The following is a 109,453-nucleotide window of genomic DNA, read 5'->3' as shown; positions in this document are numbered from 1 at the left end:
GGCGACGGCCCAATGCGTCGTGACACGCCGGCCGTCGAGCAGGCCCGCAGCGGCGAGGAAGAACGCGCCGCTGCACACCGAACCGTAACGCCGTGCGGCTGGCGCGCGCCGCCTCAGCCAGTCCACGACCCGGCCATCCATCGGCACGGTTGCCGCGTTGGGGCACCCCGCGACAAGCAGCGTATCGATCTCCTCCTCTATGTCGCGGTCGATGATCCGGTCCGGCATGATCCGCACGCCGGAGGAGCTGCGGACAGGACCGGGCTCGCCCGCCGCGACAAGGAACCGATAGGCTTCGTGACCGGCCTGGGCGTTCGCTTCCGCGAAGACGTCGAGCGGGCCGGAGACATCGAGGAGCTGCACGCCGGGCAGCGCCACCATGACGATAGTTTTTGGCTTCCTGCGCATCCGTGTCCGCCTTGATCGGGATTTGGCAGTTTTTGACGTAATACGTCGATTGAAGACAAGGCTATCCCTTTTCTATCCTCCTGGCCATCACCAAGGACAGGAGAAAGCCATGTCAGCGATCGCCAAAGATGCCGCCATTCCCGATTCCCGGTTGGCGCGAGCCATCACCGCGTTCATCCGCGATACGGAAACCGAATTGCTCTTCAACCATTCGAGCCGCGTCTATCATTTCGGGGCTATTGCCGGCATTCAGCGCGGACTGAAGTTCGATCGCGAACTGCTCTATGCCGGTGCGATGTTCCATGACATCGGCCTCATGCCGAGCCACAGCAGCAGGGACGAGCGTTTCGAGGTCGACGGCGCCCATGCCGCCCGCGACTTCCTGCGCAGCCATGGCATCCCCGAGGACGACGCATACACGGTGTGGACCGCGATCGCGCTCCACACCACGCCAGGCGTGCCGGTCCATATGCATCCTGTTGTCGCGCTGGTGACGGCCGGCGTCGAGATGGACGTGCTCGGGCTGACCTACGATCAATACTCCGATGCCGAGCGGGAAGCCGTGGTCAAAGCGTTCCCCCGCACACCGAGGTTCAAGGAAGACATTATTCAGGCCTTCTACGACGGCATCAGGCTCAAGCCCGACACAACCTTCGGTAACGTCAAAGCCGATGTGATCGCCGACAAGGAGCCGCATTTCCATCGCGGCAACTTCTGCGGCGTCATCCGCTGCTCCCACTGGCACGGCTGACCGGTGCTTCGATCACCACCGCGCTTCGCGCCGGTGCGAAGTTATTCATCGAAGGATAGAGAGACCAACTCTTACGCAGGCCTGCCACAATTGGCGGCGGGAAATCGTCGGAAACAGCGTGTCGGTGTCTGTACCGAAGTGGCGGAGAGGGAGGGATTCGAACCCCCGATGGGCTTGCACCCATGCCGCATTTCGAGTGCGGTGCATTCGACCACTCTGCCACCTCTCCGCGGGTCATGGTCCGCCGTTGCCGGCGCGGCGCACTAGATAACGGCTGAACGGGAAGGTTACAAGGCCAATCCGTCAGTTATTTGCTTCGCCGGAAAATGGGTGGTTTGCGCGTCGCACACATGGTTCGCGGCACGCCCGGCTGCCTTGACTCCGTGCCGGTGTTCGGTTAGGGACAGCGCGCAATCGGCGTGGAGGGTTCTCCGCGCCGCTTGTTTTTTGAACCCGCAGACTGACAAAAAGACGGCCGAACCGCCAGACGCGGTTCATCAAGGCCGACCGAACAGCGAAAGGCAAAAAATGTTCGCAGTCATTAAAACGGGCGGCAAGCAGTATCGCGTTGCCGCCAACGATCTCCTGAAGATCGAAAAAGTCGAAGCCAATGTCGGCGATATCGTCGAGATCGGCCATGTGCTCGCGCATGGCGAGGGCGAGAATGTCACGTTCGGCGCGCCGTTCGTCGATGGCGCTCTGGTCACCGCCGAAGTCGTCGAGCAGGGCAAGAACCGTACGGTCATCGCTTTCAAGAAGCGCCGCCGCCAGAATTCGCGCCGCAAGATCGGCCATCGCCAGCTTCTGACCACCGTGCGGATCTCCGAGATCCTGCTGGGTGGCGCCAAGCCGGCCAAGAAGGCCGCCGTGAAGGCGGAAGCCAAGGCCGAGGTTGCCGCCGACGCCGCGCCGAAGGAAGCCAAGGCCAAGAAGGAAGCCGCCCCCAAGGCGGAAGTGACGGCCGAGACGGCAGCCGCGCCGCTGTTCAAGGCGCCCAAGGGCGAGCCGGACGACCTGACCGTGATCAAGGGCATCGGCCCGGTCGCCGCCAAGGACCTGGCCGAGCAGGGCATCATCACCTTCGCCCAGCTGGCCAAGCTGTCGGACAAGGATGTCGCCAAGATCGACGAGCACATGCCCTTCAGCGCCGACCAGATCAAGGACTGGCGCGAACAGGCCAAGGAATTGGCCAAGAAGTAATTTTTCTGGCGGCTGGGTCGCCGGATCGGACTTGAAACGGAACGCGAACGCGTTCATAAGGCCTTTTAGGCGCCTCGCGGCGCAACGGAGTTAGTTAGATGGCACACAAGAAAGCTGGCGGCTCGTCGCGCAACGGTCGCGACTCGCATTCCAAGCGTCTGGGCGTGAAGAAGTTCGGCGGCGAAGCCGTCATCCCGGGCAACATCATCATTCGTCAACGCGGCACCACCTGGCATCCCGGCGTCAATGTCGGCATGGGCACGGACCATACCCTTTTCGCGCTCGAAGCCGGCGCCGTGATGTTCAACAAAAAAGCCAATGGCCGAACCTACGTATCGGTCAACCCGATTGCCAAAGCCGCGGAGTAGCCGGTTCCGCACTAGAACACCGGCACCCATCTCGGGAACCGGTGTCTGGCAAAGCCAGGAAAAGGATCAGGGGAGATGGGTTTCCATCTCCCTTTTTTCTTGTGCCTGGAGGACTTTCAAATGGTTGCCGAAGCGGAAGACACAGAAGACGAAAGTTACGCGATAGATTGCCCGGTGCTGGTCACCGAGCGTCTGGTGATGCGGCCGCCGCATGAACGGGACATCGCACAACTGGTCGAGCTCGCCGACAACCGTCACGTCGCCGAAATGCTGGCGCGCATGCCGCACCCCTATGGCGAGGCCGAGGCGCGCGCCTTCCTGGCCATGACCAAGTCGCGCCGCGCCGGCATCGCCTATGCGCTGACGCTGGCCGGCACCGAGACCTTCGTCGGCTGTGCTGGCCTCAACACCACCGATCGCGGGCTGGAGCTCGGATACTGGATCGGCGAGCCGCACTGGAAGCGCGGCTACGCGACGGAAGCGGCGCACGCGCTGGTCGATCTCGCTTTCCAGAAGACGTCGATCCAGGTGCTGCATGCCTCGACCAGGGTCATCAATCCGGCCTCGCGCCGGGTGATCCACAAATGCGGCTTCCAGTATGCCGGCCAGGGCATGCTGAACTCGATCGTCGCCGGCCAGGTGCCGGTCGAGCGCTACCGGCTCGACAGGAAGACGTGGATCAGCCTGCGCAACTGGGTCCACTTCTAGGCGTGTCGATATTCAGGTGAGGCCGGCCTGCAAACGCAGGTTTCCTGCGGATCCCCGTTCTACTGCGCCGCAGTAGAACTGAGCTCACGGACTTTATGTCCGCTCCGCTCCGGTTCTCGGAAACCCACGTTTTCGGCTCGGCCTGACCTGAATCTCGGCACACCTCGGCGCCTGGCCGAAGCAAAGGTTCAGCCCAGCTCGGCCCACACCGGGAAGTGATCCGAACCGGCCGCCTGGCGGTCGACCCACAAGCGCTTCAGAGACCGGGCAAGCGAGGCGCTGGTGAAGACATAGTCGATGCGTTTCTGGCGCTTGGGGTCGCCGAAGGTGATCAGGTCGTCGCCGGCGACGTTGAGGCGCAAGGCGGCATCGACGGCGAAATCGGCGGTCAGCGGCATGCCGAATTCATGGTCGGGCCGGCCGGCGAGTTCGACATATTCGGGCGAGCCGGCCAGCATGTTGAAATCGCCCATGGCGACAAAGGCCTCGGGATGCGGCATTTCGGGCAGGCCGATCTCGGCGACGCCCGACAGCGCGCCGCCTTCGAGCGCGTAGTTCAACAGGCGCTGGCGCAGGAACTGGATCTGGCTGGCGCGCTCGACCGGGCTGCGGTGATCGAGGTGGATGGAATAGAAGCGGATGAAACCAAGCGGCGTCTCGATCAGCGCTTCCAGCGCGCCGCGCTGGAAGTTCATCATCTCGAAGCTGCGGCTGCGCGGCAGGAGCAGGTTGCGCGACAGATGAATGGGTGTTTTCGACAGCATCATATTGCCGAGCTGGAACGTGGTGGTGATGGCGCGGCCCTTCTCGATGCGCGAGCCCAGATTGGCCTCGAAATTGCTGCCGTAGACGGCGAAATAATCGGGCAGCGCCTCGCCGATCTCGGCCACCATGTCGCGGCCGCCGTTCCTGGGGTTGTTGCGGGTAACCTCCTGCAGCGCGATGACGTCGGCGCCGCGCACGGCCTCGGCAATGCGTCCGAGGTCGTAGCGTTCGTCAAGACCGATGCCGTACTGGATGTTGTAGGTTACAAGTTTCATTCCGAGGTCTCTCCGGCCGCTCCCCTCGCGGCCATTGTCACAAAACGGTCTCGCCCTTCGCCGCGCCTTGGTTTAGAGCAAGGCCTGACGTCCAGAGCAATGCCGCAAGGCCAATAAAAGAAACTGCAATCCCATGAAATTTCTTGATCAAGCCAAGGTCTATGTCCGCTCCGGCGACGGTGGCGCCGGTTCGGTGTCGTTCCGACGCGAGAAGTTCATCGAGTTCGGCGGGCCGGATGGCGGCGATGGCGGCCGTGGCGGCGATGTCTGGCTGGAGGCGGTCGACGGGCTGAACACGCTGATCGACTATCGCTACCAGCAGCATTTCAAGGCCAAGACCGGCGTCCATGGCATGGGCCGCAACATGACCGGCGCCAAGGGCGCCGACGTCACGCTGAAAGTGCCGGCCGGAACGCAGGTGTTCGAGGAGGACAACGAGACGCTGATCTGCGACCTGACCGTGGTCGGCCAGCGCTTCCTGCTCGCCAAGGGCGGCAATGGCGGCTTCGGCAACCAGCATTTCAAGACCTCGACCAACCAGGCGCCGCGCCGCGCCAACCCGGGCCTGCCGGGCGAGGAACTCACCATCTGGCTCCGGCTGAAACTGATCGCCGATGCCGGGCTGGTCGGGCTGCCCAACGCCGGCAAGTCGACCTTCCTGGCCGCCGTCACCGCGGCCAAGCCCAAGATCGCCGACTATCCGTTCACGACGCTGCATCCGGGCCTCGGCGTCGCCCGCATCGACGCGCGCGAATTCGTCATCGCCGACATTCCGGGCCTGATCGAAGGCGCGCATGAGGGCGTCGGCATCGGCGACCGCTTCCTTGGCCATGTCGAGCGCACGCGCGTGCTGCTGCATCTGGTTTCGGCACAGGAGGAAAATCCGGGCAAGGCCTACAAGACAGTGCGCGCCGAGCTCGAGGCTTATGGCAATGGCCTCACCGACAAGGTCGAGATCGTCGCGCTTTCGCAGGTCGATACGCTCGACGCCGAAACGCGCAAGAAGAAGGTCGCATCGCTGAAGCGCGCAGCCGGCCGCGCGCCGATCCTTCTGTCCGCCGTTACCGGCGAAGGTGTCGAGGCGGTGCTGCGCGCGCTGATGGCAGTGGTCGCGGAAGCGCGCGACAAGATCGCGACGCCGGTCGAGACGCGCTGGGAAAAGTAGACCATGCAGTCGCTGAAGAAATACCGGCGCATCACCGTCAAGATCGGCTCGGCGCTGCTCGTCGACCGCGCCAGCGGCCTGAAGCGCGATTGGCTTGCCTCGCTTGCCGACGACATCGCCGTCCTCGCCCAGGGCGGGGCAGAAATCCTCGTCGTGTCGTCCGGCGCCATCGCGCTCGGACGCACCATTCTGGGACTTGGCAAGCGCGCCCTCAAGCTCGAGGAGAGCCAGGCGGCGGCGGCCGTCGGCCAGATCGCGCTGGCTGGCGCCTGGTCGGATGCGCTTGGCAAAGGCGCGCTGAAGTCGGGCCAGATCCTCTTGACGCTCGGCGACACCGAGGAGCGCCGCCGCTATCTCAACGCGCGCGCCACGATCTCGACGCTGCTCAAGATGAAGGCGGTGCCGGTCATCAACGAGAACGACACGGTCGCCACCTCCGAAATCCGCTATGGCGACAATGACCGGCTGGCCGCGCGGGTGGCGACGATGATGGGCGCTGATCTTCTGGTGCTGCTCTCCGACATCGATGGACTTTACACGGCGCCGCCGGCCAAGGATCCGGAAGCAAAATTCATCCCCGTGGTCGACCGCATCACGCCCGATATCGAGGCCATGGCGGGCGCGGCCGCTTCCGAACTGTCGCGCGGCGGCATGCGCACCAAGCTCGACGCCGGCAAGATCGCCAATGCGGCGGGCACCGCCATGATCATCACATCGGGAACGCGGCTGTCGCCGCTGATGGCGATCGAGCGCGGCGAACGCGCGACCTTCTTCAGGCCGAGCGCCAATCCGGTGAAAGGCTACAAGACCTGGATCGCCGGCCAGCTCGAACCGGCAGGCCGGCTTACCGTGGATGCCGGCGCCGTGGGCGCGCTCACCTCGGGCAAGTCGCTGCTGCCAGCCGGCGTCAAGCTGGTCAGCGGCAACTTCTCGCGCGGCGACACGGTGGCGATCCTGTCGCCCGAGGGCCGCGAGATCGCGCGCGGGCTGGTTGCCTACGATGCCGCCGATGCCGTAAGGATCGCAGGCCTGAAGACCGCCGAGATCGAAACCGTTCTCGGCTACGAGGCGCGTTCTGCGATGATCCATCGCGACGACCTGGTGGTGAGCCGTTCGGGTGAACAATTATCGGCCGGTGACGAATAGGCCGGTGGAGGATGAGCCATGCTGACGCTGCATGAAAAATCCCGGGACGACACCGTGGCGACGATGGCCGATATCGGCCGTCGCGCACGCGCCGCCGCCCGACCGTTGGCCATCGCCACCACCGCCGCCAAGAACGCCGCGCTCGTCGCCATGGCGGATGCGATCATCGCCCGCGAGCAGGACATTCTCCAGGCCAACGCCATCGATGTCGCCAACGGTGCGGAGGCAGGGCTTTCCGCTTCCTTCATGGACCGGCTGAAGCTCAATCCGGCGCGCATCCGCGCCATGGCCGACGGCATTCGCGAGATCGCTGATTTGCGCGATCCGGTCGGCGACGTCATTGCCGCATGGGACCGCCCGAACGGCCTCCACATCGAGCGCGTGCGCACGCCGCTCGGCGTCGTAGGCGTCATCTACGAAAGCCGGCCGAACGTGACGGCCGATGCCGGCGCGCTCTGCCTCAAGGCCGGCAATCCGGTGATCCTGCGTGGCGGTTCGGATTCGCTCAATTCGTCCTCGGCGATCCATGCCTGCCTGGTCGATGGCCTGAACGCCGCCGGCCTGCCGGAAGATGCGATCCAGCTGGTGCCGACCACCGACCGCGCCGCGGTCGGCGAAATGCTCAAGGGGCTTGGCGGCAATGTCGACGTCATCATCCCGCGCGGCGGCAAAAGCCTGGTCGGGCGGGTGCAGAGCGAGGCGCGGGTGCCAGTGTTTGCCCATCTCGAGGGCATCTGCCACCTCTACATCGACCGCTCCGCCGATCTCGACATGGCAGTGAAGATCGCCGTCAACGCCAAGATGCGTCGCACCGGCGTCTGCGGCGCGGCCGAGACATTGCTGGTCGACCGCTCGGTGGCGCCGACGCATCTGGTGCCGATCCTCGATGCCCTGCGCGCGGCCGGTTGCGAGATCCATGCCGATCAAGACGTGCTGAAGCTGTTCTTCGACGCCAGGCCGGCGACCGATGCCGATTGGGTGACGGAGTATCTCGACGCCATCATCGCGGTGAAGCTGGTCGACGGCATCAGCGGCGCGATCGAGCATATCGAGACCTTTTCCTCGCATCACACCGAGGCGATCGTCGCCGAGGACGCGCAAGCGGTGGAACGGTTCTTCAACGAGATCGATTCTGCGATCCTGCTGCACAACGCCTCGACGCAGTTCGCCGATGGCGGCGAATTCGGCATGGGCGCCGAGATCGGCATCGCCACCGGCAAGATGCACGCGCGCGGCCCGGTCGGGGTCGAGCAGTTGACCTCGTTCAAATACCGCGTGCGCGGGTCGGGGCAGGTGAGGCCTTGAGCGCTGGGATTACCCTCCCCCTGGTGGGGAGGGTGGCGAGCGCAGCGAGCCGGGTGGGGGGACGACGCTGAATTCCACGATACCCCCACCCCGCTCCGCTTCGCGGATCGACCCTCCCCACAAGGGGGAGGGTAAGGACGCCGCTCCCTCCGCCTACCTGAAAATGCCGTACGCCGCCAAAGGTCTGGCCGTCGGGCTGTTCGGCGGCTCCTTCAACCCGCCGCATGCCGGCCATGCGCTGGTTGCCGAGATCGCGCTGAGAAGGCTGGCGCTCGACCAGCTTTGGTGGATTGTGACGCCGGGCAATCCGCTGAAGAGCACCAGGGAACTGGCGCCGCTGGCCGAGCGTATCGAACTCTCCGAAAAGATCGCCAGGAACCCGAAGATCAAGGTGACGGCCTTCGAGGCCGCGCATCATGTGCGCTATACCGCCGACACGCTGGCGCTGGTCAAGGCGCGCAATCCCGGTGTCGATTTCGTCTGGATCATGGGCGCCGACAGTTTGCGCGACTTCCATCGCTGGCAGCGCTGGCGCGAGATCGTCATGACCTTTCCGATCGCGGTGATCGACCGGCCGGGAGCGACGCTCTCCTTCCTGTCGTCCGTCGTCGCCAAGACCTTCGACTATGCGCGCGTCGACGAGGGCGACGCGCCGCTGCTCGCCCGCATGAAGGCGCCTGCCTGGACCTTCATCCACGGTCCGCGCTCGTCGCTGTCGTCGAGCGCGATCCGCCGGATGGCCAAGCCATGATCGATCCCGACCTGCCGGCCGTTCATGCTTTCTGGATCGGCGGGCCGCTTGGGCCGATGCAGGTCGGATGCCTCAAATCCTTCGTCCGCCATGGCCACCGCACCGTGCTGCATGCCTATGACGATCCCGGCGACGCGCCGCCCGGCGTGGAACTGGCGGAGGCGACCAAGATCCTGCCGCGCGAGCGCGTCATCGTGCACCGCAACGGCAGCTATTCGCTGTTCGGCAACATCTTCCGATACAAGCTGCTCACCACCGGGGCGGAGATCTATGTCGACTGCGACATGTATTGCGTACGGCCCCTGCCGCGCCGTCCTTACATGTTCGGCTGGGAGAGCGAGACCCGCATCAACAATGCGGTGCTGAGCCTGCCCGTGGATTCCCCGATCCTGCACGATCTGGCCGAGATGGTGGATCATCCGGATCGCTTCCCCGAATGGTATTCATGGAGCAAGCGCCTGCGCTTCGGCGCGCAGCGGGCGTTCGGCCGGCTCAAGGGGTTCGAGAACCTGCCGCACGCCTCGCTCGGACCCCCTCTGTTGACCTATCTGGTACGCAAGCATGGCCTGCTTGACCAGGCTTCGGCGCAGGACGTGTTCTATTCCAACATCGAGGGACAAGGCACGCTGCTCGATCCCACTCTCAGCCTCGCCGACCTGATCAGGCCGGACACGCTGGCGATCCATCTGTGGCGCGGATCGCTTCGCAAACTCTCGTTCGCGGACGTGCCGCCGACATCGCCCCTGGGTGAGATCCTGGCGATGTGACCGCCGACTCTAGATCAAAGAGACAGAGGCGATGTCGCTTTTGCGGCGGCCTTCGCGGCCGCGATCGGCGATGCTGCGAAAATGCTGGAGAAGAACCGCACCAGGACAGAGCCACGGCATGACAGCCAGCCCGCGCCGTTGATCGCCATTGCCAGCGTCATCGTGTCGATGGCGCTGATTGCGATCGGCAACGGGTTGATGTTTGCCTATATCCCTGTCCGGCTCGGCGTCGAAGGCTTCGATCCGATCTGGGCCGGGCTCATCGTCACCGGACTTTCGGCGGGCGGCCTGGCCGGCTGCATCCTGACCGGGCCGCTGGTGCGCAGGGTCGGCCACGCCCGCGCCTTCATGGTGCTGTCGGCGCTGATCGCGCTGTCCAATGTCGCCATCGGCGCCGGCCCGATCCCTCTTCTTTGGATTGCGGCGCGTGCTCTTTATGGCTTTGCCATCTGCGGCCTGTTCATTGTCGCGCAGAGCTGGCTCAACGACGCCTTGCCAAATGCGATACGCGGCCGGGTCATGGCGGTGTTCTACGTCGCCTATATTGCTGGCCTCGGCGTGGGCTACGCGACGCTCGCGTTTGTCGACATCCGCACATCAGCCGCGTCGCTGATCGGCATCGCCTTCACTGCCTTGTCCATCCTGCCGGTGGGGATGACGCGGCTTGCCCAGCCGCCTCCGCCGCAGGCGGCTTCGGTCGCGCTGCGCCAGGCCTGGCGTATCTCGCCGGTCGGGGTCGCGGGGATGCTGGCCGTCGGCGGCCTGTCGATGATCATTTCCGGTTTCGCGCCGATCCACGCCACCGCCAAGGGCTATACCCAGGCGGACGTGGCGCTTTTGCTGTCGGCCATGCCCGTCGGCACGCTTATCCTGCAGATACCGCTCGGCTGGCTTTCGGACCGCACCGACCGGCGCTACGTGCTTGCCAGTGCCGCGGCGCTCGCGGTCGTCGCCAGCGTGCTTGCGATCGCCTTCGACGGCGGCGCGCTGATGACGCTGGTGGTGATCTACCTGATCTGGGACGGGGCGGCGGAATCGATCTATGCGCTGTCGAGCGCGCATGCGGCGGACCGCGCCAAGAAGGATGAGTTGCTGGCGCTTTCGAGCTCCATGCTGTTTGCCTGGTCGCTGGCCGGCTTCGTGGTGCCGGGCATCGTTACCGCGCTCTCCGCCTTCTTCGGCACCGAGACCTTCATCTATGTCGGCATCGTCATTGCCGCGGCATTCTGCCTGTTCGTGTTGTGGCGCGTGATGGCGGTGCGGCCGGTGCCTGCCACCGAGACCGGCAGTTTCGCGCCAATGTCGGCTCAAGCGCCCTTGCCGGTCGAACTCGCCTTTGCTCCGGAGGACGAGGACCGGCACCGGGGCGGCTAGACGGTGAAACGCTGAACCGCTCAGTTGCTCTTCTGACGGCGTGCTTCCTGGACCGGTATTTCTGGCGCCGGCAGGGGAATCGATATGCCTTCCTGGTCGAATTCCTGCTTGGCGCGCTTGGTGAGGTCGGCCTGGGTGGCGAAGAAGTCCGCCGAGGATGTCCAGTAGCGCAAGGTGATGGAGACGGTGCTCTCGCCCAATGTCGCGACAAAGGCGATCGGCGCCGGTTCGCGCCGGATACGCCGCTCAGCGGCGGCAATGGCGAGCAGCGTCTTCTGGGCGCGGTCGATGTCGTTCCAGGAGCCGATGCTGAGCGTGATGTCGCCGCGCCGGACGCCGTTGCGCGAGAAGTTGCGTACCGGCTGGTTCCACAGCGTCGAATTGGGCGCCAGTATGTAGACGCCATCGGCGGTCCTCAGTTTCGTGGCGAAAAGGCCGATCTCCTCGATCGAGCCGGCGACGGACCCGACCTCGACGGATTCGCCGATGCGGAATGGCCGCAAGGCGAGGAGCATGATGCCGGCGGCGATGTTCTGCAGCGTGCCTTGCAGGGCCAGCCCGATAGCCAGGCCAATGGCGCCGATCGCGGCGATGATCGATGCCGTCTGCACGCCGAACTGGCCAAGCACCATGATGACGACGAGAATCAGCACGGCATAGCGCACGATCTTCGAAAAGAAATGGCGCAGCGTCGCGTCGAAGCCGTGGATATGGCCGAGGCCCGCGAAGATGGAGCGCTCCAGCAGGCCGGCGACGACATAGCCGACGACGAGCAGGATCACCGCGCCTATGGCCGAGAAGGAGTAGGAGACGATCAGCGTGCTCAGTTGCGCGATCGCGGTCTGCACGCTGAGGAGGGCGGTTTGCGGTTCTATCGGCATGGCTGGGTCCTGTTTGGCAGTCAGTCGATAACCGCCGCACCAGGCCTGGGTTCCGATCTTTTTTCGCCCGACCTGGAACATTCGACCGGCCGCCGAGTTCACGAGCGCCGGGCTGCGTCTTGAAACTGTCAGGGAACTCTGCCTATCTAAGTGGCGTCACCTGCTTTTGGGGGTGATTTGGTTGTTCTTGCTGCGAAAGGAAATACACTGAGAACAGCACTGCGGAAGAAGGCCGACATCATGCCTTCGCCGGCCGGGATCAGCGTAAACGACGCCGTGTCCCGCGCCATCAAGACAGTCCTTGCCAGTCTGGAAGACTCCAAGGCCGAAAACATCGTCTCAATCGACATCCAGGGAAAATCGAGCCTTGGCGACTACATGGTGGTCGCATCGGGCCGATCGCACCGTCATGTCTCGGCTGTCGCCGACCACTTGCTCAAGGCGCTCAAGGATGCCGGCCTCGGCACGGCGCGCGTCGAGGGCCTGTCCGGCGCCGACTGGGTCCTGATCGATTCGGGCGACATCATCGTCCATGTCTTCCGTCCCGAGGTCCGCGAATTCTACAATCTCGAAAAGATGTGGCAGGCGCCGGATCTCGAGGAAGAGACCCTTCATTAAGCGGCCCCTGCCGTTGCCCGGAAAAGCATTTCGGCTTTGGGTGACAGGCATTAGCGGCTTATAGAGGCGGGATGAAAATTGCAGTCCATGCCGTGGGCCGAATGAAAACCGGCCCCGAACGGGAGTTGGCCGACCGTTATTTCGAGCGCTTCGCCAAGAGCGGGCCAGCGGTCGGGCTCGAATTCGCGGGCGTGACCGAGATCGCCGAAGGCCGCGCCCAGAGCGCTGCCGAGCGCCAGCGGGACGAAGCGTCGCGACTGCAGGCGCAATTGTCGCCGGGCACCGCTCTGATCCTGCTCGATGAGCGCGGCAAAAGCCTCTCCTCGCAGGATCTGGCCAATCGCATCGGACAGTTGCGCGATGGCGGCCGCAAGACGCTGGTGCTCGCCATAGGCGGCGCGGATGGCCACGATCCGTCGCTGCGCGATCAGGCCGACCTTATCCTGTCGTTCGGCGCCCTGACCTGGCCGCATCAACTGGTGCGGGTGATGCTGGGAGAACAGCTTTACCGTGTGGCCACGATCCTCTCGGGGCATCCCTATCATCGCTCTTAGCGGTGGACTTTGAGGCGGTACGCCCGGATTTCCGCCTCAATGCCGGGCAACATCGCATCAGAGGGGCAGACCTTTTCAAACATGGTTGATGGTTCGTTAACGAAGCCGCCGATAGTGTAGATGGCGAATGTCTGAAGGCTGGAAATCGACGAAGGGCTCAGGCCCCTGGCGCGCACGCTGCGGCATGGCCGTGGCGGCGTTGCTTTTGTCATTCCACGCGGCGCGGGCCGAGAACACGCTCGACATGGCTCCTGATCCGGACCAGAGCCGGGCCGAATACGAACAGGTATCCAAGGAAATAACGCTGTCATCGGAAAGGCTGGCGAAGCTCGCGGCTGACATCGCCGCGGTCAAGAAGGACCACGCCTCGATCACGGCCGCCCTGATCCAGTCCGCCATGACCGAGCAGAAGCTTGGCCAGGACATCGAGGACATCGGCGGCAAGCTCGAGGGGCTGAAGGACCAGCAGCAGAAAATCCGCGCCTCGCTCGCGGCACGGCGCGACGTGCTGGCCGAAGTGCTCGGCGCCCTGCAACGCATGGGGCTCAACCCGCCGCCGGCCATTCTGGTCAAGCCGGAGGATGCGCTGTCGTCGGTGCGCAGCGCCATCCTGCTCGGCGCCGTGGTGCCGGAACTGCGCCAGCAGACCGACAGCCTGCTCGCCGACCTCAAGGAGCAAACCCGGGTCACGGCCTCGATCGAGGCCGAGCGGGCACGGCTGACGGCGGCTGTCGGCGACCAGGTCGCGGAAAAGAAGCGGCTCGGCATGCTGCTGGAGGCCAAGCAGAAGCTCGAGGCCGACACGCAGGCCGAAATGGTGGCCGAACAGCAGCGCTCCGAGCAACTGGCGGCCAAGGCCAGCAGCCTGAAGGATCTGATCGATTCGCTGCAGGCGCAAGCCGACAAGACCCGCAAGGCCGCGGACGCCGCGAAGGCAGCCAATGCCGGCCAGGCCGGCGGCGCTCAGGCCGGCGACGACCAGACGGCGTCGCTGCCGGTTCCCGAAGGCAATCGGCTGACCGCCGCTGCGCCATTTTCGGCGCTTCAGGGACAGATCGCGCTGCCGGTCACGGGCCGAATCAAGCGCCGGTTCGGGGCCGATGACGGTAACGGCGCGTTGATGCAAGGCGACATGGTTGCGACACAATCGGGAGCCATCGTCACCGCGCCGGCGGATGGGAATGTGCTTTATGCGGGGCCGTTTCGCTCCTATGGTCAACTCTTGATCCTCAATGCCGGCGACGGTTATCATGTCGTTCTGGCGGGGATGAGCAGAATCAGCGTCGCGACTGGTCAATCGGTGCTCGCAGGAGAACCGATCGGCGCGATGGGAGAGGCCCGGGTGGCAAGCACCTCGGTTTCGAAGAATGGAAATGCCACGCCGGAACTGTATGTCGAGTTCCGCAAGGATGGAAAACCCGTCGATCCGGCCCCATGGTGGGCGGACCGTTTTTCTGGAAGGACGTGAAATGATGCGGAAACTGTCGCTTCTGTTTGCCGGTGCGCTGATGGGCGCGTCCGCCATGAGCCTTGTCTATGGCGCGCCCGGCTCGGCGGCAAACGCTGCGGGGTCGGAGACCTACAAGCAACTGGCGATCTTCGGCGACATCTTCGAGCGGGTAAGGGCGCAGTACGTGACCCCGCCCGACGACAAGTCGCTGGTCGAGAACGCCATCAACGGCATGCTGTCCTCGCTTGACCCGCACTCTTCCTACATGAACGCCGAACAGGCGCAGGACATGCGCGTCCAGACCAAGGGCGAATTCGGCGGCCTCGGCATCGAGGTCACGATGGAGAACGACCTGGTCAAGGTGATCACGCCGATCGACGACACCCCGGCCGCCAAGGCCGGCGTGCTGGCGGGCGACTATATCGCCAAGATCGACGGCGAGGAGGTTCGCGGCCTGACGCTCAACGACGCGGTCGACAAGATGCGCGGCCTGGTCAACACGCCGATCAAGCTCACCATCCTGCGCCAGGGCGCCGACAAGCCGATCGAGCTGACGGTGGTGCGCGACATCATCAAGGTCAAGGCGGTCAAGTTCCGGGTCGAGAACGACATCGGCTACATGAAGATCACCTCCTTCACCGAAAAGACCTATGACGATCTCGAGAACGCGATCGACACCATCAAGAAACAGGTGCCGGACGACAAGCTGAAGGGCTATGTGCTCGACCTGCGCCTCAATCCTGGCGGCTTGCTGGACCAGGCGGTGAGCGTGTCGGATGCGTTCCTGAAGCGCGGCGAGATCGTCTCGACCCGCGGCCGCGATCCGAAGGACGTCACCCGCTTCGACGCCAAGCCGAAGCAGGTCGACGACATCAACGGCAAGCCGATGATCGTACTCGTCAATGGCGGCTCGGCCAGCGCGTCCGAGATCGTCGCCGGCGCTCTGCAGGACCTGCGCCGCGTCACCGTGGTCGGTACGCAGTCCTTCGGCAAGGGCTCGGTGCAGACCATCATCCCGCTCGGCGAGAATGGCGCGCTGAGGCTGACGACGGCGCTCTATTACACGCCGTCCGGCAAGTCGATCCAAGGCAAGGGCATCACGCCCGACATCAAGGTCGACCAGCCGCTGCCGCCGGAATTGCAGGGCCGCGACCTGACGCGCGGCGAATCCGACCTCAAGGGCCACATCAAGGGCGCCGACGAGAGCTCGACCGGCTCTGGCTCGGCCGCCTATGTGCCGCCGGATCCGAAGGACGATCTGCAGCTCATCTTCGCCGAACAGCTGCTGCGCGGCGAGAAGACCGATCCGTCCTTCCCGCCGAACCCGGAAAAGGCCGTGCTCAACCAGTAAAGGCGGCCGGTCTGGCCGCTGGACTGAAGCAATGCGATGCTGCCGGGACCGAAAGGTTCCGGCAGTTTGATTCGGGGGCTGAGCGTGGCTCCCAAGAGCCGACACGGGGTTCGGCAGAAACGTGCCTGTCTTCTCGAAGGGGTCGGCTTTCGAGGTATTGCGCACCGGGGATTGGGCTTGGCTGAGATCGGCAAGGACATCGAACGCCCGCTTGGACAGGCTGTCCGGGCGCCGCGCTCCAGCGCCAAGGTCAGCAGGGGTGCGGTCGTGGCGACCGTTGTCGTTCTGGCGGTGGTCGGTGTCTCGGCCGCGATCGCGCTCAGGGACAAGCCGTTCCGAAAGCCGCAGGAGGTCGCCGTCTCGACGCCGAAGGTAACAGCGGCGGCCGAGCCCACTGCCACGCCACCCGCCCTGGCGCCGGCCGCGCCGAAGGTGGAGACGCCGGCCAAGACGGGCGGACCGCAGATCATCCACATCCAGCCGCAAGCCGATGGTGGGACCAACGCTCCGATCGTCATTCGCGATCCGTCGTCCGTCGGCCAGAATCTGAAGATCGCGCATCTCCCTGACAAGGCGCTGATCGAGACCAGCGAGACCGGACCTTTGCCGATGCGCGCCGCCGATGGAAGGCGGCCATTCGATGTCTATGCGCGTCCGTGGTCCGGCTCGCGCGGCGCCCGTGTCGCGATCGTCATCGGCGGACTTGCGGTGTCCCAGACGGGCACCCAGGCGGCAATCGCCAAACTGCCGCCGGAGGTGACGCTGGCCTTCGCCCCGCAAGGCAACAGCATCGGGCGCTGGATGACGGCCGCACGGCAGGGTGGCCACGAGATCGTCATGCAGGTGCCGCTCGAACCGTTCGACTATCCCACCGTCAATCCCGGGCGCAACACGCTGACGGTGGCGGCAAGCGCGGAAGACAACCTCAAGAACCTGCACTGGGCACTGTCGCGCACGACGAACTATACCGGTGTCATGAACTATATGGGCGCGCGCTTTTCCGCGGACGGCGGGGCGATGGGACCTTTCATGGCCGAACTCGGCAAGCGCGGGCTTGCCTATATCGACGACGGTTCCTCGGCGCGCAGCCTGGCGCCTGACCTTGCGCTGAAGGACGGAGTGCCATTCGTGGCCGGCGACATGGCGATCGACGCCGTGCAGGATCGCGGCGCCATCCTGAAGAAGCTCGACAGCCTGGAGGCGACCGCGCGGGCCAAGGGCACCGCCGTCGGCATCGGCTCGGCCTTCGACCTGACGGTCGACACGGTCACGTCATGGGTGGCCGAGGCGAAGAAGCGTGGCATCGAGATCGTGCCGATTTCAGCGGTGGCCATCGACCCGCAAAAAGGCTAACAGCCGTCTGAACCACTCCGGCGGGCACCCGTCGGGGCGAATTCTGCGGACGGCTGGAAATCCGACACATGGCCAAGAAAATCGATCGCGAAACATTGCCCTACCGTCCCTGCGTCGGGCTGATGATCCTCAATGGCGAAGGCCTGGTCTGGGTGGGGCATCGCATCGTCGAACCCGATAGCGAATTCAGCGGCGCGACGCAGCTCTGGCAGATGCCCCAGGGCGGCATCGACAAGGGCGAGGAGCCCTTGCAGGCGGCGGAGCGCGAGCTTTATGAGGAAACCGGCATGCGCAGCGTCTCGCTGCTCGCGGAAGCGCCCGACTGGATCAACTATGACCTGCCGGACGACCTCATCGGCGTCGCGCTGAAGGGCAAGTATCGCGGCCAGACGCAGAAATGGTTCGCCTTCCGCTACCATGGCGACGCCAGCGAAATCCAGATCGATCCGCCGCCGGGCGGCCACACGGCCGAGTTCGACGAATGGTCGTGGCGGCCCATGCGCGACCTTCCCGACCTGATCGTTCCCTTCAAGCGCAAGGTCTATGAAGATGTCGTGGCGGCGTTCCGCCATCTGGCGCCATAAACGACGACCCATGAGCACCGCCGCAGTTGCCGTGCGGTGCCAGCGGTCCTATTGATGTCCATCCATCACAAGGAGGGTCGCCATGAACGACGCCCCTGCAAGGTTCCCGTCCGATGATGCCGCCATAAGCGAAGCGGCGGCCGGCGCTGTCCTCACGATCGATCTTGGCGCCATACGCGAAAACTACCGCCGGTTACGGAAACAACTCGGTGGTGCACGCTGCGCCGGCGTGCTCAAGGCCGACGGTTACGGCCTCGGCGCGGCACAGGTAGCCTCGGCGCTGATGAAGGAAGGATGCGATATCTTCTTCGTCGCATTGCTGGGGGAAGGCATAGCCCTGCGCAAGGCCATCGGAGCGGGACCCGACATCTATGTGCTGAACGGCCTGCCGCCGGGCTCCGAGCTGGAAGCCGTGGCCGCCCGACTCTGCCCTGTCGTCAACAGCGGTGCGCAGTTGAAAGCCTGGCGAGCGATGGCTCAGGGCTTCGCGCACGGGCTGCCGGCCGCCATCCAGGTCGATAGCGGCATGTCGCGGCTGGGCATGGCGCCGATGGAAGTCGAGGCGGTGGCCGGCGATGCCAGCGCGTTCGATGGCGTCGACGTCAGATATGTGATGAGCCATCTGGCCTGCGCCGACGAGCCCCGTCATCCGGCCAACGGACAGCAGCGGCTGGCCTTCGAAAGGCTGCGCGCCATGCTGCCCGAGGCGCCGGCTTCGCTGGCCAACTCCTCCGGCATCTTTCTGGGGTCGCCTTACCACTATGATCTCGCGCGCCCGGGCGCCGCGCTCTACGGCATCAACCCGACGCCGGGCGAGCCCAATCCCATGCTGCCCGTCGTGCACCTGCAGGCGAAGGTGGCGCAGACGCGCAAGGTCGAAAAGGGCGCGGGCATCGGCTATGGCCACAGCTATCACGCGCAAGGTCCGCTCAGCCTGGCAACGATCTCGTTCGGCTATGCGGATGGCTGGCTGCGCCGTTCCGTCTCAGCGGCGTGGTTCGCGGATGTCCGGCTGCCTTTCCTTGGACGCGTGTCGATGGATTCGATAATCCTCGACATATCCGCCTTGCCCGCCGGGCGGTTGGCGGAGGGCGATCTGGTCGAGCTTCTCGGGCCGTCCCAGAGCGTCGACGATGCCGCGGGCCACGCCGGCACCATCGGTTATGAAGTCCTGGCCAGTCTCGGCTCCCGCTTCCACCGGCGCTATGTCGGCGGCTGAGCGGTTTGGCCGCGCTTGACAAGCCGGTGCCTGTCGGCAAGGCTTGGTGCATGAGCAACCTCGCCCATATCAGAACCTTGTTCAAGGTCTGCCCGATCGCGGGATCGTAGCCCCGGCGCGGCCGCCATCCAGGCGTCCGTCCGTACCGGGGCATCTGTTACATCCATCATCGCCATCAAATTGCAACGCCGTTCGGGGCCGCGGGCTTTCAGCAAGCCGCGGCCAGCGCGGCGACAAGCGTGCATCCGTGCGATGCGCCGATCCAAGAGGTTTTGTCATGCACCATCAAGCGACGGGACTGCGCTCCAGCAGCCAGATTTTGATCACCGACACCGACCACGACAGACTGACGGTCCTTGCCAGGAGCCTGCTCGACCGGGCGCCCGAGACCGCGGAGGAACTGCTTTTCGAAATGGACCGGGCCATCGTCACCGACGCGGCGGCGATGCCGGCCGGCGTGGTGCGGATGGGGTCGACAGTGACGGTCCGCGGCGAGGGTGGGGATGTCCAGTGCGTCACGCTGGTCTATCCCGGCGAAGCCGACATTGCCGAAAGCCGGATTTCGGTGCTGACGCCGATGGGAACCGCGCTCATCGGTGCCGGCGTCGGTCAAACGGTGTGCTGGAGCGGTCGCGGCGGCCGGCAATTGTCGGTGACCGTCGAGGCGGTCGACATGCCAGCAAGCGGCCAAAGCTGATCATGGAGGCCGTGATGACAAGAACCGTTTGCCGCCTCACGAGGAAGGATTTCGCCGTGCTGGAAGTTCTGCTGGAGCGCCGACGGGCCTTCGCGGATCCGATGGTCCCGATGATGGAGCAAAAGCTCGCCAGCGCCGAAGTCGTGCCGGCCGACAGGATAGAGCCCGATATCGTGACATTGAACAGCAGGGTGGTCTTCACAATCGATGCCGGTATGGCCGAGACCCGCACGCTGGTGCAGAACGAGATGCGTGGGCCGGTCGGCTCCAGCCTGTCGGTGGCGACGCGGCGGGGGCTCTGCATGCTCGGCATGGCGCAGGGGCAGACGGTGTCGCTCGAACACGCCGGCGGCAGGCGCGAGTGGATCAGCGTCAAGACGGTGCTCTACCAGCCCGAGGCCGCGCGGCGTGCCGCGAGCGAGCGGGCGCTGGCGGGCGAGCGGCGTCCAGGCCTGAAACTTGTCTACAGCGCCGCAACCTGCGTCCGGCCTCTTGGCGGAACCGGTGGAATGCGGCAGACAGACAATGACGACCCCGGCCCCTCCGCGGCGTGAAACAGTCCACAGCGCATGAGCCCGGGGATGGGGATCGATTTTCGTCCGGGATCATGCGCAAATCGCAAGGCGCGGCCATCGGTCTCATGACCGATGCAAGGAGTTGAACAATGAAGATCATGGTGCTGGGCAGTGGCGTCATCGGGGTGACCACGGCCTATTATCTCGCCGAGGCCGGCCACGAGGTGACGGTGGTCGACCGCCAGAAGGGTCCGGCGCTGGAAACCAGCTTCGCCAATGCGGGCGAGATTTCGCCCGGCTATGCCTCGCCCTGGGCCGGGCCCGGCATTCCGCTGAAGGCGATCAAATGGCTCCTGATGAAGCATGGCCCGCTGGTGGTGCGGCCGGCTTTCGACCCGCATATGTGGACCTGGCTGGTCAAGATGCTGCGCAACTGCACGGCCGAGCGCTATGCGCTCAACAAGTCGCGCATGGTGCCGCTGGCTGAATACAGCCGTGACACGCTGAAGGCGCTGCGCGAGGCGACCGGCATCAGCTACGACGAGCGCACCCAAGGCACGCTGCAGCTGTTTCGCACGCAAAAGCAGCTCGACGGCACGTCTGGCGATGTCGAGGTGCTGAAGAAATATGGCGTGCCCTACGAAATTCTCGACCAGGACGGCTGCATCGCGGCGGAGCCGGCGCTGGCCGGCGTGCGCGAGAAATTCGTCGGCGGCCTGAGACTGCCGCATGACGAGACCGGCGACTGCAAGATGTTCACCGACAGGCTGACCGAACTGTGCATCGCGCGCGGCGTGAAGTTCGAATACGACATGACGATCTACCGCATCCTGCGCAGCCGCAACCGCGTCGCCAATCTCAGCACCAGCAAGGGCTGGAGGACCGCCGACGCCTATGTCATGGCGCTGGGCAGCTATTCGGCGGGCTTCATGCGCAAGATGAAGCGCCCGATCCCCGTCTATCCGGTGAAGGGCTATTCGATCACCGTTCCGATCAAGGATGCGGCGCTGGCTCCGGTCTCGACGGTCATGGACGAAACCTACAAGGTGGCGATCACCCGGCTGGGGGACCGCATCCGCGTCGGCGGGACGGCCGAGATTTCCGGCTTCGACCTTCGGCTGCACGAATCGCGGCGGCGCACGCTGGAACATTCGGTCGGCGATCTCTTTCCAGGCTCAGGCGCCATGCGCGAAGCGACGTTCTGGTGCGGGCTGCGGCCGATGACACCGGACGGGCCGCCGCTGATCGGCCGCACCGAGCTTTCCAATCTCTATCTCAATACGGGCCACGGCACGCTCGGCTGGACCATGGCCTGCGGCTCGGCCAAGGTGCTGGCCGACATCATCTCGAACCGGGTGCCGGATATCGATGCGCGTGCCCTGGCGCAGGAGCGCTATCTGAAATAGCGGGCCCGGCGTCAGAAGGCTTCCCGGACCCAGACCTCGTCGAACAGCAACCTGTACGCCCACGGGATCGTCACATTGGTGGCGACGGGGTTCGAATGGGCGAGATAGTCGTCGTAGATCGGCTTCATCCTGGTGTAGAAGGCCGGATCGAGCACCGTCATGCCGTTCTCGGAATCGTGGAAGAAGCTGCGGTTGTTGAGGTTGACCGAGGAGATGGCGACGAGCCTTTCGTCGATCATCATGATCTTGGAGTGCAGGACCACATCGGGCGCCTTGAATTCGCGGATGTCGATGCGGTCGCCATATTTCTCGACGAACAGCTTGTTGAGCGCGGTGAGGAACTTGCCGCCAATATCGCCCTTGAGATCGATGCGGCCGACAATGTCGATCCTGACGCCTCGGGCGAGCGCCCGGTCGAAGGCGCGGGCTAGGCTGGGCGTCAGATTGAGGTACGGGTTGACGATCTGGATATGATGCCGGGCGGCATCGACCAGTTCGATGAAGTAAGTCTCCAGCGCGTGGCCGTCTTCGTAGGGCACCGAGATGAAATGCCGGGCATTGCCCCGGGGGTGGCCAGCGGCGCGAACCGGGATGGAGAAGGGGCGCGACAGGTTGGTGTCGGCGTCGCGCAGCCATACGGTCGACAGGTGCGCGGCAAGCGTCTCAACGGTCGTCCTGTCGGCGAACTCGATGTCGAAATCGCTCCAGTTCGAATAGTAGTTCAGCGAAAAGCCGTCGGTCTTGCCGTATTGCTGCAGGTCGGGATAGCGCGACAGGTCGATCGGCTGGTGAAACAGGAAGCCGTCATGAATGTTGCGGCCGCCGATGATGGCGCGCGAGCGCGCCGGGTCCTGCGCCAGCGTCGCCAGCATCTTGATGTGCAGGACCTTGTGCAGTTGCGAGATCTGTTCGTCGATGGGCGCGCCATGGTCGGCCCGCCAGCGATATTCCTGCAATTCGACATTGGGGAATTCGGCCGCCAGCCGGTGCAGCATGGCATCGTCCTTCTCGCGCTCCAACACATCGGTGACCATGATGCGCACCTTGGTGCCAAGCGCCGCATGATGGCGGATCAACCGCTCGATGATGCGGCCGGAAAAATCCGCCTTGAATTCGAGCGAGGACAGATAGATCAGCTTCAGCCTCGGCGCCCTGGAGAAATCGAGCGGCAATTCCGGATCGCCCTTGTCGATTGCCGCGTCGGACAGCGGAGCGCCCAGCAGCGCTTCGACCTTGGCGTTGAAGCCGTCGCGGGATTTGCGCAGCAGCCTGGGCTGCCCGATCGGCATGGCGCAGGTCTGCGACAGCCAGCGGCTGGCATAGAAGACGCGTTCGAGCGGGTCGAGGCCACCTCCGGTGGGAACGGGGCAACGCTGGTAGCGGCTGTCGAAGGAGGCGATGGCAGGATCGGTGGTCTCCTCGCGCAGAATGGTGAGCGCGGCGCCTTTCGGAGCAAGACTGGAACGGATCAGCGCTGTGCAGCGGGTCAGGCCGTCGGCCGGGAACAGGCTGACCGTGTCGTCCTCGCCCGACAGGCGGAAGCGGAATGCCGTACCGGCGGCGATCGTGCGCGAGGCGCCGGCGGCGCGGATCGCCAGCGCGCCGTCGCAACTGCCCTCGATCTCGGCCGGCTGTTTGCCCGCCTGGCGTACGACGATCTCCACGCTGCGTGCCTGCAGGCCGGAAAATTCGAACGTCTTGTCGGCCTGGGGCCTGGCTGCCGCGTCGATATAGAGTGTCTGCCGCGACACCCGCCAGCGCCCGGCGAAATGGCCGTCGCCGCCGGGGCCGGCCGCCGGCGGCAGATGCGGCGTGGCAAGCGCGCCGGCAAGCCGCTGCAGCGTCGAATAGGTCGCCTGGAAATCAGCGTTCTGGACATCCCTGCGATTGCGTCCGAACGGGCCCGTGCCGTTGGCGCGATCCATGGCGCCGATCTGGCTGTCGGCGAGCAGCGCCAGGAAGCGCTTTTCATAGTCGCCGGTGTCCGTATCGCCGAAGAACTGGGCCGTCGCGGTCCCGGGCCCCGGTGTCGTGGCGGAGAGCGAAGGCCGCCCGCAGGCTTCCTGCCCCGGCAGGAGGTCGCAGGCATCCCGGCCTGCGCCGGCACAGCCGGCGAGGGCCGCAAGAGCCAGCCAGACCAGAGCGCTCTGGATCGCCGTGCGGCCCGTCATCCCGCAACCCCGGCCTTCATGGCACTCAACTGCGCGGGATCGCGCGGCGGCATGAAGCCATGCGGGAAGATCCTGCAGACCGGTATGGCGAAGGTGGCGATGAGCAGCTCCGCCTCGCTCCGCATCCCGCGGGGCGCAGTCCTGTCGTCGCGGATCGTTCTTGCCGAGGCGACGAGGGCGCCGTCGCAGTCGCAATGGTCATGCTGTGCGATATAGCAGGCGTCATGGACCTGGCAGACCGCGTCGAGACGGTCGACCGGCCGGGCCGACAGGTCGCCGGTGCGGGTGCCCGGCCCGCAATAATTGCCGATGACGAAAGGCGAGGGGCGCGCCATGGCATAGCGGATTGGCTTGGGCAGATCAGCCTCCGGCACTTTCGTCCATGGATTGGCACAGCCGGAGAGCAAAAACAGCGGCAGAATGGCAAGAACGGCTCGCATGTCTTTCCGCGCCAGCTTTCTGAACGACTTCCCCACGCCGGCTATCGTGCCCGCGCCGACGACCGCGTGCCTGATGCCACACCGGCTGGTTTTGTGGCAAGTGGAAGGCCATGTGTATCGCCCAATTGTGATATGTTCGAATTCCATTTAACCCGTGCATTGTCTCCCTTAGCATTTCGCGAGAATTATGATGCGTTTCTGCTTTCTGACCATGGCTTTGGGATTTCTGTTCTACGCCTCCGGGGCCACTGCCGAAGACAAGACCTTTCATGATCACGAGAACGGATTTTCACTCACTGTTCCGGACGGATGGATAAACGAGCAGCCTTCCGACGAGCAGATACGGCTGAGCGTAAAATCCGCTGATCTAACCTGCATGGTATCGGCTTCCCTTTACGATAAATCGGCACCGGGCTCGCCGTCCGATACGGGCAAATTCATGGAGGGCTGGTCGATGAGCAATTGGAAAAAGACGATAGGCTCTTCATTCAGCACGGCCGATTTCACCAATGACAGGCTGGCAAGGTTTCCCGACGGCTACCCTGTTCGCTTGGCCGACGTGGACTTCACGGTTCAGGCCGAGAGTGCCACTTTTTACGGTCATTCCAGATTTGCGTTCTCGGTCCGAGGCCCGCGCTACGGTTATGTGAATTGCACAGTGATGGGCACGAGCCTCGAGCAGGTGGCGCAGATGTGGGCGCCGATGGCGGACAAGGCTGAGCGTGTGGTGAATTCGTTCATTCTTGACGCGCCTTGAATCTCGCTGGTTGTTAGATCAACTGAACAGGCCACGTTCCCGCTCCACCGCTTTGGTGATGAAGGAGGCAACGATCTGGACCCTGCGCAGCGGCCTTACCGATTCATGGTAGACCAGCCAGTAGGCGCGGCGAATGGGTGCAACGATGTCGACCGGCACAAGCTCCGGCATGGAACGGGCGACGAATGTGTGCAGGATGCCGATGCCGGCGCCAGAGCGCACCGCCTCGGCCTGGCCGAGGGCCGAGGAGATGGCGAAGCTGGTGCGCCAGTCCGGGCTGAATTCGGCGGCATAGTCGAGCGAAGGGCTGACGATGAGGTCCGGCACGTAGCCGATCAGCGTATGCCGGGAGAGTTCGGCGGCGGTCCTGGGCAAACCATTGGCGTCGGCATAGGCGCGGGAGGCGAACAGGCCGAGCGTGTAGTCGACCAGCTTTCCCGCCACCAGCCGGCCTTCTGTCGGCCGCTCGACCGTGATGGCGATGTCGGCCTCGCGCCGCGAGAGGGAAAAGGAGCGCGGCACCGGTACGAGCTGGATGGTGAGTTCGCGGTGCAGGGCTGTCAGCTCGCCGAGCCGCTTGGCCAGGAAGGCGACGCCAAAGCCGTCCGGCGCACCGATGCGCACGGTTCCGGAGACGTCGTCGCCTTCGCCCGATATCGTCGAGCGCGCGGCGATCATGTCGCCTTCCATGCGCTCGGCGATGTCGAGGAAGCGCTCGCCGGCCGGCGTCAGCTCGCTGCCGGTGGTCAGCCGGCGGAAGAGTTTCGTGCGCAGCGCCTCCTCGAGCGCGGCGATGCGGCGCGAAACGGTGGCATGGTTGAGCTCCAGCCGTTTCGCCGCGCCAAGGATCTGGCCGGCCCGCGCCACGGCGAGGAAGATGCGGACGTCATCCCAGTTCATCGGGGTGGTCCTGCCAATCGACGAGCGTCGAATTCCTGCCCACCCCTCTCTGGCCTGCCGGCCATCTCCCCCGCAAGGGGGGAGATCGGGTGCCACGTTTGCTTTCGCCAATCACCAACGCCTGAGGAGCAGCGCCATCAACGAAACTGCCAATCTCCCCCCTTGCGGGGGAGATGTCCGGCAGGACAGAGGGGGGTGTGAAGGAACGCAAGCTTCAGCCTTCAGGGCAACTCATCATTTGCGGCAATTAATGCACACCCAGCTGTTGTTGTCCAATTTCCGCACAACGGTTGCGTTCTTCCTCGCGTTGCCATCCGGCCCTCAAAGGCGGAGAATGGACCATCACCAAAACAGGGAGAGAAATCATGATCGAATACGGTCATTTCATCGGCGGCAAGCGCGTCGCCGGCACCAGCGGCCGCAAGCAGGATGTGATGCAGCCGATGGACGGTTCCGTGCGCGGCACGGTGGCGCTCGCCTCGCAGGCTGAACTGCGCGCGGCGGTCGAGAACGCCAAGGCGGCGCAGCCGAAATGGGCCGCCACCAACCCGCAGCGCCGCGTACGCGTGCTGATGAAGTTCCTCGAACTGGTCGCCCGCGACTATGACGAACTGGCCGACATCCTGGCGCGCGAGCATGGCAAGACCATCGCCGACGCCAAGGGCGACATCCAGCGCGGACTCGAAGTGGTCGAAGTCTGCATCGGCGCACCGCACATGATGAAGGGCGAGTTCACCGACGGCGCCGGCCCCGGTATCGATGTCTATTCGATGCGCCAGCCGCTCGGCGTCGTCGCCGGCATTACGCCGTTCAACTTCCCGGCGATGATCCCGCTGTGGAAGATCGCGCCGGCAATCGCCTGCGGCAATGCCTTTATCCTGAAGCCGTCGGAGCGGGACCCGGGCGTGCCGCTGCGCATCGCCGAACTGTTCCTCGAGGCCGGTCTGCCGGCAGGCATCCTCAACGTCGTCAACGGCGACAAGGATGTGGTCGACGCCATCCTCGACGATCCCGACATCAAGGCCATCGGCTTTGTCGGCTCGACGCCGATCGCGCACTACATCTATTCGCGCGGCACCGCCGCCGGCAAGCGCGTGCAGTGCTTCGGCGGCGCCAAGAACCACATGATCATCATGCCCGACGCCGATATGGACCAGACCGTCGACGCGCTGATCGGCGCCGGCTACGGCTCGGCGGGCGAGCGCTGCATGGCGATCTCGGTGGCCGTTCCGGTCGGCAACGACACCGCCAACCGGCTGATGGAAAAGCTGATCCCGCGCGTCGAAAGCCTGAAGGTCGGCCCGTCGACGGATTCCTCGGCCGATTTCGGGCCTGTCGTGACGGCGCAGGCGCTGGAGCGTATCAAGGGTTACGTCGACACCGGCGTCAAGGAAGGCGCCAAGCTGGTCGTCGACGGCCGCGGCTTCAAGATGCAGGGCTACGAGAACGGCTACTATATGGGCGGTTGCCTGTTCGACAACGTCACATCGGACATGCGCATCTACAAGGAAGAAATCTTCGGACCGGTGCTCTCGGTGGTGCGTGCGCCGACCTATGAGAATGCCATCCAACTCGCCAACGACCACGAGATGGGCAATGGCGTCGCCATCTTCACCCGCGACGGCGACGCCGCGCGTGACTTCGCAAGCCGTGTCCAGGTCGGCATGGTCGGCGTCAACGTGCCGATCCCTGTTCCGATCGCCTACTACACGTTCGGCGGCTGGAAGGCGTCCTCGTTCGGCGACCTCAACCAGCACGGGCCGGATGCGTTCCGCTTCTATACCAAGACCAAGACGGTGACGTCCCGCTGGCCGTCCGGCATCAAGGATGGTGCCGAGTTCGTCATCCCGACGATGAACTGACCGGACGGTTTTTCGTCTGCGCGTCCTCGCCGCGGGCGGCTGCGGGCGCGCGGGCCGGCATCAAGAATGGTGCCGAGTTCGTTTATCCCGACGATGAACTGAGTTTCCTGCAACTGTTCGAAAAACGGGCGCCCCCTCGGGCGCCCGTTTTGCTTTCAGGCCTGCTTTTGCGTAGAGGGCCGCTCTTGCGTCCAGGCGTACCGATGGCGCCGGGCCCTTGCGATGGCAGACCAGGCGCTTGTTTTCAGATCAGGACCCCACCATATCGAATCCAGGAGTGCGAGAACGCACTCTGTGACGACAGACCGGAAACCAGAAGGAGTGACGTGATGAAGACGTCGAACCCGGCCTGGAGCGTTCCGGCACATTGAGGCCGTCCGATGTGCCTCCCTTGCCGGAACGCAAAGGCAAAGGAGGTGCCAAATGGCACGCATATTTTCATTTCGATGGTTTGGGATAGCCACGATCGGCGCCGCGCTGGCGCTGTCGACGCCATCGGCACAGGCGCAACTGGTCTGCGGCGTCCACAGTGACGTTGTCGCGGGGCTGGCGCGGGCCTTCCAGGAAAAGCAGGCCGGCTACGGCGTGGTCGGCCAGGCCGCCATCGTCGAGATCTTTGTTTCGGCGAGCGGATCCTGGACGATGCTGATAACCGACGTGAAGGGCCGAAGCTGCATTCTGGCGGCCGGTGAAGGGTGGGAGAACAATCTCACCGTGGCCTCGGCCGCGCACGGAATCTGAGCCGCCCGATCAGCGCGTCGCGGCCACCTCGGCATGGGCGCGCAGCAACGCCATCAGTTTCTTGGCGTCCTTGGCCGCGCCTTCCTCGTCACCGTCGAGGATCGAGCGGATCAGCGCGACATGGTGCTCGGCCGACTCGGCCAGGCCCGTATCCGCCTTGTAACGGAACCAGAAGCGGCGGCTGTGGGTCTGCAGGGGTGCGGCCAGGCGGGCGGCAAAGGGGTTGTCGGCGGCCAGCGCCAGCGCTTCGTCGAGCGCCTTGTCTGCCTGGATGAAGGCGAGCACGTTGCCCGAGATGACCGCCTTCTGCATGGCCAGCGCCGCTTCATGAAACAGGTCGGCGGCCTCGCGCGTGACAAAGCGGGCGGCCGAACGGGCCAGCACCACCTCGACGCCGCGCCTGGCGTCGAGCACGCGCAACCAGTCTCCGGGATGCAGTGGCGCGATCGCGATGCCGGCGCGGGGCCTGACGTCCAGCAGGCCTTCCCAGGCCAGCCGCTGGATCGCCTCGCGCACCGGCGTCCGGCCAAGGCCGAGCCGGTCGATGAGGGATCCCTCGGTGACGAAGCTCGCCGGCGCCAGTTCGAGCGTGACGATCATATGCTCGAGGACGCGGTAGGCCTTGGTGGCCACCGGCTCGAAGGCGGTGCTCGTCTCTATGGATATCAATGGGCAGGCTCCTGATATATTTTTCATATATCATAACGGATTCAGCGTTGACAGCCCGCTTTTTAACAAATATACGGCTGATATATCAGATGGAGAGATAGCCATGTGGACCGGAGTTTTCCCCGCAGTCACGACCAAGTTCACCGCCGACGACCGCCTCGACCATGCCGAAATGGAGCGCTGCTTCAGCCTGCAGATGGAGGCCGGCTGCGACGGCATCATCGTCTGCGGCTCGCTTGGCGAAGGCCCGATGCTGTCGCATGACGAGAAGATCGAGGTGCTGAAGACCGCCCAGAAAATCGCCGGCAAGAAGCCGGTGCTTCTGACGGTCAACGAGGCCGGCACCCGCGAGGCCGCCGCTATCGCCAAGCGCGCCGCCAAGGAAGGCGCCAACGGGCTGATGGTGGTGCCGAGCCCGATCTACCACACCAACGCCGAAGAGACGGTCGCCGCGCTGCGCGCCGTCGCGCAGGCCGGCGACCTGCCCGTGATGATCTACTCCAACCGGCTTGCCTACCGCGTCGACGTCACCGTCGACCAGATGGAGGAGCTGGCGTCGGACAAGCGCTTCGTCGCCATCAAGGAATCGTCCGACGACATCCGGCGCTCGACCGAGATCATCAACCGGCTGGGCACCCGCTACGATCTCTTCACCGGCGTCGACAATCTCGCCTTCGAGGCGCTGTCGGTGGGCGCCATCGGCTGGGTGGCCGGCCTGGTCACCGCCTTCCCGCGCGAGACGGTCGCCATCTACCAATTGATGAAGCAGGGCCGCCGCGAGGAGGCGCTTTCGATCTACCGCTGGTTCCGGCCGCTGCTCGACCTCGATGTCTCGACCTATCTGGTGCAGAACATCAAGCTCGCCGAAGTCTTCGCCATCCAGACCAACGACCGCGTGCGCATGCCGCGCCAGCCGCTGTCGGGCGAGCGCCGCAAGGCGGTCGAGAAGATCGTCAGGGATGCGCTGGCCGTGCGGCCGGCACTGCCGACTTTCTGATAGCTTCCTTCCGCCTGTTCGAAGGCGGAAGATGGCGACGGTCAGAGGAGAGGCGGCGCCGACGTGCAGGAAAATTCCAAGTCGACAGAGGCGGGGCGCCGCCCCTCATCCGCGCTTCAGGCGCCTTCGTCCCGTGAATCGGGAGAAGGGAAGGATGTCGCCATCGTCGGCGGCGGCATCATCGGCATCTGCGCGGCCGCCTTTCTTGCCGAGGCGGGGCTCGATGTCACCGTCTTCGACCGGAGCGGCATCTGCGAGGAGACCAGTTCCGGCAACGCCGCCGCGTTCGCCTTCTCCGACGTGCTGCCGCTCGCGCACAAGGGCATGATCCGGCAATTGCCGAAATGGCTTGCCGATCCGCTCGGGCCGCTCAGCATTCCTCCGGCCTATCTGCCGAAGCTGTTGCCCTGGCTGATCCGCTTCTGGCGTGCCGGTGCGCCCTCGAAATACGAGGCGAGCCTCGCCACCCAAGCCGGCATGATGAAGCTCGCCGAAGCCGAATGGACTGACCTGCTCGACCGTTCCGGCACGCGGTCGATGCTGCGCGAGGACGGTTCGCTCGAACTCTATGAGAGCGAGGCGGAGTTCAAGGCATCACTGCCGGGCTGGGCGGCGCGCAGGCGTTTCGGCATCGGCTTCCGGCATGTCGAGGGCGACGGGATGGCGGCGCTCCAGCAGGGCCTGTCGCCACGCTTCGTCAAAGGCACGTTCGTGCCGGGATGGAAGACGGTCGCCGACCCGAAACTCCTCGGCAAGGCCGTATGGGCCTATGCACAAGCCAAGGGCGCGCGCTTCGAAACAGCCCTGATAAGCCGGATCGCGGCGGATCAGTATGGCGTTGTCCTGACACTGGCCGATGGCACCGTCAGGCGAGCCGGGCGCCTCGTCGTCGCGGCCGGCGCCTGGTCGCACCTCCTGGCGCGCCAGCTTGGCGATCGCATTCCGCTGGAGACCGAGCGCGGTTATAACACCACACTGCCGGTCGGCGCCTTCGACGTGAAACGGCAGCTGATCTTTTCCGGCCACGGTTTCGTCATCACGCCGCTCGCGACGGGTCTGCGCGTCGGCGGCGCCGTCGAACTTGGGGGCATCGAACGCGCACCCAACTATGCCAGATCGAAGGCCCTTCTGGAAAAGGCTCGGAAATTCCTTCCCGGGCTCGATCCCTCGGGCGGGCGCGAGTGGATGGGATTTCGTCCCTCGCTGCCGGATTCGGTCCCCGTCATCGGCCGCGCGCCGGGATCCCGGTCTGTCGTCTATGCCTTTGGCCATGGCCATCTCGGCCTGACCCAGGCGGCTGCCACCGGGCGGTTGATCCGGGAACTCATCCTGGGGCAGACTCCGTCAATCGATCTCGCCCCCTTCAGCCCACAAAGATTTTGATTTTTCGAGGAGCGTCATGGCCAGGAAATCCTTCTTCTGCATCGACGGCCACACCTGCGGCAATCCGGTGCGGCTGGTTGCCGGCGGCGGCCCGCTGCTTGAGGGCTCGACGATGATGGAACGGCGGGCGCACTTCCTCGCCGAATATGACTGGATCCGCACCGGGCTGATGTTCGAGCCACGCGGCCACGACGTCATGTCGGGATCGATCCTCTATCCGCCGACGCGCGATGACTGCGACATCGCCATCCTGTTCATCGAAACCTCGGGCTGCCTGCCGATGTGCGGCCACGGCACCATCGGCACGGTGACGATGGCAATCGAGCATGGGCTGATCAAGCCGAAGACGCCCGGCGTGCTCCGGCTCGACACCCCGGCCGGATTGGTCGTCGCCGAATACAAGCAGGTCGGCGAATATGTCGAGGAAGTCCGCATCACCAACGTGCCATCCTTCCTCTATGCGGAAGGGCTGACGGTTGAATGCCCGCAGCTTGGCGAAATTACCGTCGATGTCGCCTATGGCGGCAATTTCTACGCCATCGTCGAGCCGCAGAAGAACTATCGCGACATGGCCGATCATTCGGCAGGCGACCTCATCGCCTGGAGCCCGGTGGTGCGTCAGCGGCTCAATGAAAAGTACACTTTCGTGCATCCCGAAAACCCCGGGATCAACCGGCTGTCGCACATGCTGTGGACCGGCAAGCCGACGGTCGAAGGGGCCGACGCGCGCAATGCCGTCTTCTACGGCGACAAGGCGATCGACCGCTCGCCATGCGGCACCGGCACCTCGGCGCGCATGGCGCAGCTGCATGCCAAGGGCAAGCTGAAGGCCGGCGATGCCTTCGTGCATGAATCGATCATCCGTTCCCTGTTCAAGGGCAAGGTCGAAAAGGATGTCAGTGTAGCCGGCAAACCGGCGATCATTCCCTCGATCGGCGGCTGGGCGCGCATGACGGGACTGAACACGATCTTCATCGACGACCGTGATCCGTTCGCACACGGATTTATCGTCAAGTAGTCGATTCATCACGTTAGGGAAGGGATGGAAACACAGAAATGAATTCTGTCAGCGGCGCAAGGAATCTTCTCATCACCTAATTTTGACGGTGATTTCTTCGAATCGAAGCGCATGATGCGGTCGAATCGTCAAAGACATTGCGTTATGCCAATGATAGGGTCCGCGATAGTCCAGGGGTCGGGTGCAAAAAACGGGCGATCGCAACGGCGTGAATTGGAAACACGCAGGGCGATCAAAAAAATCACGTTGCAATCCGGGCTCGAAACTTTACGACTAGGGGAAATACGAAAAGGAATGCGTCTGCATGGGCGACATTCCAGGGGAGCCATGTACACATGCAGTACTTTGTCCAGCAGCTTATCAACGGGCTGACGCTGGGATCGATCTATGGCCTGATCGCGATCGGCTACACGATGGTCTACGGCATCATCGGCATGATCAATTTCGCTCATGGCGATATCTTCATGGTGGGCGCCTTCACGGCGCTGATCGTTTTCCTCATCCTCAGCGCCCTGTTCTATTCGGTGCCCGTGGTCATCGCGCTGCTGATCATGATGATCGTGGCGATGCTGCTCACCAGCCTCTACAACTGGACGATCGAAAAAGTGGCCTACCGGCCGCTGCGCGGTTCGTTCCGCCTGGCGCCGCTGATCACCGCCATCGGCATGTCGATCGCGCTGTCCAACTTCGTCCAGGTGACGCAGGGCCCGCGCAACAAGCCGATCCCGCCGATGGTCAGCAAGGTCTACAATATCGACGGCATCAGCGTTTCGCTGAAGCAGATCATCATCGTCATCGTCACCGCGCTGCTGCTGGCGCTGTTCTGGTACCTGGTCAACAAGACCTCGCTCGGCCGCGCCCAGCGCGCCTGCGAGCAGGACCGCAAGATGGCGGCGCTGCTCGGCGTCGACGTCGACCGCACCATCTCGATCACCTTCATCATGGGTGCTTCGCTGGCGGCCGTCGCCGGCACGCTGTTCCTGATGTACTACGGCGTGGTCGCCTTCTCCGACGGTTTCGTGCCGGGCGTTAAGGCATTCACCGCCGCGGTGCTGGGCGGTATCGGCTCGTTGCCGGGCGCCGTGCTCGGCGGACTGATGATCGGCTTCATCGAGAGCATGTGGTCGGCTTACTTCTCGATCGACTACAAGGATGTCGCCGCTTTCTCGATCCTGGCGATCGTCCTGATCTTCCTGCCTTCCGGCATATTGGGCCGGCCAGAAGTCGAAAAGGTCTGAGCCCATGGCCGTTACGGTAAATCCAGAGCGCGACGCCGTCGCGACTCCCATTCAGCGTGCGCTTCGCGAAGCGTTCTACGCCGGCGCCATAGCGCTGGGCCTGTTCGTGCTGTTCATCGGTCTGCGGACCGACCAGAACATGTCCAACGAACTGATCCTGGTGCAGCGCTGGGGCCTGCTTGCCGGGGTGGTTATCGCCACCGCGGTCGGCCGCTTTCTCTATGTCGGCTTCGCGCAGCCCGCCATGCAGCGCGCCAAGGAAGACAAGGCCAAGGCTCCCGCCGTCGTCGCGGAAGCCGGCTTTGTGCGCCGCAACTTCACCAAGATAGGCATCGGCGCCCTGTTGCTGTACCCGATCGTGATCGTGCTCCTGGTCGGCTTCCAGGGCTCGTTGAAGTGGGTCGACAATTTCGGCATCCAGATCCTGATCTACGTGATGCTGGCCTGGGGGCTGAACATCGTCGTCGGCCTCGCTGGCCTGCTCGATCTCGGCTACGTCGCCTTCTATGCCGTCGGCGCCTATGCCTATGCGCTGCTCGGAACGCATTACGGCCTGTCGTTCTGGATCCTGCTGCCGGCCGCGGGCTGCATGGCCGCATTCTGGGGCGTGCTGCTCGGTTTCCCGGTGCTGCGCCTGCGTGGCGACTATCTGGCGATCGTCACTCTCGCTTTCGGCGAGATCATCCGCCTGGTGCTGATCAACTGGCGCGAGGTGACCAACGGTTCGGCCGGCATCTCCGGTATCCCGAAAGTCTCGTTCTTCGGCCTGATGTCGTTCAACGTCTCGGACCCGAACTACATCGCCAAGGTTCTGGGCATCGCCCAGTCCGGCGCCTACTACAAGATCTTCCTCTACTACCTGATCCTGGCGCTCTGCCTGCTCACCGCCTTCGTCACCATCAGGTTGCGCCGGCTGCCTGTCGGCCGGGCCTGGGAAGCGCTGCGCGAAGACGAGATCGCCTGCCGCTCGCTCGGCATCAATACCACCACCACCAAGCTGACGGCCTTTGCCACCGGCGCCATGTTCGGCGGCTTCGCCGGGTCGTTCTTCGCCGCCCGGCAAGGCTTCGTCAGCCCGGAATCCTTCGTCTTCCTGGAATCGGCCATCATCCTGGCCATCGTGGTCCTGGGCGGCATGGGTTCGCTGGTCGGCATCGCGATAGCGGCGCTGGTGATGATCGGTGGAACCGAAATCCTGCGTGAGCTCGACTTCCTCAAGGCGGTGTTCGGCCCCGACTTCACGCCGGAGCTTTACCGCATGCTGCTGTTCGGCATGGCCATGGTGATCGTCATGCTGTGGAAGCCGCGCGGCTTCGTGGGCAGTCGCGAGCCGACGGCCTTTCTCAAAGAGCGAAGGGCTGTCTCAAGCTCCTTCACCAAGGAGGGGCACGGCTGATGAACGCGATCCCATCTCAGCAGGCTGGCGCCGGCATGAAGGATGCCATCCTGCAGGTCGAGCACCTGTCGATGAAGTTCGGCGGTCTCGTCGCCATCGGCGACCTGTCCTTCGAAGCCAGGCGCGGCGAGATCACCGCGCTGATCGGCCCCAACGGCGCTGGCAAGACCACGGTGTTCAACTGCATCACCGGCTTCTACAAGCCTTCGGAAGGCATGATCACGCTCAATCGGGCCGATGGTTCGACCTATCTGCTGGAGCGCCTCCCCAATCATGAGATCCCGGCGCGCGCCAAGGTGGCGCGTACCTTCCAGAACATCCGCCTGTTCTCGGGCATGACACTGCTGGAGAACCTGCTCGTCGCCCAGCACAACAAGCTGATGAAGGCGTCGGGCTATACGATGCTCGGCCTGTTCGGCTTCTCGAGCTATCGCAAGGCTTCGGCGGAATCGGTGGAGCTTGCCAAGTATTGGCTGGAGAAGGCCGATCTCGTCGACCGTGCCGACGATCCGGCCGGCGACCTGCCCTATGGCGCCCAGCGGCGTCTCGAGATCGCGCGCGCCATGTGCACGGGACCGGAGCTCCTGTGCCTCGACGAGCCCGCGGCCGGCCTCAATCCGAAGGAATCGCTGGCCCTCAACACGCTGCTGATGGACATCAAGAACAACAGCGGCACGTCGATCCTGCTCATCGAGCACGACATGTCCGTGGTCATGCAGATTTCCGACCATGTCGTCGTGCTGGAATATGGCCGCAAGATCTCCGACGGCAATCCGCAGTCGGTGCGCACCGACCCACGCGTCATCGCCGCCTATCTCGGCGTCGACGACGAAGAGGTCGAAACCGTGCTGACCGAAGTCGGCGACGAGGACGTCATCGAGCAACTCGACACCGGCCCCGATGCCGCGCATGGCCCCGGCACGTCCTCGTCATTCCTGGCCGGACCGGTGAGCGACACCGTCAGCCACAGCGAAGGCGAGCGGGTCACGGTGTCGAAGGGCGCCTCGAAAGCGGCGCAGGTCGATGCTCGCGCCGCCAGCGTTGCAAGCAAGCCGGTTGCAGCCAAGCCTGCTCCGGCGGCAAAGCCGGCCCCGAAGACGGGCGCCGCCGCGACGAAGAAGCCGGCAGCAAAGGCGCCAGCAGCAAAGGCTCCGGCGGCAAAGGCCGGGGGCGTTTCGAACCGGCTGGAGGCCCCTCGTGGCGGAAAGGCCGACAATCTGACCCGCATCAAGGGCATCGGCACGGTCAACGAGAAGAAGCTCAACGAACACGGCATCTTTCATTTCGACCAGATCGGCGCCTGGAAGAAGGCCGATGTGGAGGCCGCCGAGGCCTATCTCGCCTTCGATGGCCGCATTGCCCGCGAGGAGTGGGTCAAGCAGGCCAAGCTGCTCGGTCAGGGCAAGGAGACGGAATTCTCGCGCCGGGTCGACGCAGGCAAGGTGGCGACCAGCCACGCGTCCGCAAAGGCCGCGCCCGGGAAGACCGCCGCGGCCAGGCCCGCCGCGGGCAAGCGCGGAGGGGACAAGTGATGGCCGGGACAACGCTGCTCGATATCAAGGGCGTCCAGACCTACTACGGCAACATCCGGGCGCTGAACGGGGTCGATGTCACCGTCAACCAGGGTGAGATCGTGGCGCTGATCGGCGCCAACGGCGCCGGCAAGTCGACGCTGATGATGACCATCTTCGGAGCGCCGCGCGCCCGCGCCGGCACCATCACTTTCGCCGGCACCGACATCACCCAGCTGCCGACGCACGAGATCGCCCGCATGCGCATCGCGCAGTCGCCGGAAGGACGCCGCATCTTCCCGCGCATGACGGTGATGGAAAACCTGCAGATGGGCGCAAGTCTCGACAACCTCAAGCACTATGACGAGGACGTCGAGAAGGTGTTCGCGCTGTTCCCGCGGCTGAAGGAGCGCATCTCCCAGCGCGGCGGCACGCTGTCGGGCGGCGAGCAGCAGATGCTGTCGATCGGACGCGCGCTCATGGCGCGGCCGAAACTGCTTCTGCTGGACGAGCCGTCGCTGGGGTTGGCGCCGCTGATCGTCAAGCAGATCTTCGACGCCATCCGGGAGCTGAACCGCACCCAGGGGCTGACCGTGTTCCTGGTCGAGCAGAACGCCTTTGGCGCGCTGAAGCTCGCCACGCGCGGCTATGTCATGGTCAACGGCAATGTGACGATGAGCGGCACCGGCAAGGAACTGCTCGCCAATCCGGAAGTGCGTGCCGCCTATCTCGAAGGCGGACATCACTGAGTTTGGAGCGAATGCGCGCATCCGGCGCTTCGTTTCAGATTGTTTGTTTGTCGCATGAACTTTGCCCGAAAAGCCCGCAACTTTTCGGGGTCGTGCTAGGGAGACTTCACCATGCAAGGCATTATCTACGAGGAGCCGTCGATCTGGCAGTTCTTCTTCGTCACCTGCCTGCTCGGCGGCTGGGCGGCCTGGATGACCGGCAAGGCGAGCGCCCAGACCTGGCGCACCTTTCCGCAGCTGTTCGCCTATATGCTGGGGTTAGGCATCGCCATCCGCTTCATCCATCACGCCCTGTTCAACGGCACGATGTTCTCGCCGCAATACTATGTCGTAGATACCATCGTGCTGATGATACTGGGCTTCGTCGGCTATCAATACACGCGAACCAACCAGATGGTCACGCAGTATAACTGGCTCTATGAAAGAGCTTCCTTATTGAGCTGGAAACCGAAAGGTTGACGTTCATCATTAACGCCGCTTCAGGGATGAATCGGCGTGACAAGTGCCTGAAAATCGGCAAACTATGCTTTCTGCGATAAGGGTGGGCATCGCATGAAAGCTTCATCCACGCCCACTCCGTTAATGGGAGCGTTTACATGAAAAAGTCACTTTTGTCCGCCGTCGCCCTGACCGCGCTCGTCGCGTTCAGCGGCAACGCGTGGGCTGACGTCCTGTTCGGTGTCGCCGGTCCGATCACCGGTCCGAACGCGGCCTTCGGCGCACAGCTGCAGAAGGGCGCCGAGGCGGCTGTCGCCGCGATCAATGCCAAGGGCGGCATCAATGGCGAGCAGATCAAGCTCGAAGTCGGCGACGACGTTTCCGACCCGAAGCAGGGCATCTCGGTCGCCAACAAGTTCGTCGGCGACGGCGTCAAGTTCGTGGTCGGCCACTTCAACTCGGGTGTCTCGATCCCGGCTTCGGAAGTCTATGCCGAAAACAACATCGTTGAAGTCACCCCGGCGGCGACCAATCCGAAGTTCACCGAGCGCGGCCTGTGGAACGTGTTCCGCACCTGCGGACGCGACGACCAGCAGGGCGGCATCGCCGGCGCCTACATCGCCGCGAATTTCAAGGATGCCAAGGTCGCCGTCGTGCATGACAAGACCCCATATGGCCAGGGCCTCGCTGACGAAACCAAGAAGGCAATGAATGCCGCCGGCGTCAAGGAAGTCATGTACGAAGGCGTCAATGTCGGCGACAAGGATTTCTCGGCGCTGATCGCCAAGATGAAGGAAGCCGGCGTGACCCTGATCTACTGGGGCGGCCTGCACACCGAAGCCGGCCTGATCATCCGCCAGTCGGCCGACCAGGGCCTCAAGGCGCTGCTGATGTCGGGTGATGGCATCGTGACGGACGAACTCGCGGCGATCGCGGGCGACGCCGTCGCCGGTACGCTCAACACCTTCGGCCCGGACCCGCGCCTGATCCCCGCCAACAAGGAACTCGTCGAGAAGTTCCGCGCGCAGGGCTTCGAGCCGGAAGCCTATACGCTCTACGCCTACGCCGCCGTGCAGGCGATCGCCGAAGCGGCCACCGCCGCCAAGTCGAACGACCCGCAGGCCGTCGCCAAGGCAATGCATGAAAACGGCCCGTTCCCGACCGTCCTGGGCGACCTCGCCTATGACGCCAAGGGTGACCCGAAGCTGCCGGGCTACATCATGTACGAGTGGAAGAAGAAGGACGACGGAAAGTATTCCTGGTTCCCGAAATAAGCCGTTCGGACAGATTGACTTCAAGATGCCCGGCGCTTTGCGCCGGGCATTTTTTGTTTCGGGCTGCCTCTGCATCGATCCCGCCAAATTCGGCGCGGCCGGCCCCGGAGGGCTTCGGGTGCATTCAAGAATGGCTGGTGGATTTGCAGACGGAGGCCGTTCCACGCTTTTCCCGGTTGGTTTAGCCGCGAAATGATCGCGCGCCGAAATGGCCGCCGCGACGCTTTCGCCGGCATTTGACCGGATGCGACCGCGCTTGGCGCAAAGTTTTGATTTCAATCGATTGAATCTTACGTCAATTCTGTTTGCACTGCAGCATTTTCACGCTAATCATTGCTCCGATTTCCCGTCCCTTCCGCTGCTGGAGCCCAGTCCTTGGCCATCACGAAGATCCTTGTCGCCAATCGGTCAGAAATCGCCATCCGCGTCTTCCGCGCGGCCAATGAACTGGGCCTCAAAACCGTGGCGATCTGGGCCGAGGAAGACAAATACTCGCTGCATCGGTTCAAGGCCGACGAGAGCTACCAGGTGGGACGCGGCCCCCACCTCGCCAAGGACATGGGCCCGATCGAGAGTTATCTGTCGATCGAGGAGGTGATCCGCGTCGCCAGGCTTTCGGGCGCCGACGCCATCCATCCCGGTTATGGCCTCCTGTCCGAGAGCCCTGAATTCGCGGAAGCCTGCGTTGAGGCGGGCATCACCTTCATCGGCCCGAAGCCGGAGACGATGCGCCGGCTCGGCAACAAGGTCGCCGCGCGCAACTTGGCGATCGAGGTCGGGGTGCCGGTGGTGCCGGCGACCGACCCGCTGCCCGACGACATGGACGCGGTCAAGAAACTGGCCAAGGAGGTCGGCTATCCCGTGATGCTGAAGGCCTCGTGGGGCGGCGGCGGCCGCGGCATGCGCGCCATCCGCTCCGAAGCCGATCTCGCCCGCGAGGTGATGGAAGGCAAGCGCGAGGCGAAGGCCGCCTTCGGCAAGGATGAGGTCTATCTCGAAAAGCTGATCGAGCGCGCCCGCCACGTCGAGGTGCAGGTGCTTGGCGACACGCATGGCAATGCCGTGCACCTGTTCGAGCGCGACTGTTCGATCCAGCGTCGCAACCAGAAGGTCGTCGAACGCGCGCCCGCGCCCTATCTCAGCGAGGAGCTGCGCCAGGAGCTGTGCGGCTATGCGCTGAAGATCGCCGGCGAGACCAGCTATGTCGGCGCCGGCACGGTGGAATTCCTGCAGGACGCCGACACCGGCAAGTTCTATTTCATCGAGGTCAATCCGCGCATCCAGGTCGAGCATACCGTCACCGAAATGGTGACCGGCATCGACATCGTGAAGGCACAGATCCACATCCTCGACGGTTTCGCCATCGGCACGCCGGAATCGGGCGTGCCGGCGCAGAGGGACATAAGGCTGAACGGTCACGCGCTGCAGTGCCGCATCACCACCGAGGATCCCGAGCATAATTTCATCCCGGACTATGGCCGCATCACCGCCTATCGCGGCGCTACCGGCTTCGGCATCCGTCTCGATGGCGGCACCGCCTATTCGGGCGCGGTCATCACCCGCTTCTACGATCCGCTGCTGGAAAAGGTGACGGCCTGGGCGCCGACGCCGGCCGAGACGATCGCGCGCATGAACCGGGCGCTGCGCGAATTCCGCATCCGCGGCGTCGCCACCAACCTGACCTTCCTCGAAGCGATCATCAATCACCCGAGCTTCGCCGACAATTCCTATACGACGAAGTTCATCGACACGACGCCGGAGCTGTTCCAGCAGGTCAAGCGCCAGGACCGCGCCACCAAGTTGCTGAACTATCTGGCCGATGTCAGCGTCAACGGCCATCCCGAGACGCGCGGCAGGCCGATGCCCAAGGCCGATGCGGCGGCACCCGTCGTGCCCTATCTCAATGGCAATGTTCCGGCCGGCACCAAGCAGAAGCTCGATGTGCTGGGGCCAGAGAAATTCGCCTCCTGGATGCGCGAGCAGAGAGAGGTGCTGGTCACCGACACGACGATGCGCGACGGCCATCAGTCGCTGCTGGCGACCCGCGTGCGCACGCATGACATTGCCGGCATCGCCGGAACCTATGCGCGCGCGCTGCCGCAATTGCTGTCGCTGGAATGCTGGGGCGGCGCGACCTTCGACGTCGCCATGCGCTTCCTCACCGAGGACCCCTGGGAGCGTCTGGCCAAGGTGCGCGAGGCGGCGCCCAACCTTCTGCTGCAGATGCTGCTGCGCGGCGCCAACGGCGTCGGCTACACCAACTATCCGGACAATGTCGTGCAGCATTTCGTCAAGCAGGCGGCGCATGGCGGCATCGACCTGTTCCGCGTCTTCGACTGCCTGAACTGGGTCGAGAACATGCGCGTCGCCATGGACGCGGTCGGCGCCGAGGGCAAGCTGATCGAAGCGGCGATGTGCTACACCGGCGACATCCTCGATTCCGCCAGGGCCAAGTACGACCTGAAATACTATGTCGGCCTGGCCGGCGAACTGGAAGCGGCCGGCGCCCATATCCTTGCGGTCAAGGACATGGCGGGCCTCCTGAAGCCGTCCGCCGCGCGCGTCCTCTTCAAGGCGCTGCGCGAGGCGACCGACCTGCCGATCCACTTCCACACCCATGATACGTCGGGCCTGTCGGCGGCGACGGTGCTGGCGGCGGTGGAGAGCGGCGTCGACGCCATCGATGCGGCGATGGACGCCTTTTCCGGCAACACGTCGCAGCCTTGCCTGGGCTCCATCGTCGAAGCGCTCAAGGGCACCGAGCGGGATCCGGGCCTCGACCCGCAATGGATCCGCAAAATCTCATTCTATTGGGAAGCGGTGCGCAACCAGTACGCCGCCTTCGAAAGCGATCTGAAGGGCCCGGCCTCGGAGGTCTATCTGCACGAGATGCCGGGCGGACAGTTCACCAACCTCAAGGAGCAAGCGCGTTCGCTCGGGCTGGAGACGCGCTGGCACGAAGTGGCGCAGACCTATCACGACGTCAACCTGATGTTCGGCGACATCGTCAAGGTGACGCCGTCATCGAAGGTCGTCGGTGACATGGCGCTGATGATGGTGAGCCAGGACCTGACCGTCGCCGATGTCGAAAACCCGTCCCGGGACATCGCGTTCCCGGATTCGGTCGTCTCGATGCTGCGCGGCGATCTCGGCCAGTCGCCGGGCGGCTGGCCGCAGGCCTTGCAGAAGAAGGCGCTGAAGAGCGACAAGCCGATCACGGTGCGGCCGGGCTCGCTGCTCAAGCCGGCGGACCTCGAGGCCAGCCGCAAGGAGATCGAGGGCAAGCTCGAACGCAAGCTTTCGGAGTATGAGTTCGCCTCCTGGCTGATGTATCCAAAGGTGTTTTCCGACTTTGCCGCCGCACAGGAAACCTACGGCCCGGTCAGCGTGCTGCCGACGCCGACCTATTTCTACGGCATGAAATCCGAGGACGAGATCTTCGTCGACATCGAGAAGGGCAAGACGCTGGTCGTGCGTTGCCTCGCCATCGGCGATGTCGACGAAAAGGGCATGGTCACCGTCTTCTTCGAGCTCAACGGCCAGCCGCGTCGCGTGAAAGTGCCGGACCGTGCGCATGGCGCCTCCGCCGCCAAGGCGCGGCGCAAGGCCGAACCCGGCAATGAAGCGCATGTCGGCGCGCCCATGCCCGGCGTGGTCTCGGCGCTGTCGGTCGCGGCCGGCCAGGCGGTGAAGGCGGGCGACGTGCTGCTTTCGATCGAAGCCATGAAGATGGAGACGGCGCTGCACGCCGAGCGTGATGGCACGGTGGCCGAAGTGCTGGTCAAGGCCGGCGACCAGATCGACGCGAAGGATCTGCTGATCGCCTTCAGTTAGTCGGCACCTTTTCGCAGGGTGGCTGTCCGCATGATGGCGGCAGCGTTGCCGTGGCCGTCGATAACGGCTTGACCCGCTGCCCCCGGTCGGGCATCGAACCGCTGAAATTCGCTGCGGCCTGTTCCCCGAGTCGCGGCGCAGCCCTCAATTTTGGAGAAAAACATGGCCGACGATATCACCGAGACCAGCCAGACTGTTGCCGCCGGCCAGCTGCGCGCCCTCATCGAACGCATCGAGCGGCTCGAGGAGGAAAAGAAGACGATCGCCGACGACATCAAGGAAGTGTTTGCCGAGGCCAAGGGCACCGGCTTCGACACCAAGGCGATCCGCACCATCATCCGGCTGCGCAAGAAGGACCAGGCCGAGCGCCAGGAGGAGGACGCCATCCTCGATCTCTACATGGCCGCCCTCGGCATGACCTGATCGGCAAACGCATCGGGCAGACGGATGGCCGCCTCGAAGGCGGCCATTTTGCTTTCAGCAGATGTCCGGGCGGGCGCCGCGCATATTGGCCGGCGCCGTCGACGTTTGCGCCGGCAGGGCGGCGCGGGCGTTTGCGCCGCCGCGTTCAATACTCAACAAAACTTGGCTGAAAGTGCAAAGCCGGCACTGAAAAAACCGCCATGATCGGCCGGTCTCGCTGGTCTTTGTCCCGATAGAAGTCCTTACAGGGCGCGATATGCAAAACCGGACCCGGCCAGCCTTTCGAAAACTGTGCATTGGGGAGATGGCATGAAAATCCGGACAATTTTGCAGGCAGCGTTGATTGGAAGCATGTTGAGCAGCGCTCCGGCTTTCGCGGAGGATCTGACGATCGCGGTCGCCGGTCCCATGACGGGGCCGATCGCGAACATCGGCGATCAGTTCAAGCAGGGCGCGAAGGCGGCGGCCGACGCGATAAACGCGAAAGGCGGCGTCAATGGCCGCCAGATCAGCCTGTCGATCGAGGACGACGTCTGCGACCCGAAGCAGGCCATCTCGGTCGCCAACCGCATTGCGGCCGCCGGCATCAAGTTCGTCGCCGGCCATGCGTGTTCCGGCTCCAGCATCCCGGCTTCCGCGGTCTATGCCGAGAGCGGCATCCTGATGATGAGCCCGTCCTCGTCCAACCCCGAATTGACCGACGCGGCGGCCAAGAAGGGCTGGAATACGATCATGCGCCTCTATACGCGCGACGACGAACAGGGCGCTTTCATCGGCCCGTGGATGGCCAAAAAGTTCGCCGGCAAGAACGTCGCGATCATGCATGACAAGCAGGCCTACGGGCAGGGCGTGGCCGAAGCGGTGCGCGCCAGGATGAACGAGGCGGGCCTCAAGGAAGTGCTCTTCGACGGCCTCAACCCGGGTGAGAAGGACTACAGCGCGCTGCTCACCAAGCTCAAGGAACTGAAGGTCGATGTCCTTTATTTCGGCGGCCAGTTTCCGGAAGGCGGCCTGATCATGCGCCAGGCCGGCGACATGGGCTACAAAGTCCAGCTGATCATGCCCGATTCCATCGCTTCACCCGAATTCTGGCAGATTGCCGGGCCGGCGGGGGAAGGCACGCTTTTCGCATTTCCGGCGGATCCGCAGGCCAAGCCGGAGGCCAAGGAAGCCGTCGAGAAGATCAAGGCCGGCGGTTTCGTGCCCGAGGGATACACTCTGTTCGCTTACGCGACCATCCAGGCGATTGCCCAGGGCATCGAGCGTGCCGGCTCGGATGATCCGGCCGCCGTCGCGGCGGCGCTGAAGGATGGCAAGCCGGTCGATACGGTCATCGGGCCGATCGTGTTCGATCAGAAAGGCGACATCCAGGACGCCAAATATGACATCAATCAATGGCATGACGGAAAGTACGCGCCCATCACCCCGTAAATTTCGCAGCGCGGGCCAGCCACCCGCCTCAAGATGAACCGGAGAGCCGGCGGCGCCCGAATGGCCCGCCGGCTCTTTTCGTGCCGGGAGGCGGCCGCGCGAAGGCCTGCTATAGTCCGGCGCGAACAGGAACGAGCCGTGCATCAAAATCCGACGAACCCGGAGGTGGCCGATACGCGGACCAGGAGCGTGTCGATCCTGCTGCTGCCCAAATTCACCGTGCTGCAACTCGGCTGCATCGTTGACACGCTGCGGATCGCCAATCGCGTCGCCAAATACGAGGCCTACAGTTGGCAGATCGTCGCGACCACCGACGATGTGCTGTCCTCGACAGGCATAAGGATCAGCGCCGACGTTCTGATCGGCTCGGTCAAGGCATCCGATTTCGTCATCATCGTCGGCGGGCTAGACGGCTATCTGCACCAGGACAAGAGCGTGCGCGGCTGGCTCCAGCATATCAGCCATGGCGGCGCCGAGATCGGGGCGGTATCGGCCGGCGTCTGGGCCTTGGCGCGTTCCGGCCTGCTCAACGGAAGGCGCTGCGCCATTCACTGGGACGACGCACCTTCCTTCGCCGAAATGTTTCCGGACGTGACGGCGACCAAGGACATCTTCGTCCGGGACGGCAGGTTCTACACCTGCGCGGGCGGCATCGCGGCGACCGACATGATGCTGCAGATCATCGGCGACAAGTATGGCTCGGTGTTCGCCGCCGATGTCGCGGATCTGCTGATCTATTCGCGGCGGCGGCCGTCGAGCGCGGTGCAGCGCCGGGTCGAGGTGGAGGACCCGATATCGACCGAGCCCGTCAGGCGGGCCGTCGCGCTCATGGAGGATCATATCGAAACGCTGATCACGGTGGAGGCGATCGCCAAGCGCATCGGCATCTCGCGCCGCAAGCTCGAGCGGCAGTTCGTCTCCTCGCTCGGCGCCACGCCGAAGCAGTACTACGTGACCATGCGGATGCGCCGGGCCAGAAAGCTCCTGCTCGAGACCAAGCTTGCGGTGACGGAAATCTCCTTCCGCTGCGGCTACATGTCGACGTCGCAGTTTTCCAACGAGTTCAAGGCGATCTATGAACTGTCGCCGCTGCATTATCGCCGGGAAAACTCGCTGATCCCGTGAATGGCGGCGGGCGATCCGTCGCGGTCCGGGCAAGCCGCCGCATTTTCCACAAAGCTTGGCGTAAGCCGAGAAGAGGGGATGTCGTGACGCTCGCATAGTGCCTTCGGGCATCGCGCGCTTCGCCCGGAGGCGTCTAAAGCGCACGGCCGGTGAAGAGTGGAGAAGACGGGCATGAAGATCACCGACGTCAAGACTTGGGTTGTCGGCAACCCACCGCCCGGCATCGGCGGCAAGTATTTCATCTTCGTCAAGCTCACCACCGATGGCGGCGTGGTCGGTTACGGCGAGGCCTACAACGCCACCTTCTCCGCCCACATCACGGCCAAACTGGTCGAGGACATGGCCGAGCGCTATCTGATCGGCCACGATCCGCACGACATCGAGAACTTCTTCCGCCGCGCCTATTCCTCAGGTTTCACCCAGCGGCCCGATGTCACCGGCATGGGCTGCTTCTCGGCGCTCGAAATGGCCTGCTGGGACATTATCGGCAAGGAGGCCGGCAAACCCGTCTACAAGCTGCTCGGTGGTCAGGTCCACGAGACGCTGCGCTCCTACACCTATCTCTATCCCAGCGCCGGGTCCGTCCATACCGATGCCGGCGAAAGCAAGGGACGCAACGCCTTCAACGACCCCGACATGGCCGCCGCCGAAGCGCTGGATTGCGTCGCGCAGGGGTTCAACGCCGTCAAGCTCGATCCGGCCGGCCCGTACACCGCCTTCGACGGCCACCAGCCGCGCCTGGCCGATATCGATCTGTCGGTCCGCATGGTCAAGGCGATCCGCGAAGCCGTGGGTAACCGCGCCGACATCCTGTTCGGCACGCACGGCCAGTTCACCGCGTCCGGCGCGCTGCGCATCGCACGCGCCATCGAGCCCTACGATCCGCTGTGGTTCGAGGAGCCGGTGCCGCCCGACATGCCGGAGGTCATGGCCCAGGTTGCCCGTGGCACCTCGATCCCAATCGCCACCGGCGAGCGTCTGACGACCAAGGCCGAATTCGCCCGCGTCATCGAGAACCGCGCCGCGACCATCTTGCAGCCGAATGTCGGCCGCTCGGGCGGTATCCTCGAAACCAAGAAGATCGCAGCGATGGCCGAGGCCTACCACATCCAGGTCGCGCCGCATTGCTATTGCGGCCCGATCGTGGGCGCCGCCAACATCCAGCTGGCGGTGACACTGCCCAACTTCCTGATCCTGGAATCGCTGAAGCAGTGGGACGGTTTCCACGCCACGCTCCTGAAGAAGAAGATCGAGTGGCAGGACGGCAATGTCATTCCCTCGAAGGAGCCAGGGCTGGGCGTCGAGCTCAATGAAGCAGTCTGCGATGCCCATCCCTACACCGGCAAGGATTTGCATCTCGAGATGAGGCAGGTGCCGATGGTGCCGTGATCCTCCGAAACCGTTGGCCTGGCGGATCGCGAGCATCTCGAAAGTTGTGCGCGGATAAACGTCCCTCGCGCTGCCGCCGTGCTCTGCTACAACGGAGCCAGGGGGATGCTCCACAAAAAACCAATCGAAGACGGCTCGTTCTTCGGCGGCTCTCATTACGAAGAGCATGGCCCCACGGATACCAAGGACTTATCCATGAACGAAACCGTCGTTGAAATCAGAAGATACTCCGGGGAGATCGAGAGGCACCAGCACGACTATCCCCAGGTGATCCTGCCCGTCTCCGGAACCCTCGAAATCGATCTGGGGCACCGTTCAGGACGAGTTTCGGGCGACATTGGCGCATTTGTTTCCGCTGGCTGCCAGCATGCGTTCTATGCCAAGCGAACAGACTCTTTCGTTGTCCTCGACCTGCCGTCCCGCCCAACCATGCGAGAGCTGGATGAAGACATACCCGCATTCTTTCCAATCAGCGGGGAGGTTCACGGCCTGATCGACTACATGGCGGCGCTGGCGGCATCGCAGGAACCGTCCGCCTTGCATCGAAACGCCTGGTCCACATTGCTGCTGGATCGCATCGCTCCTCCCAGGGATCGTCCAGATCGCACGGAGCTTGCCGTCAGAAGAGCCACTGCGTTCATGGAACGAAAACTCGCCGACCCGATCCGCATTGCCGATATCGCGGAAGCGGCGGGGACGAGCCCAACCCGTCTGCATGAAGCCTTCATCAGGGTGTGCGCGACCACTCCGCACGCACATCTGGTTGCAATACGCCTCGATGCGGCTGAACGGATGCTTGCCGATCCGCGCCTTTCCATCGCCGATATCGCGATTTTCAGTGGTCATTCCGATCAAAGCGCCCTGACGCGCGCAATGCGGCGGGAGCGAAATTCAACCCCGGCCGAAGTTCGCCGAAATCTGCTTAGAAAAACGGAAGGAAAAGCCTAAAGTCCGGAAGGTTTTGCCGAGATGTCAGCGTCACACCGCGCTACGGATGCCGAAAATTTCGTGTGTGTGAGGATCACCGATATGGATTTAACCCGTTTCAAAGCGCTGACATTCGATGTCTATGGCACGCTGATCGACTGGGAAACCGGCATCTGGAACGCGCTCCAGCCGCTTTTCAGTATCGCAAATCGCGAAATCAGCCGAGAGGAAGCGTTGGAAACCTATGGGGATATGGAGACGCGGCAGGAAGCCGAGACTCCTTCCTTGCATTACAGAACATTGTTGGCGGTGGTGCATGCAAGGCTCGCTCGACATTGGGGGATCGCTGCGCAGGCTGACCTGCATGAACGTTTCGGCGCCTCGGTGCCCGATTGGCCTGCCTTTCCGGATTCCAGGGAGGCGCTGGCCTATCTGAAACAGCACTTCCGTTTGGTCGTGATATCCAATATCGACAGCCAGAGTTTCGCGGCTTCAAACCGTAAGCTCGGTGTCAGTTTCGATGCCGTTTACACGGCGGAAGACATTGGCAGCTATAAGCCGGATTCGGGCAATTTTCGCTTTCTGTTCGAAAGGCTGAAGCAGGATCTGGGCATTCAGCAAGACGAAGTCCTTCATGTGGCTCAGAGTCTGTTCCATGATCATGCGCCGGCAGAGAGCATTGGGCTGGCCAGCGTTTGGATCGACCGCAGGTTCGGGATGGAGGGGCCAGGGGCAACGAAGCGTCCTATTGCCCAGCCGAAGGTCGGAGGTCATTTTCCAACTCTGGCGGAATTTGCCGCCATGCACCGCGCGGTGGACAAGAAGCACTGATCTCATTCGCCGGGTCCAGGCCGCGAGATCGACGGGTCCGCGCCGTCCCCGCGCAAGACCCAATGCGCAGCTTTCTGATGGCGTTTCTGCGCCGCCGTTGCGCACGGACCCAAATGTCCGCTACGGTTCCCAGGACGCCATCCAGAACGAATTTCGAAACAGTCTCGGGCAGCGGGGCGGCCGGTCATGAGCGAATTCGACTTCGGCGGCCGCCGCGCTTCCGAATTCCGCCATCGCGGTTTCTGGTTGCTGTTCGCCGAACGCCATCCGCAAGAGCGAGCGCGGCTGGCAAGACGCGGTCCATGGTTCTGGCAGCGCGGCTTGCCGGACTTTGCGCTGGTCATCTCCATGTATGTCGCGCCGGCGCAGAACCATGTCGGCGTCTTCTTCGGCCGCAACGAGAAGTTCGGCGCCACGCAAAGCTGGTCCCGATTGAAGCCGTTCCAGCCGGCGATCGAGGACAGGCTGAAGCTCCGGCCTGAACAGAGCTGCGAGGGCCTCGGCATCAATTCGATGTGGCGGGTCAACTGCTATGCCGAAGACAACTGGCCGGCGATGTCAGACTGGCTGGTGACGGAATGTTCGCGTGTCGAGCGTGCCGTGATCGATGTGCTGGGCCGGGAATAGTCGCGCGGTGATCTCGGCATTCTTCCGTTCGCGATGGCTTGGGCAGGTGCCGATCGATCAGCTGTTCTGGCGCGACATGATGCTCGTGGCGACGTTGATCAGCATCGCCTCGTCCGCCACGGCGTTGATCCTGCTCGGACTGAAGATGCCGCTTTGGCTCGTGCTCGCGGTGCACTTCGCACCCGTGCCCTATAATCTCTTCCTGACCATGGCTGTCTGGCGGACAGCCGGCTCATCCGGGGCGAAGGCCTCGCTGATGATGCTGGGTTCCGCGCTGTGGCTCATCGCCACGCTTGTGGTTTGAACGCACGAAAAAGGGCGGCCGAAGCCGCCCTTTCGTTGGATGGAGTTGCCGTCAGGCCGCCGGCTCGAACTTGAGCGCCACGCCGTTGATGCAGTAGCGCAGGCCGGTCGGCGGCGGGCCGTCCTCGAAGACATGGCCGAGATGGCTGCCGCAACGCGAGCAATGGCACTCGGTGCGGACCATGCCGTAACTGCGGTCGACGGTGGTGTCGATCGAGCCCGGAACCGGATCGTTGAAGCTCGGCCAGCCGGTGCCACTTTCGAACTTCAGCTTGGATTCGAACAGCGGCTGGTCGCAGCCGACGCAGAAGAAAGTGCCGGCGCGCTTCTCGTAGAGCAGGGCGCAGCTTCCCGGGCGCTCGGTGCCGTGGTTGCGCATGACCGCATATTGCTCCGGCGTCAGCCGGGCGCGCCATTCGGCGTCGGTGCGGGTTACGGGATAGGTGTGGGTGTCCATATCATCTCCTCAGCCTTGGCGGCTCGTTATTGGTTGCAAGCCATATTCGCATGAAGATAGGCGTTTGTTACAGCTCTGCCCAGTGCGTTGGCGCTGCCCCTCACCTGCCTGCCGGCATCCTCTCCCCGTATAGTGACGGGGAGAGGGGCGCTGTCGCCGATGGTTTCGCCAATCGCCAACATTGCCTGAAGAGCGCCGAGGCTGCGACCAGCCCCTTCTCCCCGTCACTATACGGGGAGAAGTGCCCGGCAGGGCGATGAGGGGCAGTGCCAACCGCCGAGATTGGCGGTCACTGAAGCGATAATCCTGCATCTCCAACAACTAATGTTTCCTCGAAAGCTGCTTCGTCGCGGCTTCCAGTCCGGCGAGCGTCATCGGGAACATGCGTCCGCCGAAGATGTCGCGGATCATGGTGATGGAATGGGTGTAGCCCCAGTTCTTCTCGCTCTCGGGGTTCAGCCACACCGCGTTCGGCCATTGCTGCAGAAGGCGGCCGAGCCAGACGCTGCCTGCCTCAGGGTTCCAGTGTTCGACCGAACCGCCGGGATGCGCGATCTCGTAAGGGCTCATCGAGGCATCGCCGACGACGATGACCTTGTAGTCGGGGCCGTATTTGTGAAGCAGGTCGAAGGTCGCAATCGTCTCGGCATGGCGGCGGCGGTTGTCCTTCCAGACGCCCTCGTAGAGGCAGTTGTGGAAGTAGAAATATTCGAGCTGGCGGAATTCGGCGCGCGCCGCCGAGAACAGCTCCTCGACGCTCTTGATGTGATCGTCCATGGAGCCGCCGACATCGAAGAACATCAGCAGCTTCACCGCGTTGCGCCGCTCGGGCCTCGTCTGCACGTCGAGATAGCCGTGCTCGGCGGTAGCATGGATGGTGCCCGGCAGGTCGAATTCTTCCTCGGCGCCTTCGCGAACCCAACGGCGAAGCCGCTTCAGCGCGATCTTGATGTTGCGCGTGCCGAGTTCGACGGCGTCGTCGAAATTGCGGAACTCACGCTTGTCCCAGACCTTCACCGCGCGGCGGTTGCGGCTTTCGTGCTGGCCGATGCGCACGCCCTCGGGGTTGTAGCCATAGGCGCCGAAGGGCGAGGTGCCGCCGGTGCCGATCCATTTCGAGCCGCCCTGGTGGCGGCCTTTCTGCTCCTCCAGCCGCTGCTTCAGCGTCTCCGTCAGTTTTTCGAAGCCGCCCAAAGCCGCGACAAGTTTTTTCTCTTCTTCGGTCAGGTGCTTTTCGGCGAGCCGGCGCAACCATTCCTCTGGTATGTCGGCGACATTGACGGCATCCAGCCCGCCCAGCGCCTCGATGCCCTTGAAGACATGCGCGAACACTTGGTCGAACCGGTCGATATGGCGCTCATCCTTCACCAGCGCCGCGCGGGCGAGGTAATAAAAACCCTCGACGTCATAGTCGACCAGGCCGGCCTCCAGCCCTTCCAGCAGCGACAGATATTCCCTGAGCGAAACGGGAACACGCGCGGCCTTCAGTTCGAGGAAGAAGGGGATGAACATGGCCCGTTATGGCAGATCATACTCGATGAAGCCCGTGCGGCGGGCGACGTGGTCGTAGAGCCGGCGCGCGGTAGCGTTGGTTTCGTGCGTCATCCAGTAGACGTTCTTGACGCCGATCTTGCCCGCCTCGTCCTTGACCGCCTTGATCAGGGCGGCGCCGATGCCCTTGCCGCGTACCTGCGGGTCGGCGAACAGATCCTGCAAATAGCAGTTGTTTTTCTCCGACCAGCCGGAGCGGTGGTAGAGATAGTGAGTAAGGCCGACCGCCTTGCCGTCGAGCGTGGCGATGAAGCCCTTCGGCTCGAACTCGCCATCCGTGAACAGCCGCTTCCAGGTGATGGCGTAGACCTCTTCAGGCAATTTGGTTTCATAGAAGGTCAGGTAGTCGGTCCACAGGCGCCGCCAATCGGCATGGTCGGATTGCGCGAGCGGGCGGACGGTGATTTCGGTCATTTCATTTCCCTCTGAAGTCTGGAGTGCGGCAGAATCGGAGCCCTATCCTGCCGGCAGGTTATATTCGCGAAAAGCGGTCGTAAGCATGTGGAGCCCCTCTCGCGCCCTGGGCGCCAGGGCATGCGCATGCAAAATGATTTCAGACGGAGGAATGGGCGGCAGGCCGAGCTTGCGGCCGACCTCGACCAGGCCCGGGGGCACGACCCGATAGGCGAGGGCGGACACGGCGAAGCCGGCCGAGACGGCGATGTTGACCGCCGCGCCGCCGCCGCCGACAAAGGCCTCGCTCCAGGCGATACCGGCCCGGTCCAGCGCGTCGATCGCTCTCACGCGATCGGGGCAATTGCATACGGTGCTCAGGAGAGCGAGCCGCAACGGCGTTTCGGGCCGCCATTCGAAGGCGGGTGCGGCGAACCAGCCATAATGGGTGCGCGACAAGGCCTCGCCCCGGCGGCCGCCATCTTCCTGATGCACGATGACAGCATCGAGTTCGCCGCGATCGAAAGCCTCTTCCAGCATGGAGCTGGTATCGATCCTGACATTCAGCGACAGCGAGGGATCGTGGGCGTGAAGCTGGGCGATCAATGTCGACAGTTCCGGTCCGGCGACATGGTCGACAAAGCCCAGCGCAAGCCGGCATGACGCCGCCGAGAATTCCGTCAGCGCACGTTCGTGGGAAGCCAGGAATTCGCGCGCCGCGGGAAGGAAAACGGCGCCCTTCGCCGAGAGCGCCACGCGGCGCGGCGTGCGTTCGATCAGACGCGAGCCGAGTTTCTCTTCCAGCCGGCGCAGCTTGACGCTGATCGTTGCCTGGGTGCTGCCGAGCGCCGCGGCCGCACGGGTGAAGCTCTGCAGATCAGCCACCATTACGAATATCCGGACGGCATCGACATCAAGGCTGGTCATTTCGGCTATTCCATTTTGTCATCTCTGAAATAGGGATGAATCGTCTTTTTTCATGATCAGGCCTCGTCTATCTCATCTCGACCGCAGTTTGAAGAGCCGGCCCCTCCCAAAATGCTCCGGCAGGAAGTGATGGACATGAATTTTCACATCGACCGAAACACCGTCGCACTCGCGGGCGTCTGTCTTGCCTCGCTGTTGTTTGGCCTCGAGATCTCCAGCGTCCCGGTAATCCTGCCAAAACTGGAAAGCCTGCTGGCCGCCGATTTCAGGGACCTGCAATGGATCATGAATGCCTATACCATCGCCTGTACCACGGTGCTGATGGCGACTGGGACACTGGCCGACCGTTTCGGCCGCAAGCGGGTGATGGTGGTCACCACCGTTTCCTTCGCCGTGGCCTCGCTGCTGTGCGGTCTCGCGCCCACTGCTCCCCTGTTGATCGCCGCACGCTTCCTGCAAGGCCTCGCCGGCGGCGCGATGTTCACCTGCAGCGTGGCGGTGCTGTCGCATCAGTTCCAGGACGGGCGCGACAGGAGCAAGGCCTTCGTCGCCTGGAGCGTCATCTCGGGCATCGGGCTGGGTTTCGGTCCTGCCATCGGCGGATTGATCGTGGCGCTCTCGAGCTGGCAGTGGGTGTTCCTCATCCATGTGCCGCTCGCCATCCTTGCCCTGGTCTTCATCGTCTCCGGGGTCACGGAATCACGCGACGGCAACGCGCAGAAGCTTGACCGGGCCGGCATCCTGACGCTGTCCTTCGCGGTGTTCGGTCTTTCCTATCTCATCACGCAAGGGGCCGATCTCGGCTCTGGCGCCCGCATCGGCGTGACCGTCGCGACCGTCCTGGCCTTCATCGGCTTCCTCTTTGCCGAGAGAACCAGCCCCTATCCGATGTTCGACTTCTCGGTGTTTCGCATCCGCCAGTTCTCGGGAGCGATCATGGGCGGCATCGGCATGAATTTCAGCTACTGGCCGTTCATCATCTATCTGCCGATCTATTTTTCGGGCGTTCTGGGCTACGACAGCACCACGACCGGCCTGTTGCTGCTCGTCTACACGCTTCCCCTGATGCTGATGTCGTCAACCGCCGAGCGTTTGCGCGCGCGCTATCAGGCGCGGATCGCGATCCCGCTCGGCCTGCTGACGCTGGGGGTCGGCTTCATCGCCATGCGCATAGGCTCCGGCCTCGAGGGAGCCAACTGGCTGACCATGCTGCCCGGCACGCTGATCGCCGGCATCGGCATCGGCCTGACCAATTCGCCGACCACGAACACCACGACCGGTTCGGTGTCGCCGGACCGTGCCGGCATGGCGTCCGGCATCGACATCAGCGCGCGGCTGATCACCTTGGCGATCAACATCGCGGTGCTTGGCCTGCTTTTGACGCAGGGGATCGTTTCCTATCTGCGGGGCGCATTCGGCACGGCGCTCGGCCCCAGGGAACTCGGAGCGTTGGCGGAGAAGATCGCCGCTGGAAATCTCGACGGCTTGTCGCGGCAAGTGCCCGAGCTCGCGGCCCTCGACCCGTCCGGCGCGATCGCCCATGCCGCCCTGGTCAACGGTTTCGGCTGGGTCATGCTCTATTGCGGGATCGGCGTCCTTGCCCTTGCCGTCATCAGCTTCATCATCTTCGGCGCGAACACCAGCGCGCCGAAGGAGAAAGGCGTTCATCGGCCGGCCCAAGCCGTAGGCGAAGCCGGCTCCTAACGCGGATTATCGGCCAATTGTGGCCAGCGCTATCCCTGCCGCCTGGCCATGAAGGCCAGGCGCTCGAACAGATGCACGTCCTGCTCGTTTTTCAGCAGCGCGCCATGCAGTTTCGGCAATGCGTTCTTCGGGTCGGCGCGCAGATCCTCCGGCGCGACATCATCGGCGACCAGCAGGCGGATCCAGTCGAGTGCTTCCGAGGTCGACGGCTTCTTCTTCAGGCCGGGCACCTCGCGGATTTCGTAGAACTGGGTGAGTGCCGCCCGCACCAGATTCTGCTTGATGCCGGGATAGTGGACATCGACGATCCTGTGCAGCGTGTCGACATCAGGAAAGCGGATGTAGTGGAAGAAGCAACGGCGCAAGAAGGCGTCCGGCAGTTCCTTCTCGTTGTTGGAGGTGATGATGACGATGGGACGGACAGCGGCGCGGATCGTCTCGCCGGTCTCGTAGACGAAGAACTCCATCTTATCGAGTTCCTGAAGCAGGTCGTTGGGAAACTCGATATCGGCCTTGTCGATCTCGTCGATCAGCAGCACCACCTTGCGGCCGGCGGAAAACGCCTCCCAGAGCTTGCCGCGCTTGATGTAGTTCTTGATGTCGTTGAAGCGCTCGTCCCCCAACTGGCTGTCGCGCAGCCGCGAGACGGCGTCATACTCATAGAGGCCCTGTTGCGCTCGTGTCGTCGATTTGACGTGCCATTCGATGAGGTTGAGGCCGAGTGCCGCCGCCACCTGCCGGGCAAGCTCCGTCTTGCCGGTGCCGGGCTCGCCCTTGACCAGCAAGGGCCGCTCCAGCGCGATCGCCGCGTTGACCGCAACCATCAGATCCTTGTCGGCGACATAGGCGGCCGTGCCTTCGAAACGCATTCTTGCTCCTCGGTTCTTCATTGCGACCGTAGGGACGCGGTCGGGCCTATGCAAGGCTGCCGCGACCTATGAACTCGAAACTCGGCGCGGAAATATTCGTTGCTGAGGCGTGGCAAACCGACAGTCGATGGAGCGAAAGTGTGGCCGACAAGACATGGGGCAAGCGGGCACTGCAGATCGTTGTGGCGGTGCTGGCGGCGACGCCGGTCCTGGTCGGCATGGAAGGTGTTCTCCATGGCCCTCAATTCCTGCATGTCACCAGCCCGTGGCCGGTGGACCTCGACAGCCATTTCCGCTTCCTGTCCGGCTTCTTCCTCACCATCGGCGTCGCCTGGTACAGTTGCATCCCTGCCATCGAACACAAGACGGAGCGGTTCCGCCTGCTCGCGGCCTGTACGTTCACCGGCGGTCTGGCGCGGCTTGTCTCGCTGTCTCTCGCCGGTACGCCGTCGCACGGTCACGTTGCTGGACTCTGCGTCGAGTTGCTGGCGGTGCCTGGATTGGTCTGGTGGCAGGCGCGCGTTGCGAATAAAGCCGCTGGGCGACTGCATCACTCTGGCGCTTAGCCGGCCAGCGGCCTATATTGATGGAGGCGGTCTGCGCTTCCCGGCAGGAGACACTTTTCCCCGGGGCCTTAACGATCCTTAGGGAGCTGTCCCTGGGAAGACCCGTGGGTTTTCTCACACGGCGCCCACCTACTTTGTAGGCACCCGGGATCGACCTCTCCACCGGTTGTGTGGATCGTCACTTCTGCCTGCGCCGGCGCATGTCGGTGGAGGATATGGTAGAAAACGTCGCTCCTGAAACGCCATTCACACCTGACCTTTTCTACCGTTCTAACATGACATCTCTCAAAGACCTGAAAAAGCAGCTGCGGCTCGAGGCGCTCGGGCGTCGCGACGCGCTCGATATAGGCTGGCGCATCGAAGCTTCGCTGCGCATGGCGGAGATCGGCGCGAGCGCGATCGATTTCGAACCGGGCACGATCGTCTCCGGCTTCCTGCCGATACGCTCGGAGGCCGACACAAGGCCGCTTATATCCGCGTTGCGCGACAGGGGCGCGAAGCTCTGCCTGCCAATCGTGCTCGACCGCGAGACCATCATCTTCCGCGAATTGCTGCGCGGCGCGCCGATGGTGGACACGGGTTTCGGCACGTCCGGGCCGGGGCCGGAAGCGCCGGTTGTCGATCCCGAACTGATGCTTGTGCCGCTGGCCGCGTTCGATCCGCGCGGACATCGCCTGGGCTATGGCGCCGGGCACTATGACAGGGCGATCGCGCGCCTCCATGCGGCGGGCCGCAAACCGCGCCTGATCGGCATCGCCTTCGATTGCCAGGAAGTGGTTCGGGTTCCCGATGAGGACCATGATGTCGTCATCCCGGAAATACTGACCGAGAGCGGGTTGCGTCGGTTCGCGCCACAATTGTAGATAAGTACAATGGACGCATGATCCTTTCCCAGACGTCATGCAGCTTTTGCTTCGCTGACTTTTGGTGCGGGATCATATGAGACTTCTCTTCCTCGGGGACATGGTTGGAAAGACGGGCCGCACGGCGGTGTGGGAACAACTGCCCGGCCTGATCTCGGATTTCAAACTCGACTTCGTCATCGTCAACGGCGAGAACGCCGCCGGCGGCTTCGGCATTACCGAGGAGATTTTCCGCGAGACAATCGCGGCAGGCGCCGATGTGGTGACGACGGGCAATCATGTCTGGGACCAGCGTGACGCGCTTGCCTTCGCGCCGCGCGAACAGCGCTTCCTGCGCCCTTCCAATTTTCCCAAGGGCACGCCCGGGCGCGGTTCCGGCGTCTACATCGCCAGAAACGGCGCGCGGGTGCTGGTCGCCAACATCATGGGCCGCGTGTTCATGCATCCCGAGCTTGACGATCCGTTCCAGGCCGGCGAGCGCGAACTCGCGGCCTGTCCGCTGGGCGAACAGGCCGATGCGGTGGTCATCGACTTCCACGCCGAGGCGACGTCGGAAAAGATGTGCTTTGCCCATTTCGTCGACGGCCGAGCCAGCCTTGTCGTCGGCACGCATACGCACCAGCCGACCGCCGACCATCAGATCCTCAATGGCGGCACCGGCTACCTGTCCGATGCGGGGATGTGCGGCGACTATGATTCCTCGCTCGGCATGGACAAGGAGGAACCGCTCAACCGGTTCCTGTCGAAAGTGCCGAAGGGACGTTTCGAGGCGGCGACCGGTCCGGCGACGTTGTGCGGCGTCGGCGTCGATATCTCCGACCGTACGGGACTGACCGAGAAGATCGCGCCGTTTCGTCGCGGGCCAAGACTGGAGGAAAGCGCGCCATCCTTCTGGTCGTGACATTGATATGGGAGTTCACAGTACCTAATTGCCGGCCACACTGCTCTAGATCGTAGAGGGGACGACCTCCATGCAGATTATCGAGTTCCTGGCGCCGCACTTTCAATTTGTTTCCGATCCTACTGCCTGGGTCGCCCTGCTCACGCTGGTGGTGCTCGAGGTCGTGCTCGGCATCGACAATCTGATCTTCATCTCGATCCTGACCAACAAGCTGCCCGAAGCGCAACGCGCCCGCGCCCGGCGCCTCGGCATTTCGGCGGCGCTGATCATGCGGCTCGTGCTGCTCGCCACCATCTCGATCATCGTCCAGCTGACGACGCCGGTGTTCACGGCCTTCGGCCATGGTTTTTCCTGGCGCGACCTGATCCTGATCGCCGGCGGCCTGTTCCTGGTCTGGAAGGCGACCAAGGAAATCCACCACACTGTCGATCCCCAGGACCATCAGGACACGATGGTGGGCGGTACGCTCAAGATCAGCCTGGCCGGCGCGATCTTCCAGATCCTGCTGCTCGACCTCGTCTTCTCGGTCGATTCCATCATCACCGCCGTCGGCATGACCGACGAGATCGCCATCATGTACATCGCCGTGATCGTCGCGGTCACCGTCATGATGCTGGCCGCCGGCCCGCTCGCCGACTTCATCGCCAGGAACCCAAGCATCGTCATGCTGGCGCTGGGCTTCCTCCTGATGATCGGCATGACGCTGATCGCCGACGGCATGGGCTATCATGTGCCCAAGGGCTACATCTACGCGGCCATGGGTTTTTCCGCGCTGGTCGAGGGCCTCAACATGCTGGCGCGGCGAAGAAGGAAGGCGAAGCCCGACGGAGGGCATTGAGTGCGTGGCCGCTTCGCTTGACAATTACAAAACTGTACGTACATAATTGTAATTCAAGGTGCGGATGTGCGGTTCGAATGGGATCCGGAGAAGGCTAGGCGAAATCTTGCCAAGCACGGTATCGGTTTCGATCTCGCCCAGAAGGTGTTCGACGATCCGTTCCATGTCATCGTGCCTGATCGATTTGAAGACGGTGAGCAGCGATGGCATGCGATCGGCCTGATCGAGGCCGTGTTGATCATGCTGGTCGTTCACACCTATCCCGACAGCGGTGATGAAGAGCGGATTCGGATTATCGGTGCCCGAAAAGCGACAACGCATGAAAGGCGGCGCTATGAGCAGGAAGGACCTTAGCCAGGATCAACGCGACCAGCTGGCAAAGCTGGCGGAATTGCCTGACAGCGAGATTGACACTTCCGATATTCCGGAGACCTCGGCCGAAAATTGGATTCATGCCCGTCGCGGGCATCTCTACCGACCACTCAAGCAGCCAGTGACCATTCGATTGGATGCCGACGTGCTTTCCTGGTTCAAGGAGCATGTTGGAGGCGGTGGCTATCAGACCGAAATCAATCGCGTGCTCCGTCATCATGTGATCCAACAAGAAAAACGTCGAAGCTGATACCCGCTCAGCGTCCTGGCACGCCCTTCGGGTGACGGTCGCCGATCAGGCCGAGCGTCAAGCCTTGCTCCAGCCACGCCTTGGCGCCCGCGAGCACCAAGGAAAAGCCGTCGGTCGAACCGATGGCCTGGCTGACCTGCTCATCGCCATTGCCGGCGAAGCCGAAGTTGCGGACTTCTAGGAAGGTCGCGTTGTCAGGCATCTGGGTGAAGGTCCATACGACGGTGGTCGGTGGATCGCTCCATTGCATGAGGATCCTTTCGTCACGGACGATCTCTGCGACCTCCACTTTTGTGGAGACGCCATACATGCGCCATTCCCACTCGACAGGCTTGCCCTCGTCCAGCCTTCCGCTTGAATGTGTGAACCAGAATTTCGTGGTGATTGCCGGATCGACGATCGCCTCGAAGACCTCGGCGACCGGCCGGCGGATCAGCATGCCGGCTTCGGCTGTGGGAGGTTGCTTGAGTTCCATGTTGGTCTCCTTCCAGCGCGGCTCACCAGGCGTCCGGTTCCCGCACCATGTGGATGATGTTGGCCGGGCTGGTGATCCAGCCGCCCCGGAAGCCTTCTCCCAAGGGCTCGATCGCGTCACAGCGCACGATGCCGGCCTTGGCAAGACCCTCCGCCGTGCTTGGGAAGTCGGCCGTGAAGAGTTCCAGCCAGACTTCGGCCTGGCTCAGGGCCGGGGCTTCATCGATCCACAGCCTGTTCGGGCCGAGCTCGAAGCCGATGGCCGGCGCCTTGTCCGTATAGGGAGTCAAGCCGACCACGTCGCGATAGAAAGCGATCGTGGCCTCGTACTGGTGCGGCGGCACCTTCATGGCGATGTTGATCCCGCCGGTGATCTTCGCGGTCATTGGAGGCTCCGAATGTTGTGGTTGTCGGATAGACTTCGTCGGCTGACGGGTCAGGGCAAGTTGACCTGCCAGGAGACGCCGAAGCGGTCGTTGAGCCAGGCGAAACGCTGGCTGAAGCCGTAGTTGGCGGGCGGCATCAGGAAGTTTCCCTCCTTTGACAGGACTTCGACAATGCCTTCGAGTTCGGCCTCCGTGGAGCAATCCACGTAGAGCGAGGCCGCTGGCGTGAAGGTGAAAGCGTGATTCACCGGACTGTTGAAGACCATGAGTTCGAGACCGCAGACGGATATCCGCGCCAGTTTGAGCGTTCCCCGCGGGCCGTCTTCGCCGGAACCATACCGGGCGACCTCAAGCACGCGGCTGCCGGGAATGGTCTCGCAATAGAGGGTCATTGCCTCCTCGGCCCGGCCTTCGAACATCAGGAACGGCGTTACTCTCTTCATCTCGGGCCTCCGTTCTTCGTCATGCCGGTTCAAACATTGGTCTCATTGGCGGGCTCGCCCTTCATCTCGCTGCGATAGTAGCCGTCGCGCAGGTTGATGCCGTGTTCGACATAGGCCTTCATGCAGGCCAGCATTTGCGACCAGCCCTCGCAGTTGAGGTAGGATTTCTTCAGCCCGACCGCGCCCTCCCGCCAGCCGCTCTCGGCGATGGTGACGAAGGTGCCGCCATCGTCGAGCGGCTCGAAGTTCATCTCGATGCGGGTCTTGTAGGCCGGCTTGCCGTCGGCGTCGGTTGCGTCCCAGCGCAGGACGATGCGGCTGTCCTTGACCACCTCGTCGACCTCGACCGGCACCGTCTTCCACCACGTCACGGTGCTGCCGGCGACCAGCGGGGCCGAGGCGCCGCCGATCGTGGTGAAGTAACCGCTGAGTTTCCTGGGATTGACGACGGCATCGAAAACGTCGGCCACCGGCCGGCCGATCCGGCCCGAAACCCTGAATCCAAGGGACATATCCACAGCTCCTTCCTTGATTGCCGTCACAATATGTTATAGAAACATAACATGTCAAGCCGATCGCAAGATGACAATGTTTTCAAGGCACTGGCGCATCCGCGCCGGCGCGAAATGCTCGATCAACTGAAGGACGCGCCGAAGACGACGGGTATGCTGTGCGACGCTTTCGCCGACATCGACCGCTGCACCGTCATGCTGCATCTCAAGGTGCTAGAGGAGGCGGAGCTGATCGTCGCGCGCCGGGATGGGCGCGAGCGCTGGAACCATCTCAACGCGCTGCCGATCAAGCAGATACATGACCGCTGGATCAGCCAGTATGCCGGTCACGCCCTGAGCATCATCGACCAGCTCAAGTCCGATCTCGAGGGATAAGCGGTTGCGAAACCTCGATGCGGCCGACGGAACGCGGCGCGGCTGGACGAATTGAGCCGATTTATCTATAAGCCGGCCATTCCGACAGGGAACGCCATACGCCTTCGGACGCGTCAGGGACGTTCTGAAATTTTGAATTCGAGCATTTGCGCAAGACGGGGCAAGCACCCCGCCGCGAAATGCTCTAGCCGAACACGACAGGGGTGCCATGGCTGGCCATTCACAGTTCAAGAATATCATGCACCGCAAGGGCCGCCAGGACGCGGTGCGGTCGAAAATGTTTTCCAAGCTGGCGCGCGAAATCACCGTCGCCGCGAAGAGCGGCACGCCCGATCCATCGATGAATCCACGCCTGCGACTGGCCATCCAGAACGCCAAGGCGGTGTCGATGCCGAAGGACAACATCCAGCGCGCCATCAACAAGGCCTCGATGGGCGATGCTGAGAATTACGAAGCCGTGCGCTATGAGGGCTATGGCCCGGGCGGCGTGGCGCTGATCGTGGAAGCGCTGACCGACAACCGCAACCGTTCCGCCTCGAACGTGCGGGCCGCCTTCACCAAGGCCGGCGGCGCGCTTGGCGAAACCGGCTCGGTGTCGTTCATGTGGAACCGCATCGGCGAGATCTACTATCCTGCATCCGCCGGCAGTGCCGACAAGGTCATGGACGCGGCGATCGAAGCCGGCGCCGACGATGTCGAGTCGGACGAGGAAGGCCACACCATCTACTGCTCCTTCGAAAATCTCGGCGAAGTCTCCAAGGCGCTGGAAGCCTCGCTCGGCGAGGCGGAATCGGTGAAGCCGATCTGGCAGCCGCAGAACAACGTCCCCGTCGACGAGGAACGGGCGCAGTCGCTGATGAAGCTGGTCGCCACGCTCGAAGATGACGACGACGTGCAAAGCGTCTACGCCAATTTCGAGGTCGACGAGGCGACGCTGGCCAAGCTCAGCGCTGCCTGAGCTGCAAAGCGATGGCCAACGGCGCCACTGGCGGGTAGCATGGCCTCGCTGCTTGAGATTTATAGCTCGGTCAGTTGTCGGCGAGGGGGAAGATGACTGAAGAAGGCGGTGAGCCGGCCGTGACCTGGCCTCGGCCAGGCGGCCTTTGGCGAAGGCTTTTAGCTTCGCTTATCGACTACCTTGTCGTCTTCGTCGCTCTTTATGCGCTGGTCGCGGCCTTGTTTCTGATGACCGACGGCGCAGTAAAGGGCAGTTTCTGGCTGAACTGGAGAACCTGCCAGTCCGCCAGTTTGAGGGGAACAGACGATCCCGTGCTTTCTCGCTACGATTGGCAGGTTTGTGCAACATCCTTCTTCGGTTTACCGGTGGCCCGATGGGCCGCCGGCACGAGCACGGACCCTCAATCGAAGGCAGCAACAACCCTTTCGATAGACCTCGATTCAAAGGGAAATTTTCGAACCGCGGCATTGGATCTGGGCTTCCTCCAGGTGCTGGTCCTGGCGGCCTATCTTCTTTTGATGGAGGGAGCTTTCAGCCGGTCGCTCGGCAAGGGGGTCCTGGCTCTCTTCGTCCATGACGAGTCGGATTGGCATAGGGAAGGCCTCGGTTTGCGGAAAGCCGTTCGTCGGCAGGTGGTAAAATTCCTCGGCTATCTACCCGCCACGCTGGTCGGGGCTTTCTTTGCTTTCCAGGCCTGGAAAACCGCTCCGGCAACCTTGCTCGACTATTCCCGACTGGAAATCGCAGTCGCCTTTATCGCTGCTGCCCTGGCTTTCCTCTGGTCATGTTGGGTCGCGTTGAGCATTGCATTCGGCAACGAGCCAATACATGACCGGGTTGCCGGCACGACCGTGCGTGTCCTGGAGACCGACCAATGAGCGCGTCAGGGAAACATTGCATCCGCATCACCTACTGCACGCAATGCCAGTGGCTGTTGCGTGCCGGTTGGATGGCGCAGGAGCTGCTTTCCACCTTCGGTACCGATCTCGGCGAAGTGACGCTGGTGCCCGGCACTGGCGGCATCTTCACCGTTTCCTGCAACGAGGCGCTTATCTGGGACCGCAAGCGCGACGGCGGCTTTCCGGACGCGGCCAAACTCAAGCAACTGGTCCGCGACGTCATTGACCCGGATCGCGATCTCGGTCATTCCGATCGGAAGGTCCACGTTTCCAGGGAACAGACAAGCAAAGACCCCGCCTGAGACGGGGCCCTTGTTCCTTCGCAGCCCTTCTTTTCACAGCAATGCGAAGATGAAGCAGGCCATTGCTGCGATGGCGGTGACGGTGCGCACGTGGTTCCACATCACCCACTGGCTCAGATGGTTCGCCCACACGGCGGCGCCATTGGCGCTTTCGGGATCGACGGCAGCCAGCGCATCGTTGAGCGGCACGTTGAAGACCATGGTCACGATCGGATTGCCGATGAAATAGATCACGGCGCCGGCCAGCAGCCAGTAGGTGCCCGACTGGCTCCAGCCCAACAGAACGGCGGCAATGAGCACCAGGCAGATCAGGCCGGTGCCGAACAAGGCCGCCATGAAAGTCGGGGTGATGACCGTGATGTTGATCGAGTTCATCGCCGCGATGCCGCTTGGCACCGGCAACCGGGCAAGGGCGGCCATGACGAAATTGGAAAAGGCGAAGAAGACACCGCCAACGACGCCGGAGCCGATCGCGGCGACGATGGTGAGGGTGGGAAGAAGCTTGATCATCTCACTTGCTCCAGATGCCGGCTGCGGCGGTTTCGGTGGCATAGGCGGAAAAGTCCTTCGGCTGGCGGCCGAGCGCGCGCTGCACGCCGTCGGCCAGCGATGCGTTGCGGCCGTCGAGCACCTCGGTGAAGAGTTCGTTGAGCAGCCAGGCGATCTCCGGCGGCAGATCGTGCGCCGTGATCGTCTGGGTGAATTCGGCGTATGAAGTCTGGCGGTAACGAATGTTGCGGCCGGTTGCCTTGCCAATCTCGGCGACGGCGTCGGCGAAGCTCAGCAGCCTGGGCCCGGTGAGTTCATAGACCTGGCCGATATGCCCTGGCTCGGTCAGCACGGCTTCGGCGACGTCGGCGATGTCGTCGACATCGACGAACGGCTCGCCGATAGCGCCGACCGGCAGCGACACCTCGCCTTCGAGAATGGAATCGACGAGGAAGCCTTCGCTGAAGTTCTGCGCAAACCATGAGCAGCGCAGGATGGTCCAGTCGGCGCCCGAGGCTTTCAGCATCTCCTCGGCGCGCTGCGCTTCGATTTCGCCGCGACCCGAAAGCAGCACCAGCCGCTTGATGCCGCGCCCGACGGCAAGCCTGGCGAACGCCTCGACCGTTTCTGCGGCGCCCGGCACGGCGATATCGGGATAGTAGCTGATGTAGACAGCGCCGACGCCGTCCAGCGCCGCTTCCCAGCTTCCCCTGTCGAGCCAGTCGAAGGGCGGCTTGCCGCCGCGTGAGCCGATCCGCATTGGAATGTGCCTTGCGGTCAGCCGCTCGGCGAGCCGGCGGCCGGTCTTTCCGGTGCCGCCCAGGATCAAAATCGGTTTCTGCGTGTTCATCTCGATCTCCTTGCTAAAATATGAGTAATCCTCACATTTGCAAAACGTGATAAATCCTCGTATTTTGTGAGTCAAGCAATTTGTCAGAGACTGGAGCCGGCCGTGGACGACACCCAAGCATCCGTTTCCCCCCAGGAGCAGATTGCCTCGCCGCGCCGGGCGCCGAGCCAGCAACGCAGCCGGGAGCGGGTGGAACGCATGCTGGCCGCCGCCTCGGCGCTGATCGCCGAGCAGGGCAGCGATGCGATGCGCATGGGGGAAGTCGCGGAGCGCGCGGGGGTTTCGATCGGTTCGCTCTATCAGTTCTTTCCGGACAAGCGGGCGATCGTCTGGGCCCTGGCGGAGCGCTATACCGCCGAGAGCCAGGCCTGCATCTCCGCCACTCTCGCCGATGTCGGCGACGCCGAGGGCCTTCGCGATGCGTTTTCAGAGCTGGTCGATATCTACTACCGGCTGTTCCTGGCCGAGCCGGTGATGCGTGACATCTGGTCGGGCACGCAGGCCGACAAGGCGCTGCGTCAACTCGAACTCGCCGACAGCCGCGCGAATGCCGAATTTCTGATCGCGGTCCTCAAAAGGCTGCGCCCCGGCGCCGATCCGGTGGCCCTCGACACCACGGCGTTTCTCGTCTGGCAGATGGGCGAGGCCGTGATGCGCCTGGCGATCTCGGTCGATAGGGAGGAGGGCGACAGGCTGGTCGCCGCCTACAAGCGGATGGCGCTCAGGGAATTGCTGGACGAGTAGGGCTGGGCCGCGGCTTCTAAAGCAGCGCCTGCTATTTGCGAAACCGTCAGCGGGAGCGTCCCCTCTCCCCGTCACTATACGGGGAGAGGATGCCGGCAGGCAGGTGAGGGGCGGCGCGGCCTGTGATATTTTGGTGGCCGCCTTGCCGCGAATGTCACCGAGATCTCTCTCGTCCGTCCCGATAATCAACCAGTTGTGGACGCTGGCGCCGCCCCTCATCCGCCTGCCGGCACCTTCTCCCCGTATAGGGACGGGGAGAAGGGAGCAACTGGTCAACAAAAAACCCGCCACGAGGGCGGGTTCTTGGTACGCGAAGACGGGTCGGATTAGAGGCCGAAACCTTCGAAGCGCTTCTTGAACTTCGACAGACGGCCGCCGCGGTCGAGCAGGGTCTGCTGGCCGCCGGTCCAGGCCGGATGGGTGGTCGGGTCGATATCGAGGTTCATCGTATCGCCTTCCTTGCCCCAGGTCGAACGAGTCGTGTATTCGGTGCCGTCGGTCATGACGACCTTGATGGTGTGGTAGTCGGGATGAATGGCGCTCTTCATGGTCGTGTTCCTGGCTTGCCAGCGCGGCGGACGGGCGTGAGCCTGCGTCGATGCGCCTCTTTTTAAAACTCGAAGCCGCAGCTATTGAGGAGCCACGGCTTCTAAAACGGTCGGCGTGCCTATACATCAGCCGAAATTGAATCACAAGGCCGCGGCGGCGCATATTGAGACGCAGATGCCGGGACGGCTAGAGGAAACACTGACATGGCGCAATCCAGCAGCGCAGACGAGCGCCGCCGCTCGCTCAAGCCGCTCAGGCGCCTGTTCCCCTATATAGGCCGCTACCGCACATTGGTGGCCGGCGCCATCGTTTCGCTGGCCATCGCCGCGGCCACGACGCTGGCGCTGCCGCTGGCGGTGCGACGCATGATCGATCATGGCTTCACGCCATCGGGCTCCACCTTCATCGCCGAATATTTCGCCGCGCTGGTGGCGATGGCGGCACTGTTGGCGGCAGCCTCGGCCGGCCGCTACTACTTCGTCATCACGCTCGGCGAGCGTGTCGTCGCCGACATCAGGCGCGATGTCTTCGCCCATGTAACGACCTTGTCGCCCGCCTTCTTCGACACCGCCCAGTCGGGAGAGATCGTGTCGCGGCTCGCCGCCGACACCACGCAGGTCAAATCCGCGGTCGGGGCCACCGCGTCGGTGGCGCTGCGCAATGTCATCCTCGGTCTAGGCGCCGTGGCGATGATGGTCGTGACCAGTCCGAAACTCTCCGGCCTGGTCATCGCGGCCATCCCGATCATCGTGCTGCCGCTGGTCGCGTTCGGCCGTTCGGTGCGGCGCAAGTCGCGGCAGGCGCAGGATACGCTGGCCGAAGCAACGGCCTATGCCAGCGAGCAGATCGGCGCGGTGCGCACGCTGCAGGCCTTCACCAATGAAGGCTTGGTCACCGGGCGTTTTTCCGGCGCGGTCGAAGCCGCCTTCGCGGCGGCGCGCGCCTCGATCTTCGCGCGTTCCTTCCTGACGTTCTTTGCCATCTTCACCATCTTTTCGTCCGTCGTCGCGGTGCTGTGGTTCGGCTCGCGCGACGTGCTCGAGGGCACTTTGTCGCCCGGAACGCTCGGCCAGTTCCTGCTCTATTCGGTGTTCGCCGCCGGGGCGCTGGGCGCGCTGTCGGAAGTCTGGGGCGAACTCGCCCAGGCGGCAGGCGCGGCCGAGCGGCTGACCGAGATCCTGGCCGAGAAGCCCGCGATCCAAGCGCCGGCCATTCCGAAACCGCTTCCTGCGGTCGCCAGGGGCGGCATCGTGTTCGACGACGTCTCGTTCTCCTATCCGGCAAGGCCCGACCGGGCCGCCGTCCATGGTCTGAGCTTTCAGGTCAGGCCGGGCGAGACGGTGGCGATCGTCGGTCCTTCGGGCGCGGGCAAAAGCACGGTGTTTTCGCTGATCCTGCGCTTCTACGATCCCGAAACCGGCAAGATCCTGATCGATGGGGTCGATGTGCGCGAAGCCGATCCGGTTTCGGTGCGCGAACGGATCGCCATCGTCCCGCAGGACGTCACCATCTTCGCGGCGAGCGCGCGCGACAATATCGGCTTTGGCCGGCCGGGCGCAGGCAATGCCGAGATCGAGGCGGCGGCGAAGGACGCTCTGGCCGACGAATTCATCCTCAAGCTCGAAAACGGCTATGACAGCCAGGTCGGCGAGCGCGGCGTGACCTTGTCGGGCGGCCAGCGCCAACGCGTGGCGATCGCGCGCGCGATCCTGCGCGACGCGCCCATCCTGCTGCTCGACGAGGCGACCTCGGCGCTCGACGCCGAGAGCGAGACGCTGGTGCAGATGGCGCTGGAGCGGCTGATGCGGGGCCGCACGACCATCGTCATAGCTCACCGGCTGGCGACGGTGCTGAAGGCCGACAGGATCCTGGTCATGGACGGCGGCCGTATCGTCGAGGAAGGCACGCATCAGAGCCTGGTCGCCAGGGGCGGAATCTATGCGCGGCTGGCCAAGCTGCAGTTCGAGACCGGCGCCAGCGCCTTCAAAGGCGCAGCCGAATAAGGCTTTTGCCCTAGAGCAATTCCAGGAAAAGTGCGTAGCGGTTTTCCGTCCGGAATTGCGTAAAAACAAAGGTTTAGAGCTGTTCGGCGATTCCGTGAAACGCTGAACCGCTCTAGTGGTCAGTTCGCCTCGGTTTCGGCATAGCCGAAATTGTAGCTCCACGAAGAATTGTCGCTCATCTTGCGCCGCGACCTGAGGTAGGAGCCGATGTCCTTGGCCGGGACCCGGTCACCGATCGTCTTGAGATACCAGTCGACCTGGAATTCGGTTGGTGTGCTCGACCAGCGTGCCTTGAAGGCGACATAGGGCGTGATCACGTCGTCGGATTTCTCCGGACCTGTGAATTCGGCCTTCAGATCCTGACGATGCATTGATGGCGCTTGAAGACAGGGGTGCCGAGCCAGATCGGCCCGGTCCTGCCGACCATGTCGGGCTCCGGCAAGTTGCTGATGCCGACATCGGCCTTCAGCGGGAAGTTCTTGATGAGATCATCGGCTTCGAGATCGTCGGCCGGCAGCGCGTAGGATTCCACGGTCGTGACGACGTTGCGGTCGCGATCGTCATTGGTCGATAGCGGCGCCAGGCTGGTCATCCCGGGATACTGGCGGTTGTAGTAGTCGAGATAGTCGTCGCCGAGCTTGGTTGCCGATTGCGACACCAGCCGGTAGCGCATGCTGTCGGCATCGGCGTCGCGATAGGTGGTGCTGACCGTCAGCTTGAGCGCTTCGCCCTTGAGTTTCGGGAAGTCGAAGGCCTCGCTGACGAAAGTGGTCGGCTGGAAAAGCTCCTTGCGTTCGATCCGTTCCATCCGCGCGCCGCCGGCAACGATCGGCAAGGCAAAGCCGTAGTCGGGCGGCACGAGATTGTCCGCGCGACCGCCCTGCAGGTAGTTGGTCCCGTCGATCCAGTAGGTCCGGCTCTGGATCGTCGCCTTGACGATCACGTGGTCGAAGGCTCGGATGGTCGGCAGCATGTCGCCAAGCGCCAGGCCATCGTCGAGATCGGTCAGGGCCGGATCAGCCTGGACGCCGAGCCGGCGCAGGCTTGAGGCGAGAAGCAGCGCCTTGTCCTTGCAGTCGCCGAAGCCGCTGGCAATCACCGTGGCGGGGCTGCGTGGAATGTAGGAGCCACGGCCCATCGACAGGCTTACATAGCGGATGGTGTCTTGCACCAGCCGCATCGCCTCGATCATCCGGTCTTCCGGCTTGGCGTATCTGGCGGCGATATCATCGAGCTTGGCGGCGAACGCGGCCGGCAATTCCTGGTCGAGCTTGTAGTAGGGCAGCATCGCATCGACGACGTCCTGCCATTTGCTCGTCGAGGAGATCTGCACTGTCGGATAGGTCAGGAAATCCGCCGGCAGGTTCTCCTCGGGTTTGACCGGGACCGGGTTGATGCTTTCCCAGGTGTAGATTTTGGACGTGCCTACGGTTTTGATATCGGGTTCGATGCCGGTGCGGACCTGACGGATATTCAAGGGCTGCTCCGCTGGCCATGTCACCTTTTCGCGGATCAGTGCGATCGGCTCTCCCCAGGCGACGGCGACCGAGTGGAAAAACAGGTCGGCGCCGACGATCGGCGTCCTGACCGTGGTCTTGCCATAGTCGATGATGTCGCCGACGCGCACATCGTCGACATTGACATAAGCGGTCAGCCAGCCGTCGAAGAGGCCTTTCTCGGCGTCCTTCTCGCGCCGGAACACGTCGAAGGTGGCCCCGGATAGCCGGTCGATGACGACGCCGTCGCGAATGATGTTCAGCCAGTTCATCGTGACTTGCGACGTTGCCGGGTCGAATTCGAAATTTATGGCGGCGCCGCGCTCGAGCCCGGTGCGGTCGACGATCCTGTAGGCATAATGGTCGAATGCCTCGATGCCGCCGGGCCGCTGCCGGATCTGATATTCCGACACGAGATTGGAGATGCCGCCCTTGATCTGGCCGTCGAAACGCGGATCCGCCTTGGGCAGGTCGATCCGGTCAATCCAGGCCCCCGCGCCGCCCTTGTGGATTTCGGCATCGGCCATGGCCGGCGCGCTGAAAAAGGCAATGGCTATCAAGACGAAAAGCCGCGTGGTCGCAGAAGATGTCACCGCAAAGCACCCCAACCCACAATGACCCGCACGTCCTGCAAGCAACGCCGGATGCCACCAGTGATAGAAAAGTGCAGCCGATCCCGCAAGATCGCCGCCGGCGGCGACGCCTTGCCGCCTTCGCCGGTCAATGGGGTCGCGATGGCACGGTGGCCGGCCTCATCCGCCGTAGCGCTGCTTCAGGTGATTGACGAAATAGCTGGCGTTGAGCTTTTCGCCGGTGGCGCGTTCGAGCAGGTCCGGCGTCGACCAGCGCGACCCCTGCGACCATATCCTGTCGCGGCGCCAGCCATTGATCGCCTCGAAATTCCCTTTCGCCAGATCGGCGTCAGCGGAAGGGTGCTCGCGAGTCAGGGCGGCCCATTGCTGCGCCGCCATCATCGCGCCCAGCGTGTAGGACGGGAAATAGCCGAAGGCGGCGCCCGGCCAATGCACGTCCTGCATCGGTCCGTCGGCCGGATTGTCGGCCGTCGAGAGGCCGAGATAGTCGCGCATCTTGGCGTCCCAGGCTTCCGGCAGGTCGGCGACCTCAAAGCGGCCTGAAACGAGTTCCTGCTCCAGCTCGTAGCGCAAGATGACATGCAGCGGATAGGTCACCTCATCGGCGTCGACACGGATCAGGCCGCGTTCGACACGATGCACATGCGGCAGGATGTCGTCGAGCGACCAGGCCTCGCCGAGATGCTTCTCCACCACCGGCAACGCCCAGCGCCAGAAGGCAGGATTGCGGCCAAGCTGCTTTTCGACGAACAGGCTCTGGCTCTCATGGACGGCCATGCCGCGCGCCTTGCCGAGTGGCCAGTGCGCCCACGCCTTCGGCAGGTTCTGCTCATACAGCGCATGGCCGGTTTCGTGCAGCACGCCCATCAGCGCCGACAGGAAGTCCGAGGTCTTGTAGCGGGTGGTGATGCGCACGTCGCTGGGCACGCCGCCGCAGAAGGGATGATGCGACACCGACAGCGAGCCATGCGTCAGGTCGAAACCGACCGCGGCCATCATGGCGAGGCCGAGTTCGCGCTGGCGGTCGATCGCATAGCTTCCCGACAGCGGCTTCAGCGGATGCTTGCGCAGCCGTGCTTCCTGTATTGCGAGGGCTTCGGGTACGAATCCCTTCAGAAAGGCCTTCAGGTCGGCGAAGACGGGTGTGATGTCGGCGACGCGGTTGCCGGGGTCGTACTGTTCCATCAGCGCGTCATAGGGGGCGAGGCCCAGCACATCGGCGCGCAGGGAAGCCTCTTCCCGCACCAGCGCCACAACGCCCTCGAGCGCCGGCTGGAAGCCGGCCCAGTCGTTCTTGGCGCGCAGGTCGCGCCACAATTGCTCGCAGCGCATGCGCGCCGTGGTCTGGCGTTCGACGAACTCGACCGGCAGGCAGGTCAGGTTGGTGTATTGCCGCCGCAGTTCGGCGACGGCCGCACGCTGCTCGTCGTCGAGCGCCTCGCCCTCGGCGGCGGCTATCCAGTCGGCGATCTCCGGCGCCGTCGCCCTGGTATGATACATGCCGGCCAGAGATGCCATCGCCTCCGCGCGCTTCTCGCCGCCGCCGACGGCCATATGGGTCGCTTCGTCCGCGCCCAGAATGGCCAGCGCATGCTCGAGCGCTTCGAGTTTATGGCCGAGATCGTCGAGTTTCTGAAAGGACATGGCGGCTTCCGTGATTGAGGACGGCGCGAAAAGACACCAACGAAAAAGCGTTGGCAACCCTCAGCCGCCGCGCGGCAGATACGCCTTGCACAGGCAAGGCTGGGCATGGAATGCTGTCGGCGACGCATCAAGGGGGCGCGAATGATCGGCAACATCCTGGTCGGGCTGGTGGCCTTGATCCACGTCTATATCGTCTATCTCGAGATGGTGCTCTGGGACACGCCGCGCGGGCACAGGACGTTCCGGCTGACACCGGAATTCGCCAGCGCCTCGAAGGTCCTTGCCGCCAACCAGGGCCTCTACAACGGATTCCTCGCCGCCGGCCTTCTCTGGGGGCTTTACCTCGGCGCCGGCGGCTTCCAGATCAAGGTCTTCTTCCTGGCTTGCGTGGCTATTGCCGGCCTCTATGGGGCGGCTACGGTCGGGCGCAAGATACTGTTCATCCAGACAGTGCCGGCGGTATTGGCCCTGATCGCGGTCTGGCTTGGTTGGTAGGCAAGTCGGGCTGGTAGGCAAGCTGGGCCGGTGCGGAAAAAGGACGCCCGCGGGATTGGGGTCCCGAAGGCGCCAGGTGGTCCCTTCCTCAGAGGTAATCCAGGGCGGTCTCAGCCGTTGGGATAGTTTCCGCCGTCGGCGCCGTCGCCCATCAGGAAGCCGCTGCCTGTGTCGACCCTCAGCTGCTGGTCGACATTGTCGAGGTTGCGCAGCAGGTCGTGATACTGGGCGGCCGGGATTCTGCCGTGATCCTCAGCCGCGATCTTCTGGGCGGCCTGGCCGATGCGTGCGGTGCTCATCTCGAGGCGCTCGGCCACGGCCGGTGTGATGTTGTTGGCCTGCCTTGCGTCGACAATGCCCTGACGGAGGCCCTGGACCTGCTGGAAGAGAGCCTCGACACGGGGGCCGGTCAGGTCGGTCGGATCGGACGCGTCGAGAGAGCCCTTGTGATGATGGCCCGCGGCATAAGCGCCGGCCAGCGGGACGGCGATGAGAATTGCGGCAAGCGTTGCAGTCCTGAGAGATGCTGATGAGCGCATGGGGCGCTTCCTCCTGCTTGGAAGGAGAGCGGCTTGGCCGCCTCGCCCTCCGGTCGTCAGGGTCGTCCAGTTCCGTCGCGTCGCGATGGGAGGCATCGCCGGCGGTTCTCGGCCCTGCACGGCAAGCTAGGAGCGCCTCGGCGGGAAGTGTAATTAAAAAAAGATAATCTTTTCAGGCCTTGCCGCCGGTCTCCCACGCCCTAGAGTTGAGCCGACGAACAATTTCGCGTGAGATCGCGTGATCAGAATTCAACGTTCGGTGAGCTTCAGTTCAATACGGCGGTTCTTGTTGCGCGCCTCGTCGGTATCGGCGGGATCGAGCGGCTGGAACTCGCCGAAGCCGGCGGCCACCAGCCGGTTTGCCGGTACGCCGTTCTCGATCAGGAACTTGACCACCGAGGTGGAGCGGGCCGTCGACAACTCCCAATTGTCGCGATAGCGGCCGGTGCCGGAGAGCGGCTTGTTGTCGGTGTGGCCGTCGACGCGCAACACCCAGTTGATCTCGGGGGGGATTTCCTTCTGCAACTCGATGATGGCGTCGGCGAGCTTCTTCATCTCGACCTTGCCGGCATCGTTGATGACCTCGGAACCGGTCGGGAACAACACTTCCGACTGGAAGACGAAGCGGTCGCCGACGATGCGGATGTTCTCGCGGTCGGCGAGGATTTCGCGCAAACGTCCGAAGAAGTCGGAGCGGTAGCGGTTCAGTTCCTGCACGCGCTGCGCCAGCGCGACGTTCAGACGGCGGCCGAGATCGGCGATCTTGGTGTTGGAATCGCGATCGCGCGTTTCCGAAACGTTGAGCGCGTCCTCGAGCGCGCCGATCTGCTTGCGCAGCGCCGCGATCTGCTGGTTGAGGATCTCGACCTGGCTCAGCGCCTGCTGGCTGATCTGGCGCTGGTTGTCGAGTTCGCCGCCCAGTTCCGTGGCTCGCTGGTTGGCGGCGTCGCCGGCGCCGGCGCCTTGCGCCAGCAATTGTTCGAGCCGGCTCTTCTCGGCTTCCGCCGCCGAAAGCGACGCCTGCAGATTGGCGAGCGAATCGTCCTTGTCCTGGGTGTTCGAGCGCTCCAGCGCCAGAAGCTGCGTCAGTTCGTTAATCTGCGAGTTGAGGCGCGAAAGAACCTGGTCCTTGCCCGAGATTTCGCGGCCGAGCAGGAACTGCGCCAGCACGAAGACGGTGAGCAGGAACATGATGGCAAGCAGCAGTGTCGACAGCGCGTCGACGAAGCCCGGCCAATAGTCGATGCGCCTGTCGGCGCGCCGCGCCCGTGCCAGGGCCATGTCAGTGCACTCCCTGCTTCTTCAGCGCGTCGGCGATCTTTTCCAGCGTGTTGCGCATCGCCTTCTGCTCGTCGGACTGCGCCTCCACCCAGTCGCGCATAATCTGCTGCTCGGAGCGCATGTTCTTGACGAGGCCGGAGATGCCGTCGGCCAGGTTGGCCATGGCGGTGGCGACGCGCGGGTTGGAGCCGCCGCCATTCTCCTGCATGCTGCGCAACCGCTCCGACAACAGGCGGATTTCGTCCGACGGCTCGGCCTTTGCCGGATCGGAGACGACGATGTCGGACGACAGGTCGGTCACCGAGGACAGCCAGTTTTCCAGTTCGGTGTAGAAGCGGGTCTGGGCGCGGCCAGCCTGCAGGTCGAGGAAGCCCAGCACCAGCGAGCCCGAAAGGCCGAACAGCGAGGACGAGAACGCCGTGCCCATGCCGGCGAGCGGCGCCGACAGGCCCTGTTTCAGCGAATCGAGCACCGCCGCCGCGTCGCCGGTGCCGGGGTCGAGCGATTCGATGGTCTCGCGGATCGAGCCAATCGTGTTCAACAGGCCCCAGAAGGTGCCGAGCAGGCCCAGAAACACCAGCAGGCCGACGAGGTAGCGCGAGGTGTCGCGGCTTTCGTCGAGGCGCGTGGCGATGGAATCGAGCATGGTGCGCATCGAGGATGTCGAGAAGGCCATCGTCGAGGAGCGGCCGATCATCGCCTTCATCGGCGCCAGCAGCACCGGTTCGATGGTCTCCGATCCTGCTCGGAAGGAGTTGACCCAGCGCACCTCGCGAAACAGCCGGCCCACCTGGGCGAAGGCCAGCAGGATGCCGACCACCAGGACACCGAGAATGAGGCCGTTCAGCCCGGGATTGGTGACGAAAGCCGTCGAGATCTGGCGGGTGAGAATGGCGGCAATGAAAGCGACGATGGCCAGGAAGATGACCATGGTCAGCAGAAACACCTGCGGACTCGACAGTTTATGCGGATCGTAGATCAGTACGTCGGAGCGCCTGCCCATGCCGAAAGATCTGAGGAAAGCCATCCGTGCCCCGTTTCCGATGCCGCCGATCACATTGTTCGCGACTCTAAACGGAATTGTGACCAAATTGAATGGCGCTTGGCAATATTGCCGCGAAGCGCGCGTGCGGGAAGTCTCATCCGGCGGTGAAACCGGAGCCGGTTCGCGGGATCAAAGTCGGCTGATGACCAGGCAGTCGACCATGGCCGCCAGATGCAGGCCGGCGCCGACGACGACGAAGCCGTGCCACAGCGCGTTGTGGAAGCGCAGTCCTTTCCAGGCGAAGAAAATGACGCCGCAGGAATAGACGATGCCGCCGGCGACGATGAGCACAATCGATGTCGTGGGCAGGGTCTCGACGAGCGGCTTGACGAGGACGATGCCGCTCCAGCCGATGGCGAGGTAGAACAGGATTGCCAACCGGTCGAGGCGTCCGGGGAAAAACACCTTGAGCACTATGCCCGTCGCCGCGGCGGCCCAGACCACCACGATCATCCAGCCGGCCAGCGGCGAGCCGTCGAGCTGGGCAAGGAAGGGCGTGTAGGTGGCGGCGATGAGAAGATAGATCGCGGCATGATCGAAGCGCCGCAGCACCCATTTCACCGGCGAGGAAACAGGCCACAGATTGTAGGTGAGCGATACCGACAGCACGGTGAGCAGCGAAACCACGTAGAAGGCGGCGGCGATGTACTCACCCGGCCCGACCCGGAACGCAGCCAGCGACAGCAGCGCCGAACCGGCCGCGATCGCCAGCACGATGCCGACCGCATGCACGATGCCGTCGGCGATCATCTCGGCGCGGGAGTAGTGCCAGCGCCCGACGAAGGGAATATCGAGTTGCGGCGGGGTATTGGTCATCTATCGTCCTGTGTCACCCCTAATCTGGGCAGCCGCTGGACAGTATTTCAAGCTTTGGTTGCGGTTTTGCGACTGCGGCGCTTCAGCGCGCGGCGAGCCCTGCGGTATCCCCAAGAGAAAGCGCTACGCGCTTTTCCCGGACTGCTTCAGCGGGGCGCGTACGGGATTTTCACCGTCTTCAGCAAGGCGCGTTGGATCACCTCATTGCCGGCGACGACCGAGCCGTTGTCCAGCATATCCTGTCCGCCATCCATGTCGGAGACGAAGCCGCCTGCTTCGCGGATCAGCAGCAGGCCGGCGGCGATGTCCCAGGCCGACAGGCCGGTCTCCCAGAATCCGTCCATGCGGCCGGCCGCGACATAGGCGAGGTCTAGCGCGGCGGAGCCAAGACGACGCACGCCGGAGACCTCGGCCATGACGTTGCGCAATTCGACGAGGAAATTGCCGTGGTGGCCGCGTCCCAGATGCGGCACCCCGCAGCCGATCACCGTGTCGACCAGCTTGGTGCGGCCGGCGACGCGCAGCCGGCGGTCGTTCATGAACGCGCCGCCGCCGCGCTCGGTCGTATAGAGCTCGTCCATGGCCGGGTTGTAGATCACGCCTGCCACGATCTGGCCCTGGCGTTCGAGCGCGATCGAGACGGCGAAGAGCGGAATGCCGTGCAGGAAATTGGTGGTCCCGTCCAGCGGGTCGACGATCCAGCGGTGCTGGTCATCGTCACCGGCGACCGCGCCGCGCTCCTCCATCAGGAAGCCGTAACCGGCGCGCGCCTTCGACAGTTCGGCAAAGACGATATCCTCGGCCTTGCGGTCGGCCTGGCTGACATAGTCGCCCGGGCCCTTCATCGAGACCTGCAGGTTCTGGACCTCGCCGAAGTCGCGTGCCAGCGAGCGGCCGGCCTTCATTGCGGCCTGGACCATGACGTTGAGGAGGGCTGAGCGTGCCATCGTGTGTCTTCCTGTGCCTGCGCGTCAGTCGGCGCGGCGCACGTAAGTGATTTCGTTGGTGTCGACGATGATGCGTTCGCCGGCGCCGATGAAGGGCGGTACAAGCACGCGGATGCCGTTCTCCAGAACCGCCGGCTTGTAGGAGGACGCCGCCGTCTGGCCCTTCACGACCGGGTCTGCCTCGGTGATGGTCAGCGTCACATAATCAGGCAGCGAAATGCCGATCGGCCTTTCCTCGTAGAGCTGCACCGTCACCATCATGCCGTCCTGCAGGAAGGCGGAGCGGTCGCCGACGAAATCCTTGTTCAGTTCGAGCTGCTCATAGCTTTGGGTGTCCATGAACACCAGCGCGTCGTCCTGCTCGTAGAGGAAGGAAAAATCCTTGAGGTCGAGCCGGATCTGCTCGACCGTCTCGGCGGAGCGGAAGCGCTCGTTGAGCTTGGTGCCGTTGATGAGGTTCTTCAGTTCGACCTGGTTGTAGGCGCCGCCCTTGCCGGGCTTGACGGTGTTGGTCTTGACCGCCACCCAGAGTCCGCCATCGTGCTCGATGACATAGCCGGGACGGATTTCGTTGCCATTGATCTTGGCCATGATGATGGGATCCGGAATGAGATTTTTTCGCCAGACAAGCGATTTTGGGCTCCCAAGACCACAAATCGCCGGAAGAGGCAAGGGAGCGGCCGGTCCGCTGAATGGGCAAGGCCGATGCCGGCGACCACCTCAGGGCAACCGGTTCGCCTTCTGCAAGGCCTGCTTGGTCTCGTCGTCGCTCAGGCCCTGCAGGAAATCGTCCATCTGCGGGTCGATGAGACCGGCACGGCGGGCGACGATGTACCAGGCTCCTGCGAGCACCAGATCGGGGTCGGTGCCGATGCCCTGCATATAGAGTTTGGCCAGGCGATTGCGGGCCGCGATGTTGCCGCCCTCGGCCGCCTGCTTTGTCCAGCCGAAAGCCGATTTCAGGTCGCGCGGCCCGCCGCGGCCCTCGATCATCCAGGCCGCGAGATCGATCTGCGCGGTATCGTAATTCTGACGCGCCGCCTGCGCCAGGAACCGCCTTGCCTGCGCATCGTCGCGGGGCTTGCCGCCGACGCCGTTGGCATAGATCTGGGACATGGCGTACTGGGCGTCGGCAAGGCCGGTCGCGGCGGCACGCTCATAGTAGGAAACCGCCTTGGTCAGGCCCGCGTCGCCAGGATCCTGCCGGACCAGCATTTGCGCGAAATTGAACTGCGCCAGCTGGTTGCCGGCTTCGGCGGCGGCCTGCATCAGCGCATAGGCTTCCTTCTCGTCCTTCTTCACGTAGCGGCCGTCGAGCAGCATCAGCGCGTACTGGAATTGCGATTCCGGCACGCCCTGCTCCGCGGCAAGCGCATACCATTTGGCGGCTTCAGCCGTGTTCACCGGCACTCCCAGCCCGCGCGACAGGATTTCGGCCACCAGTGTCTGCGCCGCCGCGTCGCCATTTTGCGCGCGAACCAGAGCGAGGTTGTAGGCTGTCTTGTAAAGCCCGCGCTGGAAGGCGCCGTAGGCCGCGTCCGCCGGTTTGGCCCCGAAACGGTCCGGATTCAAATTATCGATGGAAGGCAGCGTGGCAGGCTCCGCCGTGGTGGCGGGCTGCGGCAGCTGGTTTTCGATCGGCTTGTCGGTATGCACGCCGGTGTCCGGCCTCGCCTCCGGAACCGGAACCGGAACCGTCCCGGCGGCAGCGGCCTGAATCATGGCCGCCGCTAGCAGGGCCTGCAGGGGAAGCCTTGCCGGAGACACGTCAATCCTCGAAACGCGGCGCGGTTTCGTCGAGCAGCGCATTGGCCCGGGCGATCGCCGCTTTCGCATCGACGCCGTCGGCGAACACCGCGCTCGACAGCGCGACAAACTCCGCGCCGGTGGAGGCCACTGTCTCGACCGAGGCGAGGTCGGAGCCGGCCATGACGATGCACGGGATCTGGATCATCTCAGCCCACCATTGACCCAGAGACAGGTTGCGCGGGTGCGGCTCGGGCTTGTTGTCATAGCCGAAGCGGCCGAAGAAGATGTAATCGGGCCTTGCTTCGCCGAGTTCCAGCGCGTCGTCGCGCGTCTTGGCCCCGCCGGTGCCAACCATCATCCTGGACTGGAAATGTTCAATCGTCTCGGCGAGTTCTGCCTTGCCGGTCTCGACATGGATGCCGTCGGCGTGGACGCGGCCGGCAATGCGCGTATCGCCGGCGACGACGACGGCGGCGCCCGCAGCCTGCGCCGCCGGTACGATCTCCTCGGCGAAGGCCTGGAAAGAGGCTTCGTCCATGCCGTTCTCGGGCAGGATCAGCGAGGCGACGTCGCCGCCTTCGAAGGCGGACGCGATGCGGTCGGCCGGCACGCCTGGCGGCGCGATCAGCACGATGCGGCAGCGGTTGGGAGGCGTTGCGTCGTTCATGGTTCTTCGATCCCGGATTTTCGCCTATGCCGGGCGAAGATGGTTGGATTGCGGCATAGAGCAAAGTGGAGGGATTGAACAGATGGAGGGTCAACGCCCGACGGCTGACGATCTCGAGCGGATGGCGTCGCTGGCCTTCATGATCAAGTCGAATACCTTCGACGGGTCTTCGATCCCGAGAAATTGCGGGACGGGGTCAAGAGACGGGGAAAAGCTGCCAAAACCTTGATAAGGACCCCGAGACCAGCCCGTTCCCAAATTCCCGAAGATGGATGTCGCCGCTCCGAAACGCAAACTGCCGCGCTTCGCTCCCTCGCCGGTTAGCTGGACGTCGGGCAGGCGCTCCAAATCGATCGATGTGAAGTTGGAAAAAGGCGCGGCACGCGCAATGAGAATGCGCTTGTCGGTGACCGCGTAGGAGATGCGCGTTCTCAACCATGCGTCGACCGCGAACCTGCCAAAGACAAAGAAGAGCCCAATGCAGACGAACATCATTCCCCAAGCATAGAAGAAAAGCGGGGCGCCCTGACTCTTGGCCGTATAGGTCCAGAAAATCGCAAAGCCGCACCAGAGCAGGCTGAACGGTATCAGAAAGATGTCGCGGCTAGTGAAGAACAGGCCCTGTGCGGGCAGTCCGCTCCACAGGATGCGTTCGCGAGGCAGTAACCGCCCCTGAAAAGATCCGACTGCCACGTCGCTACCCGCCGATGTTGCCTAAACCTACATGGCACGGATCATGCCGGCCCCGCAAATCGGCACCGCATCGTCGAGAAAGCGTCGGCGTGGTTGTCCTGCGGGCTCTAAGCCGGAACTTTCGATCTCCATAAGCTCCAGCCGAGATTCATGCCGGCGGCCGCGATCAGGATGAGGGCGGCGCCGACGATCTGGCTGAGATGCAACCGGTGGCCGAAGGCGATAACGTCGACCAGGATCGCGACGACCGGATAGATGAAGGACAGCGACCCCTGCAAATATGTCGGCAGTTTCTGGATACCGCCATAGAGCAGGATATACACCAGCCCGGTGTGGACGACGCCGAGCGTCGCCAGCGTGGCCCAGGTCCAGGGGTCGGCAGGAGGATGCGAAAGATCAGCGAACGGTGCCAGCATGACGACGCCGACACAGACCTGTATGAGCGCGATCAAATGCGGCGGCGTGCCCCTGAGCTTCTTGGTGACGATGGCCGCGACCGCCCAGAAGAAGGCCGCGGCAAGCGCCATCAGAATCCCGGCGACGTAGTTGGTTCCGACTTCGCCCGCGTCAGGGGCCGCCTCGACGATCAGCACCATGCCGGCAAAGGCGATGGCGAGCCAGGTCAGCTTGGACAAAGTCAGCCGCTCGGCGAACAGGAGCGCTCCGAAGCCGACCAGCATGAAGGGCTGCGTGTTGTAGACCGCGGTGGCGATCGAGATCGACGCGCGCGAAAAGGCGCTGAACAGGAGCACCCAGTTGACGACGATGGCCGCGCCGCCAAGGGCGGCGAGCGCCAGGACGCGCAGCGACAGGCGGTTGCGCAGGAGCCCAAGCGATGCGCAGACCACAAACAGCGTCGCCGCGCCGAACGCGCAACGCCAGAAGACCACGTCCATGATCGGCTGGCCGGACATAACGACGAACCATCCGATCGTTCCTAGGATCGCCATTGCGGCCGCCATTTCGGCCGTGCCGCGTACCGTATCGTTCATGACTGACCTCTCGGACCCAATGAGCGGCATAATCTCATGCGATGACACGCCTTTCCATCACGACGAAAAGGCAATATGAGATATTGTCCTAATTATATTAGGGCGCATCCGCATATGAGTGAGAAAAATGAAATGCTTGACGATCTCGACCGAAGTCTCCTCGAACTCCTCGTCAGGGATGCGCGGACGTCGCTGAAGGACCTTGCCGCTCAGGTCGGCCTGTCGTCGCCGAGTGTTTCGGAGCGGCTGCGGCGGCTCGAGGAGCGCGGCGTCATCCGGGCGTTCACTGTCGAGATCGATCCGCTGGCGCTGGGCTATACCCTGCAGGCGATCGTGCGGATCAAACCCTTGCCGGGCAAGCTTCACATCGTCCAGAAGCTGATCGAGGAGATCGCCGAGTTCGGCGAGTGCGACAAGGTGACGGGCGACGACTGTTTCATCGCCCGCCTGTTCGTGCGATCGATCGGCGACCTCGACGGTATTCTCGACCGCATCGCCGACAAGGCCGAAACCAGCACCGCCATCATCAAGGCGCAGCCGATCCGGCGGCGGCCGCCGCCGCTCGGGGCGCAATCGGAATAGTGTCGGATATGCGGAGCTGCGGACCTGTGCGTCCGGCCCGCCGGATACTTGTCAGAGGAGCCAGAAGGCATGGCACAGAATATCTACGACCAGCCGGATTTCTTCGCCGGCTACAGCCAGCTCGGCCGATCGGTCGAAGGACTGGACGGCGCCGCCGAATGGCCGGCGTTGCGCGCGATGCTGCCTGAAATCAACGGCCTGCGGGTCGTAGATCTCGGCTGCGGCTTCGGCTGGTTCTGCCGCTGGGCGCATGAGAATGGAGCCGCCCAAGTCCTCGGGCTGGACCTGTCGGAGAAGATGCTTGACCGGGGGCGGGCTGCCGGCCCGGACAGCGGCATCACCTATGAGAGAGCCGACCTGGGCCAGCTCAGTCTGCCGCAAGGCGGCTTCGATCTCGCCTATAGTTCGCTTGCCTTGCACTATATCGAGGACGTCGCGCGCCTGTTCGCGACGGTGCACCAGGCGCTGGCGCCGGGCGGGCATTTCGTGTTCTCGACGGAGCATCCGGTCTTCATGGCCCCGACCAGGCCCGGCTGGGCGATCGACGCCGAAGGCCGCAAGACATGGCCCGTCGACCAGTATCTGGTGGAAGGTCCGCGCAAGACCGATTGGCTGGCCAAGGGCGTGATCAAATATCATCGCACGACCGGCACCACGCTCAACGCGCTGATCCGGTGCGGTTTCACCATCGAGCATGTCGAGGATTTCTGCCCCACGCCCGAGCAGATCGCGGAAAGGCCGGAACTCTCGGAAGAGCTCGAGCGGCCGATGTTCCTGTTGGTCTCGGCGCGGCGCTAGGCAGCGCCGTCCTCTCGCAGGCAGGCTACCGACGGGCGACAATTTGCTATCGCCCGTCCCGTGAAACTGGGCTATTCAGTGCCTAGAAGCGCTTTCCCTCCAGACCAGCCCCTCCCCATGTCAGGCCTCCTTGTTGATCCGTGGTTCTACGCGGCCGCCATTCCGGCGGTCATCCTGGTCGGCCTGTCCAAGGGCGGCTTCGGCGGCGCTGTCGGCTTCGTCGGCGTGCCGCTGATGGCGCTGACCATCCCGCCGGTGCAGGCGGCCGCCATCCTGTTGCCGATCCTGTGCCTCATGGACATCGTGTCTGTCTGGACGTGGTGGGGCGTCTACGACAGGAAAATGCTGGTCGATATGATTCCGGGCGCCGTCGTCGGCATTGGTCTGGGCTGGCTGACCGCCGCGCTGGTCACCGAAGAGGCGGTGCGGCTGATCGTCGGCGCCGTCGCCATCATCTTCGTGCTGCGCTGGCTGTACCTGCAGTTCCGCCATGGTTCCGACCATGCGGCCGAACCCAATCGCGTCGCCGCTGCGATCTGGGGCACGGTCGCCGGCTTCACCAGCTTCGTCGCCCATGTCGGCGGCCCGCCCTTCCAGGTCTACGCCTTGCCGATCCGGCTCGATCCGAAGATCCTGTCGGGAACCGCCGCGATTTTCTTTGCCGCCACCAATGCGCTGAAGCTCGTGCCCTATTTCGCGCTCGGCCAGTTCGACACGGCCAACCTGACGGCGTCCGCGGTGCTGATGCCGCTGGCGCCGCTTTCGACCATCGCAGGCGCCTGGCTGGTGCGGCGCATGCGGCCGGAGGTTTTCTATCCCTTCACCTATGCCACGGTCGCGGTGGTGGCGGTGAAGCTGCTGTGGGATGGGGTAGCCGGCCTCATGTGACGGGCGGGGGCGGCTGTTATGCCACCCACCGCCGAGAATGTCATGCGGCGCCCGGTACCATGCGACGGGCCCGGCCGAAGGCCATCATGGCGCCGATCATCACCACCAGAACCATCGCGGCCAGAATGCCGATGTCGTCAACCGTCGGCTTGAGCACCATGTCGGCGACGATGACCAGCATGACCGCATAATCGAGGCGCGCGGCGCGCATCATGCGCTCGCCGATCTCCAGGACGGCCGGCGTGACACCGTCCCTGGCGATCATCGCGCCCATGCGCTCGCCTGTCGGTTTGAAGATGAACATGCCGATGGAGAAGGTGGTCGCGTAGCCGACGAGGCCGATGACGATCCAGAGGTCGGAAAACCCGATCCAGAGGCCGCACATGATGAGACCGAAGACGAGGGTCAGCATCGACATGGGTGCGAAGAACCGGCCGCCAAGCTGGCCGCTGGCGCGCATGGCCTGAAGCTTCTCCTCGACGTTGCCGGCGCGCTGGGCAAGCACGCCTAGGAGGAAAAGCACGAAGCCTCCTCCCACCCACAGAATAGCCGTGGCGACGTGAAGGAATTTGACGATGGAATACCAGTCCATGCGTTGCTCCCGAGGCAATATTGCGAGTAGCGCGGCGGCGCGGATTTGCGCCGGCCGTCAGAGGAGCGGGCGTCTAACGCGGCGGCTGTTTCGGAATAATGTCGCGGAAAAACCGGTTCTGTTTCGGCTCCCGTCAAAAAAGAAGTTGCTAATATGACAATCCGCCGCCGGCTTTTTCTGTTAGGTTCGCGGGCCTGGGGAGGGGTTGGCGCGACATCGTCCGGAAACAATGCCGGTGATAGTGCGCCGATGCCGGGAGCCCGGCGGCGAGACGACTCGCCTGGAGATCAACCCATTCCCGAAAACGGGAAAAGGCACTTGGGGGAACTGACATGCAAGGCGTAGCCCGGAACTTTTTCACGCTGGCGATCATCTACGCGCTGTGCGGCATGGCGCTCGGCATCCACATGGCGATCAGCCAGGACCATGGCCAGATGCCGACTCACGCCCATATCATGGTTGCGGGATGGCTGATGTCGGCGGTCTTCGCCTTCTTCTACCATCTGTTTCCGGCGGCCGGGCAAAAGATGCTCGCCGTCATCCATTTCTGGCTGACGGCGATCAGCGGCATCGGGCTCATGGTCGGTCTCTACATTCTGCTCGCCGGCCATGAAGCGATAGAGCCGCTGCTTGGAATCGCCTCCATGGGGTTCTACGCAGGCATGCTGCTGTTCGCCTTCATTGCCCTGCCGGTGGTCTGGAAGAAGGCCTGAAGAGCGCATCGCACTGTGCTGTTACGGCACAGAATGCGGCATCCGGTCAAAAAATCGCGGTGCCGTTAAAGGTTCATTAAGCTTTACAGGCGTTTACTATGTGCATCCAGTGATCTGGATTCTTACCGAGTGGTTGGAGCCACTTTGTTTGACGCCTCCCTGTTAAACTCCTGAGAGCCGCCTTATCCGCGGCTCTTTTTTTGTCCGCATTCCGGCGGTACGCCGCCGGCCGGAGCGCTGTTAACCTTCTGTTAAACATGTGCTTGCCTTCACCCCCTGTGAAGCGCATTTTCAAGCTTCAGTCATATAGGGTGCCGGGTGTATCGGCAGTGAGCCGTATCGGCCGGTTGCAAGTGCAGGGGCGTAAATCAATGAACGAGCCTTCGAAGGGCAGCGCGAAAACCGTCAAGCTGGCGGAACGCCGGGTGTTTTCGCACTCCTTCAAGCCGCTTTACCAGGAAGGCATGGGCCTGGTTGAACAGGCGGCCGAGTATCTCGACGGCAAGGGCCGAGCCGAGGCCAAGAAGCTGTCGCGGCTGGCGGCAACGCTCTACGCGGCCGAATCGATGCGGCTGACCACCAGGCTGATGCAGGTCGCGTCCTGGCTGCTGCTGCAGCGTGCGGCCAATTCCGGTGAAATGACGCGCGACCAGGTTGCCTCGGAAAAGTCGAAGGTGCGCCTCGACACCGCTTCCGCCCATGACGAGGCAGCCGGCTGGGCCGAACTGCCCAGGGATTTCCTCGATCTCGTCAACCGCTCGCTGCGCCTTCAAGCTCTGGTGCGCCGCATGGACGACGAGATCTACGGTGCCGGCGCCGTGGTCGACATGCAGCCAGTATCGCGGCGTCCCAACCCGGTCTCCGATCAGATCAGCCTGCTCAACACGGCCTTTGCCCGCAACTGAAGGCGGCGCGACTTTCGGGCTCCGCAACCTTTCCTGTTTCCGGTTTGTTCACTTTTCGCTGGCATCGCTGTCCGCCCAGGGGGTAGAGTGACCGGATGGGGGACGCGATTCGTATCATCGGTATCGATCCGGGGCTCAGGCGCACCGGCTGGGGCATCGTTGAGAGCCTCGGCAATTCCCTGCGCTTCATTGCCTCTGGCACGGTGCGTTCAGAGGACAAGGCGGCGCTGGCGACTCGGCTCTGCCAATTGCATGACGGGCTCGCCCAAGTCCTGCATCAGGCGATGCCGCATGAGGCGGCCGTCGAACAGACCTTCGTCAACAAGGATGCCGTTGCGACATTGAAGCTTGGCCAGGCGCGCGGCATCGCCATGCTGGTGCCGGCGCGGGCGGGTCTGGTGGTCGCCGAATATGCGCCCAACGCGGTCAAGAAGGCCGTGATCGGGGTCGGCCATGGCGACAAGAAGCAGATCCACATGATGGTGAAGGTGCTTTTGCCGAAGGCGGTCTTCGACACCGAGCATGCAGCGGACGCGCTGGCCATCGCCATCTGCCATGCCCATCACCGCCAGAGCGCGGCCTATCGGATGGCGCTTGCCGGATAGCGATGTTCTTGACTTGTTCACGTCTCGAGAGTAAGTAATACCTTGGAGGTATTACCATGCGTGTGACCACGAAGGGGCAAGTAACAATCCCCAAGCCGATAAGAGACCTTCTGGGCATTGGCCCAGGCTCCGAGGTGGAGTTCGTGGCCGTCGACGGCGGTGTTCGGCTGGTCGCCGTCAACGAGAACCTCTCCGAGGAGGAGAAATCACGCAGGTTCAGCGATGTCCTCGACCGGATGGCGGGCACGCTGGATCTGGGAGGCATGACCACCGATCAGTACATGGAGTGGTTGAGGGGGCCGCGTGAAGATCTCGACGTTGATTGATACGAATGTCCTGATCGATGTCTGGGGGCCGGCCGGACCGCTGACAGAATGGTCTGCGTCCGCGATCGCCTTGTGCCGCCGCGACGGGGCGTTGGTCATCAACACCGTCGTCTGGTCCGAGTTGGCGCCTCTGATCGCGACGGAGGCAGCGCTTCGAGAAGCGGTCGACATGCTCGATATGGACCGCGAACTTTTACCCTGGGACGCGGCCTTCCTTGCGGGCGTGACGCATTCCCGCTATCGCCGGGCAGGTGGTATCCGGGAAAGAACCCTGCCTGATTTCTTTATCGGCGCCCATGCGGTCGTCGCCGGCCATCGCCTTTTGACCCGCGACGCCGCACGGTATCGCAATTACTTCCCCGACCTCGACATCATCTCTCCGCAAACGCGCCCATGAGGGGCCTATCTTCCATGAAAGATCTGGCATGATCGGCAAGCTCAAGGGCACACTCGACGAGATCGACGAGGATCATTGCCTCGTCGACGTGCATGGCGTCGGTTACGTCGCCTACTGCTCGGCGCGCACGCTGGCGGCACTGCCTTCGCCCGGCGAAGCGGTGGTGCTGTTCATCGAGACCTATGTGCGCGAGGACATGATCCGGCTCTACGGTTTCCAGTCGGCTCTGGAGCGCGAATGGTTCCGGCTCTTGATGAACAATGTGCAGGGCGTCGGTGCCAAGGTGGCGCTGGCCATCCTGTCGACACTAGCGCCGGCGGACCTCGCCAATGCCATCGCGCTGCGCGACATCGCCATGGTTTCTCGTGCGCCCGGCGTCGGCAAGAAAGTGGCCGAGCGCATCGTCACCGAGCTGAAGGCCAAGGCTCCGGCCTATGCGGGCGCCGCGTCGGGTACGATCGGCCTGAAGCAGGAACTCGGCGAGGGCGTCGCCCCGGCGCCGATCACTGACGCGGTTTCGGCGCTTGTCAATCTCGGCTATTCCCGCGACATCGCCGCCAATGCGGTGTCGGCGGCGCTGAAGACGGCGGGCGAGGGCGCCGATGCGTCCAAGCTGATCCGCTTCGGGCTGAAGGAACTGGCGCGATGAGCGCTGGCTTGTCGGGGTTTTACTCGTATGCGAGTAAGGCCGCATGACCCTGTCCCCCCGTCTGATCGCACCGGAAAAACGCGGCGAGGATGCCGACCAGACCTTGCGGCCGCAGACGCTCGACGATTTCGTCGGCCAGGCCGCCGTACGAGCCAATCTGAAAATCTTCATCGAGGCGGCCAAGGGCCGCAAGGAAGCGCTCGACCACGTGCTGTTCGTCGGGCCGCCCGGGCTCGGCAAGACGACGCTGGCGCAGATCATGGCCCGCGAACTCGGCGTCAATTTCCGCTCGACCTCGGGACCGGTCATCGCCAAGGCCGGTGATCTCGCGGCGCTGCTCACCAATCTCGAGGAGGGCGACGTTCTCTTCATCGACGAAATCCACCGGCTGAACCCGGCGGTGGAGGAAATCCTCTACCCCGCGATGGAGGATTTCCAGCTCGACCTGATCATCGGCGAAGGTCCGGCGGCGCGCTCGGTCAAGATCGACCTTGCCCGTTTCACCCTTGTCGCCGCGACCACGCGGCTTGGCCTGCTCACCAATCCGCTGCGCGACCGTTTCGGCATTCCGGTGCGGCTCAATTTCTACACGGTCGAGGAACTGGAACAGATCGTGCGGCGCGGCGCGCGCATCCTGCAGATGCCGCTCGGCGAGGATGGGGCGCTGGAGATCGCGCGGCGCGCGCGCGGCACGCCGCGCATTGCTGGCCGGCTGCTGCGCCGCGTGCGCGATTTCGCCTCGGTCGCGGGCGACGGCCATGTCGATCGCACCGTCGCCGACGAGGCACTCACCCGGCTGGAGGTCGACGCGCTCGGCCTCGACGCGCTCGATCGCCGCTATCTCAACATGATCGCGCGCAATTTTGGTGGCGGTCCCGTTGGTATCGAGACGATCGCGGCCGGGCTCTCCGAGCCGCGCGATGCGATCGAAGACATCATCGAGCCCTATCTCATCCAGCAGGGCTTCATTCAGCGCACGCCGCGCGGCCGCATGCTGACGGCCAATGCCTGGCGCCATCTCGGCCTCGATGCGCCCAAGGATCTCGCTCAGCAGCAGATCAACCTGTTCCAGGAAGAATAGCGGGGCAAGCGGGCAGGCACGGTTTCCCGGACCAGTGATCAAGCATCAGTGATCGGGCCTGCGCAAATTCTCCTCATCTTCGCCGGCTTGCCGGCGTATTCGTGGATTGTATCGCAGGCTGGCGGGCATACCGCCATGATCCGGGCGAAGGAGCCAATCAGATGACAGGCAGACGCAGGCAATGATCAGCAGACGCGGATTCCTGCGCTTCATCGGCGGGTCGTTCCTGTCGGTCGCTTCGTTCAGCGCCTATGCGGTCGGCATCGAGCCGATGCTGCTGACGCATGTGAAGCGCTATGCGCTGACGCCGCCGCACTGGCCTGGCGGCCTGAAGCTGCGCATTGTCGCGCTCGCCGACATCCATGCCTGCCGGCCCTGGATGACGCCGGAGCGGGTCGCTTCGCTGGCCGAGGAGGCGAATGCCTTGCAGCCGGACCTGATCGTGCTGCTCGGCGATTACATTGCCGGCATGCGCCTGGTGTCGCAAAGGGTGACGCCGCCGGAATGGGCCGGCGCGCTGTCGGGCCTCAAGGCGCCGCTCGGCGTGCTGTCGATCCTGGGCAATCACGACTGGTGGGCCGATGGTTTCGCGCAGCGTGCCGAGGTCGGCCCGACGATCGCGCGCAAGGCGCTGGAGAAAGTCGGCATCCCGGTCCTGGAAAACGACGCCGTGCGCCTGGAGAAGGACGGACATGGGGTATGGATCGCCGGCCTCGCCGACCAGCTGGCGCTGTTGCCGAAAAAGAGGCATGAGCCTCCCAGGGGGCTGGACGATCTCGACGGCACGCTGGCCAAGGTCAGCGATACCTCGCCGGTCATCCTTCTGGCGCACGAGCCGGACATTTTTCCGAAAGTGCCGGAGCGTGTCTCGCTGACGCTGTCGGGCCACACCCATGGCGGGCAGGTGCGGCTGTTCGGTTATTCGCCCATCGTGCCGTCCCAGTTCGGCAACCGCTACGCCTATGGCCATGTCGTCGAGAATGACCGCAATCTGATCGTCTCGGGCGGGCTGGGCTTCAGCAACCTGCCGATCCGTTTCGGCATGCGACCGGAAATCGTATCGATCGATCTCGGCTGATCCGCGTTCAGGGCAGTGCCCGGATTGCGTTCATGACATCGGGCTCGGCCTTGTCGCCGTTGAAGGCGTCGACGATGCCGAAGGCACCGCCATAGCTCCACACCGACCAGGAGAAGCCGTGCGCCTCGGCGCGCGCGATCATGTCCCTAACATAGGCGGCGCGATACGCGCCCGGCATGACGTAGGCGTTGCCGTATTCCTGGCGGATCATGCCGAACTCGCCGAGCGTGATGTTTTCCGGCTTGATGCTGTTGGCTTTAGACCAGGCCTCGACCTTCTTGAAGGGAGCGTCCATCAACCCGAGAAGCTTTTCCGGGCTGTCCATGCTGGCCACCTGTTCGTCGAGATAGGCAAGCAGGCCGCTCTGCCGCGTCCACGGGGCCTCTGCCTTGATACGGGCGCGGATGGTGTCCAGCGTCACGTCGAGCTGCGTCTTCGGCACCGATGTCAGCGGATAGGGCAGACCGGTCACATAGGGGATGAAGTCGCCCGCCCAGGTCGCACCCTGGTGGGTGAGCAGGAACGGATCGTAGGAATGGAAGGTCCAGATGACGTTGTCGTCGGGAATTGTCTTCGGGTCGATTTTCTCCAATGCCGAGGCGGCGGAATAGCAGGCGCCGGTCAGCACCAGTGTCAGCTGCGTCGCCGAGGACCGTGCCGCGGCGAACAATTCGCGCTGGCGGTCCGGCCACAGGCTGGTGCCCTCAGCGTCGCAGTCCACGATCGGTTCGTTCATCAGTTCGAAGGCGACTTTCTGGGGATCCTCGCCGGCCAGAGTGCGGCCCATCCTGCGCACCATGTCGACATAACGGTCGAAGGTCTGCGGATCGTTCATCACTTCGGCCATGCCGATCTTGCGGCCGCCGCCGGCCGGGACCAGGTGCATGTCGACGATCACCTTCAGGCCGGCGCGGTTGATCATGCGCACAGAGTCCAGCACGCTGACGTAGAGGTCGTCGCGCAGGGCCGTGGTCTGGTCGGACAGGAAGGGCGAGGGGTCGACCGGCATGCGCAGGAAATCGAATCCAGCCTCCTTGAGGGATTTGAGGTCCTCGTCCTTGAGGAATTTGCGCCATTCCGGATAGGGCAGGATGGTCCTGGCGTCGTCCCAATGGTCCTCGCCGGGCCAAGTGACCCACTGGTCGAGGTTAAGGCCGCGCTTCATGGAGAAGGTCGCGCTCTGCGCAGGGAACGCTGAAGCGACGAGCACAAGCAGCGCCGCCGTCAAGGTCTTGATCATCGCCGTCAACAGTGCCATCGGGTTCATGCGCCGAAATTACGTGCCTTGTCGTGACTGAAAAAGGAAGCGCAATGGACGATCATGGTGAATCGGCGACGCTGCTGGCAGGCATTTCCGGCGCGTTGATGCCGTTCGGCCACCGGCTGATGGCCCGGGTCTATTACGCCGACACGGATTTCTCGGGCGTCGTCTACCACGCGCGCTACCTCGAATTCCTCGAGCGCGGCCGCTCCGACTACCTCAGGCTGACCGGTGTCCATCACACCGAACTCGCCAGCGGCAGCCATGGCGAAAGAATAGTCTGGGTGGTGCGGCGCATGGAGATCGACTTCCGCGCGCCGGCCCGCATCGACGACATACTGACCGTCGATACGCGCACCGAGGCCATTTCCGGCGCACGCATCTTCATGGCGCAGCAGCTCAAGCGCGGTGAGGAGGTGCTTGTCGAGGCCAAGGTCGAGGCGGCGATCATCGGCGAGAATGGCCGGCCGAGGCGGTTTCCCAGGGAATGGGTGGCGGCCTTCATGCCCAAGTCCCGTGCTTCAGCTGACTGAACGGATTTGCGCGGCTACACCAAAGCCTGTCGACCGATTTCTGACGGTTGGTGACGTTCGGCAGCGGCAACGGGGAGCTTGCGCGTGCCCGAAGGCAGTATGACAACGTCATACATTATGCTACAAGATTCGCCATGAGAACCAGCAAGCCCATAAGCGTGACGCTCGGACGCCAGCAGAGCAGCCTCGACGCCCGCCTGGCGTCTGGAGCATACGATTCCGCGAGCGAAGTGATGCGGGCAGCGCTTCGCGCCCTTGACCGCGAGGAGCAGGTCATTACCGCCATTATGCGCGCCAAGGTACAGCAAGCTCTTGACGACCCGCGCGCGGACATCCCGGCTGAGGACGTATTCAAGGCATTGCGCGCGCACCATGCAGGCCGCATGAAGGTCGCCAAGCGTGACGCATAAGGTCGTCTTTCGGCCCTCGGCGCAGTCCGATCTCTTTGCCATTTATAACTATATTGAAAAGGAAAGCGGCGCCGCGCGCGCCGGCGGCTATATCGACCGCATCGAGGCGGCGTGCATGGCGCTATCCACGTTCCCGGAACGAGGTATCGTTCGCGAGGCTATCGGACCCGGAATCCGCGTTGTCGGCTTTGAACGTCGTGCATCGATCCTGTTCCGAGTCGACCCGGAGCAGGTTCTGATCCTGCGTGTCCTCTATGGCGGGCAGGACTACCCCCACCACTTGGAAGAGACGGACTCCTAACCGTGGAGGCGCGTTGGCTTCGCCACAAGGCGCGGCAATGCGCCGCGCCTTATTCACTAACCCATCCTTAACCATAACGGTTCATGAAGAGATTGGTGAAGATTGGCGTTATCCAGCGCCTTCGTTTCACCAATATTTGCCCCGAAAAGGCCGCGAAAGGCACGGTTTGGGGTGTCCGGTAGCTTCGCGCGAACCGACCACAAGGGATGCCAGGGGCCAGCCGCCAGCTTCGCCCGGAAATCTTAAGGACGTAACGATGGAAAATATCGCACTCGCCGAACCGGGCGCGCAATTGTCGATTTGGGCCTTGTTCATGCAGGCCAGCTGGGTGGTCAAGCTGGTCATGATCGGGCTGCTCTGCGCCTCGGTGTGGACCTGGGCGATCATCGTGGACAAGCTCGTCGCCTATGGCCGCATGCGGCTGGCGCTCAACCGTTTCGAGCAGGTTTTCTGGTCGGGGCAGTCGCTGGAGGAGCTCTACCGCACGCTCGCCGACCGCAAGACGACGGGCATGGGCGCCATTTTCGTCGCCGCCATGCGCGAATGGAAGAAGAGTTTCGAGAAAGGCGCCAAGTCGCCGCTCGGGCTGCAGACCCGTATCGACAAGGCCATGGACCTGGCGCTGACGCGCGAAATGGAGAAGCTGGAGGGGCGCCTGGGCTTCCTTGCCACCACCGGTTCGGCCGCCCCCTTCATCGGTCTGTTCGGTACCGTCATCGGTATCATGACCTCGTTCCAGGCCATTGCCGGCTCCAAGAACACCAGCCTCGCGGTCGTCGCGCCCGGCATCGCCGAGGCGCTGCTGGCGACCGCCATCGGCCTCCTGGCCGCCATTCCGGCGGTCATCGCCTACAACAAGCTGTCATCGGATGCGAGCAAGCTCGCGGTGCGCATGGAAGGGTTCTCCGACGAGTTCTCCGCCATACTCTCGCGCCAAATCGATGAAAAAGTCGCGCCGAAGGCCTGAGGAGTAACCGATGGGCATGTCCGTAGGCATGAATGGGGGACGCGGCGGGCGCGGCCACCGGCGGCGCGGCCGTCACCACGCGCTGATGTCGGAGATCAACGTTACGCCGATGGTCGACGTCATGCTGGTGCTGCTGATCATCTTCATGGTCGCGGCGCCGATGCTGACGGTCGGCGTGCCGGTCGACCTGCCGGAGACGCAAGCCAAGGCGATGAATGCCGACACGCAGCCGATCATGGTCACCATCGACGCTGCGGGAAAGATTTTCCTGCAAGAGACCGAAATTCCGGCGGAAGAGTTGGTGGCCAAGCTGCAGGCGATTTCCAAGACTGGCTACGACGAACGCATTTTCATCCGTGGCGACAGGGCTACCAACTATGGTGCTGCGATGGAGGTAATGGCCCTCATCCAAGCTGCTGGCTACAAGAACATTGGTCTGATTTCACTGCAGAAACAGGATCAGTAGACGCACGATGAAGACCGGCCTCACCACATCGGTGATCCTGCACGCGGCGGTGCTGGCCTTCGGCCTGTTCACGCTGTCGGCGCCGGCCGCGCTTCCGTCGGCCGACGTGGAGTCGGTCGCGGTCGATATCGTGCCGATGGAAGCCGTTGCGCAGACGCTGCAGGGCGACAAGAAGGCCGTGATGCATGAAAAGCCGGCGCCGCTGCCGACGCAGCGCCCCGATATCGTGCCCGATGCACAAAAGATCGGTGAGAACAGCGTCGATACCGACAAGCCGGTGACGGACGAGGCCAAGCCGAAACCGGTCGAGAAAACAGCGATGGCTGCCCCGGCGCCGACACCGACCGAAAAGCCGAAGACCGAGGACGCGCCGAAGCCAAAGGAAGAGCCGAAGCCGACACCGGCAACGGAAGTGGCGCCGGTTCCGCAACCGAAGGAAGAGGTCAAGCCCGAGCCGGTCAAGCAGGTCGAGCCCAAGCCGACGCCGGCCAAGCCGGCGCCCACCCCGCCGCCGCAGGACAAGACCGCCGCTATCGATCCGACGCCCGAGGTCAAGCCCGATGCCGTCGCCGAAGCGATAGCCAAGGATCCGCCCACCGAAGAAACGCAGTTGCCGAGCTCGGCGCCCGCGCCGGAAGCGCGGCCGAAGCCGCAGCCGGCGCCGGCCGAAAGCGCCAAGGCGCAGGATCGCAAGGACGCCGACAAGCCGGTCAAGGAAGCCTCGTCGAAGCCGAAGTCGGACGACAAGCAATTCAATGAGGGCGCTATCCAGCAGTTGCTCGACAAGCAGAAGCCATCCGGCGGCGGCGCCAAGCGCTCGACCCAGCAGGCGTCGCTCGGCGGTGACAAGGATCATGGCCAGAAGCTGTCGAAGTCGGAGCAGGGCGCTTTGGAAGATCAGCTCAAGGGTTGCTGGTCCATTCCAGCGGGTCTCGAAGGCGCGGAGAATTTTGTAGCAATCATCCAGTTCAATCTGAATGCCTCCGGCAAGCTGGACGGTCGTCCGTCCGTCGAGAAGTCGAGCGGCAATCGCCAGTTTGATGAAAGCGCCGTACGCGCCGTCCAGAAATGCGACATGGCCGGCTTACAGGTCCCTGCCGGCAAGCAAGACATCTGGAATGATGTCGTGGTCACTTTCGATCCAAGAGAGATGCTTGGCCTCTAGGCCGAGAGCTGGAACAGCGAAGAAGAAAAGCGAGAAGACATGAGATCTTTCCTCAATCCGCTCCTGGTGCTTGTAGCCGTGACGCTGGGCATAACGGCAGGTTCTGTCGTTCCAGTTCTGGCCAAGGTCGAGCTCAAGGTTACCGGAGGCAACATTGAGCCGCTGCCGATCGCGATCACGGATTTCCAGGGCGGCGACGCGCTGGGCGCCCAGATTTCCCAGATCGTCACCGCAGACCTGAAGCGCTCCGGCCTGTTCGCGCCGATCGACAAGGCCGCTTTCATCGAGAAGATTTCAAACCCGGACGCCGCGCCGCGCTTCGACGACTGGAAGGTGATCAACGCGCAGGCGCTGGTCACCGGCAGCGTCAGCAAGGAGGCCGACGGACGCATCCGCGCCCAGTACCGGCTGTGGGATACCTTCGCCGGCCAGCAGATGGCGGGCGAGCAGTTCTTCGCCAATGACGCCAACCAGCGCCGCGTCGCCCACATCATCGCCGACGCCATTTACGAACGGATCACCGGCGAGAAGGGTTACTTCGACACCCGCGTTGTTTTCATCGACGAGTCCGGCGCCAAGAACGCGCGCAAAAAGCGCCTCGCCATCATGGACCAGGACGGTGCCAATGTTCGCTATCTCTCGGACGGCAAGTCGATCGTGCTGACGCCGCGTTTCTCGCCGAACCGGCAGGAAATCACCTACATGTCCTACGAAAGCGGCCAGCCCAGGGTCTATCTCCTTCAGATCGAGACCGGGCAGCGCGAACTGGTCGGCAACTTCCCCGGCATGACGTTTGCGCCGCGCTTCTCGCCCGACGGGCAGAAGGTGATCATGAGCCTGCTGCGCGACGACGGCAACTCCAACATCTTCGCCATGGATCTGCGCAGCCGCTCGACGACACGGTTGACCAATTCGACGGCCATCGATACCTCGCCATCCTACTCGCCCGACGGCAGCAAGGTCGTCTTCACCTCCGACCGCGGCGGCCGGGCGCAGATTTACGTGATGGGCTCCGATGGCTCGGGCCAGACCCGCATCTCTTTCGGCGACGGCGTCTACTCGACACCGGTTTGGTCGCCGCGCGGCGACCTCATCGCCTTCACCAAGCAGACCGGCGGCGAATTCCAGATCGGCGTCATGAAGACCGATGGCTCCGGCGAGCGCATCCTGTCCTCCGGCTTCCAGCAGGAAGGTCCGACCTGGGCGCCCAATGGCCGCGTCTTGATGTTCTTCCGCGACACCAATGGCGGCCCGAAGCTCGTTTCGGTCGACCTCACCGGCCGCAACGAGCAGCCGATCCCGACGGCGAACTTCGCTTCGGATCCCGCCTGGTCGCCGCTGCTCGAGTAGGTTCGACCGAATTGCCACAACTGCGGAAAAGGGGCCGATTCGGCCCCTTTTCCATGCAATGGTCGCGTTTTGGCCGCATTTCCGCCTAGGGTCCGCGACAACTGTGACCTTGGATTTAGAGGTTGTGGACGGCGGCCGAAACAAAAATTTAACCATGTTTCTTGAATGCGGGTTAACCCAAACGTGGTTACTGGGTGATCAACGAAATCACTCGAATACGATCACTCGAAATACGAAGGAGAGGCGGCATGGGCCGTATCGCAGCACTTACCAGAAACCCGGCCATGATCGCGCTGGTGGCAGCCCTTGCCATCACCGGCTGCGCCTCGAAGAAGACCCCGAACAACGCCGCTGACCTTGGCCTTAACGGCGCGGGCGCCGCGACGCCCGGTTCGGCGCAGGACTTCACCGTCAACATCGGCGACCGCATCTTCTTCGATACGGACTCGTCGTCGATCCGCGCCGACGCGCAGACGACGCTTGCCCGCCAGGCGCAGTGGCTGAACCAGTACAAGCAATACGCCATCGTCGTCGAAGGCCATGCCGACGAACGCGGCACACGTGAGTACAATCTGGCGCTCGGCGCCCGCCGCGCCGCCGCCGCGCGCGACTTCCTGGTTTCCAAGGGCGTCGCCGGCGGCCGTTTGAAGACCATTTCCTACGGCAAGGAGCGTCCGGTCGCCGTGTGCGACGACATCTCCTGCTGGTCGCAGAACCGCCGCGCGGTCACCACGCTCAGCGGCGCTGGTTCCTGACGCATGAACCCGAAAATCAATTTCGATTTTCGGAAAGGGATCATGCGTCGGCGGTAAGTGCTTCAGCGTCTTTTGCGCCCCCATGAGGACGCGTGGCGCCGAAGGCGGCAAAAATACCACACTATCCTGTGAAAGGCGGCTTTCGGGCCGCCTTTTTCATATCGGCACGTCCGAAACAAAATTTGGCCGAAGTCTCGCGCCCTGCTATGAGCCGAGGGCGCTTGACTGGTCCCACTCTGATTTGGAAGGCGCGGAAACAGGCTAACGACACGGCGAGAGGCACATGCATTTGAGATCGGTTCTGAGCGGTACGCTCGCGGTATTGCTCCTATCAGGCGTCACCGCCTTTGCCAGCGGATCGGGCACCGGCGGCGCCGGGCAAACCGACAGCGGTTTTTCCTTCCACCTGCCGTCGATCGAGCTGCCCAGCCTCTTCGGCGACAAGAAAAAGCCCGAGCAGGTACAGCTCGCCCAGTCGAGCGGCACGACCGGCCTCGAGGATCAGCTGCGCCAGATGAACGGCAAGATCGAGGAGCTCAATTTCCAGATCCTGCAGATGCAGGAGCAGATCCGCAAGCAGCAGGAAGACAACGAGTTCCGCTTTCAGCAGCTCGAGGGCGGCTCACAGGGCGGCCAGCAGCCGGCTGGCCAGAAGAAGTCGCAGGCCGCGCCCGCAGGCGCTGACACCAGCGTCGCCCAGGCGCCGCCAGCGCAAGCCCCAGCCGATTCCGGAAATCAGGCCGCCAGCCAGTCATCGGGCGGCCAGAGCGTCGAGGATGTCATCGTCGAATCCTCCAATGGCGATCCGGGCAAGGTCATTCCCGGAAAAGGTGCACCCGAAAAGACCTTCGGCTCCATCACCGTCGATAAGAACGGCAATGTGATCGATGCTGGGGGCAATACCCAGGCGGCCGCTCCGGCGCAGGATGCCGCTCCTGCCGCCAGCGCGCCGGCCAAGGCCGGCAAGGCCGACGGCACGGTGGTCGCGGCGCTGCCCTCCACCAACAATCCCGAAGAGCTCTACCGCAATTCCTACCAGTTCATCCTGTCGGGCGACTACAGCACGGCCGAGCAGGGTTTCCGCGACCATATCGCCCGCTTCCCCAAGGACGCCAAGACGGCGGACGCGCATTACTGGCTGGGCGAGTCGCTGCTCGGCCAGCAGAAATACCGTGATGCCGCCGAGGTCTTTCTCGCCGCCAGCAAGGATTATCCCAAGGCCAAGAAAGCCCCCGACATGCTGCTGAAACTCGGCGTGTCGCTGGTCGGCCTCAAGCAGCATGATGTCGCCTGCGCCACCTTCGGCGAGGTCGGCAAGCGTTATCCCGACATCTCCAATGCCCTCAAGGAACGCGTCAAGCAGGAGAAGGCTCTCGCCGCGTGCTGACCTTCCCGCGCTGATGCCGCAGCCCAGAACCGGGCCCTTCCAGGCACAAGCATGATGCTCGACATCGAGCCCGATCCTTCGACGAAACTTTTTTCGCATATCGATTTTACCAGCGGCGCCGTCGCGGCCGTGTCCGGCGGTAGCGATTCGACCGCGCTTCTTCTCCTTCTCAAACAGCATCTCGACCGAACAGCGCCTTCTACCCGGCTGCTGGCGGTTACGGTCGACCATGGCTTGCGGCGAGGCTCGGCAGCCGAGGCGCAAGCCGTGGCGAAGCTTTGCGCCGAACGGGCCATCGCCCACCGCATCATGGCCTGGTCTGGCGACAAGCCATCGACGGGCCTGCCGGCGGCGGCCCGGGAGGCGCGCTACCGGCTGTTGGCGCAGGCGGCGCGGTCGGAAGGGCTCGGCCTGATCGTGACTGGTCACACCTTGGATGACCAGGCCGAGACGGTGCTGATGCGGCATGCGCGCAATGACCACCGTGATTTTGACGACCTGGCCGGAAGGGGACTTGCCGGCATGGCGCCGGCCACGCTCCACGACTGGCGTGAATGGATCGTGCGGCCGCTTCTGGGCGTGCATCGTTCAGCGCTTCGCGGGTTCCTGCGGCGCGAGCAGGTCGGCTGGGCCGAGGATCCGACCAATGCCGACGAGGCTTTCGAGCGGCCGCGCGTGCGCGCGGCCCTTGCCGACGATGCCCAGCGCATCGGCCACGCGCTGGCGCTGGCCGGCGGCGCGGCGGCCGCGCGCAGCCGGCTCGGCGGCGAGGCGGCCGAAATGATCGGCCGCTTTTGCGGCCAGCCGGCCAGCGGCCTGATCCGCCTCGATCCGGGGCTGCTCTCGGCCGGCAACGACACGGCGGCCATCTATGCGCTGCGCATTCTCCTGGCCACCACGGGCGGGCTTGCCTTCCTGCCGGACGAGGCCCGCGGCGCGGGGTTGTTCGGCCGGCTGAAGGCCGGATTTCTTTGCGCCACATTGTCGCGGACGGTGGTCGACTTCCGGCGGGCGGGCATCTTCCTGCACCGCGAGATGCGTGGCTTGCCGCAGCCCGCCATCATCGCCGATGGTGCCGTCTGGGACGGGCGCCGCCGGATCACGTCGAACGATCGCGGCGGCGCGTTGTCGATCGCGCCACGCGGAGCCGCGGCGGCGAAACGGCTGGTAGTTGCCGAAGGCGAGGTTCCGCCAAGCCTTGCGCGCGCCGCCCTGGCCGTCGAACCGGCGTCGTGGCAAACCGCTGAAAGTGACGGTTCCACTCAAGGCGGGCGGACATCGCCAGGGTTCGCGACGCGCCCTGTCATTGCCCCGTTCGCGCGCTTTTTGCCGTCCTTCGATCTGGCGCCGGCGCGCGCCATGGCTTCGCTGATCGGCGCGGAGCCGGTTCCGGCTTCGCCATGGCGCGGCCACAGTGCCGGGTGATCTTGGGCGAAAGCTTAACCCACACGTGCTGTTATGCTTGGCAAGGGGGTGTGCTCTCCCTATGTTAGGCCCAAGTTTCCTCTCATGACGCGCGTTCGTCCGCGGACGCCAACGGGACAATTGATGAATCCGAATTATCGCAACCTCGCGCTCTGGGCGATCATAGCGGTCCTGCTCATCGCCCTGTTCAATCTGTTCCAGACGCCGCAGACGCGCGGGGCTTCGAGCGATGTGCCTTATTCGCAGTTCCTGCAGGATGTCGCGGCGGGCCGGGTCAAGACCGTGACCATAGCGGGCGCCCGCATCACCGGCACCTACACCGATAATTCAACCGGCTTCCAGACCTACTCGCCCGGCGACCCGTCGCTGGTATCGCGGTTGCAGGACAAGAACGTTACCATCAACGCACGGCCCGAGACCGACGGCTCCAACTCGCTGTTCGGATACCTGATCTCGTGGCTGCCGATGATCCTCATCCTCGGCGTGTGGATATTCTTCATGCGCCAGATGCAATCCGGGTCCGGCCGCGCCATGGGCTTCGGCAAGTCGAAGGCCAAGCTTCTGACCGAGGCGCATGGTCGCGTCACCTTCCAGGACGTCGCCGGCGTCGACGAAGCCAAGGAAGACCTCGAAGAGATCGTCGAGTTCCTGCGCGATCCGCAGAAGTTCCAGCGCCTCGGCGGCAAGATTCCGCGCGGCGTGCTGCTGGTAGGCCCTCCCGGCACCGGCAAGACGCTGCTCGCCCGCTCGGTCGCGGGTGAAGCCAACGTGCCGTTCTTCACCATTTCCGGCTCGGACTTCGTCGAAATGTTCGTCGGCGTCGGTGCATCCCGTGTGCGCGATATGTTCGACCAGGCCAAGAAGAACGCGCCCTGCATCATCTTCATCGACGAAATCGACGCGGTCGGCCGCCATCGCGGCGCCGGCCTCGGCGGCGGCAATGACGAACGCGAGCAGACGCTGAACCAGCTGCTGGTCGAGATGGATGGCTTCGAATCCAACGAAAGCATCATCCTGATCGCCGCCACCAACCGTCCCGACGTGCTCGATCCCGCGCTGCTGCGCCCGGGCCGTTTCGACCGCCAGGTGGTGGTGCCGAACCCCGACATCGTCGGCCGCGAGAAGATCCTCAAGGTGCATGTGCGCAACGTGCCGCTGGCGCCCAATGTCGATCTCAAGGTCGTCGCCCGCGGCACGCCGGGCTTCTCCGGCGCCGACCTGATGAACCTGGTCAACGAATCGGCGTTGATGGCGGCGCGGCGTAACAAGCGCCTCGTCACCATGGCCGAGTTCGAAGACGCCAAGGACAAGATCATGATGGGTGCCGAGCGCCGCTCGTCGGCCATGACCCAGGCCGAGAAGGAGCTGACCGCCTATCACGAGGCCGGCCACGCCATCCTGGCGCTCAACGTGCCGTCGGCCGATCCGCTGCACAAGGCCACCATCATCCCGCGTGGCCGCGCGCTCGGCATGGTCATGCAGTTGCCGGAAGGCGACCGCTATTCGATGAGCTACAAGTACATGGTCTCGCGCCTCGCCATCATGATGGGCGGACGCGTCGCCGAGGAGTTCAAGTTCGGCAAGGAGAACATCACCTCCGGCGCCTCCTCCGACATCGAGCAGGCAACCAAGCTGGCGCGCGCCATGGTCACGCGCTGGGGCTTTTCGGACAAGCTCGGCCACGTCGCCTATGGCGACAACCAGGAAGAGGTCTTCCTCGGCCATTCGGTGGCGCGTACGCAGAACATCTCGGAAGAGACGGCTCAGATCATCGATGCCGAAGTGCGCCGCCTGATCGACGATGCCTATTCGACGGCAAAGTCGGTGCTGACCAAGAAGAAGAAGGAATGGATCGCGCTGGCGCAGGGCCTGCTCGAATACGAGACGCTCTCGGGCGACGAGATCAAGCAGCTGATCGCCGGCGAGAAGCCCGCGCGGGACATGGGCGATGATACGCCGCCGAGCCGTGGCTCGGCCGTGCCGAAGTCCGGCGGCCGCCGCAAGAAGGGCCCCGAGCCCGAAGGCGGCATGGAGCCTCAGCCGTCTAGTTGATCAGAACGTTGTCGAGTTCAAGAAAAACGCCGCGGCCTTCTCCGCGGCGTTTTCGTTTGTGAAGGCACCGCCGTGGTTCGCAGGGACCAAAGCCGGCCAATTGTTGAGGTTGGCATCGCCCCTCATTTGCCCTGCCGGGCATTTCTCCCCGTGTGGTGACCGGGAGAAAATAGCTTGCCGCAACGCCGGTGCTTTTTGTGGCGTTGGTGATTGGCGCGATTATAGATGAGAGCGCCCCTATCCCCCGTCATTACGGGGAGAGGATGCCGGCAGGCAGGTGAGGGGCAGCGCAAACGCGTGTAGATCGCTCGGCAATTGCGAACAAAGAAAGGCCCGCGAACCTTGCGGCTCGTGGGCCTTTCTTTGTTGAGCCATTGCTGTCGATCAGGTCTTCAGCCTGGCATTGCACAGGCTGTAATAGCCGCCACCCTTCTGGATCCACTTGAGGCCGCTCAACGTGCCGGCATCCTTGTTGCTATGGTAGCCTTGGAGGCAGGTCTTCATTCGCGCCTTGGCGGGTTTTTCGGCCTGGAATTCGGCCGCGAGCGTGGTCGGGAACGTCACGCCGGCCGGCGCTACAGTGGGTGCGGTCGCCGCGCTGGTTTCCTTCTTCGGCTGTTGTGTCGCTTTGGCCGTGTTCGCCTCGGCGCTTCCCGTAGCGGCCGCTGCGCATCTATCCTTGCGGAAAGCGTTCCAGTCCATGCCGTTCAGGGTGCCGCTTTCCTTGGCGGTCCGATAGGTCTCGCCGCATTCTTTCATCGTCATTGCGTTTCCCGGGGTGGCACCCCAGGCAATAAAAGCCGTTGCAGCCAGCGACGTCAATCTCAAGCCAGACATCAAACCCTCCATATCGAGTACAGATTGAACATCTTTTGTATACTTTTTGTTCTTCTTCTGTTCAACAAGAATCTTCTGCCTCAACCAGGAGACTTCCCACACCTGGCTACCGGGCGTGGGGGGACCACGCTATCGGTTCAAGGCTTTCGCGGTCGGGAAGCAGGACCGTTGAGCTTTTCAACGCAACAAAAAGCCCGCGAACCTTGCGGCTCGCGGGCTTTGTTTTTCAGATGCTGCTGTCGATTAGCCCTTCAGCTTGGCGTTGCAGAGGCTGTAGAAGCCGCCGCCCTTCTGGATCCACTTCAGGCCGCCGAGCGCATTGGCGTCCTTGAGCGCATAGTACTGATCGAGGCAGGTATGCATGCGGCCCTTTCCGGGGGTCTCGCTGGCATACTTGGCGGAGATCGCGGTCGGGAAGGTGACGCCCTTGGGGGCGACGGTTGTCGGCTTCGCCGGCTCGTTGGTATAGCTTGCCTCGCTCGGAGCGGGCACGCTGTCATCATCCGATGCGCTTGCGCCGCATTCGGACTTGCGGAAGTCGTTCCACTTCTTGCCGCCCAGCGTATTGGCGGTCTTGGCAGCCTGATACTTTGTGCTGCACTCGGCCATGGTCAGGCCCTTGCTGTCGGCGGCAGCCGCGGCGGCCTTGGTGGCCGCCGGCTTGGTGGTGTCAGCCGCGGCGGATGCGCCGGCGGCGCATTCGGTCTTGCGGAAATCGTTCCACTTCATGCCGTTCAACGTGCCGGCGGTCTTGGCGGCCTGGTACTTGGCGCTGCATTCCTTGGCGGTCAGGCCCTTGGTCGTGCTATCGGCCGCCGCGGCGGTGGTCGCAGCCTTGGTCGTCGCCTTGGTTTCGGCTGCCTTGGTGGCGGCCGGCTTGGCATCCGTGGTAGCGGCGGCAGCGGTGCCGCACTGGGCCTTGCGGAACTGGTTCCAAGTCTGCCCGGCCAGGGTCCCCGCATCCTTGGCCGCGTTATACTTCGTGCTGCATTCGGCCATGGTCAACGCGTTGGCTGGCGCGGCCAGGAACAACGTCGCGACCGCAAGGCCGGCTAGAGTGGCAAGTCGGTGGATGAGCATAGCGTTTCTCCGTTTGCTGCAGCCCATTATACGTCCCTGCGAATCAATAACGCTCAACAGTCGGTTGCGCCAGATGCCAGGGGGCGTATATATCGCCGAAATTCGCGTTCTAACGACAAGGTGATGAAATCATTGGCCGTTACGGGCGCGGCGCCAAGAATTCCCGGGGTGTATCGGCACAAAACGGCTCGCAAGAATGGTATATTGTGGCGCAACAGTGTCAGCAAGCTGGGCTGCGGCCAGGTTGTGTGCGGTGCACAACAATGATTTTCTAAGGATTGGTAACATATAATCACACAATGTGATCAGAGCGCGCAGGCCAATTGTGGCATGACGTGCCGGCTAAGAACAAGCGGGGATACCGACCAGCATGGCAGGAAATTACTTCGGCACGGACGGCATCCGCGGGCGTGCCAACAAGTTTCCGATGACCGCGGAAATCGCCATGCGCGTCGGCATGGCCGCGGGTCTTTCGTTTCAGCGTGGCAGCCACCGCCACCGGGTCGTTCTGGGCAAGGACACCAGGCTTTCCGGCTACATGATCGAAAATGCGATGGTGGCCGGCCTTTGTGCCGCCGGCATGGACGTGTTTCTGCTCGGCCCGATCCCGACGCCGGCCGTCGCCATGCTGGTGCGCTCGTTGCGCGCCGATATCGGCGTCATGATCTCGGCCTCGCACAATCCCTACTACGACAACGGCATCAAGCTGTTCGGCCCTGACGGCTACAAGCTCTCTGATGAGATCGAAGAGCGCATCGAAAGCATGCTGGACAAGGACATCGAACTGGCGCTCGCCGATTCCGACGGACTTGGCCGGGCCAAGCGCGTCGATGGCGTGCATGACCGTTATATCGAGTTCGCCAAGCGAACCCTGCCGCGCTCGATGTCGCTGTCGGGTCTCAGGATCGTCGTCGATTGCGCCAACGGGGCGGCCTACAAGGTGGCGCCCGAGGCACTGTGGGAACTCGGCGCCGAGGTCGTTGCCATCAATGTCGAGCCCAACGGCTTCAACATCAACAAGGAATGCGGGTCGACCCATCCGGCGGGGCTGCAGAAGAAGGTGCATGAAGTGCGCGCCGACATCGGTATCGCGCTCGATGGCGACGCGGACCGCGTCGTCATCGTCGACGAGAATGGCGCCATCGTCGACGGCGACCAGATCATGGCGCTGATCGCCGAGTCGTGGCACCAGAGCGGGCGGCTGGCCGGCGGCGGCGTGGTTTCGACGGTCATGTCCAATCTCGGCCTGGAACGGTTCCTGGGCGATATGAAGCTGCAATTGCACCGCACCAAGGTCGGCGATCGCTATGTCGTGGAGCATATGCGCGCGCACGGGCTCAATGTCGGCGGCGAACAGTCCGGCCACATCGTGCTGTCGGACTTCTCGACCACCGGCGACGGCCTCGTCTCGGCGCTGCAAGTGCTGGCCTGCATCAAGCGGCAGGGCCGCCCGGTCAGCGAATTGTCGAAGAAATTCGAGCCGGTGCCGCAGTTGTTGAAGAATGTTCGCATCGCCGGCGGCAAGCCGCTGGAAGAGGCTCCAGTCAAGGCAGCCATCGAGGATGCCCGTCATCGTCTGGGCAAGGCCGGGCGCCTCGTCATCCGCCCATCCGGCACCGAGCCGCTGATCCGCGTCATGGCCGAAGGCGACGATCCGCAACTGGTCGAGGCGGTCGTCAACGACATCGTCGAGGTCATTTCGGAAACCCGCAGCGCCGCCTGATCTCCAGCGCGTCCGAAGGGCGTCGCCAAGCTTTTCCGGTTCTATAGAAGCCCGCCCTCCCGGCGGGCTTTTTGTTGGCCAGGCCTGTCTTCGACCGCACAACCTATCGCTCGAATTTTAGAGATTCGTGGTTAATCGACAGGGTTAAACGCCTTTTAACCTTTGCAATTCATTATCCACGCTTGAAAGCCAATCTCATTTTCGGACGCGATCGTCGTTCCGAGTTCCTAGGGGTGACAAGCATGTTCAATACAGCAAGAAAGGCCCTGTTTGCCGCGCTGTTTGCGGGTCTGGCATGGCCGGTGTTCGCAGCCGATCTGCCGGAGCCGCAGGTCGAAGAGGCGCCGCCGCCGGTTTATGAGCAGCCGGTCGATGTCGGCGGCTGGTATATCCGTGGCGACATCGACTATCACAAGTCGAAGATGGGCGACATCGACTATATCACCTATGGGGCCGCGCCTTGCCCTTGCGGACCTCCTGTAGGGGTCGCCGGCAGCAAGTCCTTCGACTACGGCAAGCTCAAGGGCGGTTTCTCGCTCGGCGCCGGCGTCGGCTACAAGATCAACGAGCACTTCCGCACCGACTTGACCGCCGACTATTGGTTCAAGTCGAACTTCGAGGGCGGCACCTCGGACCTTACCACGACTTCGGCCGAAGCGTCGAAGATGAGCGCCCTGCTGCTGCTCGCCAACGCCTATGTCGATATCGGCACCTGGCACGGCATCACGCCCTATGTCGGCGCCGGTATCGGCGGCGCGCGCGTCAAGTGGGATACGGTCTACGACCCGACACCGGGCGCTACCGAGACCAACCCCGGAACATCCAGCTGGCGCTTCGCCTACGCAGTCATGGCCGGTGCCTCCTACTGCCTGACCGACAAGGTCATCCTCGATGCCGGCTACCGTTTCTCCCATATCCAGGGCGGTCGGATGTTCGAGTATGACACGAGCAGCGCCGGACCGGGCTTCGATCACGGCTTCAACACCCACGAAGTGCGCGGCGGCCTCCGCTACCAGTTCGGCGGCAACAACGGGTGCAGCGTGCCGGTGGCCTACCAGCCCGAACCCGAGCCGGTCTACACCAAGTAATCATTTTCCTGCTGGAATCTTCGAACCGCCCGGCATCAGCCGGGCGGTTTTCGTTTGCGTGCCGGAACCCGAAATCTGCCCCGAAATCAATTCGCTAACCCTCTGTTAGCCTTAACCCCGACTTAACCACTATAGTTAACAATAGCTCCTGAAACGATGGTTGCCCCGGCTTGTCCGGCGGCGCCTAATCCGGGAGCCGGGGACCATGACACTCACATCGCGTATGGCGCTGGCGCTCGCCGCATTCGCCTCGATACCGCTGGCATCGGCAGTCGCGGCCGACTACGATCCGCCAGTTTATGTCGACCAGGCACCGGACTATGTGCCTGTCGAGGTCGGCTCGGGCTGGTATCTGCGCGGCGATGTTTCCTATCTGGCGCAGAAGAGCTTCAAGAACGACAGTTTCAGCTTTACGCCCGCGAGCTTCAGCGACAAGGAAGACCCGATCTTTGCCAGCGTCGGCTTCGGCTACCATTTCAACGACTGGCTGCGCGCCGACCTCAATCTCGGCTATCTGCCTGGCAACAGCGTCGGCGTCGGCTACAACAATTCGGGAACGGTATCGGCCTACACGCAGGCATCGGGTAACCTGAAGAACTACGCTTTCTCCGGCATCCTCAACGGTTATGTCGACCTTGGCACCTATGTCGGCATCACCCCCTATGTCGGCGCGGGCGTCGGCATCGTGCGCAGCAGGCACACCCTGTCTGCGAGCTATTTCACCAACAACAGCGACCCGACGGACGACTTCGTCCTGAACGACAACAAGACGCAGTATTCCCTGGCCTATACGCTGAACGCGGGTCTTGCCTACCAGGTCACCAAGAACGTCTCCGTCGACCTCGGCTACCAGTATTTCTCGGCCCCGAGCGCCGAATATGTGACGGCCGAGAGCCTGACCTCCTATCCGGTCAAGAAGGGGATCAACAATCACCAGATCAAGCTCGGGCTGCGCTACGATCTCTGGTAGTCGCGCGCGACGCGGAAATCCGGCGGCGGATCCTCGGGTCCGCCGTTTGCGTTTCATCACGCGATCCTGATCGGGGATCACGGATATCCTGCCAGCGACAAAAACTTTCCCCTTGACGCCCGAGGCATGAACGCATATCGCCGTCCGTGGGCCACCCCTCCCCAACGAGGGGCCACTATCTGGAAGGATAGACCACGATGACGACCGTTACGAAGCCCGGACTCCGTCCGGCAAACCCCAATTTTTCTTCAGGTCCCTGCGCAAAACGCCCCGGCTGGTCGGTCGAGGCGCTGAAAGCCGCCGCGCTCGGCCGTTCCCACCGTGCCAAGATCGGCAAGGCCAAGCTCGAACAGGCGATCGAGCTTACACGTGAAATCCTGCAGGTTCCCGCCGGCTACCGCATCGGCATCGTGCCGGCGTCCGATACCGGCGCGGTCGAGATGGCGCTGTGGTCGCTGCTGGGCGAGCGCGGCGTCGACATGGTCGCCTGGGAAAGCTTCGGCTCCGGCTGGGTCACCGACGTCGTCAAGCAGCTCAAGCTCGCCGACGTGCGCAAATTCGAGGCCGGTTATGGCGAACTGCCTGACCTGAGCAAGGTCGATTTCGACCGCGACGTGGTCTTCACCTGGAACGGCACCACCTCCGGTGTGCGTGTGCCCAATGGCGATTTCATCCCGGCGGATCGCAAGGGGCTGACCATCTGCGACGCGACGTCGGCCGCCTTCGCGCAGAGGCTCGATTTCGAGAAGCTCGATGTCGTCACCTTCTCCTGGCAGAAGGCGCTGGGCGGCGAGGGCGCGCACGGCATGCTGATCCTGTCGCCCCGCGCCGTCGCGCGGCTGGAAAGCTACAAGCCGGCCTGGCCGCTGCCAAAGATCTTCCGCCTGACCTCGGGCGGCAAGCTGATCGAGGGCATCTTCAAGGGCGAGACCATCAACACGCCGTCGATGCTGTGCGTCGAGGACTATCTCGATGCGCTTCACTGGGCGAAGGCGATCGGCGGTCTCGATGCACTGGTCGCCAGGGCGGATGCCAACGCGGCCGTGCTGGACGGTTTCGTCGCCAGGTCATCATGGCTTGGACATCTCGCCGTCGAGCCGGCGACGCGTTCGAACACCTCGGTTTGCCTGTCCTTCACCGATCCGGATGTCGCGGCGCTCGACGCCGACGGACAGGCCGCTTTCGCCAAGGGGCTGGTCTCGGCGCTCGACAAGGAAGGTGTCGCCTACGACATCGGCTCCTACCGCGATGCGCCTCCCGGCCTGCGCATCTGGTGCGGCGCGACCGTCGAGACGTCTGATCTCGAAGCGCTGCTGGCGTGGCTCGACTGGGCTTTCGCCGCGCAGAAGGCATCGCTGAAGGCGGCTGCCTGACCCCTTCCCCCATGAGGGG

General features: G+C 63.6%; 117 protein-coding genes, 1 tRNA gene, 1 other RNA gene and 2 pseudogenes (1 of these 121 cut by a window edge). 83 read left to right on the top strand and 38 right to left on the bottom strand.

Annotation, left to right across the window (positions count from 1 at the left end; genetic code table 11):
• Window positions 1-408, bottom strand: partial view of a GlxA family transcriptional regulator gene (locus FFS37_RS21825; RefSeq protein WP_137933040.1) — the start only. 570 nt of this gene lie to the left of the window's left edge; 408 of the gene's 978 nt are visible here — the first part of the coding sequence; the start codon lies at window positions 406-408; its stop codon lies off the left edge, out of view.
• Window positions 409-517: 109 nt separating this feature from the next.
• Between FFS37_RS21825 and FFS37_RS21820 the strand changes: the two genes are divergently transcribed.
• Window positions 518-1,159 carry an HD domain-containing protein gene (locus FFS37_RS21820; RefSeq protein ID WP_137933141.1) on the top strand — a complete coding sequence of 214 codons (642 nt, stop codon included), beginning with the start codon at window positions 518-520 and terminating at the stop codon, window positions 1,157-1,159.
• Window positions 1,160-1,298: 139 nt separating this feature from the next.
• Here the strand turns inward: FFS37_RS21820 and FFS37_RS21815 are convergent.
• Window positions 1,299-1,388 (bottom strand) — tRNA-Ser (locus tag FFS37_RS21815).
• A gap of 299 nt (window positions 1,389-1,687) precedes the next feature.
• Between FFS37_RS21815 and FFS37_RS21810 the strand changes: the two genes are divergently transcribed.
• From FFS37_RS21810 to FFS37_RS21800, 3 genes are all read left to right on the top strand, one after another.
• Window positions 1,688-2,359, top strand: a complete 672-nt coding sequence (locus FFS37_RS21810) for a 50S ribosomal protein L21 (protein WP_137933039.1) — start codon at window positions 1,688-1,690, stop codon at window positions 2,357-2,359.
• A 98-nt stretch (window positions 2,360-2,457) separates the two neighbouring features.
• Window positions 2,458-2,727 (top strand): 50S ribosomal protein L27, encoded by a 270-nt coding sequence (rpmA, locus tag FFS37_RS21805; RefSeq protein WP_137933038.1) that lies wholly within the window; start codon window positions 2,458-2,460, stop codon window positions 2,725-2,727.
• Window positions 2,728-2,847: 120 nt separating this feature from the next.
• Window positions 2,848-3,435, top strand: coding sequence for a GNAT family N-acetyltransferase (locus FFS37_RS21800; protein WP_171026361.1), 588 nt, complete (start codon window positions 2,848-2,850; stop codon window positions 3,433-3,435).
• Window positions 3,436-3,623: 188 nt separating this feature from the next.
• On the opposite strand, the gene FFS37_RS21795 is transcribed toward FFS37_RS21800, so the two are convergent.
• Window positions 3,624-4,475 carry an endonuclease/exonuclease/phosphatase family protein gene (locus FFS37_RS21795; protein WP_137933036.1) on the bottom strand — a complete coding sequence of 284 codons (852 nt, stop codon included), beginning with the start codon at window positions 4,473-4,475 and terminating at the stop codon, window positions 3,624-3,626.
• Window positions 4,476-4,608: 133 nt separating this feature from the next.
• On the opposite strand from FFS37_RS21795, the gene obgE reads away from it, so the two are divergent.
• The 6 genes from obgE to FFS37_RS21765 all read left to right on the top strand — a co-directional run bounded on the left by obgE (window position 4,609) and on the right by FFS37_RS21765 (window position 10,983).
• The gene (obgE, locus tag FFS37_RS21790) at window positions 4,609-5,640 is read left to right on the top strand and encodes a GTPase ObgE (RefSeq protein WP_137933035.1); all 1,032 of its coding nucleotides are present in this window, start codon (window positions 4,609-4,611) and stop codon (window positions 5,638-5,640) included.
• A 3-nt stretch (window positions 5,641-5,643) separates the two neighbouring features.
• A complete protein-coding gene (proB, locus tag FFS37_RS21785) occupies window positions 5,644-6,786 on the top strand; it encodes a glutamate 5-kinase (protein WP_137933034.1) in 1,143 nt (380 codons plus the stop codon).
• Between the two features lie 18 nt (window positions 6,787-6,804).
• Complete coding sequence (locus tag FFS37_RS21780) at window positions 6,805-8,091, top strand: glutamate-5-semialdehyde dehydrogenase (RefSeq protein ID WP_137933033.1); 1,287 nt, start codon at window positions 6,805-6,807, stop codon at window positions 8,089-8,091.
• A gap of 163 nt (window positions 8,092-8,254) precedes the next feature.
• Entirely contained in the window at window positions 8,255-8,842 is a 588-nt protein-coding gene (locus FFS37_RS21775; protein ID WP_137933032.1) for a nicotinate-nucleotide adenylyltransferase, read from the top strand.
• Entirely contained in the window at window positions 8,839-9,609 is a 771-nt protein-coding gene (locus FFS37_RS21770; protein WP_137933031.1) for a glycosyltransferase family 32 protein, read from the top strand. Before FFS37_RS21775 ends, FFS37_RS21770 begins: the two co-directional genes overlap by 4 nt.
• An 81-nt stretch (window positions 9,610-9,690) precedes the next feature.
• Window positions 9,691-10,983 carry an MFS transporter gene (locus FFS37_RS21765; protein ID WP_137933030.1) on the top strand — a complete coding sequence of 431 codons (1,293 nt, stop codon included), beginning with the start codon at window positions 9,691-9,693 and terminating at the stop codon, window positions 10,981-10,983.
• Between the two features lie 20 nt (window positions 10,984-11,003).
• On the opposite strand, the gene FFS37_RS21760 is transcribed toward FFS37_RS21765, so the two are convergent.
• The gene (locus FFS37_RS21760) at window positions 11,004-11,864 is read right to left on the bottom strand and encodes a mechanosensitive ion channel family protein (protein WP_137933029.1); all 861 of its coding nucleotides are present in this window, start codon (window positions 11,862-11,864) and stop codon (window positions 11,004-11,006) included.
• 240 nt (window positions 11,865-12,104) lie between these two features.
• On the opposite strand from FFS37_RS21760, the gene rsfS reads away from it, so the two are divergent.
• The 10 genes from rsfS (at window position 12,105) to FFS37_RS21710 (ending at window position 21,611) form a co-directional block, all read left to right on the top strand.
• Entirely contained in the window at window positions 12,105-12,482 is a 378-nt protein-coding gene (gene rsfS / locus FFS37_RS21755; RefSeq protein WP_135902362.1) for a ribosome silencing factor, read from the top strand.
• 71 nt (window positions 12,483-12,553) lie between these two features.
• Window positions 12,554-13,036 carry a 23S rRNA (pseudouridine(1915)-N(3))-methyltransferase RlmH gene (gene rlmH / locus FFS37_RS21750; protein WP_137933028.1) on the top strand — a complete coding sequence of 161 codons (483 nt, stop codon included), beginning with the start codon at window positions 12,554-12,556 and terminating at the stop codon, window positions 13,034-13,036.
• A gap of 127 nt (window positions 13,037-13,163) precedes the next feature.
• Complete coding sequence (locus FFS37_RS21745; RefSeq protein ID WP_137933027.1) at window positions 13,164-14,504, top strand: murein hydrolase activator EnvC family protein; 1,341 nt, start codon at window positions 13,164-13,166, stop codon at window positions 14,502-14,504.
• A 1-nt stretch (window position 14,505) separates the two neighbouring features.
• Window positions 14,506-15,837, top strand: a complete 1,332-nt coding sequence (locus tag FFS37_RS21740; RefSeq protein WP_171026360.1) for a S41 family peptidase — start codon at window positions 14,506-14,508, stop codon at window positions 15,835-15,837.
• Between the two features lie 177 nt (window positions 15,838-16,014).
• Entirely contained in the window at window positions 16,015-17,190 is a 1,176-nt protein-coding gene (locus FFS37_RS21735; RefSeq protein WP_137933026.1) for a divergent polysaccharide deacetylase family protein, read from the top strand.
• A 68-nt stretch (window positions 17,191-17,258) separates the two neighbouring features.
• Complete coding sequence (locus FFS37_RS21730; protein WP_137933025.1) at window positions 17,259-17,774, top strand: RNA pyrophosphohydrolase; 516 nt, start codon at window positions 17,259-17,261, stop codon at window positions 17,772-17,774.
• A gap of 82 nt (window positions 17,775-17,856) precedes the next feature.
• Window positions 17,857-18,993 carry an alanine racemase gene (alr, locus tag FFS37_RS21725; protein WP_137933024.1) on the top strand — a complete coding sequence of 379 codons (1,137 nt, stop codon included), beginning with the start codon at window positions 17,857-17,859 and terminating at the stop codon, window positions 18,991-18,993.
• A 277-nt stretch (window positions 18,994-19,270) separates the two neighbouring features.
• Window positions 19,271-19,690 (top strand): nucleoside diphosphate kinase regulator, encoded by a 420-nt coding sequence (rnk, locus tag FFS37_RS21720; protein WP_137933023.1) that lies wholly within the window; start codon window positions 19,271-19,273, stop codon window positions 19,688-19,690.
• 14 nt (window positions 19,691-19,704) lie between these two features.
• Entirely contained in the window at window positions 19,705-20,244 is a 540-nt protein-coding gene (locus tag FFS37_RS21715; protein ID WP_137933022.1) for a nucleoside-diphosphate kinase, read from the top strand.
• 110 nt (window positions 20,245-20,354) lie between these two features.
• Window positions 20,355-21,611: a D-amino acid dehydrogenase gene (locus FFS37_RS21710; protein ID WP_137933021.1), complete on the top strand. Its 1,257-nt coding sequence runs from the start codon at window positions 20,355-20,357 to the stop codon at window positions 21,609-21,611.
• Between the two features lie 11 nt (window positions 21,612-21,622).
• Here the strand turns inward: FFS37_RS21710 and FFS37_RS21705 are convergent, their stop codons facing one another.
• Together FFS37_RS21705 and FFS37_RS21700 are read right to left on the bottom strand one after the other, a co-directional pair.
• The gene (locus FFS37_RS21705) at window positions 21,623-23,782 is read right to left on the bottom strand and encodes a phospholipase D-like domain-containing protein (protein ID WP_137933020.1); all 2,160 of its coding nucleotides are present in this window, start codon (window positions 23,780-23,782) and stop codon (window positions 21,623-21,625) included.
• On the bottom strand, window positions 23,779-24,222 hold the full coding sequence (locus FFS37_RS21700; RefSeq protein WP_137933019.1) for a hypothetical protein: 444 nt from the start codon (window positions 24,220-24,222) through the stop codon (window positions 23,779-23,781). Before FFS37_RS21700 ends, FFS37_RS21705 begins: the two co-directional genes overlap by 4 nt.
• Before the next feature lie 190 nt (window positions 24,223-24,412).
• Between FFS37_RS21700 and FFS37_RS21695 the strand changes: the two genes are divergently transcribed.
• A complete protein-coding gene (locus tag FFS37_RS21695; protein ID WP_137933139.1) occupies window positions 24,413-24,979 on the top strand; it encodes a hypothetical protein in 567 nt (188 codons plus the stop codon).
• Between the two features lie 18 nt (window positions 24,980-24,997).
• On the opposite strand, the gene FFS37_RS21690 is transcribed toward FFS37_RS21695, so the two are convergent.
• Window positions 24,998-25,879, bottom strand: coding sequence for a LysR family transcriptional regulator (locus FFS37_RS21690; protein ID WP_137933018.1), 882 nt, complete (start codon window positions 25,877-25,879; stop codon window positions 24,998-25,000).
• Window positions 25,880-26,244: 365 nt separating this feature from the next.
• On the opposite strand from FFS37_RS21690, the gene FFS37_RS21680 reads away from it, so the two are divergent.
• Entirely contained in the window at window positions 26,245-27,741 is a 1,497-nt protein-coding gene (locus tag FFS37_RS21680) for a CoA-acylating methylmalonate-semialdehyde dehydrogenase (protein ID WP_137933017.1), read from the top strand.
• 423 nt (window positions 27,742-28,164) lie between these two features.
• On the top strand, window positions 28,165-28,482 hold the full coding sequence (locus tag FFS37_RS21675) for a hypothetical protein (RefSeq protein ID WP_137933016.1): 318 nt from the start codon (window positions 28,165-28,167) through the stop codon (window positions 28,480-28,482).
• Window positions 28,483-28,491: 9 nt separating this feature from the next.
• Here the strand turns inward: FFS37_RS21675 and FFS37_RS36630 are convergent.
• Both FFS37_RS36630 and FFS37_RS36625 read right to left on the bottom strand, forming a co-directional pair.
• Window positions 28,492-28,836: pseudogene (locus FFS37_RS36630) on the bottom strand (FCD domain-containing protein); the annotation flags it as partial.
• 150 nt (window positions 28,837-28,986) lie between these two features.
• Window positions 28,987-29,082 (bottom strand): annotated as a pseudogene (locus tag FFS37_RS36625) (GntR family transcriptional regulator); the annotation flags it as partial.
• Window positions 29,083-29,254: 172 nt separating this feature from the next.
• Between FFS37_RS36625 and FFS37_RS21665 the strand changes: the two are divergent.
• The 19 genes from FFS37_RS21665 to FFS37_RS21575 all read left to right on the top strand — a co-directional run bounded on the left by FFS37_RS21665 (window position 29,255) and on the right by FFS37_RS21575 (window position 50,046).
• Entirely contained in the window at window positions 29,255-30,148 is an 894-nt protein-coding gene (locus FFS37_RS21665) for a dihydrodipicolinate synthase family protein (RefSeq protein ID WP_137933014.1), read from the top strand.
• 63 nt (window positions 30,149-30,211) lie between these two features.
• The gene (locus FFS37_RS21660; RefSeq protein WP_137933013.1) at window positions 30,212-31,531 is read left to right on the top strand and encodes an NAD(P)/FAD-dependent oxidoreductase; all 1,320 of its coding nucleotides are present in this window, start codon (window positions 30,212-30,214) and stop codon (window positions 31,529-31,531) included.
• A 16-nt stretch (window positions 31,532-31,547) separates the two neighbouring features.
• Window positions 31,548-32,549, top strand: a complete 1,002-nt coding sequence (locus FFS37_RS21655) for a 4-hydroxyproline epimerase (RefSeq protein ID WP_137933012.1) — start codon at window positions 31,548-31,550, stop codon at window positions 32,547-32,549.
• 335 nt (window positions 32,550-32,884) lie between these two features.
• Complete coding sequence (locus FFS37_RS21650) at window positions 32,885-33,787, top strand: branched-chain amino acid ABC transporter permease (protein ID WP_137933011.1); 903 nt, start codon at window positions 32,885-32,887, stop codon at window positions 33,785-33,787.
• A gap of 4 nt (window positions 33,788-33,791) precedes the next feature.
• Window positions 33,792-35,183 carry a high-affinity branched-chain amino acid ABC transporter permease LivM gene (gene livM, locus FFS37_RS21645; RefSeq protein WP_137933010.1) on the top strand — a complete coding sequence of 464 codons (1,392 nt, stop codon included), beginning with the start codon at window positions 33,792-33,794 and terminating at the stop codon, window positions 35,181-35,183.
• Complete coding sequence (locus FFS37_RS21640; protein ID WP_137933009.1) at window positions 35,183-36,715, top strand: ATP-binding cassette domain-containing protein; 1,533 nt, start codon at window positions 35,183-35,185, stop codon at window positions 36,713-36,715. The genes livM and FFS37_RS21640 overlap by 1 nt, the downstream gene beginning before the upstream one ends.
• Window positions 36,715-37,443 (top strand): ABC transporter ATP-binding protein, encoded by a 729-nt coding sequence (locus tag FFS37_RS21635; protein ID WP_137933008.1) that lies wholly within the window; start codon window positions 36,715-36,717, stop codon window positions 37,441-37,443. Before FFS37_RS21640 ends, FFS37_RS21635 begins: the two co-directional genes overlap by 1 nt.
• Window positions 37,444-37,554: 111 nt before the next feature.
• Entirely contained in the window at window positions 37,555-37,902 is a 348-nt protein-coding gene (locus FFS37_RS21630) for a DUF6867 family protein (RefSeq protein ID WP_137933007.1), read from the top strand.
• Window positions 37,903-38,039: 137 nt separating this feature from the next.
• Complete coding sequence (locus FFS37_RS21625; RefSeq protein ID WP_137933006.1) at window positions 38,040-39,155, top strand: branched-chain amino acid ABC transporter substrate-binding protein; 1,116 nt, start codon at window positions 38,040-38,042, stop codon at window positions 39,153-39,155.
• Between the two features lie 375 nt (window positions 39,156-39,530).
• Window positions 39,531-42,989: a pyruvate carboxylase gene (gene pyc / locus FFS37_RS21620; RefSeq protein WP_137933005.1), complete on the top strand. Its 3,459-nt coding sequence runs from the start codon at window positions 39,531-39,533 to the stop codon at window positions 42,987-42,989.
• A 162-nt stretch (window positions 42,990-43,151) separates the two neighbouring features.
• A complete protein-coding gene (locus FFS37_RS21615) occupies window positions 43,152-43,412 on the top strand; it encodes a DUF2312 domain-containing protein (RefSeq protein WP_137933004.1) in 261 nt (86 codons plus the stop codon).
• A gap of 24 nt (window positions 43,413-43,436) precedes the next feature.
• Window positions 43,437-43,616 (top strand): hypothetical protein, encoded by a 180-nt coding sequence (locus FFS37_RS21610; RefSeq protein ID WP_137933003.1) that lies wholly within the window; start codon window positions 43,437-43,439, stop codon window positions 43,614-43,616.
• A 105-nt stretch (window positions 43,617-43,721) separates the two neighbouring features.
• A complete protein-coding gene (locus FFS37_RS21605) occupies window positions 43,722-44,843 on the top strand; it encodes an ABC transporter substrate-binding protein (RefSeq protein ID WP_137933002.1) in 1,122 nt (373 codons plus the stop codon).
• A gap of 138 nt (window positions 44,844-44,981) precedes the next feature.
• Window positions 44,982-45,968 (top strand): GlxA family transcriptional regulator, encoded by a 987-nt coding sequence (locus tag FFS37_RS21600; protein WP_171026359.1) that lies wholly within the window; start codon window positions 44,982-44,984, stop codon window positions 45,966-45,968.
• A 171-nt stretch (window positions 45,969-46,139) separates the two neighbouring features.
• Window positions 46,140-47,357 (top strand): mandelate racemase/muconate lactonizing enzyme family protein, encoded by a 1,218-nt coding sequence (locus tag FFS37_RS21595; RefSeq protein WP_137933000.1) that lies wholly within the window; start codon window positions 46,140-46,142, stop codon window positions 47,355-47,357.
• A 105-nt stretch (window positions 47,358-47,462) separates the two neighbouring features.
• Window positions 47,463-48,305, top strand: coding sequence for an AraC family transcriptional regulator (locus FFS37_RS21590; protein ID WP_232375732.1), 843 nt, complete (start codon window positions 47,463-47,465; stop codon window positions 48,303-48,305).
• An 81-nt stretch (window positions 48,306-48,386) separates the two neighbouring features.
• Window positions 48,387-49,115 carry a haloacid dehalogenase type II gene (locus FFS37_RS21585; protein WP_137932999.1) on the top strand — a complete coding sequence of 243 codons (729 nt, stop codon included), beginning with the start codon at window positions 48,387-48,389 and terminating at the stop codon, window positions 49,113-49,115.
• Between the two features lie 186 nt (window positions 49,116-49,301).
• On the top strand, window positions 49,302-49,742 hold the full coding sequence (locus FFS37_RS21580; protein WP_137932998.1) for a hypothetical protein: 441 nt from the start codon (window positions 49,302-49,304) through the stop codon (window positions 49,740-49,742).
• 7 nt (window positions 49,743-49,749) lie between these two features.
• Window positions 49,750-50,046 carry a hypothetical protein gene (locus FFS37_RS21575; RefSeq protein WP_232375731.1) on the top strand — a complete coding sequence of 99 codons (297 nt, stop codon included), beginning with the start codon at window positions 49,750-49,752 and terminating at the stop codon, window positions 50,044-50,046.
• Window positions 50,047-50,097: 51 nt separating this feature from the next.
• On the opposite strand, the gene msrB is transcribed toward FFS37_RS21575, so the two are convergent.
• The 4 genes from msrB to FFS37_RS21550 all read right to left on the bottom strand — a co-directional run bounded on the left by msrB (window position 50,098) and on the right by FFS37_RS21550 (window position 53,373).
• Window positions 50,098-50,502, bottom strand: a complete 405-nt coding sequence (msrB, locus tag FFS37_RS21570; RefSeq protein ID WP_137932996.1) for a peptide-methionine (R)-S-oxide reductase MsrB — start codon at window positions 50,500-50,502, stop codon at window positions 50,098-50,100.
• 321 nt (window positions 50,503-50,823) lie between these two features.
• Window positions 50,824-52,014: a vWA domain-containing protein gene (locus FFS37_RS21560; protein ID WP_137932995.1), complete on the bottom strand. Its 1,191-nt coding sequence runs from the start codon at window positions 52,012-52,014 to the stop codon at window positions 50,824-50,826.
• Between the two features lie 6 nt (window positions 52,015-52,020).
• The gene (locus FFS37_RS21555) at window positions 52,021-52,467 is read right to left on the bottom strand and encodes a GNAT family N-acetyltransferase (RefSeq protein WP_137932994.1); all 447 of its coding nucleotides are present in this window, start codon (window positions 52,465-52,467) and stop codon (window positions 52,021-52,023) included.
• Window positions 52,468-52,509: 42 nt separating this feature from the next.
• Window positions 52,510-53,373, bottom strand: a complete 864-nt coding sequence (locus FFS37_RS21550) for a LysR family transcriptional regulator (RefSeq protein WP_137932993.1) — start codon at window positions 53,371-53,373, stop codon at window positions 52,510-52,512.
• Between the two features lie 135 nt (window positions 53,374-53,508).
• Between FFS37_RS21550 and FFS37_RS21545 the strand changes: the two genes are divergently transcribed.
• Window positions 53,509-55,077 carry an MFS transporter gene (locus tag FFS37_RS21545; protein ID WP_137932992.1) on the top strand — a complete coding sequence of 523 codons (1,569 nt, stop codon included), beginning with the start codon at window positions 53,509-53,511 and terminating at the stop codon, window positions 55,075-55,077.
• 29 nt (window positions 55,078-55,106) lie between these two features.
• Here FFS37_RS21545 and FFS37_RS21540 read toward each other — a convergent pair whose 3' ends face one another.
• Window positions 55,107-55,946, bottom strand: coding sequence for an AAA family ATPase (locus tag FFS37_RS21540; RefSeq protein ID WP_137932991.1), 840 nt, complete (start codon window positions 55,944-55,946; stop codon window positions 55,107-55,109).
• Between the two features lie 68 nt (window positions 55,947-56,014).
• On the opposite strand from FFS37_RS21540, the gene FFS37_RS21535 reads away from it, so the two are divergent.
• From FFS37_RS21535 to FFS37_RS21505, 7 genes are all read left to right on the top strand, one after another.
• A complete protein-coding gene (locus tag FFS37_RS21535) occupies window positions 56,015-56,512 on the top strand; it encodes a DUF4345 domain-containing protein (protein ID WP_137932990.1) in 498 nt (165 codons plus the stop codon).
• Window positions 56,513-56,537: 25 nt separating this feature from the next.
• Window positions 56,538-56,693: non-coding RNA, 6S RNA (ssrS, locus tag FFS37_RS21530), on the top strand.
• 94 nt (window positions 56,694-56,787) lie between these two features.
• Window positions 56,788-57,375: a 5-formyltetrahydrofolate cyclo-ligase gene (locus FFS37_RS21525; protein WP_137932989.1), complete on the top strand. Its 588-nt coding sequence runs from the start codon at window positions 56,788-56,790 to the stop codon at window positions 57,373-57,375.
• A gap of 76 nt (window positions 57,376-57,451) precedes the next feature.
• Window positions 57,452-58,276: a TIGR00282 family metallophosphoesterase gene (locus FFS37_RS21520; protein ID WP_137932988.1), complete on the top strand. Its 825-nt coding sequence runs from the start codon at window positions 57,452-57,454 to the stop codon at window positions 58,274-58,276.
• A gap of 70 nt (window positions 58,277-58,346) precedes the next feature.
• On the top strand, window positions 58,347-59,114 hold the full coding sequence (locus tag FFS37_RS21515) for a TerC family protein (protein ID WP_137932987.1): 768 nt from the start codon (window positions 58,347-58,349) through the stop codon (window positions 59,112-59,114).
• A 66-nt stretch (window positions 59,115-59,180) separates the two neighbouring features.
• Window positions 59,181-59,468, top strand: coding sequence for a BrnT family toxin (locus FFS37_RS21510; protein ID WP_137932986.1), 288 nt, complete (start codon window positions 59,181-59,183; stop codon window positions 59,466-59,468).
• Entirely contained in the window at window positions 59,449-59,736 is a 288-nt protein-coding gene (locus FFS37_RS21505; protein ID WP_137932985.1) for a BrnA antitoxin family protein, read from the top strand. Before FFS37_RS21510 ends, FFS37_RS21505 begins: the two co-directional genes overlap by 20 nt.
• 7 nt (window positions 59,737-59,743) lie before the next feature.
• Here the strand turns inward: FFS37_RS21505 and FFS37_RS21500 are convergent, their stop codons facing one another.
• Genes FFS37_RS21500 through FFS37_RS21485 form a run of 4 tightly spaced genes read right to left on the bottom strand, consistent with a single transcriptional unit; the run spans window position 59,744 to window position 61,551 of the window.
• Entirely contained in the window at window positions 59,744-60,211 is a 468-nt protein-coding gene (locus FFS37_RS21500; RefSeq protein WP_137932984.1) for an SRPBCC family protein, read from the bottom strand.
• Between the two features lie 22 nt (window positions 60,212-60,233).
• The gene (locus FFS37_RS21495) at window positions 60,234-60,596 is read right to left on the bottom strand and encodes a hypothetical protein (RefSeq protein WP_137932983.1); all 363 of its coding nucleotides are present in this window, start codon (window positions 60,594-60,596) and stop codon (window positions 60,234-60,236) included.
• Window positions 60,597-60,646: 50 nt separating this feature from the next.
• Window positions 60,647-61,039 carry a VOC family protein gene (locus FFS37_RS21490; RefSeq protein ID WP_137932982.1) on the bottom strand — a complete coding sequence of 131 codons (393 nt, stop codon included), beginning with the start codon at window positions 61,037-61,039 and terminating at the stop codon, window positions 60,647-60,649.
• Window positions 61,040-61,068: 29 nt separating this feature from the next.
• Window positions 61,069-61,551: an SRPBCC domain-containing protein gene (locus tag FFS37_RS21485; RefSeq protein ID WP_137932981.1), complete on the bottom strand. Its 483-nt coding sequence runs from the start codon at window positions 61,549-61,551 to the stop codon at window positions 61,069-61,071.
• Between the two features lie 51 nt (window positions 61,552-61,602).
• Here FFS37_RS21485 and FFS37_RS21480 point away from each other — a divergent pair, with 51 nt between their 5' ends.
• The 4 genes from FFS37_RS21480 (at window position 61,603) to FFS37_RS21465 (ending at window position 64,085) form a co-directional block, all read left to right on the top strand.
• A complete protein-coding gene (locus FFS37_RS21480) occupies window positions 61,603-61,926 on the top strand; it encodes an ArsR/SmtB family transcription factor (RefSeq protein ID WP_137932980.1) in 324 nt (107 codons plus the stop codon).
• A 208-nt stretch (window positions 61,927-62,134) separates the two neighbouring features.
• Window positions 62,135-62,884 (top strand): YebC/PmpR family DNA-binding transcriptional regulator, encoded by a 750-nt coding sequence (locus FFS37_RS21475; RefSeq protein ID WP_137932979.1) that lies wholly within the window; start codon window positions 62,135-62,137, stop codon window positions 62,882-62,884.
• 92 nt (window positions 62,885-62,976) lie between these two features.
• Complete coding sequence (locus FFS37_RS21470; protein WP_137932978.1) at window positions 62,977-63,762, top strand: RDD family protein; 786 nt, start codon at window positions 62,977-62,979, stop codon at window positions 63,760-63,762.
• Window positions 63,759-64,085 (top strand): SelT/SelW/SelH family protein, encoded by a 327-nt coding sequence (locus FFS37_RS21465; protein WP_137932977.1) that lies wholly within the window; start codon window positions 63,759-63,761, stop codon window positions 64,083-64,085. Before FFS37_RS21470 ends, FFS37_RS21465 begins: the two co-directional genes overlap by 4 nt.
• 33 nt (window positions 64,086-64,118) lie before the next feature.
• Here the strand turns inward: FFS37_RS21465 and FFS37_RS21460 are convergent, their stop codons facing one another.
• Together FFS37_RS21460 and FFS37_RS21455 are read right to left on the bottom strand one after the other, a co-directional pair.
• Entirely contained in the window at window positions 64,119-64,595 is a 477-nt protein-coding gene (locus tag FFS37_RS21460; protein WP_137932976.1) for an anthrone oxygenase family protein, read from the bottom strand.
• A 1-nt stretch (window position 64,596) separates the two neighbouring features.
• Window positions 64,597-65,424 (bottom strand): Rossmann-fold NAD(P)-binding domain-containing protein, encoded by an 828-nt coding sequence (locus FFS37_RS21455; protein ID WP_137932975.1) that lies wholly within the window; start codon window positions 65,422-65,424, stop codon window positions 64,597-64,599.
• Window positions 65,425-65,526: 102 nt separating this feature from the next.
• Here FFS37_RS21455 and FFS37_RS21450 point away from each other — a divergent pair, with 102 nt between their 5' ends.
• Window positions 65,527-66,168, top strand: a complete 642-nt coding sequence (locus FFS37_RS21450) for a TetR/AcrR family transcriptional regulator (protein ID WP_137932974.1) — start codon at window positions 65,527-65,529, stop codon at window positions 66,166-66,168.
• 326 nt (window positions 66,169-66,494) lie between these two features.
• Here FFS37_RS21450 and rpmE read toward each other — a convergent pair whose 3' ends face one another.
• Window positions 66,495-66,716 carry a 50S ribosomal protein L31 gene (gene rpmE, locus FFS37_RS21445; protein WP_010912060.1) on the bottom strand — a complete coding sequence of 74 codons (222 nt, stop codon included), beginning with the start codon at window positions 66,714-66,716 and terminating at the stop codon, window positions 66,495-66,497.
• 204 nt (window positions 66,717-66,920) lie between these two features.
• On the opposite strand from rpmE, the gene FFS37_RS21440 reads away from it, so the two are divergent.
• Window positions 66,921-68,720 (top strand): ABC transporter transmembrane domain-containing protein, encoded by a 1,800-nt coding sequence (locus tag FFS37_RS21440; RefSeq protein ID WP_137932973.1) that lies wholly within the window; start codon window positions 66,921-66,923, stop codon window positions 68,718-68,720.
• 119 nt (window positions 68,721-68,839) lie between these two features.
• Here FFS37_RS21440 and FFS37_RS21435 read toward each other — a convergent pair whose 3' ends face one another.
• The 3 genes from FFS37_RS21435 to FFS37_RS21425 all read right to left on the bottom strand — a co-directional run bounded on the left by FFS37_RS21435 (window position 68,840) and on the right by FFS37_RS21425 (window position 72,453).
• Window positions 68,840-69,091 carry a hypothetical protein gene (locus tag FFS37_RS21435; protein WP_137932972.1) on the bottom strand — a complete coding sequence of 84 codons (252 nt, stop codon included), beginning with the start codon at window positions 69,089-69,091 and terminating at the stop codon, window positions 68,840-68,842.
• Window positions 69,073-70,809 (bottom strand): DUF3857 domain-containing transglutaminase family protein, encoded by a 1,737-nt coding sequence (locus FFS37_RS21430; protein WP_137932971.1) that lies wholly within the window; start codon window positions 70,807-70,809, stop codon window positions 69,073-69,075. Before FFS37_RS21430 ends, FFS37_RS21435 begins: the two co-directional genes overlap by 19 nt.
• 159 nt (window positions 70,810-70,968) lie before the next feature.
• Entirely contained in the window at window positions 70,969-72,453 is a 1,485-nt protein-coding gene (locus FFS37_RS21425) for a carboxypeptidase M32 (RefSeq protein ID WP_137932970.1), read from the bottom strand.
• 141 nt (window positions 72,454-72,594) lie between these two features.
• Here FFS37_RS21425 and FFS37_RS21420 point away from each other — a divergent pair, with 141 nt between their 5' ends.
• Window positions 72,595-72,948, top strand: a complete 354-nt coding sequence (locus FFS37_RS21420; protein ID WP_137932969.1) for a DUF1304 domain-containing protein — start codon at window positions 72,595-72,597, stop codon at window positions 72,946-72,948.
• Window positions 72,949-73,058: 110 nt separating this feature from the next.
• Here FFS37_RS21420 and FFS37_RS21415 read toward each other — a convergent pair whose 3' ends face one another.
• The 10 genes from FFS37_RS21415 to FFS37_RS21370 form a co-directional block, all read right to left on the bottom strand.
• Window positions 73,059-73,487, bottom strand: a complete 429-nt coding sequence (locus tag FFS37_RS21415; protein ID WP_137932968.1) for a hypothetical protein — start codon at window positions 73,485-73,487, stop codon at window positions 73,059-73,061.
• Window positions 73,488-73,736: 249 nt separating this feature from the next.
• A complete protein-coding gene (locus FFS37_RS21410) occupies window positions 73,737-74,768 on the bottom strand; it encodes a peptidoglycan -binding protein (RefSeq protein ID WP_137932967.1) in 1,032 nt (343 codons plus the stop codon).
• 1 nt (window position 74,769) lies between these two features.
• A complete protein-coding gene (locus FFS37_RS21405; protein WP_137932966.1) occupies window positions 74,770-75,795 on the bottom strand; it encodes a MotA/TolQ/ExbB proton channel family protein in 1,026 nt (341 codons plus the stop codon).
• Between the two features lie 147 nt (window positions 75,796-75,942).
• A complete protein-coding gene (gene trhA / locus FFS37_RS21400; RefSeq protein ID WP_137932965.1) occupies window positions 75,943-76,629 on the bottom strand; it encodes a PAQR family membrane homeostasis protein TrhA in 687 nt (228 codons plus the stop codon).
• 146 nt (window positions 76,630-76,775) lie between these two features.
• A complete protein-coding gene (locus FFS37_RS21395; protein WP_137932964.1) occupies window positions 76,776-77,576 on the bottom strand; it encodes an inositol monophosphatase family protein in 801 nt (266 codons plus the stop codon).
• A 24-nt stretch (window positions 77,577-77,600) separates the two neighbouring features.
• Window positions 77,601-78,167, bottom strand: a complete 567-nt coding sequence (gene efp / locus FFS37_RS21390; protein ID WP_135902305.1) for an elongation factor P — start codon at window positions 78,165-78,167, stop codon at window positions 77,601-77,603.
• Between the two features lie 129 nt (window positions 78,168-78,296).
• Window positions 78,297-79,343: a tetratricopeptide repeat protein gene (locus FFS37_RS21385; protein WP_137932963.1), complete on the bottom strand. Its 1,047-nt coding sequence runs from the start codon at window positions 79,341-79,343 to the stop codon at window positions 78,297-78,299.
• Window position 79,344: 1 nt separating this feature from the next.
• Window positions 79,345-79,992 (bottom strand): thiamine phosphate synthase, encoded by a 648-nt coding sequence (locus tag FFS37_RS21380; protein ID WP_137932962.1) that lies wholly within the window; start codon window positions 79,990-79,992, stop codon window positions 79,345-79,347.
• Between the two features lie 90 nt (window positions 79,993-80,082).
• On the bottom strand, window positions 80,083-80,685 hold the full coding sequence (locus FFS37_RS21375; protein WP_137932961.1) for a PH domain-containing protein: 603 nt from the start codon (window positions 80,683-80,685) through the stop codon (window positions 80,083-80,085).
• Between the two features lie 107 nt (window positions 80,686-80,792).
• Window positions 80,793-81,677: a DMT family transporter gene (locus FFS37_RS21370; RefSeq protein WP_137932960.1), complete on the bottom strand. Its 885-nt coding sequence runs from the start codon at window positions 81,675-81,677 to the stop codon at window positions 80,793-80,795.
• A gap of 132 nt (window positions 81,678-81,809) precedes the next feature.
• Between FFS37_RS21370 and FFS37_RS21365 the strand changes: the two genes are divergently transcribed.
• The 3 genes from FFS37_RS21365 (at window position 81,810) to FFS37_RS21355 (ending at window position 83,945) form a co-directional block, all read left to right on the top strand.
• Window positions 81,810-82,259, top strand: a complete 450-nt coding sequence (locus FFS37_RS21365) for an Lrp/AsnC family transcriptional regulator (RefSeq protein WP_137933137.1) — start codon at window positions 81,810-81,812, stop codon at window positions 82,257-82,259.
• A gap of 69 nt (window positions 82,260-82,328) precedes the next feature.
• Entirely contained in the window at window positions 82,329-83,057 is a 729-nt protein-coding gene (locus FFS37_RS21360) for a class I SAM-dependent methyltransferase (protein WP_137932959.1), read from the top strand.
• 117 nt (window positions 83,058-83,174) lie between these two features.
• Window positions 83,175-83,945, top strand: a complete 771-nt coding sequence (locus FFS37_RS21355; protein WP_137932958.1) for a sulfite exporter TauE/SafE family protein — start codon at window positions 83,175-83,177, stop codon at window positions 83,943-83,945.
• 40 nt (window positions 83,946-83,985) lie between these two features.
• Here the strand turns inward: FFS37_RS21355 and FFS37_RS21350 are convergent, their stop codons facing one another.
• Complete coding sequence (locus FFS37_RS21350; RefSeq protein WP_137932957.1) at window positions 83,986-84,537, bottom strand: DUF2269 family protein; 552 nt, start codon at window positions 84,535-84,537, stop codon at window positions 83,986-83,988.
• A 332-nt stretch (window positions 84,538-84,869) separates the two neighbouring features.
• On the opposite strand from FFS37_RS21350, the gene FFS37_RS21345 reads away from it, so the two are divergent.
• The 8 genes from FFS37_RS21345 to FFS37_RS21310 all read left to right on the top strand — a co-directional run bounded on the left by FFS37_RS21345 (window position 84,870) and on the right by FFS37_RS21310 (window position 90,291).
• Window positions 84,870-85,250, top strand: coding sequence for a hypothetical protein (locus FFS37_RS21345; protein ID WP_137932956.1), 381 nt, complete (start codon window positions 84,870-84,872; stop codon window positions 85,248-85,250).
• 371 nt (window positions 85,251-85,621) lie between these two features.
• Window positions 85,622-86,155 (top strand): protease adaptor protein RcdA, encoded by a 534-nt coding sequence (gene rcdA / locus FFS37_RS21340; protein ID WP_137932955.1) that lies wholly within the window; start codon window positions 85,622-85,624, stop codon window positions 86,153-86,155.
• A gap of 95 nt (window positions 86,156-86,250) precedes the next feature.
• Window positions 86,251-86,760, top strand: a complete 510-nt coding sequence (ruvC, locus tag FFS37_RS21335) for a crossover junction endodeoxyribonuclease RuvC (RefSeq protein ID WP_137932954.1) — start codon at window positions 86,251-86,253, stop codon at window positions 86,758-86,760.
• Window positions 86,761-86,816: 56 nt separating this feature from the next.
• Window positions 86,817-87,086, top strand: a complete 270-nt coding sequence (locus tag FFS37_RS21330) for an AbrB/MazE/SpoVT family DNA-binding domain-containing protein (protein WP_137932953.1) — start codon at window positions 86,817-86,819, stop codon at window positions 87,084-87,086.
• Window positions 87,064-87,483 (top strand): type II toxin-antitoxin system VapC family toxin, encoded by a 420-nt coding sequence (locus tag FFS37_RS21325; RefSeq protein ID WP_137932952.1) that lies wholly within the window; start codon window positions 87,064-87,066, stop codon window positions 87,481-87,483. The genes FFS37_RS21330 and FFS37_RS21325 overlap by 23 nt, the downstream gene beginning before the upstream one ends.
• Before the next feature lie 28 nt (window positions 87,484-87,511).
• Window positions 87,512-88,132, top strand: coding sequence for a Holliday junction branch migration protein RuvA (gene ruvA, locus FFS37_RS21320; protein ID WP_137932951.1), 621 nt, complete (start codon window positions 87,512-87,514; stop codon window positions 88,130-88,132).
• Between the two features lie 43 nt (window positions 88,133-88,175).
• Complete coding sequence (gene ruvB, locus FFS37_RS21315; RefSeq protein WP_137932950.1) at window positions 88,176-89,213, top strand: Holliday junction branch migration DNA helicase RuvB; 1,038 nt, start codon at window positions 88,176-88,178, stop codon at window positions 89,211-89,213.
• Between the two features lie 181 nt (window positions 89,214-89,394).
• A complete protein-coding gene (locus FFS37_RS21310; protein WP_137932949.1) occupies window positions 89,395-90,291 on the top strand; it encodes a metallophosphoesterase in 897 nt (298 codons plus the stop codon).
• A gap of 7 nt (window positions 90,292-90,298) precedes the next feature.
• Here FFS37_RS21310 and FFS37_RS21305 read toward each other — a convergent pair whose 3' ends face one another.
• Window positions 90,299-91,549 (bottom strand): glycoside hydrolase family 5 protein, encoded by a 1,251-nt coding sequence (locus tag FFS37_RS21305; protein ID WP_137932948.1) that lies wholly within the window; start codon window positions 91,547-91,549, stop codon window positions 90,299-90,301.
• Between the two features lie 53 nt (window positions 91,550-91,602).
• Between FFS37_RS21305 and ybgC the strand changes: the two genes are divergently transcribed.
• The 11 genes from ybgC (at window position 91,603) to ftsH (ending at window position 102,363) form a co-directional block, all read left to right on the top strand.
• Window positions 91,603-92,085 (top strand): tol-pal system-associated acyl-CoA thioesterase, encoded by a 483-nt coding sequence (gene ybgC, locus FFS37_RS21300; RefSeq protein WP_137932947.1) that lies wholly within the window; start codon window positions 91,603-91,605, stop codon window positions 92,083-92,085.
• Between the two features lie 134 nt (window positions 92,086-92,219).
• Window positions 92,220-92,495: a type II toxin-antitoxin system ParD family antitoxin gene (locus FFS37_RS21295; protein WP_137932946.1), complete on the top strand. Its 276-nt coding sequence runs from the start codon at window positions 92,220-92,222 to the stop codon at window positions 92,493-92,495.
• Window positions 92,485-92,796: a type II toxin-antitoxin system RelE/ParE family toxin gene (locus tag FFS37_RS21290; protein ID WP_137932945.1), complete on the top strand. Its 312-nt coding sequence runs from the start codon at window positions 92,485-92,487 to the stop codon at window positions 92,794-92,796. Before FFS37_RS21295 ends, FFS37_RS21290 begins: the two co-directional genes overlap by 11 nt.
• A 256-nt stretch (window positions 92,797-93,052) precedes the next feature.
• Window positions 93,053-93,763 carry a protein TolQ gene (gene tolQ, locus FFS37_RS21285; protein ID WP_137932944.1) on the top strand — a complete coding sequence of 237 codons (711 nt, stop codon included), beginning with the start codon at window positions 93,053-93,055 and terminating at the stop codon, window positions 93,761-93,763.
• A 10-nt stretch (window positions 93,764-93,773) separates the two neighbouring features.
• Window positions 93,774-94,229, top strand: coding sequence for a protein TolR (gene tolR / locus FFS37_RS21280; RefSeq protein ID WP_137932943.1), 456 nt, complete (start codon window positions 93,774-93,776; stop codon window positions 94,227-94,229).
• 7 nt (window positions 94,230-94,236) lie between these two features.
• Window positions 94,237-95,394, top strand: a complete 1,158-nt coding sequence (locus FFS37_RS21275) for a TonB family protein (protein WP_137932942.1) — start codon at window positions 94,237-94,239, stop codon at window positions 95,392-95,394.
• A 39-nt stretch (window positions 95,395-95,433) separates the two neighbouring features.
• Window positions 95,434-96,744, top strand: coding sequence for a Tol-Pal system beta propeller repeat protein TolB (gene tolB / locus FFS37_RS21270; protein ID WP_137932941.1), 1,311 nt, complete (start codon window positions 95,434-95,436; stop codon window positions 96,742-96,744).
• Between the two features lie 248 nt (window positions 96,745-96,992).
• The gene (gene pal / locus FFS37_RS21265; protein ID WP_137932940.1) at window positions 96,993-97,499 is read left to right on the top strand and encodes a peptidoglycan-associated lipoprotein Pal; all 507 of its coding nucleotides are present in this window, start codon (window positions 96,993-96,995) and stop codon (window positions 97,497-97,499) included.
• Between the two features lie 283 nt (window positions 97,500-97,782).
• On the top strand, window positions 97,783-98,886 hold the full coding sequence (ybgF, locus tag FFS37_RS21260) for a tol-pal system protein YbgF (RefSeq protein ID WP_137932939.1): 1,104 nt from the start codon (window positions 97,783-97,785) through the stop codon (window positions 98,884-98,886).
• Window positions 98,887-98,940: 54 nt separating this feature from the next.
• On the top strand, window positions 98,941-100,311 hold the full coding sequence (gene tilS, locus FFS37_RS21255; protein WP_137933136.1) for a tRNA lysidine(34) synthetase TilS: 1,371 nt from the start codon (window positions 98,941-98,943) through the stop codon (window positions 100,309-100,311).
• A gap of 123 nt (window positions 100,312-100,434) precedes the next feature.
• Window positions 100,435-102,363: an ATP-dependent zinc metalloprotease FtsH gene (gene ftsH, locus FFS37_RS21250; protein WP_137932938.1), complete on the top strand. Its 1,929-nt coding sequence runs from the start codon at window positions 100,435-100,437 to the stop codon at window positions 102,361-102,363.
• A 384-nt stretch (window positions 102,364-102,747) separates the two neighbouring features.
• Here ftsH and FFS37_RS21245 read toward each other — a convergent pair whose 3' ends face one another.
• Both FFS37_RS21245 and FFS37_RS21240 read right to left on the bottom strand, forming a co-directional pair.
• Window positions 102,748-103,284, bottom strand: a complete 537-nt coding sequence (locus FFS37_RS21245) for a hypothetical protein (protein ID WP_408631445.1) — start codon at window positions 103,282-103,284, stop codon at window positions 102,748-102,750.
• Window positions 103,285-103,443: 159 nt separating this feature from the next.
• Complete coding sequence (locus FFS37_RS21240; protein ID WP_137932937.1) at window positions 103,444-104,280, bottom strand: hypothetical protein; 837 nt, start codon at window positions 104,278-104,280, stop codon at window positions 103,444-103,446.
• Between the two features lie 370 nt (window positions 104,281-104,650).
• Here FFS37_RS21240 and glmM point away from each other — a divergent pair, with 370 nt between their 5' ends.
• From glmM to FFS37_RS21220, 4 genes are all read left to right on the top strand, one after another.
• The gene (glmM, locus tag FFS37_RS21235) at window positions 104,651-106,003 is read left to right on the top strand and encodes a phosphoglucosamine mutase (protein ID WP_023777672.1); all 1,353 of its coding nucleotides are present in this window, start codon (window positions 104,651-104,653) and stop codon (window positions 106,001-106,003) included.
• A 242-nt stretch (window positions 106,004-106,245) separates the two neighbouring features.
• On the top strand, window positions 106,246-107,091 hold the full coding sequence (locus FFS37_RS21230) for an outer membrane protein (protein ID WP_137932936.1): 846 nt from the start codon (window positions 106,246-106,248) through the stop codon (window positions 107,089-107,091).
• Between the two features lie 205 nt (window positions 107,092-107,296).
• Window positions 107,297-108,061, top strand: a complete 765-nt coding sequence (locus FFS37_RS21225; protein WP_137932935.1) for an outer membrane protein — start codon at window positions 107,297-107,299, stop codon at window positions 108,059-108,061.
• Between the two features lie 197 nt (window positions 108,062-108,258).
• On the top strand, window positions 108,259-109,434 hold the full coding sequence (locus tag FFS37_RS21220) for a phosphoserine transaminase (RefSeq protein ID WP_137932934.1): 1,176 nt from the start codon (window positions 108,259-108,261) through the stop codon (window positions 109,432-109,434).
• Window positions 109,435-109,453: the final 19 nt, after the last annotated feature.

It is taken from the genome of Mesorhizobium comanense (genome assembly GCF_005503535.1).
In the GTDB taxonomy this organism is placed as follows: Bacteria; Pseudomonadota; Alphaproteobacteria; order Rhizobiales; family Rhizobiaceae; genus Mesorhizobium; species Mesorhizobium comanense.
The sequence above is the reverse complement of the archived record's forward strand: the minus strand, read 5'-3'. Positions and strand labels throughout refer to the sequence as shown.

Bases quoted from the DNA above. Each gene is read 5' to 3' on its own strand.
- rpmE (WP_010912060.1), bottom strand. From the start codon at position 66,716: ATGAAGAGCGCCATTCATCCCGACTACCACACCATCAAGGTCGTCATG.
- FFS37_RS21420 (WP_137932969.1), top strand. From the start codon at position 72,595: ATGATCGGCAACATCCTGGTCGGGCTGGTGGCCTTGATCCACGTCTAT.
- FFS37_RS21550 (WP_137932993.1), bottom strand. From the start codon at position 53,373: ATGACCAGCCTTGATGTCGATGCCGTCCGGATATTCGTAATGGTGGCT.
- FFS37_RS21225 (WP_137932935.1), top strand. From the start codon at position 107,297: ATGACACTCACATCGCGTATGGCGCTGGCGCTCGCCGCATTCGCCTCG.
- rlmH (WP_137933028.1), top strand. From the start codon at position 12,554: ATGAAAATTGCAGTCCATGCCGTGGGCCGAATGAAAACCGGCCCCGAA.
- FFS37_RS21595 (WP_137933000.1), top strand. From the start codon at position 46,140: ATGAAGATCACCGACGTCAAGACTTGGGTTGTCGGCAACCCACCGCCC.
- livM (WP_137933010.1), top strand. From the start codon at position 33,792: ATGGCCGTTACGGTAAATCCAGAGCGCGACGCCGTCGCGACTCCCATT.
- FFS37_RS21690 (WP_137933018.1), bottom strand. From the start codon at position 25,879: ATGAACTGGGATGACGTCCGCATCTTCCTCGCCGTGGCGCGGGCCGGC.
- FFS37_RS21780 (WP_137933033.1), top strand. From the start codon at position 6,805: ATGCTGACGCTGCATGAAAAATCCCGGGACGACACCGTGGCGACGATG.
- FFS37_RS21605 (WP_137933002.1), top strand. From the start codon at position 43,722: ATGAAAATCCGGACAATTTTGCAGGCAGCGTTGATTGGAAGCATGTTG.
- FFS37_RS21665 (WP_137933014.1), top strand. From the start codon at position 29,255: ATGTGGACCGGAGTTTTCCCCGCAGTCACGACCAAGTTCACCGCCGAC.
- FFS37_RS21640 (WP_137933009.1), top strand. From the start codon at position 35,183: ATGAACGCGATCCCATCTCAGCAGGCTGGCGCCGGCATGAAGGATGCC.
- FFS37_RS21305 (WP_137932948.1), bottom strand. From the start codon at position 91,549: ATGGCACTGTTGACGGCGATGATCAAGACCTTGACGGCGGCGCTGCTT.
- FFS37_RS21580 (WP_137932998.1), top strand. From the start codon at position 49,302: ATGAGCGAATTCGACTTCGGCGGCCGCCGCGCTTCCGAATTCCGCCAT.
- FFS37_RS21370 (WP_137932960.1), bottom strand. From the start codon at position 81,677: ATGAACGATACGGTACGCGGCACGGCCGAAATGGCGGCCGCAATGGCG.
- FFS37_RS21230 (WP_137932936.1), top strand. From the start codon at position 106,246: ATGTTCAATACAGCAAGAAAGGCCCTGTTTGCCGCGCTGTTTGCGGGT.
- FFS37_RS21775 (WP_137933032.1), top strand. From the start codon at position 8,255: ATGCCGTACGCCGCCAAAGGTCTGGCCGTCGGGCTGTTCGGCGGCTCC.
- FFS37_RS21680 (WP_137933017.1), top strand. From the start codon at position 26,245: ATGATCGAATACGGTCATTTCATCGGCGGCAAGCGCGTCGCCGGCACC.
- efp (WP_135902305.1), bottom strand. From the start codon at position 78,167: ATGGCCAAGATCAATGGCAACGAAATCCGTCCCGGCTATGTCATCGAG.
- ruvB (WP_137932950.1), top strand. From the start codon at position 88,176: ATGACCCTGTCCCCCCGTCTGATCGCACCGGAAAAACGCGGCGAGGAT.
- rcdA (WP_137932955.1), top strand. From the start codon at position 85,622: ATGAACGAGCCTTCGAAGGGCAGCGCGAAAACCGTCAAGCTGGCGGAA.
- FFS37_RS21475 (WP_137932979.1), top strand. From the start codon at position 62,135: ATGGCTGGCCATTCACAGTTCAAGAATATCATGCACCGCAAGGGCCGC.
- FFS37_RS21295 (WP_137932946.1), top strand. From the start codon at position 92,220: ATGAGAACCAGCAAGCCCATAAGCGTGACGCTCGGACGCCAGCAGAGC.
- FFS37_RS21275 (WP_137932942.1), top strand. From the start codon at position 94,237: ATGAAGACCGGCCTCACCACATCGGTGATCCTGCACGCGGCGGTGCTG.
- FFS37_RS21710 (WP_137933021.1), top strand. From the start codon at position 20,355: ATGAAGATCATGGTGCTGGGCAGTGGCGTCATCGGGGTGACCACGGCC.
- FFS37_RS21500 (WP_137932984.1), bottom strand. From the start codon at position 60,211: ATGGAACTCAAGCAACCTCCCACAGCCGAAGCCGGCATGCTGATCCGC.
- FFS37_RS21585 (WP_137932999.1), top strand. From the start codon at position 48,387: ATGGATTTAACCCGTTTCAAAGCGCTGACATTCGATGTCTATGGCACG.
- FFS37_RS21555 (WP_137932994.1), bottom strand. From the start codon at position 52,467: ATGACCGAAATCACCGTCCGCCCGCTCGCGCAATCCGACCATGCCGAT.
- FFS37_RS21520 (WP_137932988.1), top strand. From the start codon at position 57,452: ATGAGACTTCTCTTCCTCGGGGACATGGTTGGAAAGACGGGCCGCACG.
- FFS37_RS21435 (WP_137932972.1), bottom strand. From the start codon at position 69,091: ATGCATCGTCAGGATCTGAAGGCCGAATTCACAGGTCCGGAGAAATCC.
- FFS37_RS21355 (WP_137932958.1), top strand. From the start codon at position 83,175: ATGTCAGGCCTCCTTGTTGATCCGTGGTTCTACGCGGCCGCCATTCCG.
- FFS37_RS21715 (WP_137933022.1), top strand. From the start codon at position 19,705: ATGACAAGAACCGTTTGCCGCCTCACGAGGAAGGATTTCGCCGTGCTG.
- FFS37_RS21365 (WP_137933137.1), top strand. From the start codon at position 81,810: ATGCTTGACGATCTCGACCGAAGTCTCCTCGAACTCCTCGTCAGGGAT.
- FFS37_RS21360 (WP_137932959.1), top strand. From the start codon at position 82,329: ATGGCACAGAATATCTACGACCAGCCGGATTTCTTCGCCGGCTACAGC.
- trhA (WP_137932965.1), bottom strand. From the start codon at position 76,629: ATGACCAATACCCCGCCGCAACTCGATATTCCCTTCGTCGGGCGCTGG.
- FFS37_RS21810 (WP_137933039.1), top strand. From the start codon at position 1,688: ATGTTCGCAGTCATTAAAACGGGCGGCAAGCAGTATCGCGTTGCCGCC.
- FFS37_RS21330 (WP_137932953.1), top strand. From the start codon at position 86,817: ATGCGTGTGACCACGAAGGGGCAAGTAACAATCCCCAAGCCGATAAGA.
- FFS37_RS21655 (WP_137933012.1), top strand. From the start codon at position 31,548: ATGGCCAGGAAATCCTTCTTCTGCATCGACGGCCACACCTGCGGCAAT.
- FFS37_RS21635 (WP_137933008.1), top strand. From the start codon at position 36,715: ATGGCCGGGACAACGCTGCTCGATATCAAGGGCGTCCAGACCTACTAC.
- pal (WP_137932940.1), top strand. From the start codon at position 96,993: ATGGGCCGTATCGCAGCACTTACCAGAAACCCGGCCATGATCGCGCTG.
- FFS37_RS21350 (WP_137932957.1), bottom strand. From the start codon at position 84,537: ATGGACTGGTATTCCATCGTCAAATTCCTTCACGTCGCCACGGCTATT.
- rnk (WP_137933023.1), top strand. From the start codon at position 19,271: ATGCACCATCAAGCGACGGGACTGCGCTCCAGCAGCCAGATTTTGATC.
- FFS37_RS21505 (WP_137932985.1), top strand. From the start codon at position 59,449: ATGAGCAGGAAGGACCTTAGCCAGGATCAACGCGACCAGCTGGCAAAG.
- FFS37_RS21460 (WP_137932976.1), bottom strand. From the start codon at position 64,595: ATGATCAAGCTTCTTCCCACCCTCACCATCGTCGCCGCGATCGGCTCC.
- ruvC (WP_137932954.1), top strand. From the start codon at position 86,251: ATGGGGGACGCGATTCGTATCATCGGTATCGATCCGGGGCTCAGGCGC.
- FFS37_RS21495 (WP_137932983.1), bottom strand. From the start codon at position 60,596: ATGACCGCGAAGATCACCGGCGGGATCAACATCGCCATGAAGGTGCCG.
- FFS37_RS21480 (WP_137932980.1), top strand. From the start codon at position 61,603: ATGTCAAGCCGATCGCAAGATGACAATGTTTTCAAGGCACTGGCGCAT.
- FFS37_RS21380 (WP_137932962.1), bottom strand. From the start codon at position 79,992: ATGAACGACGCAACGCCTCCCAACCGCTGCCGCATCGTGCTGATCGCG.
- FFS37_RS21705 (WP_137933020.1), bottom strand. From the start codon at position 23,782: ATGACGGGCCGCACGGCGATCCAGAGCGCTCTGGTCTGGCTGGCTCTT.
- FFS37_RS21560 (WP_137932995.1), bottom strand. From the start codon at position 52,014: ATGTTCATCCCCTTCTTCCTCGAACTGAAGGCCGCGCGTGTTCCCGTT.
- FFS37_RS21440 (WP_137932973.1), top strand. From the start codon at position 66,921: ATGGCGCAATCCAGCAGCGCAGACGAGCGCCGCCGCTCGCTCAAGCCG.
- msrB (WP_137932996.1), bottom strand. From the start codon at position 50,502: ATGGACACCCACACCTATCCCGTAACCCGCACCGACGCCGAATGGCGC.
- FFS37_RS21525 (WP_137932989.1), top strand. From the start codon at position 56,788: ATGACATCTCTCAAAGACCTGAAAAAGCAGCTGCGGCTCGAGGCGCTC.
- FFS37_RS21765 (WP_137933030.1), top strand. From the start codon at position 9,691: ATGCTGGAGAAGAACCGCACCAGGACAGAGCCACGGCATGACAGCCAG.
- FFS37_RS21515 (WP_137932987.1), top strand. From the start codon at position 58,347: ATGCAGATTATCGAGTTCCTGGCGCCGCACTTTCAATTTGTTTCCGAT.
- FFS37_RS21535 (WP_137932990.1), top strand. From the start codon at position 56,015: ATGAACTCGAAACTCGGCGCGGAAATATTCGTTGCTGAGGCGTGGCAA.
- FFS37_RS21770 (WP_137933031.1), top strand. From the start codon at position 8,839: ATGATCGATCCCGACCTGCCGGCCGTTCATGCTTTCTGGATCGGCGGG.
- FFS37_RS21490 (WP_137932982.1), bottom strand. From the start codon at position 61,039: ATGAAGAGAGTAACGCCGTTCCTGATGTTCGAAGGCCGGGCCGAGGAG.
- FFS37_RS21615 (WP_137933004.1), top strand. From the start codon at position 43,152: ATGGCCGACGATATCACCGAGACCAGCCAGACTGTTGCCGCCGGCCAG.
- tolR (WP_137932943.1), top strand. From the start codon at position 93,774: ATGGGCATGTCCGTAGGCATGAATGGGGGACGCGGCGGGCGCGGCCAC.
- FFS37_RS21800 (WP_171026361.1), top strand. From the start codon at position 2,848: ATGGTTGCCGAAGCGGAAGACACAGAAGACGAAAGTTACGCGATAGAT.
- FFS37_RS21625 (WP_137933006.1), top strand. From the start codon at position 38,040: ATGAAAAAGTCACTTTTGTCCGCCGTCGCCCTGACCGCGCTCGTCGCG.
- glmM (WP_023777672.1), top strand. From the start codon at position 104,651: ATGGCAGGAAATTACTTCGGCACGGACGGCATCCGCGGGCGTGCCAAC.
- FFS37_RS21240 (WP_137932937.1), bottom strand. From the start codon at position 104,280: ATGCTCATCCACCGACTTGCCACTCTAGCCGGCCTTGCGGTCGCGACG.
- tolQ (WP_137932944.1), top strand. From the start codon at position 93,053: ATGGAAAATATCGCACTCGCCGAACCGGGCGCGCAATTGTCGATTTGG.
- ybgC (WP_137932947.1), top strand. From the start codon at position 91,603: ATGGACGATCATGGTGAATCGGCGACGCTGCTGGCAGGCATTTCCGGC.
- FFS37_RS21730 (WP_137933025.1), top strand. From the start codon at position 17,259: ATGGCCAAGAAAATCGATCGCGAAACATTGCCCTACCGTCCCTGCGTC.
- FFS37_RS21395 (WP_137932964.1), bottom strand. From the start codon at position 77,576: ATGGCACGCTCAGCCCTCCTCAACGTCATGGTCCAGGCCGCAATGAAG.
- FFS37_RS21465 (WP_137932977.1), top strand. From the start codon at position 63,759: ATGAGCGCGTCAGGGAAACATTGCATCCGCATCACCTACTGCACGCAA.
- FFS37_RS21220 (WP_137932934.1), top strand. From the start codon at position 108,259: ATGACGACCGTTACGAAGCCCGGACTCCGTCCGGCAAACCCCAATTTT.
- FFS37_RS21745 (WP_137933027.1), top strand. From the start codon at position 13,164: ATGTCTGAAGGCTGGAAATCGACGAAGGGCTCAGGCCCCTGGCGCGCA.
- FFS37_RS21425 (WP_137932970.1), bottom strand. From the start codon at position 72,453: ATGTCCTTTCAGAAACTCGACGATCTCGGCCATAAACTCGAAGCGCTC.
- FFS37_RS21310 (WP_137932949.1), top strand. From the start codon at position 89,395: ATGATCAGCAGACGCGGATTCCTGCGCTTCATCGGCGGGTCGTTCCTG.
- FFS37_RS21630 (WP_137933007.1), top strand. From the start codon at position 37,555: ATGCAAGGCATTATCTACGAGGAGCCGTCGATCTGGCAGTTCTTCTTC.
- FFS37_RS21540 (WP_137932991.1), bottom strand. From the start codon at position 55,946: ATGCGTTTCGAAGGCACGGCCGCCTATGTCGCCGACAAGGATCTGATG.
- FFS37_RS21345 (WP_137932956.1), top strand. From the start codon at position 84,870: ATGCAAGGCGTAGCCCGGAACTTTTTCACGCTGGCGATCATCTACGCG.
- FFS37_RS21760 (WP_137933029.1), bottom strand. From the start codon at position 11,864: ATGCCGATAGAACCGCAAACCGCCCTCCTCAGCGTGCAGACCGCGATC.
- ybgF (WP_137932939.1), top strand. From the start codon at position 97,783: ATGCATTTGAGATCGGTTCTGAGCGGTACGCTCGCGGTATTGCTCCTA.
- FFS37_RS21695 (WP_137933139.1), top strand. From the start codon at position 24,413: ATGCGTTTCTGCTTTCTGACCATGGCTTTGGGATTTCTGTTCTACGCC.
- FFS37_RS21405 (WP_137932966.1), bottom strand. From the start codon at position 75,795: ATGGCTTTCCTCAGATCTTTCGGCATGGGCAGGCGCTCCGACGTACTG.
- FFS37_RS21485 (WP_137932981.1), bottom strand. From the start codon at position 61,551: ATGTCCCTTGGATTCAGGGTTTCGGGCCGGATCGGCCGGCCGGTGGCC.
- FFS37_RS21675 (WP_137933016.1), top strand. From the start codon at position 28,165: ATGGCACGCATATTTTCATTTCGATGGTTTGGGATAGCCACGATCGGC.
- tolB (WP_137932941.1), top strand. From the start codon at position 95,434: ATGAGATCTTTCCTCAATCCGCTCCTGGTGCTTGTAGCCGTGACGCTG.
- ftsH (WP_137932938.1), top strand. From the start codon at position 100,435: ATGAATCCGAATTATCGCAACCTCGCGCTCTGGGCGATCATAGCGGTC.
- tilS (WP_137933136.1), top strand. From the start codon at position 98,941: ATGCTCGACATCGAGCCCGATCCTTCGACGAAACTTTTTTCGCATATC.
- ruvA (WP_137932951.1), top strand. From the start codon at position 87,512: ATGATCGGCAAGCTCAAGGGCACACTCGACGAGATCGACGAGGATCAT.
- FFS37_RS21590 (WP_232375732.1), top strand. From the start codon at position 47,463: ATGCTCCACAAAAAACCAATCGAAGACGGCTCGTTCTTCGGCGGCTCT.
- FFS37_RS21795 (WP_137933036.1), bottom strand. From the start codon at position 4,475: ATGAAACTTGTAACCTACAACATCCAGTACGGCATCGGTCTTGACGAA.
- FFS37_RS21410 (WP_137932967.1), bottom strand. From the start codon at position 74,768: ATGGCCCTGGCACGGGCGCGGCGCGCCGACAGGCGCATCGACTATTGG.
- FFS37_RS21415 (WP_137932968.1), bottom strand. From the start codon at position 73,487: ATGCGCTCATCAGCATCTCTCAGGACTGCAACGCTTGCCGCAATTCTC.
- proB (WP_137933034.1), top strand. From the start codon at position 5,644: ATGCAGTCGCTGAAGAAATACCGGCGCATCACCGTCAAGATCGGCTCG.
- alr (WP_137933024.1), top strand. From the start codon at position 17,857: ATGAACGACGCCCCTGCAAGGTTCCCGTCCGATGATGCCGCCATAAGC.
- FFS37_RS21455 (WP_137932975.1), bottom strand. From the start codon at position 65,424: ATGAACACGCAGAAACCGATTTTGATCCTGGGCGGCACCGGAAAGACC.
- FFS37_RS21470 (WP_137932978.1), top strand. From the start codon at position 62,977: ATGACTGAAGAAGGCGGTGAGCCGGCCGTGACCTGGCCTCGGCCAGGC.
- FFS37_RS21610 (WP_137933003.1), top strand. From the start codon at position 43,437: ATGGCCGCCTCGAAGGCGGCCATTTTGCTTTCAGCAGATGTCCGGGCG.
- rpmA (WP_137933038.1), top strand. From the start codon at position 2,458: ATGGCACACAAGAAAGCTGGCGGCTCGTCGCGCAACGGTCGCGACTCG.
- FFS37_RS21740 (WP_171026360.1), top strand. From the start codon at position 14,506: ATGATGCGGAAACTGTCGCTTCTGTTTGCCGGTGCGCTGATGGGCGCG.
- FFS37_RS21545 (WP_137932992.1), top strand. From the start codon at position 53,509: ATGAATTTTCACATCGACCGAAACACCGTCGCACTCGCGGGCGTCTGT.
- FFS37_RS21820 (WP_137933141.1), top strand. From the start codon at position 518: ATGTCAGCGATCGCCAAAGATGCCGCCATTCCCGATTCCCGGTTGGCG.
- rsfS (WP_135902362.1), top strand. From the start codon at position 12,105: ATGCCTTCGCCGGCCGGGATCAGCGTAAACGACGCCGTGTCCCGCGCC.
- FFS37_RS21700 (WP_137933019.1), bottom strand. From the start codon at position 24,222: ATGCGAGCCGTTCTTGCCATTCTGCCGCTGTTTTTGCTCTCCGGCTGT.
- obgE (WP_137933035.1), top strand. From the start codon at position 4,609: ATGAAATTTCTTGATCAAGCCAAGGTCTATGTCCGCTCCGGCGACGGT.
- FFS37_RS21650 (WP_137933011.1), top strand. From the start codon at position 32,885: ATGCAGTACTTTGTCCAGCAGCTTATCAACGGGCTGACGCTGGGATCG.